Source organism: Paenibacillus sp. BIHB 4019, assembly GCF_002741035.1.
Lineage (GTDB): Bacteria > Bacillota > Bacilli > Paenibacillales > Paenibacillaceae > Pristimantibacillus.
Window position 1 is genome coordinate 461,237 of record NZ_CP016808.1, and the last position, 115,343, is coordinate 576,579.

At 50.3% G+C, this 115,343-nt stretch carries 95 protein-coding genes and 1 CRISPR repeat array (2 of these 96 running past the window's edge); of the genes, 28 read left to right on the forward strand and 67 right to left on the reverse strand.

The features are described from left to right. On the forward strand, positions 1–1,195 hold the 3' portion of the coding sequence (locus BBD42_RS02150; protein WP_172455363.1) for a DUF6688 domain-containing protein. The gene continues 14 nt to the left of window position 1, outside the view; the window shows 1,195 of its 1,209 coding nt (coding positions 15–1,209); the start codon falls outside the window, past its left edge; its stop codon occupies positions 1,193–1,195. Positions 1,196–1,297: 102 nt separating this feature from the next. On the opposite strand, the gene BBD42_RS02155 is transcribed toward BBD42_RS02150, so the two are convergent. The 5 genes from BBD42_RS02155 to BBD42_RS02175 form a co-directional block, all read right to left on the reverse strand. Continuing rightward, a complete protein-coding gene (locus BBD42_RS02155) occupies positions 1,298–1,693 on the reverse strand; it encodes an immunity 22 family protein (RefSeq protein ID WP_099516797.1) in 396 nt (131 codons plus the stop codon). Between the two features lie 40 nt (positions 1,694–1,733). Next, positions 1,734–2,153: an SMI1/KNR4 family protein gene (locus BBD42_RS02160; protein WP_099516798.1), complete on the reverse strand. Its 420-nt coding sequence runs from the start codon at positions 2,151–2,153 to the stop codon at positions 1,734–1,736. 72 nt (positions 2,154–2,225) lie between these two features. Further along, on the reverse strand, positions 2,226–2,579 hold the full coding sequence (locus BBD42_RS02165; RefSeq protein ID WP_099516799.1) for a hypothetical protein: 354 nt from the start codon (positions 2,577–2,579) through the stop codon (positions 2,226–2,228). Between the two features lie 97 nt (positions 2,580–2,676). Next, on the reverse strand, positions 2,677–4,188 hold the full coding sequence (locus BBD42_RS02170; protein WP_099516800.1) for a sugar ABC transporter ATP-binding protein: 1,512 nt from the start codon (positions 4,186–4,188) through the stop codon (positions 2,677–2,679). Positions 4,189–4,210: 22 nt separating this feature from the next. Further along, a complete protein-coding gene (locus BBD42_RS02175) occupies positions 4,211–4,981 on the reverse strand; it encodes a DeoR/GlpR family DNA-binding transcription regulator (protein WP_099516801.1) in 771 nt (256 codons plus the stop codon). Between the two features lie 176 nt (positions 4,982–5,157). Between BBD42_RS02175 and BBD42_RS02180 the strand changes: the two genes are divergently transcribed. Together BBD42_RS02180 and BBD42_RS02185 are read left to right on the forward strand one after the other, a co-directional pair. Beyond that, positions 5,158–6,885: a methyl-accepting chemotaxis protein gene (locus tag BBD42_RS02180; RefSeq protein ID WP_099516802.1), complete on the forward strand. Its 1,728-nt coding sequence runs from the start codon at positions 5,158–5,160 to the stop codon at positions 6,883–6,885. Positions 6,886–7,063: 178 nt separating this feature from the next. Further along, positions 7,064–8,281 (forward strand): ParB/RepB/Spo0J family partition protein, encoded by a 1,218-nt coding sequence (locus BBD42_RS02185; protein WP_099516803.1) that lies wholly within the window; start codon positions 7,064–7,066, stop codon positions 8,279–8,281. Between the two features lie 225 nt (positions 8,282–8,506). Here the strand turns inward: BBD42_RS02185 and BBD42_RS02190 are convergent, their stop codons facing one another. From BBD42_RS02190 to BBD42_RS02200, 3 genes are all read right to left on the reverse strand, one after another. Then, positions 8,507–10,126: an ABC-F family ATP-binding cassette domain-containing protein gene (locus BBD42_RS02190; RefSeq protein ID WP_099516804.1), complete on the reverse strand. Its 1,620-nt coding sequence runs from the start codon at positions 10,124–10,126 to the stop codon at positions 8,507–8,509. A 224-nt stretch (positions 10,127–10,350) separates the two neighbouring features. Next, the gene (locus BBD42_RS02195; protein ID WP_056042682.1) at positions 10,351–11,421 is read right to left on the reverse strand and encodes a Gfo/Idh/MocA family protein; all 1,071 of its coding nucleotides are present in this window, start codon (positions 11,419–11,421) and stop codon (positions 10,351–10,353) included. Between the two features lie 138 nt (positions 11,422–11,559). After that, positions 11,560–12,690 (reverse strand): MBL fold metallo-hydrolase, encoded by a 1,131-nt coding sequence (locus BBD42_RS02200; RefSeq protein ID WP_099516805.1) that lies wholly within the window; start codon positions 12,688–12,690, stop codon positions 11,560–11,562. Between the two features lie 172 nt (positions 12,691–12,862). Here BBD42_RS02200 and BBD42_RS02205 point away from each other — a divergent pair, with 172 nt between their 5' ends. Continuing rightward, a complete protein-coding gene (locus BBD42_RS02205; protein WP_099516806.1) occupies positions 12,863–14,005 on the forward strand; it encodes a virulence factor in 1,143 nt (380 codons plus the stop codon). A gap of 195 nt (positions 14,006–14,200) precedes the next feature. Here the strand turns inward: BBD42_RS02205 and BBD42_RS02210 are convergent, their stop codons facing one another. The 4 genes from BBD42_RS02210 to BBD42_RS02225 all read right to left on the reverse strand — a co-directional run bounded on the left by BBD42_RS02210 (position 14,201) and on the right by BBD42_RS02225 (position 18,388). Then, a complete protein-coding gene (locus BBD42_RS02210) occupies positions 14,201–15,340 on the reverse strand; it encodes a transglutaminase domain-containing protein (RefSeq protein WP_099516807.1) in 1,140 nt (379 codons plus the stop codon). Between the two features lie 241 nt (positions 15,341–15,581). After that, positions 15,582–16,214 (reverse strand): bifunctional 4-hydroxy-2-oxoglutarate aldolase/2-dehydro-3-deoxy-phosphogluconate aldolase, encoded by a 633-nt coding sequence (locus BBD42_RS02215; RefSeq protein WP_099516808.1) that lies wholly within the window; start codon positions 16,212–16,214, stop codon positions 15,582–15,584. 21 nt (positions 16,215–16,235) lie between these two features. Beyond that, entirely contained in the window at positions 16,236–17,495 is a 1,260-nt protein-coding gene (gene mutY, locus BBD42_RS02220; protein WP_099516809.1) for an A/G-specific adenine glycosylase, read from the reverse strand. Continuing rightward, positions 17,492–18,388 carry an AraC family transcriptional regulator gene (locus BBD42_RS02225; RefSeq protein ID WP_099516810.1) on the reverse strand — a complete coding sequence of 299 codons (897 nt, stop codon included), beginning with the start codon at positions 18,386–18,388 and terminating at the stop codon, positions 17,492–17,494. The genes mutY and BBD42_RS02225 overlap by 4 nt, the downstream gene beginning before the upstream one ends. A gap of 154 nt (positions 18,389–18,542) precedes the next feature. On the opposite strand from BBD42_RS02225, the gene BBD42_RS02230 reads away from it, so the two are divergent. Further along, positions 18,543–18,899, forward strand: a complete 357-nt coding sequence (locus tag BBD42_RS02230; RefSeq protein WP_237163335.1) for a c-type cytochrome — start codon at positions 18,543–18,545, stop codon at positions 18,897–18,899. Positions 18,900–19,127: 228 nt separating this feature from the next. Here BBD42_RS02230 and acpS read toward each other — a convergent pair whose 3' ends face one another. The 7 genes from acpS to BBD42_RS02260 all read right to left on the reverse strand — a co-directional run bounded on the left by acpS (position 19,128) and on the right by BBD42_RS02260 (position 24,665). Beyond that, complete coding sequence (gene acpS / locus BBD42_RS02235; RefSeq protein WP_099516811.1) at positions 19,128–19,523, reverse strand: holo-ACP synthase; 396 nt, start codon at positions 19,521–19,523, stop codon at positions 19,128–19,130. 79 nt (positions 19,524–19,602) lie between these two features. Next, positions 19,603–20,331 (reverse strand): SDR family oxidoreductase, encoded by a 729-nt coding sequence (locus BBD42_RS02240; protein ID WP_099516812.1) that lies wholly within the window; start codon positions 20,329–20,331, stop codon positions 19,603–19,605. 89 nt (positions 20,332–20,420) lie between these two features. Then, positions 20,421–21,230, reverse strand: a complete 810-nt coding sequence (gene nadE, locus BBD42_RS02245; protein ID WP_099516813.1) for an NAD(+) synthase — start codon at positions 21,228–21,230, stop codon at positions 20,421–20,423. 14 nt (positions 21,231–21,244) lie between these two features. Continuing rightward, entirely contained in the window at positions 21,245–21,679 is a 435-nt protein-coding gene (locus tag BBD42_RS02250; RefSeq protein WP_056042709.1) for a BrxA/BrxB family bacilliredoxin, read from the reverse strand. Between the two features lie 178 nt (positions 21,680–21,857). Beyond that, on the reverse strand, positions 21,858–22,001 hold the full coding sequence (locus tag BBD42_RS31670) for a hypothetical protein (protein WP_172455364.1): 144 nt from the start codon (positions 21,999–22,001) through the stop codon (positions 21,858–21,860). Between the two features lie 85 nt (positions 22,002–22,086). Then, positions 22,087–23,769 (reverse strand): ATP-binding protein, encoded by a 1,683-nt coding sequence (locus tag BBD42_RS02255; protein ID WP_237163336.1) that lies wholly within the window; start codon positions 23,767–23,769, stop codon positions 22,087–22,089. Positions 23,770–23,804: 35 nt separating this feature from the next. Beyond that, entirely contained in the window at positions 23,805–24,665 is an 861-nt protein-coding gene (locus tag BBD42_RS02260; RefSeq protein WP_099516814.1) for an alpha/beta hydrolase, read from the reverse strand. Between the two features lie 100 nt (positions 24,666–24,765). On the opposite strand from BBD42_RS02260, the gene BBD42_RS32080 reads away from it, so the two are divergent. Next, positions 24,766–26,148 (forward strand): BaiN/RdsA family NAD(P)/FAD-dependent oxidoreductase, encoded by a 1,383-nt coding sequence (locus tag BBD42_RS32080; RefSeq protein WP_237163487.1) that lies wholly within the window; start codon positions 24,766–24,768, stop codon positions 26,146–26,148. A gap of 133 nt (positions 26,149–26,281) precedes the next feature. Here BBD42_RS32080 and BBD42_RS02270 read toward each other — a convergent pair whose 3' ends face one another. Continuing rightward, the gene (locus BBD42_RS02270) at positions 26,282–26,572 is read right to left on the reverse strand and encodes a hypothetical protein (protein ID WP_099516815.1); all 291 of its coding nucleotides are present in this window, start codon (positions 26,570–26,572) and stop codon (positions 26,282–26,284) included. 196 nt (positions 26,573–26,768) lie between these two features. Between BBD42_RS02270 and BBD42_RS02275 the strand changes: the two genes are divergently transcribed. Both BBD42_RS02275 and BBD42_RS02280 read left to right on the forward strand, forming a co-directional pair. Beyond that, positions 26,769–27,659, forward strand: a complete 891-nt coding sequence (locus tag BBD42_RS02275; protein ID WP_099516816.1) for a helix-turn-helix domain-containing protein — start codon at positions 26,769–26,771, stop codon at positions 27,657–27,659. A gap of 324 nt (positions 27,660–27,983) precedes the next feature. Continuing rightward, on the forward strand, positions 27,984–28,898 hold the full coding sequence (locus BBD42_RS02280; RefSeq protein WP_099521405.1) for a phosphotransferase: 915 nt from the start codon (positions 27,984–27,986) through the stop codon (positions 28,896–28,898). A gap of 491 nt (positions 28,899–29,389) precedes the next feature. On the opposite strand, the gene BBD42_RS02290 is transcribed toward BBD42_RS02280, so the two are convergent. The 3 genes from BBD42_RS02290 to xylA form a co-directional block, all read right to left on the reverse strand. Beyond that, positions 29,390–29,794 (reverse strand): GNAT family N-acetyltransferase, encoded by a 405-nt coding sequence (locus BBD42_RS02290; protein WP_099516817.1) that lies wholly within the window; start codon positions 29,792–29,794, stop codon positions 29,390–29,392. A 302-nt stretch (positions 29,795–30,096) separates the two neighbouring features. Next, complete coding sequence (gene xylB, locus BBD42_RS02295; RefSeq protein ID WP_099516818.1) at positions 30,097–31,596, reverse strand: xylulokinase; 1,500 nt, start codon at positions 31,594–31,596, stop codon at positions 30,097–30,099. Positions 31,597–31,614: 18 nt separating this feature from the next. Next, positions 31,615–32,928, reverse strand: a complete 1,314-nt coding sequence (xylA, locus tag BBD42_RS02300) for a xylose isomerase (RefSeq protein ID WP_099516819.1) — start codon at positions 32,926–32,928, stop codon at positions 31,615–31,617. Between the two features lie 252 nt (positions 32,929–33,180). Here xylA and BBD42_RS02305 point away from each other — a divergent pair, with 252 nt between their 5' ends. The 4 genes from BBD42_RS02305 (at position 33,181) to BBD42_RS02320 (ending at position 39,793) form a co-directional block, all read left to right on the forward strand. After that, the gene (locus tag BBD42_RS02305; RefSeq protein ID WP_099516820.1) at positions 33,181–34,371 is read left to right on the forward strand and encodes an ROK family transcriptional regulator; all 1,191 of its coding nucleotides are present in this window, start codon (positions 33,181–33,183) and stop codon (positions 34,369–34,371) included. A 285-nt stretch (positions 34,372–34,656) separates the two neighbouring features. Beyond that, a complete protein-coding gene (locus BBD42_RS32085) occupies positions 34,657–34,749 on the forward strand; it encodes an SDR family oxidoreductase (protein ID WP_481855959.1) in 93 nt (30 codons plus the stop codon). 413 nt (positions 34,750–35,162) lie between these two features. Further along, a complete protein-coding gene (locus BBD42_RS02315; RefSeq protein WP_099516821.1) occupies positions 35,163–38,888 on the forward strand; it encodes an S-layer homology domain-containing protein in 3,726 nt (1,241 codons plus the stop codon). A 269-nt stretch (positions 38,889–39,157) separates the two neighbouring features. Further along, positions 39,158–39,793 carry an FMN-dependent NADH-azoreductase gene (locus BBD42_RS02320; RefSeq protein WP_099516822.1) on the forward strand — a complete coding sequence of 212 codons (636 nt, stop codon included), beginning with the start codon at positions 39,158–39,160 and terminating at the stop codon, positions 39,791–39,793. A 93-nt stretch (positions 39,794–39,886) separates the two neighbouring features. Here BBD42_RS02320 and BBD42_RS02325 read toward each other — a convergent pair whose 3' ends face one another. The 6 genes from BBD42_RS02325 to BBD42_RS02350 all read right to left on the reverse strand — a co-directional run bounded on the left by BBD42_RS02325 (position 39,887) and on the right by BBD42_RS02350 (position 46,548). Further along, positions 39,887–41,203, reverse strand: a complete 1,317-nt coding sequence (locus tag BBD42_RS02325) for an LLM class flavin-dependent oxidoreductase (protein WP_099516823.1) — start codon at positions 41,201–41,203, stop codon at positions 39,887–39,889. Continuing rightward, positions 41,172–42,365 carry an MFS transporter gene (locus tag BBD42_RS02330; RefSeq protein ID WP_099516824.1) on the reverse strand — a complete coding sequence of 398 codons (1,194 nt, stop codon included), beginning with the start codon at positions 42,363–42,365 and terminating at the stop codon, positions 41,172–41,174. Before BBD42_RS02330 ends, BBD42_RS02325 begins: the two co-directional genes overlap by 32 nt. Positions 42,366–42,693: 328 nt before the next feature. Beyond that, positions 42,694–43,110 (reverse strand): GIY-YIG nuclease family protein, encoded by a 417-nt coding sequence (locus BBD42_RS02335; protein ID WP_056042745.1) that lies wholly within the window; start codon positions 43,108–43,110, stop codon positions 42,694–42,696. A gap of 67 nt (positions 43,111–43,177) precedes the next feature. After that, entirely contained in the window at positions 43,178–43,969 is a 792-nt protein-coding gene (locus tag BBD42_RS02340; protein ID WP_099521406.1) for a DUF2087 domain-containing protein, read from the reverse strand. A gap of 230 nt (positions 43,970–44,199) precedes the next feature. After that, entirely contained in the window at positions 44,200–45,432 is a 1,233-nt protein-coding gene (locus tag BBD42_RS02345) for an MFS transporter (protein WP_237163337.1), read from the reverse strand. A gap of 33 nt (positions 45,433–45,465) precedes the next feature. Further along, a complete protein-coding gene (locus tag BBD42_RS02350) occupies positions 45,466–46,548 on the reverse strand; it encodes a lactonase family protein (protein ID WP_172455365.1) in 1,083 nt (360 codons plus the stop codon). 187 nt (positions 46,549–46,735) lie between these two features. Between BBD42_RS02350 and BBD42_RS02355 the strand changes: the two genes are divergently transcribed. Both BBD42_RS02355 and BBD42_RS02360 read left to right on the forward strand, forming a co-directional pair. Further along, the gene (locus BBD42_RS02355) at positions 46,736–47,074 is read left to right on the forward strand and encodes a LytTR family transcriptional regulator DNA-binding domain-containing protein (RefSeq protein WP_327204957.1); all 339 of its coding nucleotides are present in this window, start codon (positions 46,736–46,738) and stop codon (positions 47,072–47,074) included. 192 nt (positions 47,075–47,266) lie between these two features. Next, complete coding sequence (locus BBD42_RS02360; RefSeq protein WP_099516826.1) at positions 47,267–48,274, forward strand: aldose 1-epimerase; 1,008 nt, start codon at positions 47,267–47,269, stop codon at positions 48,272–48,274. Positions 48,275–48,384: 110 nt separating this feature from the next. On the opposite strand, the gene BBD42_RS02365 is transcribed toward BBD42_RS02360, so the two are convergent. The 5 genes from BBD42_RS02365 to BBD42_RS02385 form a co-directional block, all read right to left on the reverse strand. Continuing rightward, entirely contained in the window at positions 48,385–48,843 is a 459-nt protein-coding gene (locus BBD42_RS02365) for a RidA family protein (RefSeq protein ID WP_099516827.1), read from the reverse strand. Between the two features lie 33 nt (positions 48,844–48,876). Further along, positions 48,877–49,638, reverse strand: a complete 762-nt coding sequence (locus BBD42_RS02370; protein ID WP_099521408.1) for an SDR family NAD(P)-dependent oxidoreductase — start codon at positions 49,636–49,638, stop codon at positions 48,877–48,879. A 168-nt stretch (positions 49,639–49,806) separates the two neighbouring features. Further along, positions 49,807–50,541 (reverse strand): ABC transporter permease, encoded by a 735-nt coding sequence (locus BBD42_RS02375; protein ID WP_099521409.1) that lies wholly within the window; start codon positions 50,539–50,541, stop codon positions 49,807–49,809. A 9-nt stretch (positions 50,542–50,550) separates the two neighbouring features. After that, positions 50,551–51,309: an ABC transporter permease gene (locus BBD42_RS02380; RefSeq protein WP_099516828.1), complete on the reverse strand. Its 759-nt coding sequence runs from the start codon at positions 51,307–51,309 to the stop codon at positions 50,551–50,553. Beyond that, complete coding sequence (locus tag BBD42_RS02385) at positions 51,306–52,223, reverse strand: ABC transporter ATP-binding protein (protein ID WP_099516829.1); 918 nt, start codon at positions 52,221–52,223, stop codon at positions 51,306–51,308. The genes BBD42_RS02380 and BBD42_RS02385 overlap by 4 nt, the downstream gene beginning before the upstream one ends. A gap of 155 nt (positions 52,224–52,378) precedes the next feature. Here BBD42_RS02385 and BBD42_RS02390 point away from each other — a divergent pair, with 155 nt between their 5' ends. Beyond that, a complete protein-coding gene (locus BBD42_RS02390; protein WP_099516830.1) occupies positions 52,379–53,092 on the forward strand; it encodes a response regulator transcription factor in 714 nt (237 codons plus the stop codon). Continuing rightward, positions 53,092–54,480, forward strand: a complete 1,389-nt coding sequence (locus tag BBD42_RS02395; protein WP_099516831.1) for a sensor histidine kinase — start codon at positions 53,092–53,094, stop codon at positions 54,478–54,480. Before BBD42_RS02390 ends, BBD42_RS02395 begins: the two co-directional genes overlap by 1 nt. Positions 54,481–54,936: 456 nt before the next feature. On the opposite strand, the gene BBD42_RS02400 is transcribed toward BBD42_RS02395, so the two are convergent. Continuing rightward, positions 54,937–56,145, reverse strand: coding sequence for a CynX/NimT family MFS transporter (locus tag BBD42_RS02400; RefSeq protein WP_099516832.1), 1,209 nt, complete (start codon positions 56,143–56,145; stop codon positions 54,937–54,939). Then, positions 56,142–56,834: a FadR/GntR family transcriptional regulator gene (locus BBD42_RS02405; protein ID WP_099516833.1), complete on the reverse strand. Its 693-nt coding sequence runs from the start codon at positions 56,832–56,834 to the stop codon at positions 56,142–56,144. Before BBD42_RS02405 ends, BBD42_RS02400 begins: the two co-directional genes overlap by 4 nt. Before the next feature lie 331 nt (positions 56,835–57,165). On the opposite strand from BBD42_RS02405, the gene BBD42_RS02410 reads away from it, so the two are divergent. Further along, positions 57,166–57,639: a DUF3450 domain-containing protein gene (locus BBD42_RS02410; protein WP_099516834.1), complete on the forward strand. Its 474-nt coding sequence runs from the start codon at positions 57,166–57,168 to the stop codon at positions 57,637–57,639. Positions 57,640–57,642: 3 nt separating this feature from the next. Then, positions 57,643–58,332 carry an AIM24 family protein gene (locus BBD42_RS02415; protein WP_099516835.1) on the forward strand — a complete coding sequence of 230 codons (690 nt, stop codon included), beginning with the start codon at positions 57,643–57,645 and terminating at the stop codon, positions 58,330–58,332. 157 nt (positions 58,333–58,489) lie between these two features. Then, positions 58,490–58,788: a CRISPR direct-repeat array (repeat unit 33 nt; unit sequence GTTTCAATCCACGCACTCCACACGGAGTGCGAC). Between the two features lie 220 nt (positions 58,789–59,008). On the opposite strand, the gene BBD42_RS02420 is transcribed toward BBD42_RS02415, so the two are convergent. The 7 genes from BBD42_RS02420 to BBD42_RS02450 all read right to left on the reverse strand — a co-directional run bounded on the left by BBD42_RS02420 (position 59,009) and on the right by BBD42_RS02450 (position 67,373). Continuing rightward, entirely contained in the window at positions 59,009–60,598 is a 1,590-nt protein-coding gene (locus BBD42_RS02420; RefSeq protein ID WP_099516836.1) for a methyl-accepting chemotaxis protein, read from the reverse strand. 34 nt (positions 60,599–60,632) lie between these two features. Beyond that, positions 60,633–62,675 carry a chemotaxis protein CheA gene (locus tag BBD42_RS02425; protein WP_099516837.1) on the reverse strand — a complete coding sequence of 681 codons (2,043 nt, stop codon included), beginning with the start codon at positions 62,673–62,675 and terminating at the stop codon, positions 60,633–60,635. A 90-nt stretch (positions 62,676–62,765) separates the two neighbouring features. Continuing rightward, positions 62,766–63,194 carry a chemotaxis protein CheW gene (locus BBD42_RS02430; RefSeq protein WP_099516838.1) on the reverse strand — a complete coding sequence of 143 codons (429 nt, stop codon included), beginning with the start codon at positions 63,192–63,194 and terminating at the stop codon, positions 62,766–62,768. 20 nt (positions 63,195–63,214) lie between these two features. Then, entirely contained in the window at positions 63,215–64,297 is a 1,083-nt protein-coding gene (locus tag BBD42_RS02435; protein WP_237163338.1) for a protein-glutamate methylesterase/protein-glutamine glutaminase, read from the reverse strand. Positions 64,298–64,486: 189 nt separating this feature from the next. Continuing rightward, entirely contained in the window at positions 64,487–65,611 is a 1,125-nt protein-coding gene (locus tag BBD42_RS02440; RefSeq protein ID WP_099516839.1) for a response regulator, read from the reverse strand. After that, on the reverse strand, positions 65,586–66,635 hold the full coding sequence (locus tag BBD42_RS02445) for a histidine kinase (protein ID WP_099516840.1): 1,050 nt from the start codon (positions 66,633–66,635) through the stop codon (positions 65,586–65,588). The genes BBD42_RS02440 and BBD42_RS02445 overlap by 26 nt, the downstream gene beginning before the upstream one ends. 180 nt (positions 66,636–66,815) lie before the next feature. Continuing rightward, the gene (locus BBD42_RS02450) at positions 66,816–67,373 is read right to left on the reverse strand and encodes a GbsR/MarR family transcriptional regulator (RefSeq protein WP_099516841.1); all 558 of its coding nucleotides are present in this window, start codon (positions 67,371–67,373) and stop codon (positions 66,816–66,818) included. A 298-nt stretch (positions 67,374–67,671) separates the two neighbouring features. On the opposite strand from BBD42_RS02450, the gene BBD42_RS02455 reads away from it, so the two are divergent. The 4 genes from BBD42_RS02455 (at position 67,672) to serS (ending at position 72,378) form a co-directional block, all read left to right on the forward strand. Beyond that, on the forward strand, positions 67,672–68,871 hold the full coding sequence (locus tag BBD42_RS02455) for a quaternary amine ABC transporter ATP-binding protein (protein ID WP_099516842.1): 1,200 nt from the start codon (positions 67,672–67,674) through the stop codon (positions 68,869–68,871). Continuing rightward, positions 68,868–69,704: an ABC transporter permease gene (locus BBD42_RS02460; RefSeq protein ID WP_099516843.1), complete on the forward strand. Its 837-nt coding sequence runs from the start codon at positions 68,868–68,870 to the stop codon at positions 69,702–69,704. The genes BBD42_RS02455 and BBD42_RS02460 overlap by 4 nt, the downstream gene beginning before the upstream one ends. Positions 69,705–69,798: 94 nt before the next feature. Next, positions 69,799–70,638, forward strand: a complete 840-nt coding sequence (locus BBD42_RS02465; protein ID WP_099521411.1) for a glycine betaine ABC transporter substrate-binding protein — start codon at positions 69,799–69,801, stop codon at positions 70,636–70,638. A 282-nt stretch (positions 70,639–70,920) separates the two neighbouring features. Beyond that, positions 70,921–72,378 carry a serine--tRNA ligase gene (gene serS / locus BBD42_RS02470; protein ID WP_099516844.1) on the forward strand — a complete coding sequence of 486 codons (1,458 nt, stop codon included), beginning with the start codon at positions 70,921–70,923 and terminating at the stop codon, positions 72,376–72,378. 150 nt (positions 72,379–72,528) lie between these two features. Here serS and BBD42_RS02475 read toward each other — a convergent pair whose 3' ends face one another. From BBD42_RS02475 to BBD42_RS02500, 6 genes are all read right to left on the reverse strand, one after another. Beyond that, positions 72,529–73,047 carry an SRPBCC domain-containing protein gene (locus BBD42_RS02475; RefSeq protein WP_099516845.1) on the reverse strand — a complete coding sequence of 173 codons (519 nt, stop codon included), beginning with the start codon at positions 73,045–73,047 and terminating at the stop codon, positions 72,529–72,531. Between the two features lie 19 nt (positions 73,048–73,066). After that, positions 73,067–73,396 (reverse strand): ArsR/SmtB family transcription factor, encoded by a 330-nt coding sequence (locus BBD42_RS02480; RefSeq protein WP_099516846.1) that lies wholly within the window; start codon positions 73,394–73,396, stop codon positions 73,067–73,069. 251 nt (positions 73,397–73,647) lie between these two features. Further along, positions 73,648–74,463, reverse strand: coding sequence for a carbohydrate ABC transporter permease (locus BBD42_RS02485; protein WP_099516847.1), 816 nt, complete (start codon positions 74,461–74,463; stop codon positions 73,648–73,650). A 94-nt stretch (positions 74,464–74,557) separates the two neighbouring features. Continuing rightward, positions 74,558–75,430 (reverse strand): carbohydrate ABC transporter permease, encoded by an 873-nt coding sequence (locus BBD42_RS02490; RefSeq protein WP_099516848.1) that lies wholly within the window; start codon positions 75,428–75,430, stop codon positions 74,558–74,560. 4 nt (positions 75,431–75,434) lie between these two features. Then, positions 75,435–76,715 carry an ABC transporter substrate-binding protein gene (locus tag BBD42_RS02495; protein WP_481855910.1) on the reverse strand — a complete coding sequence of 427 codons (1,281 nt, stop codon included), beginning with the start codon at positions 76,713–76,715 and terminating at the stop codon, positions 75,435–75,437. Positions 76,716–76,751: 36 nt separating this feature from the next. Further along, positions 76,752–77,948 (reverse strand): LLM class flavin-dependent oxidoreductase, encoded by a 1,197-nt coding sequence (locus BBD42_RS02500; RefSeq protein WP_099516849.1) that lies wholly within the window; start codon positions 77,946–77,948, stop codon positions 76,752–76,754. Positions 77,949–78,263: 315 nt separating this feature from the next. Here BBD42_RS02500 and BBD42_RS02505 point away from each other — a divergent pair, with 315 nt between their 5' ends. Then, positions 78,264–79,157 (forward strand): AraC family transcriptional regulator, encoded by an 894-nt coding sequence (locus tag BBD42_RS02505; RefSeq protein WP_348272584.1) that lies wholly within the window; start codon positions 78,264–78,266, stop codon positions 79,155–79,157. A 312-nt stretch (positions 79,158–79,469) separates the two neighbouring features. Beyond that, positions 79,470–79,874, forward strand: coding sequence for an IDEAL domain-containing protein (locus tag BBD42_RS02510; protein WP_172455366.1), 405 nt, complete (start codon positions 79,470–79,472; stop codon positions 79,872–79,874). A 716-nt stretch (positions 79,875–80,590) separates the two neighbouring features. On the opposite strand, the gene BBD42_RS02515 is transcribed toward BBD42_RS02510, so the two are convergent. Next, positions 80,591–82,534 (reverse strand): methyl-accepting chemotaxis protein, encoded by a 1,944-nt coding sequence (locus BBD42_RS02515; RefSeq protein ID WP_172455367.1) that lies wholly within the window; start codon positions 82,532–82,534, stop codon positions 80,591–80,593. A gap of 319 nt (positions 82,535–82,853) precedes the next feature. Between BBD42_RS02515 and BBD42_RS31675 the strand changes: the two genes are divergently transcribed. Beyond that, on the forward strand, positions 82,854–83,012 hold the full coding sequence (locus BBD42_RS31675; protein ID WP_172455368.1) for an SRPBCC family protein: 159 nt from the start codon (positions 82,854–82,856) through the stop codon (positions 83,010–83,012). A 229-nt stretch (positions 83,013–83,241) separates the two neighbouring features. On the opposite strand, the gene BBD42_RS02520 is transcribed toward BBD42_RS31675, so the two are convergent. The 10 genes from BBD42_RS02520 to BBD42_RS02565 all read right to left on the reverse strand — a co-directional run bounded on the left by BBD42_RS02520 (position 83,242) and on the right by BBD42_RS02565 (position 95,643). Next, entirely contained in the window at positions 83,242–83,715 is a 474-nt protein-coding gene (locus BBD42_RS02520; RefSeq protein ID WP_099516853.1) for a hypothetical protein, read from the reverse strand. Between the two features lie 6 nt (positions 83,716–83,721). Then, positions 83,722–85,875 carry a CdiA C-terminal domain-containing protein gene (locus BBD42_RS32090; protein ID WP_237163340.1) on the reverse strand — a complete coding sequence of 718 codons (2,154 nt, stop codon included), beginning with the start codon at positions 85,873–85,875 and terminating at the stop codon, positions 83,722–83,724. Between the two features lie 27 nt (positions 85,876–85,902). Next, positions 85,903–89,001, reverse strand: a complete 3,099-nt coding sequence (locus BBD42_RS02530; protein WP_172455369.1) for a DUF5704 domain-containing protein — start codon at positions 88,999–89,001, stop codon at positions 85,903–85,905. 291 nt (positions 89,002–89,292) lie between these two features. After that, positions 89,293–90,576, reverse strand: a complete 1,284-nt coding sequence (locus tag BBD42_RS02535) for an S-layer homology domain-containing protein (protein WP_099516855.1) — start codon at positions 90,574–90,576, stop codon at positions 89,293–89,295. Positions 90,577–91,002: 426 nt separating this feature from the next. Continuing rightward, positions 91,003–91,392 (reverse strand): (2Fe-2S) ferredoxin domain-containing protein, encoded by a 390-nt coding sequence (locus BBD42_RS02540; protein WP_099516856.1) that lies wholly within the window; start codon positions 91,390–91,392, stop codon positions 91,003–91,005. A gap of 19 nt (positions 91,393–91,411) precedes the next feature. Next, positions 91,412–91,561: a 50S ribosomal protein L33 gene (rpmG, locus tag BBD42_RS02545; protein WP_074905075.1), complete on the reverse strand. Its 150-nt coding sequence runs from the start codon at positions 91,559–91,561 to the stop codon at positions 91,412–91,414. Positions 91,562–91,606: 45 nt separating this feature from the next. Further along, the gene (locus BBD42_RS02550; protein WP_099516857.1) at positions 91,607–92,842 is read right to left on the reverse strand and encodes a GTP-binding protein; all 1,236 of its coding nucleotides are present in this window, start codon (positions 92,840–92,842) and stop codon (positions 91,607–91,609) included. 89 nt (positions 92,843–92,931) lie between these two features. Next, complete coding sequence (locus BBD42_RS02555; RefSeq protein WP_237163341.1) at positions 92,932–94,047, reverse strand: metal ABC transporter substrate-binding protein; 1,116 nt, start codon at positions 94,045–94,047, stop codon at positions 92,932–92,934. Continuing rightward, positions 94,031–94,990 (reverse strand): metal ABC transporter permease, encoded by a 960-nt coding sequence (locus BBD42_RS02560; protein WP_099516859.1) that lies wholly within the window; start codon positions 94,988–94,990, stop codon positions 94,031–94,033. The genes BBD42_RS02555 and BBD42_RS02560 overlap by 17 nt, the downstream gene beginning before the upstream one ends. Beyond that, on the reverse strand, positions 94,927–95,643 hold the full coding sequence (locus BBD42_RS02565) for a metal ABC transporter ATP-binding protein (RefSeq protein WP_099516860.1): 717 nt from the start codon (positions 95,641–95,643) through the stop codon (positions 94,927–94,929). Before BBD42_RS02565 ends, BBD42_RS02560 begins: the two co-directional genes overlap by 64 nt. Positions 95,644–96,029: 386 nt before the next feature. Between BBD42_RS02565 and BBD42_RS02570 the strand changes: the two genes are divergently transcribed. Then, the gene (locus BBD42_RS02570) at positions 96,030–96,551 is read left to right on the forward strand and encodes a MogA/MoaB family molybdenum cofactor biosynthesis protein (RefSeq protein WP_056043023.1); all 522 of its coding nucleotides are present in this window, start codon (positions 96,030–96,032) and stop codon (positions 96,549–96,551) included. A 264-nt stretch (positions 96,552–96,815) separates the two neighbouring features. Here BBD42_RS02570 and BBD42_RS02580 read toward each other — a convergent pair whose 3' ends face one another. After that, the gene (locus BBD42_RS02580; protein ID WP_237163488.1) at positions 96,816–98,693 is read right to left on the reverse strand and encodes an AbfB domain-containing protein; all 1,878 of its coding nucleotides are present in this window, start codon (positions 98,691–98,693) and stop codon (positions 96,816–96,818) included. Between the two features lie 298 nt (positions 98,694–98,991). Between BBD42_RS02580 and BBD42_RS02585 the strand changes: the two genes are divergently transcribed. Then, positions 98,992–99,927: an MraY family glycosyltransferase gene (locus tag BBD42_RS02585; protein ID WP_099516863.1), complete on the forward strand. Its 936-nt coding sequence runs from the start codon at positions 98,992–98,994 to the stop codon at positions 99,925–99,927. 69 nt (positions 99,928–99,996) lie between these two features. Here BBD42_RS02585 and BBD42_RS02590 read toward each other — a convergent pair whose 3' ends face one another. The 5 genes from BBD42_RS02590 to BBD42_RS02610 all read right to left on the reverse strand — a co-directional run bounded on the left by BBD42_RS02590 (position 99,997) and on the right by BBD42_RS02610 (position 108,643). Beyond that, a complete protein-coding gene (locus tag BBD42_RS02590) occupies positions 99,997–101,310 on the reverse strand; it encodes an S-layer homology domain-containing protein (RefSeq protein ID WP_150131498.1) in 1,314 nt (437 codons plus the stop codon). 85 nt (positions 101,311–101,395) lie between these two features. Beyond that, the gene (locus BBD42_RS02595) at positions 101,396–102,034 is read right to left on the reverse strand and encodes a GNAT family N-acetyltransferase (RefSeq protein WP_099516865.1); all 639 of its coding nucleotides are present in this window, start codon (positions 102,032–102,034) and stop codon (positions 101,396–101,398) included. 300 nt (positions 102,035–102,334) lie between these two features. Then, on the reverse strand, positions 102,335–106,294 hold the full coding sequence (locus tag BBD42_RS32645) for a S8 family serine peptidase (RefSeq protein WP_099516866.1): 3,960 nt from the start codon (positions 106,292–106,294) through the stop codon (positions 102,335–102,337). 399 nt (positions 106,295–106,693) lie between these two features. Continuing rightward, positions 106,694–107,776 carry an LLM class flavin-dependent oxidoreductase gene (locus BBD42_RS02605; RefSeq protein WP_099516867.1) on the reverse strand — a complete coding sequence of 361 codons (1,083 nt, stop codon included), beginning with the start codon at positions 107,774–107,776 and terminating at the stop codon, positions 106,694–106,696. Positions 107,777–107,782: 6 nt separating this feature from the next. After that, positions 107,783–108,643, reverse strand: a complete 861-nt coding sequence (locus tag BBD42_RS02610; protein ID WP_099516868.1) for a VOC family protein — start codon at positions 108,641–108,643, stop codon at positions 107,783–107,785. A 201-nt stretch (positions 108,644–108,844) separates the two neighbouring features. On the opposite strand from BBD42_RS02610, the gene BBD42_RS02615 reads away from it, so the two are divergent. Next, entirely contained in the window at positions 108,845–109,381 is a 537-nt protein-coding gene (locus BBD42_RS02615; RefSeq protein WP_056042834.1) for a helix-turn-helix domain-containing protein, read from the forward strand. A gap of 188 nt (positions 109,382–109,569) precedes the next feature. On the opposite strand, the gene BBD42_RS02620 is transcribed toward BBD42_RS02615, so the two are convergent. Next, positions 109,570–115,343 carry the 3' portion of a S8 family serine peptidase gene (locus tag BBD42_RS02620; protein ID WP_099516869.1) on the reverse strand. The gene runs 31 nt beyond the window's last position, so only the last 5,774 of its 5,805 coding nucleotides appear in the window; the start codon falls outside the window, past its right edge; the stop codon is at positions 109,570–109,572.

Genomic DNA, 115,343 nt, shown 5'->3' on the forward strand with positions numbered 1-115,343 from the left:
AAAGGGGATTAACTACATCGTTGTCCGCCTCAATGAAGGAGAGAAGCGTTTGCTTTTTTATCTGCTCGTGTTTACTGCTATTTTTCTTTTCCCGGTAAGTTCCTTCGTATTAATGATTCGCAGCTGGATCGTAGATGAGCGTACAGCCGTTAAAAAGGTGCATGTGATCATAATGGAGGTGCTGTGCTTCATCGCAATGGTGGGGTTTCTAGGTCTAGGCTTTCTGTCCAATAGCTACGGTATAGCAGGAGGATTGCCGCTGCGGCAGAGTGAGCTGACGGGGAACTTTCTGGATGGCTACGCTACTTTGTCCAATGATTATGTAGTGACCGTTATATGCAGCTTTATTTTGAGTTGCTTCGCTTATGGAGCGTTAAAATTGGCTAGGGGCGCTTTATCGCCGATTCTTTTTGCAGCAGCCTCTGTCCTCCTCATTGCCAATGTCATCTTCGCTATCGTCTATTTCTCGCATATCGGCTTCGGACGTTACGGCGACGATTCCGCTGGAGCGACTCCTATCATTTTGCTGCATTTAGGTTTCGCTTGCTTAATCGGACTGTACGTAGCTGAGCTTAAACATTCCACCAATGCGTTTATGCACCGCGCCCAGCAAGAAGAGCATGTGTACAGCAGCAAATGGCTGCGGTTCATGGACTATTTTCGTCAAAAATATTCCCGGCTGCCGCTGCTCTGGTCGATTGCCTTTTTCCCGGTTATGTTAATCGTCCAGCTGGTGCTTGTGCTGTTCGGGCAGCGTCCAGATAGCTTCATCCGTGTATTTCTCGAGACGAGCAGCTTTCATTATTCGCAATTGCCAGTGCCTCCGCCAGTTATCGTGCCGGGAGATGGTCATTATTTATGCACAGTCTCGGTGAGGGGGCATCGCAAAATCGTCAAGCCGCTGCGCGCCGGGCTTCGGCACGGCTCCAGAATTGTCGTCAACCGCCAGCTGCTGGTTGCGAATGCTTTTGAAAATATTATTGAAGAGTACGCGCCGCGAACGCACAAAATCATCCGCCGCTGCTATGACAAATACGGCTATCCGCTCAGTAGGCACATCAATCGACCGTGGTCAGCCGATGTCGTCTATCTGCTAATGAAGCCGCTGGAATGGTTGTTCCTCGCCGTATTGTATACGGTCGATCGGAACCCCGAAAACCGTATTCATCGGCAGTATAGTGAGCTGCGGAAGTAACTTTATCGGCAATAAAAAAGAGAGATTAGCTTGGCTTGAAGAAGCAGGCTGATCTCTCTTTTTTCAACGAGTATGTGGCTATTCATTGGGCTTATGTGAGTATTATGTCTGATACGGCACGCTTCCGATAAAGTTCAATTGTGCTAAAGTGTCCTGATAGTTCTCCTGCTTGCCTTCATACTTAAAGTTGTACAGCATAATGACGGTATTACATTCATCCAAAGTGCTTCCTTCTAGCAAAGCTGCAAACTTCGGAATCAAATCCTCCTCATAGGAGAAACCTGCTAGCAAATTCGCTGCATCGCCACCCCGGCCTTCCTCCGCGAAAAATTCAGCTTCCCTGAAACCATCATCATACCTCTCAATGCCAAAATGCCCCGCAAAGGCGGAAGGAACCGAATCTCCATCACTTGCATAATTGATTTCAAGCAGTTCCTTAAGCTGCTCCGCTGAACACATCTTCCCCAGCCATAATGAAACATAACCTTCTTTTTCCACAATAGCCTCTTTCCTTCCCTTTGTCTTAAAGCGATTAGAACTAACAGAATTTGTAGATCAAATCACTAAATGAGTTCCAAATATGCATTACTTCTATTCTAATATCGGAATAGGACTTACATAATAATACCGAGGGTGTACTGCCTGCACGATAATCAAAGCAAAAAAGATGCTCATCCGCCCCTAGTCCAAACGGAACTAAGCCAGTTGGAAAATGTTTTTTCACTGAATTATATTTATCAAGAATATCAAGCTCATCAAAGGCCAAAAACGTCAATAAGCTAATAAATTGCACACTGCCTTTTCCATCCACCCTAATATTTGAAGGAGATGGACGGCCACCTTGGTATTTGACTGCATAATTCAGATAGTCTTGAGGAAAATGTATAGCAAGTTTCTCCTCAACAATCTTAACATTTTCAATATCAGCCTTATCATAACCTGTTGTCCAAGTGACCATTAACAATCCACTCCAACCGTCATAAAATCCGTTAATTCTATGATCTTTATCTTCAGTTCATATTGTTTATTGTTATTCGAAATCAATCATTTCATCTATTGCATCTTTAAACCAATCCCAAAATGTCATGTAGGACTTTCGCTGCTCGTAACCAGGGGATGAAAAATCATGGACAATCTGTATTTCTTCCGTTTTTCCTACTTCAAAACAAGCAAGATCATCATTATCCATTCTCCGGGCAAAGGGGATTAATATTCTATTTGGGTATCTCTCTTGCAATCCCTTTAATCTTTGAAGAACCTGTTCCCCATTCATGACATTCCATATATCAAAATCCACTAAATGAAGTCTAACTGTTTTTAAGAAAGCATCCGGATATTTAAAATCCTTCGGCAGTTGAGAAGCTTTTGGTAATGTTATTTGCATTATTAAGTTACCTTCCCATCCAGTAATATCTGCCCCCAGGGATACTTATAGCTAAACGAATAAAACTACAAACTACTATATCCTTATATAATCTCTGCTAACCCTCCTGAACGGCCTCGCCGCCTGAAGCATAATGCAGAATACGCTCAAGCGTCGCTTCCTCTCTTAACATCGTATGGCGGATGGAGCCGCCGTGCATGACGGCAATTCTATCGGACATGCCGAGCATTTCCGGGATATCGGAGGACAGCATAATGATTGATTTGCCGGACAGCACCAACTCGTTCATAATGTTGTAGATGTCGATTTTGGAGACGACGTCGATGCCTGCCGTTGGCTCTTCAATAATGAAAATACGGGCATTGCTGAACAGCCACTTGGCTAAAATGACCTTCTTCTGTTTGCCGCCGCTGAGGTGCATCGGCCGCTCTGTCTCTTCGCCGGTAATTTCCAGGCGGTCCATCAAATCTCTCGCATAAGCGGCTTCCTGTCCGCTGCGAATAAATCCGGCTCGCGACACGCGCGGGAGATTCGTCAGCGTAATATTTTCAGCAATCGGCGCATTTAAGATCAGCCCTTCCTCTGAATGGAGGCCCGTCACATAGCAAATGCCATTTGCCTTCGCCTTATGCGGCGTCATCGCCTTAAAGGTACGCCCATTCAAATGAATCGCACCCTCATATGGCCCCTCTATGCCAAAAAGCACCTTGGCGAGCGTTCGCCTCCCTGCGCCGCCAAGCCCGGCAATCGCCAAAATCTCGCCCCTGCGCAAGCTCAAATTGACATTATTCAGCCTGCCTGCTAGGCTGAGTCCTTCCGTTCGCAGCAGCTCGCCGCCGAGCTGTACCTTCAGCTTCGGATAGCGGTTATGCAGCTCCTTGCCCGCCATCGCCTCCATAATTTCCGGCATGCTTGCCGCCTCGTTCATGCGCCAGGTCCGGATTACCGCACCATCACGCAGCAGCGTAGCCTGATCGGCAATATGCTGGAGATCCTCCATGCGGTGGGAAATGTACAGGACCGCTACCCCCAGCTGTTTCAAATGACGAATAGCCTCGAACAGCCGCTCGCATTCCTGATTGTTCAGTGCGGCCGTCGGCTCATCCATAATAATGATCCGGGCCTGCTGGGACAGCGCCCTGATCAGCTCGACGAAACGTTGATCGCCGATGGATAGCGAATTCACGCGCGCCCGGGAATCGACAGCCATGCCAAATTGCTGCAAATAGCTCGCGGTCTGCTCATGCAGCCGGTCCCAGTCAATCAGCTTCGGCCATAACAGCGGCTTCAAGGGCTCGCGGCGCATAAAAATATTTTCCGCAATGCTCAAATCCTGAAACAGCCGCAGCTCCTGATGAATCGCTGCAATGCCAAGCTCCTGCGCCTCATTCGGGCTGCTGATGCTGACAAGCTCTCCGCCAAGCGCAATTTCTCCAGAATCCGGCGGAAAAAGTCCGGCTAATATTTTCATCAGCGTCGATTTGCCCGCCCCATTTTCTCCAATAATCGCGTGAACCTGGCCGCTTTCAATCGACAAATGGATGCCGTCCAGCACCGTCATTTCATTAAAGCGCTTTCTAATATTTCGCAGCGTCAATAATTCGCTCAACTTCGTTCTCTCCCCCGCAGGACTACTCCAGCTCAAACGTCGTATACAGCTTGATTGCATGTTCAAAATAATATTTTTTGTATTCGGCCGGCAGCTGTTTGTTTGTGATTACTTTGCCCGCCATCGTCAGCTCTCCCAGCTTCGCAAAGCCTGGCGCATCAAATTTCGTATAATCCGCAGCTATAATGATTTCGCCTGCCATGCGCTGCACGCCCTGAATCATCATCGCTTCCTCATAGCTGTCTACCGTATAGCCCGCCTGGAAATGAGCTCCCTTCACGCCTATAAACGCCTTCTTCACATAAATGCCGCTCAGCGTCTGCAGCGCAAACCCGCCTATGAGCGTAGAGGTGCCTGCAATTAAATCGCCGCCTGTCAGCATAACCTTCACGCCTGGCGTATCTTTAAGCGCTAAGGCGACGAGCAGATCATTCGTGACGACCGTCACTTTCTTCTCCTTCAAATGCTTGGCAATTTCCAAACAAGTTGTACCCGTCCCGATAAAAATCGCTTCGCCGTTCTCAATATGCCGCGAGGCAATTTGCCCAATAAGCCGCTTCTCGCCCTGCAGCTTGTCTTCTACTGCCAGTGTCGGCATGCCCGGCTGATCTTCCTCATTCAGCACGGCACCGCCATATATTTTCACCAAAAAACCTTGCTGCTCCAGCTTGTCGAGATCCCGGCGAATCGTTACCTCGGTTACCGAGAAACGTTCGCTCAGCTCCACAACGTCAACACGCTTGTCTTTTAATAAAATTTGTTTAATTTTTTTGATTCTCTCTATCGCAAACATAAGGTATGCTCCACTTTCTTTGAATGATTCTTATGGTGCGATTATAGCATATTTCTGTTTGTTTGTGATTGGCCCTCTGCCCGCCCTAATAACGCCTTCTATTTTTGCCGATACATATAGGTAGTAAAACTTACGAACTATTGCTGCAAAAGATGCCAGGGAGGCTGCTTTCATTGATGAATAGCTTGTTTATGCGTATTTTTATGTTTTTCTCGATTATTTTGCTTATTATTGGCTCGGTGCTTGGTGTTACGCTCTATCGTGCTTCCGCCCATTTAGTAGAGAACTCGATGGGAATGCAAGCGCAATCCGTAGCGGAGCGGGCAGCCAGCCTTGTTGATACGCAGCAATATGATAAGCTCAGTGCAGGCATGGAGCAAACTGATTATTACAATGAGCTTCGTGCCCAGCTTAACGATATGCGTGAAGCGAACGGCTTAAAATATTTATATACGCTCGGCATGCGCGAAGAGGGCGGACAGCCGGTCTACTTTTACGTCGTCGATGGCGCCCCTCAGGATGTCGCAGAGGATGATTTTTCCCCCTTTGGCTCGGTCGAAGAGACTCCCTATGTTGGCATGATTACAACCTTTCGAGAAATGAAGCCGAGCATTGGCGAGCTGACGCAAGATGATTATGGTTCTACTTTATCTGCTTATGTGCCGATTATGTCTGCCGATGGCAAGCTGCTCGGCCTCGTCGGCGCTGATCTTGATGCGACTAAGGTGTTCGAGCTAATGGAACAAAACCGCAATACGATGATATGGATGGCACTGGCGATTTTTGCGCTCAGTCTGCTGCTCGTTTATTTGCTCGCCCGATATTTGACAGGGCCGCTCGTCCAGCTCAAAAAGCTGATTGCACGTGTCGGCAGCGGCGACCTTACGGTTGCCATTGACCTGAACCGCAAGGATGAGGTTGGGCAGCTGGCTGCTGCTTTCAAGACGTTTGTAGAAGATACGCGGATGGTCATTAGCGGCATTCGCAGCAGCTCGGACCGGCTGCTTACAGCTGCCGAAGCCGTTTCTTCCCATTCCCTTGCGACGAAGGAAGCAGGCGTTACGATTACAGACAGCATTCAGCAAACGTCGGAAGGCGCTGCCGCACAGGTTGTACGCGCTGGGGAAGTCACGCATGCGATGGAAGCGATAACTTCTAGCATGCAGCATATTGCCCATTCCGCTGCCATCGTCGCATCCGTTTCGGAAGCGACGACAAGCAGCGCTAAAAATGGCGAAGAAGCGATTTCCGCTGTCATTGAGCGGATGGACACCATTCATGCCGCCACTTCCAAAATGACTGAAACGTCTGCACAGCTTGAACAGCATTCCGGTAAAATTGTCGAGATTATTTCGATTATGAAAGGCATTGCCGCACAGACCAATTTGCTTGCCCTTAATGCTGGAATCGAGGCTGCCCGTGCAGGCGAGGAAGGGCGCGGCTTCGCCGTCGTTGCCTCCGAGGTGAGGAAGCTTGCCACACAATCCCAGGAATCCTCCGAGCATGTGGCGACGCTCATTGCTGAAATTGTCCGCCATACCTCGGAGCTGTCCAGGCAGATGGAAACGAGCAATACGGAAGTAGTCGCAGGACTAAGCGTTGTACAGGAGGCTGGAGCATCGTTCTCCTCCATCCATTCCGGCATTGGCACAATTAATGAGCGCCTGCACGAGGTATCTGCCGCATCCGAACAGCTATCCGCCGGATCGCAGGAGGTTGCGGCCTCCATCGAGGATATGGAGAGCATCTCTCGCGGGTCGGCCTCCCGTTTTGAACAGGTTGCCGATGCTTCCGGGCTGCAGCTGGCCTCGATGAATGAGATCAGCTCATCGGCGGAATCGCTGCGTCAGCTCTCTGAGGAGCTAAACGCACTCATTAGCCGTTTTAAAACGGAACAAGCGTAAATAAATGTTTCCTTCCTTCCATATGCGGCGCTCGTTTCGCAGTGAAATAGAAGCATATAATACCGTCATTTCTAGGGCCTTCATTTCCCCGAAGGCCCTCCTTGTTATATAATGAAGGTTGGCCCATTAGCCCTGCCATGCTGGCATGGAAGCCTGGTGGATAGATAGGAGAGTAGATATGGACATTATACAAATGGATATTAATCTGATTGATGAAGATACGGACCAGCCCCGTTACCAATTTGACGAGCAGTCGCTGCAGGAGCTCGTAACCAGCATCTCGGAGCTCGGCTTGCTGTCGCCAATCAAAGTCAGAAAAACGGATAACGGACGTTACAAAATTATATATGGCAACCGCAGATATAAAGCTTGCATCGCGCTCGGGAAGCCGACGATTCCTTGCATCGTCTCGACGATGACCAATGAAATGGATATTTATTTGGAGCAAATTGCCGAAAATTTGACGCGCGAAGGCTTCTCGCCGATTGAAGAGGCGGAGGCGTTTCACAAGCTGCTGAACAATGAGAAGTTCAGCAGCTCGGTGAAATTTCTGGCGAGCAAGCTCAGCAAGCCGGAATCGTATATTAAAAATAAATGCGAGCTGCTCAAATTCAGCAGCGCGGTCAAGAAACGGATCGTCAGCGGCACAGCAATCCGCAAGGATATGCTGACGGAAGATCAGCTGCTGCCGATTAAAGACTTGCCGATGGAGCTGCGCGACCCGCTCGCGCTTATTTTTGCGCGTGACGAAATGCCAGTAAGCGATGTTAAGAAAATCGCCAAGCTATTTAAAGACGCAGACATTTCCGCTAGCACGAAGGAGAAGCTGCTGTTCAAGAACGGCCCCGCGCTGCTCGAAACGTGGTCTATTCGCCAGAACAACAAAGCCGAGCGAGCTAAGCCAGCCCAGCCAGCAGAAGCGAAAAAGAAAGCTGCTCCCTTGCAAGCGGAGCAGCAATCTGGGCAGCAATCTGGGCAGCAGCCTATGCAGCAGCAGCTTGTACAAGAGCAAGAACAGCACCAGGTCGGCGTATTGGACAATCTGCCTAATCAAACAGCGTTGCTTGCTGCTGATGCGGCTTCTGCTCATATCGCAGCTGTTTCGGTTTCGGCCGCGCAACCGCCTGCTGCTAATGTCCCCGAAGCAACTGTTCCTGCTAATGCCGTAGTGACACTCGCCTCTACCGAAGCAGAAGCAGATGTCGATGGGATGCCTCCTGTGCTAGCCCAGCTTCAGCAATTAATGATGACGCTGGAGGCTGCGGGCGCGCCGCCGCTGGCGAAGGCGCTCGAAAGCATGGAAACGGAAGCCAGAGACACTTTTCTACAGGACGTCGACAAGCTAATTGTCCATTTGCAGCATCAGCTGATGGAATGGAACCAGCTTAAAGAATAGCCTGATACCGAGCTTTATACGTTTTTCCAAATGTCTGATTAAATCAGATTCGCCCTAACCATAGGAGAATTCGCGACTGTAACTGTTATTGTATTGCCAATACTATTGCTATTACTATTACTACTATTGCTATTGAAGCCGCTGCATCAAACACAAAAAAGGCTGCCCTATCGTCCATACAGACGAGGGGCAGCCTTTCTCTATTGCAAGCTGAATCCAGCTCTATTATTCTGCGTACATTTTTTCCCGAAGCGCTTTAACCTCTTCGCTTTCAAGATACTCATCATACGTCATCATGCGATCAATCAGTCCGTTAGGCGTAATTTCCATAATACGGTTGGCAATCGTTTGAACGAACTGATGGTCATGCGAAGTGAATAGAACCGTGCAATCCGTATCGATCAAGCCGTTATTGAGCGCTGTAATGGATTCGAGATCCAAGTGATTCGTCGGCTCATCCATCAGGAATACGTTCGAGCCGCTGAGCATGATTTTGGACAGCATGCAGCGGACTTTCTCTCCTCCGGACAATACGCTTGCTTTCTTAATCGCATCGTCGCCAGAGAACAGCATGCGTCCGAGGAAGCCGCGAATGAATGTTTCATCCGGATCTTTGGAATACTGGCGCAGCCACTCGACCAAGTTCAGATCAACACCGTCAAAGTACGACGAGTTGTCTTTCGGGAAATAGCCTTGTGTTGTTGTAACGCCCCACTGGTAAGTACCAGCATCCGCTTCAACCTCGCCCATCAGCACTTGGAACAACAGCGTCTTCGGCTGTTCGTTCGGGCCGACAAAAGCGATTTTGTCGCCTTTATTAACGGCAATCGTCAAGTTATCCAGCACCTTAACGCCATCTACCGACTTCGTCAAGCCTTCTACGAGCAGCAGCGATTTGCCTGCTTCGCGTTCGCCCTTGAAGTTGATAAACGGATATTTCCGGTTCGAAGGACGAATGTCATCGAGGGAGATTTTATCAAGCAGCTTCTTACGGGAAGTCGCCTGCTTGGATTTCGATTTGTTCGCGCTGAAACGCTGAATGAACGCTTGCAGCTCTTTAATTTTGTCTTCCTTCTTCTTGTTCTCGCCGCGCATCAAGGAAAGCGCCAGCTGGCTGGACTCGTACCAGAAGTCGTAGTTGCCGACATACATCTGGATTTTACCGAAATCGATATCGGCGATATGCGTACATACCGTGTTCAGGAAGTGACGGTCATGACTGACCACGACGACAGTTCCTTCATATTTTGCAAGGAAATCTTCTAACCAGCGGATCGACTCAATGTCCAAGTGGTTGGTAGGCTCATCGAGCAGCAAAATGTTCGGTTCGCCGAACAATGCTTGGGCTAGCAATACACGTACCTTCTCGTTACCGCTCAGCTCCGACATCGACTTGTCATGCAGATCAGGCGTGATGCCAAGGCCGTTCAGCATTTCTGCCGCTTGCGACTCGGCTTCCCAGCCGTTCATGTCGGCGAATTCAGCTTCCAGCTCGCCTGCGCGCATGCCGTCTTCATCGGTAAAATCAGCTTTCGCATACAGCGCATCTTTCTCTTTCATTACATCATAAAGCTTCTTGTGGCCCATCATAACCGTTTCAATAACAGCAAACTCGTCATATTCGAAATGGTTCTGTCTCAGTACAGCAAGACGCTCGCCCGGTGTAATATGAACCTCACCGCTTGATTGCTCTACTTCTCCGGACATAATTTTCAAAAACGTCGATTTACCTGCGCCGTTCGCGCCAATAAGGCCGTAGCAGTTGCCCGGCGTAAACTTAATGCTAACATCTTCAAAAAGCGCCCGCTTCCCAAATCGAAGCGTTATGCCAGTAGTACTAATCATGGTTCGCAATCCCGTCCTTCACATTCATTCTCATTATCTTGCATTATTATAGCACAGTATGCCCGCAAACGAACCTCGAATTGTCAATTCGCTGCATTTTTGCGCGCGAACAGGCCCCGGTGAAGCTGCCGTTTCAAACGGCGGCCTTCGGGACCGTGCTCCTAATGTGCTTTGCGCCAGCAAGGCCGCATAAGGCCTTCTGCGCTGCTATCCCTGCTCCCAGCTTAGTCCCAGTGCAGTTTTACTTCATTGCCGGTACGGGAAGATTCGTAGATCGCATCCAATATCCGGCTGTTCGTATATCCACTTAGTGCCGAAGCAATCGGCTGCTTGCCTTCGTTAATGCAGTCGATGAAATGCCTGCTTAGCAGCACGCGGTCCTCTTCTCCATCAAATGGCGCGATTTCTGATTCCACTACTTTATCATCCTCATGGGTAACGAAGCAGCCGTTCGTGCCCACAAGCGCCGCTCCGCCTTCCGTACCCATCAGATGGATAAATGGCTCCTCGCTTAGCGAAGCCGAATGGGCTGCCCAGCTTACGTCCAGCGACAAGGTGGCGCCATTTTCAAACTTGATCAGCGCTGTCGCCAAATCCTCAACATCATAATAGCCGTCCCAATTCGGCGTACCCCAAGTGCCGATTCCGCGGCGCTTCGGGCCAAACTCGGCATACGTCGAGCCATATACCGATACCGGACGCGGGTTGCCCATCAAATATAGCGACAAATCAAGCATATGCACGCCAATATCGATAAGCGGGCCGCCACCTGCCTGATCCTTGCGGGTAAACCATGAACCCCAGCCTGGAATGCCTTTTTTGCGGAACCAGCCGGTTTTTACATTGTAGATGGAGCCGAGATCGCCATTTTCCACACGCGCTTTAATCGCACGGTTAATGCCGAGCCAGCGCATTTGATGCGCCATCATAAGTACTTTGCCAGCAGCCTGCGACGCTTCATAAATCGTGCGGGCCGCCTCGGAATCGATTGCCATCGGCTTCTCAAGCAGCACATGCTTGCCCTGCTTCAATGCCTCAATGGCTAAAGGCGCGTGAAATTGGTTCGGAACGCCGATAATGACTGCATCGAGCTCCGGATCTTCCAAGAGCGCCTGCGGGCTTTCGTGAATCGTCGCGATGCCAAACTCTGCTGCGCGCTGCTCAGCAAGCGGCAAATATACATCCGTTACTGCCGTTACAATTGCGGCTTCGGCCCCAACCTTCTGAAACGTTTCCATATGCACTTTGCCGATAGCCCCAGCCCCAATAATCCCTATACGAATCGGTTGACTCATTACGTGCTCCTCCTAATAACGATGCGTTGTTATTTATTATTGTCGTTCATTGTCTATTTGCCTGCTTACTAAGTATACGCATGAAACGGGCAGGAAGTCATTTCACAGTTTTGGCTTTCTCTTGTCCGCGTTTGGCATTTATTGTCCTGCAAGCCGCCAAGATTCCCCATGAGGCAGCACGACTATCCGCTCTTCCTCAATACAGCGGCTTTCCCGGCAAGCTTCAAGGCGGTCCAGCGCTTCGCGCGGCGTATCATCGGCCAGCTTGAAGGCACCATAATGCATCGGCACAAAATACTTCGCGTTCACATCCTCGAACGCCTGCAGCGATTCCTCCGGCGTCACATGCTGCGGCCCCATGAACCATTCCGGTTCATAGGCGCCTATCGGCATGAGCGCAACATCGATATGGAATTTGCGCCCAATGTCCTTAAAGCCGGGAAAATATCCGCTATCACCTGCAAAATAGACGGTGGGCGCAATTCCCGTTACAGGACGGGCAGCATGTCCCGGCCCGTGGGAATGGCCCGGGCGGTCTGCTGCTTTGGCTGCTTCCGATGCCGCTTCTGCTGCTGGCTGCTCACGCTCCGCCACACTGCTACTTCCGCCCATGCCGTGCAGATGCACTTGCGCGTGCGAGTGCGCGTGCGAGTGGTCGCTGCTTCCGCTTGGCAGCGTTGCATATGGCTCCATCACCCAGCCGCCCCAATGCGAGCTGTTCGTATCCCACGGATTGCGCCTCGTCCAGTGCTGAGACGGCACGAAGGTGAATTTTACGCCATGAATATGGACCGATTCCCACCAATGCAGCTCCTTAATGCGGCGAAAGCCCTTGAGCTTAAGTTTTCCTGCAAGTCCCGCAGGGACGAGAATTTGCTTCACGCCTCCCAGCTTGCGGAGCGAGTTAATGTTTAAATGGTCATAGTGCGAATGGGAAATGAGCACGACGTCAATCGGGGGCACATCGCTGATGGGAATGCCCGGGGGCGCAAGCCTTTTTTCAAAAGCCATATTCCCTGACCAGACCGGGTCCGTCACAATGTTGAGCCCCGCCATCTGGATTAGAAAAGTCGAATGTCCGACCCATGTGACGGAAGGATGCTTGCGATTGTGGTGCAAATATTGCAAATCCGGCTCTACATTCGGCACGGTATATGAATAATCTTTGATTTTCATCTTGTTTGATCGTTCTGAGCGCCATCTTTGAAACTGTTTAAAGGAGTTATGCTGCTGAACCTGCTGCTGATTCTCAAATCTTCTGGGTTTCATCCTGGCTTCCTCCTACGCGTTACGAAAATAGAGTATAGCTTTAAGATACCAACTAAGAGTGATCGAAGCAACTTTCCTGACACTTCTAATGCACCTTGTATTCGCATCCTCCTGCAAATTCATGTAAACTAAACCCATAACCTTTGAATTGTATGAACGGAGGATGATAAATGTGAAGCTTTTATCCATTGAACCGACGCCCAGCCCGAACTCCATGAAACTGAATATGGATGAATCGCTGCCGCGCGGCGTAAGACAAACTTTTTCGAAAAAAGAAGCAGAAAGCGCACCGGAGCCACTGAAAAGCCTCCTTGCTATAGAAGGGGTGCGCAGCATTTTCCGCACCGCTGATTTTATTGCCCTCGACCGCGTATCGAGTGCGGATTGGGCGTTCATTCTCGCCGAAGCAAGAACGCTGCTGCACGGCGACGACAGCGGAGCTGGCCAAGCAGCCTTGACCGAGAACAGCTACGGCGAGGCGCATGTGCTCGTACAGATGTATCGGGGCATTCCGATGCAGGTACGCGTGAAAAATGGCGAGCGCGAAGCCCGCTCCGCGCTGCCCGAGCAGTTCACGAACGCCGTCAGCGAAGCGGCAGGCTCCTCGATGATTCGCGAGCGCAAGCTGGAGGAGTTCGGCGTCCGCTATGGCGAGCTTGAAGAAATCGCCGCCGATGTCGTCCGCGAGCTGGAAGCCGCCTATACGGCGGAGCGGCTAGTAGAGCTGATCGCTGCCGCCAAGGCGCAAGGCGTAGCAGACGGTGATGCCGCAGCCGCTCCGGCACGGCCGGCTCCGCTAACCGCGGGTGAAATTGCCGAGCGGCTGGAATCGCCGGACTGGCGCATTCGTTATGCCGCGCTTGACCGCCTGACGCCAGAGCCTGCGCTGCTGCCGCTCCTCGCCAAGGCGCTGACCGACGACACGGTGTCGATTAGGCGGCTCGCCGTTGTTTATTTGGGCGACCTTCGCACAGATGAGGCAATGCCTTATTTATTCCAGGCGCTTCGCGACAAATCGGTATCGGTGCGAAGAACGGCTGGAGACACGCTCTCCGATTGGGGCGATCCTGCCGCTACTGCACCGATGATCGAATCGCTCAGCGACACGAACAAGCTTGTGCGCTGGCGGGCCGCCCGTTTCCTGTATGAAGTTGGCGACGAATCGGCTATTCCTGCCCTGCGCATTGCAGCACAGGACAGCGAGTTCGAGATTCAGCTGCAAGCGCAAATTGCCTTGGAGCGCATTGAGCGTGGCGAGGAAGCGGCCGGCTCCGTCTGGCAGCAAATGACGGCCGCCCGCCAGCAGGGCAAATAAAGTTCCAGCTGTAAACGGTTAGCGCTCTTACTATAAGATTACCTTTTCTTTTGCCGCGATAAACAAAAGACCTCCTGGCTCGCCTTCAGTAAGCTGAAGGGAGACAGGAGGTCTTTTTGCTATTTAACTCGCTTTGCTATTGGGAGCATTTTTTCGCTGTAAAGCTTATGCTTTACTGTGCGGCTCGTACATTATTCAATAGGTCAGCTGCAATTTCACCAGCTGCGAGCCATCATGCAAATAGGGCTCATAGCGTGCAGAGTAGCCAATCGGCACTTGCAGCGCAGCTACGGCGCTTTTGAGATCAGCGGAAAACGTATCGCCTTTCATATAGCGAAACTCCAGGCTGGTCGCTCCGCGTTTTACGCCAGCGCGGATTTTTTCGGTCAGCGCCGCGCGGTCGGCGACGATGTTTTCCGGCTTCAGCCACTGGAAGCCAAGCTGCTGCCCAAGCTTTTTGTAAGAAGCTGCGGCGGAGCCGCCTTTCTTCTCAAGCTTGTCTAGCTCTGCGGAATACGAAGTAGTCGCGGCTGGATAGCTCTTTTTCCATTGATGGTCATGGCGCATTTCCTTGTCTGTTTTCAAATAATAGCTGTATTGGATCGTATCGGCCGGCGCTGCGGGATCAGTCGCCACCGGATCATCCCATGTCACATCAAGATGGTACCAATGCCCATCCAGCTTCACCATATTCCACGCATGATCGCCCGTATCGACTGTACCTTCGGCAATTTTCGTCGTAATGCCCGCTTCACTCAGCATTTTGTAGGCAAGCAGCGCATAGCCCTGGCATACCGCGCTTCCAGTCGTGATCGCTTCATAAGCGGTATAATGGCTCAGCGACTGGTCATATCTCAGCTTGCCCGCAATCCAGTCATGAATAGCCTTCACCTTCAAATGGTCATTCATGCCTGAGGTTATAAGCTTCTTAAGCTGCTGCGCGACTACGCGGTCAACCTCGGCCGTCTGCTCCTTCGATTCCCGGTAGCTCGCCTCCATCTTGATCGTTGAACGAGTACCGAGACTGCGCGTCGTATACACATAAGACTCCAAAATATACGCCGTATAATCATCCTTCGCCATCGCGCGGTCAATAATAGATTTAAGCTCCGCCGACAGCTTGCTGCTATCCCCGTTATATTGAAGCGTAAAATGCTCTTCTCTATTTTTAAAATGTGCGGCCAATTCCTGCTCCAATTGACTGATCGTTCCGCTGCCTTGGCCCTGCTGCTCCGATGCTGCAAATACAGGCAGCCACTCCTGCTTCATTGTAAAATAAAGCGTGCCTAACACCGCCACCGCGATAACTGCCGGTTTCCAAATGGAAAAACGCATTATGCTCACCCACCTTTTTTGTAACCGATTTCCTTCTTGTAATATAACTGTAATATATCGCTCAGGTTATATTCATCTTATCCAATTATACTAGCTTTATGACCCCCCTTTATTATATATTCTCTCTTGCAGCCTGCGGCCTTGTTGCCGCAGGCCCTTTTATTTATTCATTACCCCCATTAGATGATAGAAAACTTATATTATACAATTGCTAGTTTGGGGTATTGAGGATGAGCCTGAATTACAGCTTGCTTGCCGCATCAACGAACTGCCGCGCCCGCTCCGTAACAAGTTCAAGCTTGCCTTCGCGTACCCATTCAAGGTTAACGAGCTTGCTGCCCAGACCGACGGCATTTGCCCCAGCGCCGAAATATTCGCCGAGGTTATGCAAATCCGCTCCGCCTGTCGCCATAATCGGAATATGGTCTAACGGGCCGCGAATTTCAGCCAAATATTTCGTGCCCAGCGTTCCCATTGGGAACAGCTTGACCGCTTCCGCTCCAGCCCTCCAAGCTTTGACGATTTCGGTAGGTGTCATGACGCCAGGCCACACAGATACGCCATGCTCCGCGCCGTAAGCAATAACCTCCTCGTCGAGATTCGGCGAAATAATAAACTGTGCCCCTGCCGCTACTGCCTCCTGCGCCATCTTAAGGTCCAGCACTGTACCTGCGCCGACAATAGCTTGTCCGTCAAACTTGGTGCGCCAGCGATGGATCATCGTTGTAGCGCCTTGCGTATTCAGCGTAATTTCCATTAGGCGGATTCCGCCGTCTATTAGTGCTTGTCCTGCCGCATCCGCATGGCGATCCTCAATTCCTCTAAGAATCGCAACGATTTTGTGCTCAAGCAGCTGCTTCAACGTTTCGCTCATTCCAAAGCTCTCCCTTCGGCTTTACAAATCCTGATTCCAATAATCTCTTAAAATTTTCAAAAATAAATTCGGGAAGGCCAGCTCATCCATATGCTCCGGCCCAATCCACCGATACGGCTCGCGAAGCGCTCCCTGCTGCTCTGTCTGCTCTATCAGAGCTGTCTGCCCTGCCTGTTCTGCCTGTTCTGCCAGCTTTCCAGCAGCTGTATAGACAGCCGCAGCTTCAGCAGCCATTTGCGCCAGTTGCGCCGTAGGCCTTGCATTCATCGCACCTAGATCCGCCTTATAAACTCTCATTTTCCAGTGGATGTGGCTGAAAATATGATCGGCGTCCATCAGCTGCCGCTGAGGACGAATGAGCAAGCCCGTATCGCCTGCGACGGCCTCGGTCAGCAGACCGCCAAGCGGAGCTTGCTCCGTCAGCTGCTCTTCTCCGAAACGAAGCAGCGGTTCCAGTTCCTTCGGCACGAGCAAATGCGGCAGCTCCCACATTTGCGCAAGCAGTCCAGTTGCCGGACGCTGCCGGACAAGCACCTTGCCTTCATGCTCGCCTGAGCCTTCGACTATGACGCCAATGCGCGCCTCCGCCCGCGGCGGCTTCGCCTTCGATTTAATAGGAAGCTCCGTCTCGCGGCCTTCGATTCTTGCCTCGCAATGCTCCATAACCGGGCATGGCAAGCAGCTAGGCGACTTTGGCGTACAGACGAGCGCTCCCAGCTCCATTAGAGCTTGATTGAAATCGCCTGCTGCCCCTTCAGGAATGAGCTCGGCGGCGAGCTTTTCGATTTTCACCCGCGTGGCTGGCTTTGCAATATCGTCCTCCAGCGCAAAATAACGGGAGAGCACACGCATGACGTTGCCATCTACAGCTGGCTCAGGCCGATTAAAGGCGATGCTCATAATCGCCCCGCTCGTATAAGGCCCAACGCCTTTCAAGGCGGCGACGGCTGTTTTATCATCCGGCACCTGCCCTTGATGCAGCTCCATCACTTGACGCGCTCCTGCTTGCAAATTCCGCGCCCGCGAGTAATAACCAAGCCCCTCCCAGCACTTAAGCACCTCAGGCTCGGGCGCTTCGGCAAGCGCCTGAACCGAGGGGAATTTGTCCATAAATCGTTCATAATAAGGAATAACGGTATCGACTCTCGTTTGTTGAAGCATAATTTCCGATACCCATATCCGGTAAGGATCGCGGCTTTTACGCCATGGCAAATCGCGATTGCCTCTCCGGTACCAATGTAGCAGTTCTCTGCTGAAATGTTGTTTTGCTTCCGCTGTCATGTATTTCTGTACTCCTCTCGATCTGTTTGCCCTGCCTCCTGCCAAGCGCTGCTGCAAATAATTCGGCGGTATTCCGAAGGCGTAATCCCCGTCTGCTGCTTGAACAGCCGGGACAAATAATGATTGAGCATGCCGACCTCCGCCGCAATTGCGGCAATCGGCAAATTCGTCGTGCGCAGCAGCTTCTTGGCTGTCGCTATTCTCCGCTGCGTGATGTATTGAACGAGCGAGCAGCCGACTTTATTTTTAAACGCAGCATGAAATCCTTCAGCCGACAGGTCTGCCAGCTTGGCCAGCACACCAATCGGAATTTGATGTTTCAAATTTTCTTCAATAAAATTAAGCACTTCATCATAGACGAGCACTTCATTCCAGTGCTCATGCTCGGATAGCTGCAGCAAAGTCGTGTTTTGCGTCCGGCTGTCTTCCATGAACAGCGCAATCAGCTCGAAAAGCACAGCCTTCGTCCGCAATTCGCCCGTGAGATCGCTCTCTTCCTGCGCCGCAAGCATCTTCGTAAACAGCTGCTTCACGACCTGTGCGTCCCTTACTTCAACCTCTAGCGGCAAATGAGCCAAATGGATATAGGATTCGGCAGCCATCTCCGCGCGGAAATGGCACCAATAATGGATAAAATGATTTTCGCCCAGCGAGCCATACCTTCGTGCCCAGCCTGGACGCAGCAAATACAGCCGCCCGGCGCTGACCTGATATTTGGTCTCGTTCATTTCCAGCCAACCTTCACCATTATCGACGTAGCATAAGCAGAAATAGTCAGGCTCGGCCCGCCTCATTATCCAGCCTGCCGGGCTTTTCGAATAGGATGCCACCATCACATCAGCCTTTAACTGCTTAAACTGTTGGTTGAGCATATGTTCGCCAGTTATTTCCATATGTCTCCTATGCCTACCGATCTCTTGTCGTATTTTCTTGTTAGTCTTTTCTATTATAGCGCCCTCCTTGGCAAAATCCTATGGAAGTTGCAGCAAGCAATCCGCTATACTGAGTCTATGATTTCCTAAAATGGATAACTTGGGAGGAACCCTTATGTTACGCATTTCTCTATCAGTCTGGGGCAACATGCTGCTGCTTGCAGTCCTGACTACCGTTTTGCTTGCTGCCTGCGGAGGCACTTCACAGCCAGGAACGAAAGCAACGCCGCATATGGATGCGCCTGATGGCACCGCCTCTGTCTATAAATCCAATTGCATCAGCTGCCACGGCACAGACCTGCAGGGCCGCATGGGTACTGAGACCAATCTGCAGAAGGTTGGAGCCCGGATGAGCGAGGCAGACATTGTGAAGCAGCTCCAAAATGGCAAAGGCTCCATGCCGCCCTTCAAGGATCGTCTCACAAGCGAGGAAATCGCTGGACTAGCCGCTTGGCTTGCTGGCAAAAAATAGACGAGCAGGCTTGTCCGCCGCCATCGGAATAGGCGGCGAGCAAGCCTGCTGCCAACACATGCTGTATAATATAACGTGCCGAATGATAGCGGCAGCTAAGATGCTTGAATTCAGTCTCCTTAATCTTTATCGGCAGCAAGCCCCCTGATAATGACAAAGTTGACATCAACATTAAAATTCGTATCATAATTTTGTATAACCAACTATTTTGCTACAATAAGCAGCTCGTTAGGCAAGCTGTTCGACAATGGCTACGGCAGATGCCAGCTCCCGATCATGCGTAATCGTAATATGAATGCGTATTGCGGCAGCAGATAAACCCAGCCTGTGCCATGCCCCTTCGGACAATACACATTCCGGCTTCCCTGATTCCGAACGTAAAATATTAATATCGCCAAAGCCAATAATGCCGCCAATGCCACAGCCAAACGCTTTGACTACCGCCTCCTTCGCCGCAAAACGGCCCGACGCAAATTGAACTTTTCGCTTCCCTTCATAACCCTCTCCGAGTTTAAGCTCCGGCTCTGTCAAAATTCGCTGCAAAAATCTCCTCGCCGAGCTGCCGGCAAGTATCGCCTGCATTCTGTTCATATCCGTTATATCATGGCCAATTCCTACTATCATTGCTTCGCCTGCCTTCAATGATTACTCGATCTGCGCCCTGCCCGGCTGCTATGTCCTATCCCTATCTCGCCTGCAAGAGCTACCAAGGCCGCTGTGAGCCATCTGGATTCAAAAGCATAAGCTCCGGTCTCGCCCCCGACTTCACTTCGACAAGCTGGCGTTCCATCATTTCAATAAGCGCAATCGCCGAACGATCCGGTGTAAAATCCCCATCTGCATCAAGCTTGCCCTGCATATAGGTTTGAACCCGGCCTGGATGAAGCACGAGTACATGGCCTCCGCCCTCTTTAATACGGTTGTAAACGAGTTTGGATTGCATATTTAATGCTGCCTTCGACATACAGTAGCCAAACCAGCTCGTACGCGTGCTGTCTTCAATGCTGCCCGCTTCAGAGGAAATATTAACGATAAGCTTGCTGCCGCTTGCCAGGACCAACTGGGCAAAAGCGTTGGATACCCGAAGCGCCCCTAGCGTATTGACATTAAATACATTCAGCATTTCGTCAAAATCGAGCTCATCCACCACGCTGGCCTCAATATCGCCAAGTATGGCCGCATTGTTGATGACGATATCCAGTTTATCGGTATGTAAAGCTACAAGGCGCGATGCTTCCATGACGGAAGCATCCTCCGCAACGTTTAATTCAATTATATGAAGCTGCTCGCCGTACTGCTGTTTTAGCTCAGACAAGCCTTGCCAATCCGAGGCATAACGCCCGGCAAATACGGTAAATCCCTTCAACAGCAGCTGCCTGACAAAGCCAAGGCCCAGACCGCGATCCGCTCCGGTCACTAACGCATATTCCATGCCCTATTCCCCCTATGACGTATTTGCTCCATAATAACAGAAGCTTGCCCGCTTTTGCAGCGGACAAGCTTCTAAAAATACGTTTATAACTATATGCCAGGAATAGGCGAGCGCTTGTGCTCGGTTTTCAGGTATTGCTTCTCCAGCTTTTCCTTCGCCTCTGCGCCAATTTCCTTGCCTTCCAAATAATCGCTGTTGTCATTGTAGGTAATGCCAAGCTCATCCTCATCGGTCTGCCCATCCCATAACCCAGCGGATGGCGCTTTATCCAAAATGCTCTTCGGCACGCCAAGATGCGAAGCAAGCTGGCGTACCTGGCGTTTGTTCAGCGAGCTGAGCGGCGTAATATCAACCGCTCCGTCGCCCCATTTTGTATAAAAGCCTGTGATCGCTTCAGATGCATGATCCGTACCAACAACGAGCAAATTGAGGTCAAAGGCGAGCGCGTATTGGACAACCATGCGCGTTCTCGCCTTCACATTGCCTTTGCCGCCGCGGCTAATATGACGATGGATGCCGATGCCTTTCAAACCATGCTCCGTTTCAATGGCGATTTCGTCTACCGCTTCGCCAATGTTCGTCTCCACAGTCTTCGTAATACCAAATGCCTCCGATACCGCGTAGCTGTCGGAAATATCCGACTGCTCGCTGTACGGCTGGTACACGCCAAGCGTCATATAGTCACGACCGGTTTCAGCCGTCAGCTCATCGGTCGCTTTTTTGCAAAGGCCCGCTGCTACTGCGCTGTCAATGCCGCCACTAATAGCGATCAACAGGCCAGTCGTATGGGAGTCCAATACATATTTTTTGAGAAAATCAACGCGGGTGCGGATTTCCTGATCTACATCAATGACCGGCTTAACGCCAAGCCTTTTAATAATATCTGCTTGTAAGCTCATAGTTCCTCCTGCCCTTAGCGGCAGAACCGATCGAACGCATCAGCCAGATCGGCTGCAATATCCGACGCGGAACGGTTCTCGATTTGGTGGCGCTCAATGAAATGAACAAGCTCTCCGTCCTTCATTAGCGCGATGGATGGGGAAGAAGGCGGGTACGGTGCGAAAAACTCGCGCGCTTTAGCCGTTGCTTCTTTATCCTGTCCAGCAAATACAGTAAACAAATGGTCTGGTGTAATATCATGCTGCAGCGCTTCCGCTACGCCCGGGCGGCACTGGCCAGCTGCACAGCCGCATACGGAGTTTACGACTACAAGCGCCGTTCCTTTTGCATCGGGAAGATTTTGTTCCACATCCTCCGGTGTGCGAAGCTCTTGAATGCCAAGACGCGTCAAATCATCACGCATCGGTTGAACCATATCCAACATGTATCTCTCAAATGACATGGACACTGAAATACACTCCTTTTTGATAACCTAAATTTAGTTACTATTATAACGCCGGGCAGGAAAATAAAGCAACAGCCGTCCATGTCGCAACTGCTGCTCTATGATTCCGCACTCCTCCTGCCCACAGGCTGCGGGTGACCGCAGGCTGCAAGCAAGCAGGCTGCGCTCAAAGCTCGCCTCATTAAATAGACGGACGATTCGGGCCGTCCAGCTTCTTGTCGAAACCAGCTTCTGCTTCGGACGTCCCTTTGCGTTTCTTGGCATTTTCAGCATTTTGCTGCTCCTGCTGCAGGGATTGTTCAGACTTCGCTTGATTGCGCTCCATATGTTCTCCTCCTTCATCCGTCTTTTGATGACTGACAGGCAAAGGTAGTATGTGCAGGTTTAGTTTCCATTATGTTATTTGAGCATTAGAGTGCTGGCAAAACATCCGTTTCTCCCAGCATAAAGGTTAAAATAAAAGTCGTTCCTTCGCCTTCCTCGGACTCCACCTCCAGCTTGCCATTATGCCTTTCGGCAATGCTGAGGCAAAGCGGCAGCCCTAGTCCGGTTCCCTTGGACTTCGTCGTAAAAAACGGCTTAAACAACTGGCTCATCTGCTCAGCAGGAATACCCACGCCATTATCGCGAATGCGCAGCACCACTTTATTTTCCAGAGGGAGGTAGCAAGTAAATATATGCAAAATGCCTTTCTCCCCCATCGCCTCCATGCCGTTGCGCACAAGATTAATCAGCAGCTGCTTAATTTCCTTGTCAGACATAAGGAAGGAGGGCAAATCATCGGCAAGCTCCGTTTGCACAACCTGTCCTCTAAGATTGGCGTCCGCTTGAAGCAGTGGCAATATTTCTTGAATGATCGTTTGCAAAGAATGCTTTTCCATCGGGACGGAACGATTTTGCGCCAATGACAAAAAGTCGCTTATTATCGTATTCGCCCGGTCCAGCTCCTCCATAACGATCTGGTAATATTGCTGTTCATTCAACCGGCTGCGCTCCCGCATCAGCTGCATAAAGCCACGTATTACCGCCATCGGATTGCGAATCTCATGCGTAATGCTGGCAGCCATTTGCCCAATTAAACTAAGTCGTTCCATTCGTCCCAGCTCATCGCGCAGCAGCGTGAGCTCTGTTACATCTTGGACAATAAGGGCGGCTCCCGCAATCGATTGGTCCTCCTGCCTGCGGATGGCGAATGCCGTCTTAAGCAGCGTTTTTCCGTCTTCCGTGTGCGGCCCTGTGCTGCTCTTGGCACCAGCGAGCGCATCCTCAAGCAGCTTGATATAGGCACCATCCTCTTTAGCAGCAAAAAAGGCATCCAGATGTACGTTTCCGGTAAACAAATCTTCGCTTGCCTCAAACTGCAGCTGGAAAAGCTCCTTGCCCTTCGCATTCAAATGCGTGATGATGCCATGCTCATCTGTGAACAAAATCGCCAGCAGCATTTCATCTATGAACTGCTGCTGTTTTTCTACTTCTAGCCGATAGCTGGACGAAACATTTTTGAGCTCCAGCTGCAGCCGCGAATTTTCAACAAATTTCTCCACAATAAAAATAGACAACCAAATGGCAACGATCGAGCCAATTATAAGTGAAATAAATACGGCCACAAGTTCAGTCGACCAGTAAAAGCCCTCATGCATCATAAACAAGACAAACATTAATGATATGTAGACGGAGATCGGCGTTATCGATTTAACCCCTATGAGCCGCTTTCGATGCAAGGGCTTTTTGCTGAATCGCTTGGCTGAGAGCAATATAATAGGTACATGAACAAGCATGAAAAAGACAAAAACCATTTTCTCCGCATCAGTGTCAAGCGCGGGTACTCTAAGGAAAATATAAAGCAGATCAAGAACGAGGGCTCCATACACCCCTCCGTATAAAGAACCCAAAATAAACGGAACGAAGCGGAAATTCAGCTCATATCCATTAAAATCCGTCGAAACCGACATGCACGCAACCATTGCGATAGCGCTTGCAGCCGTTATAAACATTCGAATATGGTTTTCCTTGCGCTGCTTATAATGCCAGAGCTGAAAGGAAAATACAGGAATAAGTGAAATAACGAATTGTAACAGCAATTCTTTCAACACGAACGACAGGTCTCCCCCCCTAATCGCTTACTAGATTAAATTGCGTGATCCTTATATTCATCTGTATGCATATCCAGCCAGTTCGTCACCACTTCAATAAAACGTTGAGCTTCAAGATCATTATGCAGTTCATGATAGCCGTCAGGCCAAGAAACAAAGGTACATGCCTCGCCAAGCCGCTGTGCCACCTGCTCGCTCGCATTATGAGAGGTGATTTTGTCTGCTGCGCCATGAATGAGCAGCAGCGGCACATGCAGCTGTCCGCAATTGGCTATCGCCCATTCGCCTGAATCATGGAGGCTCAGGAAGGTTTTAACCGTAATTCGGGTATGGCACAGCGGATCTCCTTCAATATGGACGGCCTCCTCATAGCCTCGCCGATACAGCTTCCCGCTTCCCAATCCCGTTGATTGCGGCAGCCCTGGCCAAAAGGCAGCCAGCCGCTTCCCCAGCCAAAGCTGGGCACGGGGTGGTGTAAAGGCCAGTCTTAGCCATGGGCTGGAAAGCACGAGCGCCTTCACTGCGGGCTGGAGCCGCAGCGCGCAATTCATCGCGATATTTCCTCCCATGCTGTGCCCATAAAGAAAGATTGGCAGCTCTGGATAGCGCTGCGCTGCCTGCTCCACCAGCATGGCGGCATGGGCTGCCGCATCATCTACAGAAGGCAGATGCCCTCTGGGGCCGGATGAACGGCCGTGGCCTTGCTGATCGAGAGCGATTACAACATATCGAGCCGCAACGAGCTTCGCCGCGTAGGCGCTATATCGTTCACCATGCTCGCCCATTCCATGTATTAGACATAAAACGCCTTTTGGACGCTCCTTATCAGGCTTCCACTCCCTTACGTATAGTTCGGTATCCCCACAACCTTGAAACGTCCATTCCATACGAATCATCCAAGGCACCTCCAGCTGATGAATTATGTTCTATTATAACTCAATATTTTGTCGAAAGAATGGTACAATGAACAAGATTGTAGAAAGAAAGGCTGAGTGAATCATGTACGATATTATAATTGTTGGCGGAGGCCCTTCCGGCCTAATGGCAGCAGTAGCTGCAAGCGCGCACGGAGCCTCTGTTCTTCTTGTTGATAAAGGGGACAAGCTGGGGCGCAAGCTCGGCATTTCCGGAGGCGGACGCTGTAATGTAACGAACGCAAAAGAGATGGATCAGCTCATCCAACATATACCCGGAAACGGGAAGTTTTTATTTAGTGCGCTAAATGCGTTCGGCAATCGCGATATTATCGCCTTTTTCGAAGGGATGGGCATTGCCTTGAAGGAGGAGGACCGCGGCCGGATGTTCCCGGTATCGGACAAAGCCAAAACGGTCGTCGATGCGCTCATTCGCAAAGTCCGCGAGCAAGGTGTCGACATTCGAACGAATACGCCGGTACGCGAAGTTCTTTACAAGGATGGTGCGGTAAAAGGGCTGCTGCTGCAAAATGGTGAAAAGCTCGCAGCGAAAGCCGTCATCATCGCTACGGGAGGCAAATCCGTCCCCCATACCGGTTCAACTGGAGACGGCTACCCTTGGGCGGTCAGCGGCGGGCACACGATTACTGAGCTGTATCCGACAGAAGTGCCTCTCACATCATCCGAGCCCTGGATACGCAGCAAAACACTGCAAGGCATTTCCCTGCGCGAGGTAGAGCTTACGGTATGGAATGCGAAAGGCAAAAAATTGATTACCCATGAAGGCGATATGATCTTCACCCACTTCGGCATATCCGGCCCAACCGCCCTTAGATGCAGCCAGTTCGTCGTCAAAGCGCTCAAACAGGCGGCTAGCAAAGAGCAGCGCGCTTCTGGCACTGCTGAAGGTTCCAGCACAGCAAATGGCAGTATAGGTGACGCAGGCCCTTTAGAATCGATAGAGCATTCAGGAAGCGGAGCAAGGGAGGGTGCTACTGTGCTCCTCACCATCGACTTGCTGCCGGGACGCTCCGAAGCCGAGGTTTATCAGGAAATGATGCAAATGGCGAAGCTGGAGTCGAAAAAAGCGATTAAAAATGTGCTTCGCGGCTATTTGCAGGAGCGGCTGCTGGATTTTCTGCTTCAGCAAAATGGCATCAGCGGCGATATTACGTATGACAATCTTCCCAAGGGGCCGTTTCTTGCGCTCGCTAAGCAAATCAAAGCTTTCCCCGTAAAAGTAAATGGCACGCTGTCCATTGAGGAAGCTTTCGTCACCGGCGGCGGGGTCCATCTGAAGGAAATCGATCCGAAGACGATGGGCTCCAAGCAAAGCGCTGGCCTTTATTTTTGCGGCGAAGTTCTCGATATTCATGGCTACACAGGTGGTTATAACATTACTGCGGCCTTCTCAACAGGCTATAACGCAGGAAAAAGCGCGGCACTGGCTGTCTCAGACAGCTAAAAGACTGCGACGAAATAAAGTACCGCTAATTTGTTGACAAAACTCCCACAACCGTGGCGGTTTTGTCAACAAACCGGGTACTAATTTCCTCGCAGCTCCTAAGCCGCGCTTTTTCTTTTGCCGAAAATGCTGGCTACAGCTCCTCGTTCCAATCCTCATTTACAATATGCGCGGGGATGGTGATGCCATCAAGCGAATAAGTGGTATCTGTGTAAGCGTTCGCATCAATGGCAGCTTCCTGAATAAGCCGCCCGCCATGCACCTGCATAATTTCCAGAGCAGAGATGAGATCATTGCCCTCCATATGAATATGCAGCCTGCCTCCTTCATGCAGAACCGGATCATAGCCAAGCTGCTCCAGCGTATCAAAGGCCATTCCAGCGCTCGTAATATCTGCGAAATCAAACAATAATGCCGAATTCATCGGTTATTTCTCCTTTCGGGCGTTGACTCTATTTGTAGTCTGCCCCAATTTGTTAACGAAGTATGACTAAAGGGTGTTGTCATTTCGAGTTTTTTTCTGCATAATTTAAAATACGAGATATGTCACTTTTAATAACTCTTAATGTAATCAAACATAACCTTGAGATATACCACTGATTGAAGGAGGCATTATTAGCATGCATACGATCTTTTACCAGCTAGCCGACCCGATGATGATTGTGGAATATGATTTTAACCGCTGGTATATTCGCGATATTAACAAAGCCTTCACCGGGCTGTCCGGCTATCGAAAGCATGAGCTTCTAGAGGTCAACCCGGAGGATTTTGTAAAGGATTCGCAGCCCTTCGGGCAGCTGATGGCAAAGCTTATTGAAGATGATCAACTGACGTTCGATTGCGAGCTGACGACGCGCTCTACGATGACGGCAACCGTTCGGCTGAGCTGCCGCAAATTTCAAATGGAAGAGCAAACGTATTACATGCTCGTCTGCAAGGATGTTTCTGCCGAGCGCTGGGGCGATGAATTCGCTGTCGATCATAAAATTATGATGGCCATCGGCATCTCTGAACAATTCCGCATTTTTTCGCTGAAGCGTTATTTCGCTCCGCTTGCCCAGGGCTCAGCTAGTTTCTTGAATCGCAGCATCTTTGATTTGGTTGCCGAGGAGCACCGCGCGCCGCTGCGCCGCATCATGGAACGGGCCAGAAGCATCGGCAAAATCGAGCATTTGGAGCTGCATATGCAGATTGGAGAAGACAAAAACACGGCTAAAGCATTGATTAAGCCGTTTTATTCGGGCAACAGGGCGTTTAACAGCTACTTGATCATGCTCACCGAGCTTAACCAGCAAGCGCCGGAGGAGGACCCTTCCTACAAGCTGAGAATGCTGATGCTGAACAAAAATATTTCCGCTACATCGCTTGCCCGCTCGACGCTCATTTCCTTGACGACCATTTCTAAAATCCGCAATGGCAAAATAAAAAAGCCCCAGCGGCTCACAGCCGAGCTGATCGCCGGCGAGCTGGGGGTAAAGCCGGAAGCAATTTGGAGCAGCTTCAAGCAGTGATTGGGCAGGTGAGCAGATACAGGCTAAATATTCCGTGATTATAAAGTATTTTCTTAGTGCTTAGGCTAAGATAAGTCCCCTGTTTAAGCACTACATGCTACCCGCGTACGTTCTTTAATTAGTAATTGGAAATGGATATAATGAGGAGGACGTAGCCCAAGCGAAGGTGCGGGAGCGTCCTTTTTATTGAACTAACGGGAAGGATAGAGGAACAGGCGGTAAGGTTGTTCTCGAACAGAAGAACAAATTAATGATACGATGTTGTAAATGGAACAGGCTAGTCGAGCCTATTTTCTATTTTCGTGAGGGAGTCGATAAATGGGTATGGGAAGTACGAATCAATGGGATGCGGAATGGGAAGTATCCGAAGAATTAGCTCATAAATTAATAAGCAGTCAGTTTCCACAGTTAGCTTCACAAAGCGTACAAAAACTAGGATACGGCTGGGATAATACTGTTTTTCTTGTTGGGGCCGAATATGTATTTCGCTTTCCAAGAAGAGAAGTTGCAATTAATAGTATAAGGATGGAAGGAAAGGTACTACCTAAGCTTAAAGATTATTGTTCCATTGCATATTCGATACCACTATTTTTTGGGGAAGGGGATTATAATTATCCTGCGCCTTTCCTAGGTTACCCCTATTTATCAGGAAAGTTTCCAATCGGATTAACTGACAAGCAACGTGCGTTATCAGCAACAACGCTCGCGCAATTTTTAAAAAGCTTACATGCATTCCCTGTGCAAATTGCCCAAGAAAATGGAGTTCAACATGACCACAGAAATTTGATTGATATTGCAATGCGTAAAGAAAAGTTGCATAGATTCATTTCCAACCTTGCCCTTCATTTTAGTGAAGAAGAGTATCGTGAATTATCGAACTATTTGGAACAGCTTGGGACTGAAAAAGTGAACCCCAAAAACGTATTCCTCCATGGAGACCTTCATTTTAAAAATATGCTGGTAGACGAGAATGGAATAGTTTCAGGGATTATCGACTGGGGCGATATCAATATCGGACATCCTGCTTGCGACTTGAATGTCGCGTATAGCTTTTTGCCTCCGGATGCACGTTCAGACTTTTTCAAAGAATATGGGGATGTCGATGAAGAAACGAAGATATTAGCTCGATTAATAGCCATATACATTCCCATTTTGATCATGATGCAGGCAATTGATTATAAAGATGAAAAGTTGGTTGCTGAAGCAAAAGCGATCATAAAACGTGCTCTCGCTGATTAAGAAATGTCATTCCGCTAACGGATACGTTAGTACAATATATTGGCTTTTATTACTTTTGAGCAACATGCTAAAATATATTAGTACCAGTTAACCTCTGAGTCTAATGTGGAGCTTAGAAAGACTTTTATAAAGTATTATGATCCGTTCAAGCACGCGAGCAAAATGGGAGTAATCCTTGATGGCGATAAAGTAAGATTAAAGATCCCAGCTAATTTAGAAGATTACGAACGCCAAGCGGATGAGTTAGCTGATGACGATGTCTTATAAACGACGTATCGTACACTGCCTTAGTATAGAACATAAATAGCCCATTGCCTTGTAAATTGGAAACTAAGGAACTTCCAGTTTACGGTGATGGGCCCACTGAATTTTTATAAGCACTACACTACATTAGACCTGCCTATTAAAATAAGCAGCGGCGACCTAGACTTGAGAAATAAAGTCTTAGACAGCCGCTGCTGCCATTAAACCAACGTGTCCCGTTAGTTCAATCATATTAACTCTGAGATAAACATTGGTGTAGCTCCATCCTCTGTATTAAAGCCAAATTCATTATAGAAATCCACTGCATGAGGATACGAAATTAATACTTTTGTTTTACACCCTTTATATCTATCAAGCATTATATTCATCATTTCCTTACCTATACCTCTACTCTGATAACTCGGATTAATAAGCATATAATGAAAATATACCGTTAGAACACCATCTGACAAAGCATTTATTAAACCGACAAGCTTTCCTCCTTCCCAAGCGGTAACAATTGAATGCGACCCTCCGATTGCTTGTAAAAGCTCGTTTGGATACTTGCCAGATTCCCATTCTACCGAAAGAAATAACTCTTGGAGTGCATCCTTAGTGATATCCTCTTTGCTTGAAGTGTAATAAATACTCACCCCTATACCTTCCTTTCCTAAAACTAACTACGGCACAACATCTGTTGTAAACTCCCATATTTCAATGGTTTTGCAATCCTTACGAAGCCATAAAATAATACCGACAAAGCAATTTTGGATTTCTCAAATTGAATAATTACTTTATTTACTTCATTATATTATTAAAAATATGTATAGAAAATGGATTAACTGAAGTGGAATTTGTATTTATTCACATTTCTCATATTCATTCCACAAAAAAAGCCGCTTCTCCTGAAACACAGAAGAAACGGCAGCCATATGTGTTCTTGCGGGTAACCTCGTTAACCGCGGTAAGCGGCTAACGCTTCGTTCAAACTGCGCGTTTGGACATAAACCTGCTGATAAATGCGGAACAACCCTTTATAAGCTTCAACCGCTTCAGGCTGCGGCAAATATTGCTCGGCATGCTTTACGAACTTCGCTGCACAAGCCTCCAGGCTTTCAAACCAGCCGCTGCCATAAGCAGCAAGCATAGCTGCGCCGAGGCCAGGCCCCTGCTCGTTTTCGAGCGCTACTACCTTCGCGTCAAAAATGTCCGCCTGCATTTGCAGCCAAACCGGGTTTTGCGCTCCTCCGCCAATCGATACAATCGTATCGACCGTCTTGCCAGCCGCACGGAACATATCGACCGATTCATGCAGCGAGAACGTAATGCCCTCCATCACGGCACGGGCAAAATGAACCCGCTCATGCGAGCCATCCACGCCGATAAAGCTGGCGCGAATAAGCGAATCCGGATGCGGCGTACGCTCGCCAACAAGATAAGGCGTAAACAATAGACCGCCTGCTCCCGGCTGCACTTCTCCGATACCTGCAAGCAGCTCATCAAAGGATTCGCTTGGCGCAAACGTATTCTTAAACCAGCTCAGGCTGTAGCCTGCCGCCAGCGTCACGCCCATTGCGTAGAAGGAATCTTCCTTCCCGTGATTGAAAAAATGCACCTTGCCGGCAAAATCCTTATTTTTGTCATTTTCATAGGACAAAATAACGCCGGACGTGCCGATGCTGCATAGCGTCAAGCCTTCGCTCAAAATGCCAGCGCCGATGGCGCCGCAAGCATTGTCAGCTCCGCCAGCGAACACCTTTACCGTTGCTGGCAGTCCTGTGCGCTGTGCCAATTCAGCAAGCAGCGTACCCGTCTGGCCATGCGACTCGGCGAGCGGCGGACAGAAGCTTGCCGGCAGCTCAAATGCGGCCAGCACCTCTTCACTCCAGCGCTTCGCTGCTACATCCAGCAGCAACGTGCCCGCTGCATCGGAATAATCCATGTGTTGCTCGCCTGTCAGGCGATAGCGCACATAATCTTTAGGCAGCAGGAACAGCTCTGCCTGTTCGAAAGCAGCAGGCTCATGCTCGCGCACCCAAAGAATTTTCGGCAATGTAAAGCCTTCCAGTGCTGGGTTGCGCGTAATGCCGAGCAGCTTGTCGCCAAGCGTACGCTCGATTTCACGGCATTGCGCCGTTGTACGAGTATCATTCCAGAGAATGGCATTGCGCACGGGATTGCCAGCACCGTTCAGCAGCACAAGCCCGTGCATTTGACCGGAGAAGCTGATGCCCTCAATTTGCGCGCTTGCTTCTGGCCCAATGGCAGCAGCCAGCTCGCCAAGCGCTTCAAGCGTTGCATCGACCCAATCATCAGGCGTCTGCTCGCTCCAGCCCGTATGCTCATGATAAAGCGGATAGCTGCGGGAAGCTTCGCCCGCAACCGTGCCTTCTTTATTAATGAGGAGCGCCTTGACGGCGCTCGTACCTAAATCTATTCCAATGACATAGCTCATAGCCGAAGTCCTCCCGACTTAAACGCTGAAAATAACTTCGCTCAGTTGCAGTCTAATGCGCTCTTGACGACCGGACTCCAGACGGATCGGGTTGTTTTGCAGCGCGTATTGCTCAAGCGAAGCCAAAGTCGCTTTGCCGGAAACGATGTCAGCGCCGATGCCTTCTTTGAACGTACGGTAACGGTTGTCTACGATGCCATCCAGAATTTTTTCTTCCGTCAGCTTCGCAGCTGCTTTCAGGCCCCATGCAAACGTGTCCATACCCGCAATGTGGCCTAGGAACAGATCGTCCGCTTCGAAAGATGCACGACGAACTTTCGCATCAAAGTTAACGCCGCCACGGCCGATGCCGCCAGCTTTCAGCACTTCAAACATGGTCAGTGTAGTGGAATAAAGATCTGTCGGGAATTCATCAGTATCCCAACCCAGCAGCAAATCGCCTTGGTTCGCATCAAGGGAGCCGAGCATGCCGTTGATAGCTGCTGTACGGATTTCGTGCTCGAACGTGTGGCCTGCAAGTGTCGCATGGTTCGCTTCAAGGTTCAGCTTGAAGTCGTTGTGCAGGTTGTATTTGCGCAGGAACGAAATCGTTGTTGCTGCATCAAAATCATATTGGTGCTTCGTTGGCTCTTTCGGTTTAGGCTCGATCAGGAATTGCGCGTCGAAGCCAATTTCTTTCGCATAAGCAAGCGCCATTTCGTACAGGCGTGCAAGGTTATCCAGCTCGAAGCCCATATCTGTGTTTAGCAAGGTTTCGTAGCCTTCGCGGCCGCCCCAGAAAACATAGTTTTCAGCGCCAAGCTCTTTACCGACTTCAAGGCCTTTTTTCAGCTGTGCGCCAGCATAGGCATAAACATCAGCGTTGCAGGTTGTGCCAGCGCCATGAACGAAACGCGGGTGCGAGAACATGTTAACGGTGTTCCATAGCAATTTTTTGCCGGAAGTTTTCATGTTTTCTTTCAACAGGCCTACGATAACATCGAGGTTTTTGTTCGTTTCTTGCAGCGTAGCGCCTTCTGGAGCGATGTCTACATCATGGAAGCAGTAGAACGGAATGTTCAGCTTATCCATGAATTCAAAGTTAGCTTCTACGCGCGCTTTTGCACGGTCAAGACCGTCAAGCTTATCCCACTCGCGGAACATTGTTGCCGAACCGAAAGGATCTGTACCGTTAGCGTTAAAAGTGTGCCAGTAAGCAACAGCGAAGCGCAGGTGCTCTTCCATTGTTTTGCCAAGAATGACTTGCTCCGGGTTATAGTGTTTGAATGCAAACGGATTGTCCGAACCTTTGCCCTCAAATTGAATTTTGCCAATGTTAGAAAAATAGCTCATTTTTATAAAACCTCCTGATTATGGTTTGGGATAAATCTTAGTTTCAAATCTGATGATGTAAACGCTCCCCAACAGCATAACACGATCAAACTTAGTTTGTCTATTGACTAAACTAAGTTTTTTTGTGCTAAAATAGTCCTATTAATCCTTACTAAGGATTCCGCTTGCATTTCATCATGACAGGAGTTTTTTCGACTGCTGGGCGGTCATACCTTTTACGCCTGTGATACAATACACTACATGGATTTTTAGATGGACGGAGGCAAACTGTTGAAACTGAAGACGACCGGCGACTTGGCGCTTATCAAAAAAATGAATACCGCGATTGTGCTGGAGGCCGTTATTAAGCATGCCCCCCTCTCTCGCGCTCAAATATCTGAACGGACCGGACTTAATAAAGCGACCGTATCCAGCCTTGTGCAGGATCTGATCGACAATCATCTCGTTTTTGAAAATGGCCCCGGCGAGTCCAGCGGCGGACGCAAGCCCGTCATGCTGCTGTTTAATGGACAAGCCGGACATGCCATCGGCATTGACCTTGGCGTCAACTATATGCGCGGCGTGTTAACCGATCTGCAAGGGACTGTCATTAGCGAGCGGCAGCTTACCTTCAAAAAGCGCGAGCAGGAATTTGCCCTGAGCCAGCTCATCGCCTTTATTGAGGAGCTGGCTTCACAAGCTCCGAGCAGCCATTATGGCCTGATCGGCATCGGTGTTGGCGCGCCGGGTATCGTCGATGACAAAGGTGCACTTCTGTTCGCGCCTAACCTCGAATGGCAGCAGGTTGAGCTGCAGCAGATGCTGGAAGCGCGCTTTGGGCTGCCTGTGACCATCGACAATGAAGCGAATGCCGGCGCTCAGGGCGAGCAGAAATACGGCGCGGGGCGCGGCATCGCCAACCAAATTTACGTCAGTGTCGGCATCGGCATCGGGACCGGCATTATTTTAAACAAGGAGCTCTATAAAGGGGCTTCCGGCTTTTCCGGCGAGCTGGGACATTTGTCGATTGAATATGGCGGCAAGCCGTGCCGCTGCGGCAATCAGGGATGTTGGGAGCTTTATGCTTCCGAAAATGCGCTGCTGGAGCAGGCCGAGCCGCTTGGCTTTGAATCGCTTGAGGAGCTGATTGCTGCCGCAGAGGCAGGAAACCGCGAGGTGCAGGCGTTATTTTATGCCATTGGCGAATATTTGGGCGTAGGCATTTCCAACATTGTGAATGTGTTTAATCCAAACGTTGTGATCATCGGCAACCGCATGAGCCGCGCACAAGCTTGGCTGGAGGAAGCGATTCACGCCTCTATCGCCCGCCGCACACTCAGCTATCACCGCGAGAAGCTGCAAATTTTGTTCGCCGAATTGCAGGATCAGTCTGCCGTTCGCGGAGCCGCTTATTATGCGATTAGTGCTTTTTTTGCGAAGGTTAAGAGCGGACAGCCGATTTAAAGAGCTTGAAAATAACTTTTATCCATAAGACCATTACTCAGTTATATGTTTGATATTTAAGAAGTAACTATTATCTCCACAAAGAAAGGTTAGCATAACTGATTCGAGCAGGATATCGCTTAAATCAGTTACTTTCTATAGCCGCGAAAACGGTAAAATCCACGCGAACGTAAACGCACCGGGTTCCATTGCAACCGGAATGACGGCTAATCTGGGCACGCTTGATCCACTTGGAACTCTACATTTGGCAATCTTGGCCCTTTCCATGGTGGCAAAGCGGACGATATTGCGAATACAGCTCTTTTCCTCGCGTCAGACGAGTCGAAGTTCATCAATGGCGCTGTCATTGCAGTGGACGGCGCTTGGACATCCCGATAAGAACTTATAGTAATATTCTTAAATCAGGTTCATTCATGCATTCTTTGTTACTCGTTTGACGATATCATTTGAAACGAAGTGATCTTCACGATTATATTCCGGCGAATTGTGGTTTTACATTACCACGGTTCGCCATCACCATGTAAATCCACAACCGCTTCGGTTGTGGATTTTTCACATTTTAAGCAGCCCCTGCACCGATCACTGGGTTCGATCACAATTATCATTACAATAGATAACGTCCATCATGAAAAACCAAACCTATACATATCCAAGTTCTAATTATCAAAAGAATTATTAATTTTTCAACCTAAATCAATATAATTTCTTAATAGTTAATGAGTTTTAAATTTACATAGCACTGTTATATTACTCGTTGGACAATCATTTTATTAAGGGGAGTAGGAAAAGTAATGAAAATCAGAGCATGGCGCAAGGCAATAGTAACCTTATCATTGGTAACGTTGCTGGCAGGAGGATTAAGTCCCGGTTTTGTTCAAAATGATCATGTCTATGCAGCAGATGTGATTACGCCTTCTGTCATAGTAGAGGATTTTGAAGATGGAATCTCAGATGTGAAATTTAATCCGAAACGGATGTATGAGGCTACGCTGCACCTGGAGGATAACAAGAAGCATGTAAGAAATGGACAATATTCGGCTAGAATTGATTACGATATGATCGGGATAGTGGATAACCCGTCTCAAATCGAAGTAGGATATAAAACAGGAAACATCCCCTTAACAGGTTATCCTACTAAAGTAGGCATGTGGGTTTATGGAAACAATGAAGGACATTTGCTAACAACAAAATTTAGAGATCAAGGCGGCTCCTCTTTCCAGGCAGAGTTCTATGACGCAAATCAAACGGGTATCAACTGGTCTGGTTGGAAATATATTGAGGCTGCTGTTCCGCAGGGCAAGCCAGGTCCAATTGTCCTTGAATTGTTTTTCCAATTGAAACAATCGAATATGAGCAAAAAAAATAAAGGCTCGATTTGGGTAGATGATATTACCTTTATCTATGAGGATTCGGATGAGGATAAAGACGTACCTGCCATTAAACCTATAGCCCCTGTGGAGAATGACGTATTAAACGCTCCGCTTGATGAATTAAAGGTTGAGCTAACCGATAACGGAACAGGTCTAGATTTAGACACGTTATCGGTTCTTTTGGATGGAACGGATATTACAGATGGAGCAAGCTATTCTTCTGACACTGGTTTATTAACCTATCCAGGAGAAAATGTGGATGGCGGTTATCACGAGCTTGTTGTTGACGTGAAGGATAAGGCCGGCAACCCAGCAAGCAAAACATATGCTTTTACGATAAATGCAGGTGAACGTCTATTCATGACTTCTGCCGAAGAAGCAGTCAGTAATGAAATTTACCCTGTTCAAGTCAGCATCAAAGACTACTTAAATGCACAATCGGCAAAATTCGCATTAAATTATGATGCAAGCACTCTTCAAGTTGAAAGCATTACTCAGGCGGCTGGAGTTGCCTTAGACTCAAATATCGACAATGATCACGGAATGGTTCAGGTAGCACTTGATAACCTAACAGCCGCAGCCCATGGTGTCGTTACGGTTAACTTTAGAGTGAGCTCTCATGCCATTTTAGAGCGTGGTGAAAATTACAAAACCATAACCATGAGTAATCCTAATCTTACAGCGGGCGGAGTTCAGACTAGCTCGCCGCTAGCTTCCCCCCTCCACTATACAATCGCATTTCCATATCAGCTAGCAATGGCGGGAGTAGGTTTGGGCACATCGTCTACTTTTACCGTATTAGACCGTGATGGCAAACCTTATGAAGGTGCGGATATTGTTTTCACTGGATTATTAAAGCAAAGCTCGGTTGTTACAGTTAACACGGTAACGTCTAGTGTATATGAGGATGATGATACTTCTTCTGATGTCTTAATGGTTGCAAAAGCTGGAGAACGCTTCTATGCTTCAGCTGAAGCCGAGGATGGATTATTCGAAGTTATTCTCGCAGATGGCCAAACAACAGGCTATATCTCTGAAGCCGATGTTAGCAGTCAATTACTGAGCAGCAGCCTCGGTAAAACAGATGCTAAAGGCCAATTAACGACAGACCTGACTACACTGGCACTTGGAACCTATCAGGTTCAAGCTGTCATCGGGGATAAGAACAGTAAGGTTGTCCATTACGAAGTTGTTGAGCAGTATGGGACGAATGAACCGCAATATGTACAGACCTATGTGACAGAGGATATGTCTTCACAACTGAGCGCCGCTTGGCAAACAAAGCCAGATCAAACTTCTACTTATATTCAATACATCGAAGCTAGTGAATGGGGAGCAGGAGAAAACCCCGATTTCAACCATGTACAACAAAAGCAAGCTGAAAGCGAGCTTCAAGTGCTGAGCATGAAGGAAAATGGAACGAAGGGCGAGATTCGCTTTCACAATGTCCTGATTGAAGGCTTGAAAGCAGACACTGCTTATAAATATCGTGTAGGCTATGAGGGCAATTGGTCGGAGTGGCATGAATATTCTACTATAGACCAGAACAAGTCCACCCCGACCTCCTTCTTGTTTATTACGGATTCACATACGAATCAATCACAAGGCATACAGGCTTATCAAGAACTAATGACTAGCGCTTTGACACAATATCCATCAACGCAGTTTATTATGCATGGCGGAGATATGGTTGATGTAGGCGGCGCATTTGAAGAATGGCAGAAGTTCTGGCAAGCTTCTTCGGTCTATGCAGCAACCCTTCCAACAGCTCTAACATTGGGTAATCATGATGTGAAGAGCGAAGGAAAGGAAGTATTTACTAAAGGTGCGAATTTTCCAAAGAACGGACCCGCATCCCAACTGCAATATGCTTATTCTTATGAGGTCGATGATACTCATTTCGTCGTATTGAACTCAGAAGGCACAGAGGAACAAATGATTGAACAAGCAGCATGGTTGAAAGAAGACTTGGATCAAAATGATAAAAAGTGGACGATTGCTATGTTCCACCGTCCTGCCTACCATACGGAAAATGGCCGAGAATCCCTTGTGGAATATACCCAAACGTATTTTGCGCCTATTTTGGAAGAAAAGAAAGTTGATTTGGTTCTAGTTGGCCACGATCATGTGTATGCCCGCACCTATCCCATGCTGGAGGGCAAGCCGAATAAAGCTACAAATGAAGGTACTGTATACCTGGATGGCGGTGCTTCGGGCTGGAAATTCTATGATGGCACCCAGTATAATTATTTGAATTTTATATTTGATGAAGACGTTCCTGTATATTCCGCTATTGAAATTACCGATGATAAGATTCGTGTGGAAGCACGTACGAGTGCAGGGAATATCCTAGATGAGTTTTCCGTTGTGAAAACAACGGATAATGAGCCTTCGACACCAACACCGACACCAACACCGACACCAACACCGACTCCGACGCCAACGCCAACGTCGCCATCTACATGGACACCAGTAACAACACCAACGCCAGTACCGACGTCGACGCCAGTACCAACGCCAACGCCGGCACAGACACCAACGCCTTCGACGCTGGTCTTCAACGACAAGGTAGATGTAGACGTAGTTAAAGCTATCGTAGAAAAAGGACAATCTGCTCCTAGCGTAAGCTTTACGGACGTTCCAGCAGCTTCATGGAGTGCAACAGCAGTCGAGCGTGCCGCTAAGATGGGCATTGTAACAGGGTACAGTGATGGCTCTTATCATCCCAATGCAAAGGTAACTCGCGCTGAGTTCGCTACAATGCTTGCGAAAGCTTTCGGACTTGCGGATGCGAGCAGCTCCTCCTTCTCTGACACACAAGGGCATTGGGCCTCAGCAGCGATTGCAGCCTTACAGGCTAAAGGGATAATTACGGGATACAGTGATGGCTCTTTCCATCCTAATCAAGAAATTTCCCGCGCTGAGATCGTTGCAATGCTTGCTCGGTTGACGAACTATGCTCCTAATATATCCAATCCATTCTCGGATGCAACTGCGAATTGGGCCTCTGAACAAATTAGTGCTTTTGCAGCTGCGGGTATTGTAAGTGGCAAAGGCAACGGCTTGTTCAAGCCGAATGAATCGGCTTCCCGCGCAGAGTCCGTTGCGATGATCATTCGCTTGTTGGATAAATTGCTCGCACAGTAAATACAAAGTAATCATTTTCAAATAGCGGAATCCAAAACCATAGTCGGAACGGGGCTGTGGTTTTGGCGTTTCTGCTGTCAATTATAAGCTTGCCTTCAAGCTGAAATTTCATAAATAAATAACTCCACGCTAGGGCAGACTTACTTAAGTCCACAAGCGTCCATCTAGAAAATAGTCTAACTTTAAAATTAATAAATTACTTATTGAAATTAACTTAAAAAAAGTTATAATGGAGAAGTACCATTTAAATTTGAAGGGAAGTTATAATTATGTCTACTGTATTGTACATTACTGCACACCCGCATGATCACTCCACATCTTTCAGCCTTGCTGTAGGTGAAGAATTCGTTAACGCTTATCGTGAAGCTAATCCTTCTGATGAAGTTGTTCGTCTTGACCTTTTCAATCTTGATATCCCTGCTATCGACGCTGAAGTATTCAGCGGCTGGGGCAAGCTTCAATCCGGCACTGCTTTCGACCAGCTTTCTGCTGCTGAGCAAGCAAAAGTAGCGCGTCTGGGCGAACTCGTTGATCAGTTCGTTGCAGCTGATAAATATGTTTTCGTTTCCCCAATGTGGAACTTCTCGTTCCCTCCAGTTCTGAAAGCGTACATTGATGCGGTTTCCGTTGCTGGCAAAACGTTCAAATACACTGCTGAAGGTCCTGTAGGCCTGCTTACTGATAAAAAAGGCTTGCACATCCAAGCTAGCGGCGGCGTTTATTCCGAAGGCCCTGGAGCTGCAATGGAAAGCGGCTTTAGCTACCTGAAAAAAATCTCGCTGTTCTACGGAATTCCTTCCTTTGAGCCGCTGTTTGTTGAAGGCATGGCTGTATCGCAAGATCAAGGCCAAGCGATTAAAGCACAAGCAATCGTTAAAGCGAAAGAAATTGCAGCAAGCTTCTAATTTTTCACTGCTATCTCTTTTCACTGCTTTAACAACAAAAACGGCCGAGATCTAATCTCGGCCGTTTTTTTGTCGTTAGTTGATGCTAAGGTCTTAATGCTTTACCGCATACCGATTACTCGGCACTTCAAGCCCTAAATTGCCGCGCAGCGTGTCGTTTTCGTATTCGGTGCGGAATAGCCCGCGCTCCTGCAAAATCGGAACGACCAGCTCTACGAAATCTGCCAAGCCGTCTGGAACGACCGTTCGAACGTTAAAGCCATCGGCCGCCTCCCCTTCAAACCATTGCTGAATTTGGTCTGCAATTTTCTCCGGCGTACCGATAAACGAGGTGCGGGGCGTCGATGCCCGAAGCGCAACCTGGCGCAGCGTAAGTCCCTGCTCTTTTGCCTCCTGCTTGATTTTGTCCGTTGTGCTGCGGAAGCTGTTGCTGCCGATATTGCCAATGTCGGGGAACGGCTCATCCAGCGGAAACTGGGAAAAATCAAAATGATCAAAGTAACGCCCCAAGTAAAGCAGCGCTTGTTCAATTTCCACAAGCTCAGCTATTTCCTGATACTTCTGCTCTGCCTCCGCTTCGGTTCTGCCGACAATTGGCCCGAGCCCCGGGAAAATCAGCAGCTCGCCAGACTCCCGTCCCAATGCTGCCGCCCTTCCTTTCACATCCTGATAAAATGCCCGCGCTTCCTCGAACGTCTCGTGTGCCGAATAAATCGCATCAGCCGACCTCGCTGCTAAATCCTTGCCCGCTTCCGAGGAGCCAGCCTGGAACACAACCGGATAGCCCTGCCGGGAACGCGCCACATTAAGCGGGCCCTGCACCGAGAAAAAAGCTCCTTTATGATGCAGCGTATGCAGCTTCTCCTTGTCAAAAAATACCCCAGCTGCTTTATCGCCGACAAAAGCGTCGTCTTCCCATGAATCCCACAGCCCTTTGACTACTTCCAAATGCTCTTCGGCTATTTCGTAGCGCAGCGCATGATTTGGATGCTCGCCCTTGCCAAAATTGAGTGCCGAGCCTTCCAGCGGCGAAGTGACCACATTCCAGCCCGCTCTGCCTCCGCTCAATTGGTCAATGGAGGCGAACTGTCTAGCGACCGTAAACGGCTCGCTGTAGGAGGTCGATAACGTCGCAACGAGGCCGATATGCGAGGTTGCTCCCGCGAGCGCTGACAACAGCGTCAATGGCTCAAACCGATTTAAAAAATGCGGATTGGACTTCTCGTTAATAAACAAGCCGTCCGCAATAAACAGCAGATCAAATTTGCCTTGCTCGGCTATTTGCGCCTGCTTTTTATAAAAATCCAAGCTTACGCTCGCATTAATCGGCACATCTGGATGACGCCAAAAAGAAATGCTATTCCCTACCCCGTTTAAATTAGCCCCTAGCTTCAATTGTCGTTTTGTCATGACTAGCCTCCCTTATTCCCCATGCTGCTCCCAGCAAAGTAATGCCCGTTAATAAAAATACAAATGGAATACCGGCCCATCCGCCGAGAAATCCGCCCAGCAGCGGGCCGACTACAATGCCAAATTGACTGGCAGTTTGGCTCAGGCTAACCGCTCTACCCCGAAAATCCTTATCGGCATATTGGATAACGAGCGCATTCAGCGCTGGATACACAGCAGCGAAAAACAAACCGTAGCCAAAACGCAAAATGCCAAAGCCGACCAGATGCTGCATGGTCAGTTGAAGCAAATTGCCAATGCCGCCGCCAATTAGCCCAATAAGCAGCACCTTGCCATAACCGATTCGCCCGCCTAGCCTCCCCCAATAAGGGCCCATAATGACGGTAGCAACCCCTATCGCCGAAAATACGATACCCGAGCTGAGCTTAGCGTTGCTTATGCTGCCGCCAATTTGCACAACATAGAGCGTCACCAATGGCTCCAAAATCATGACCGAGGTGGACACCAGCAAAATCAGCCCATAGACGCGAAATAATTTGGAATTAAGCGCTGCCTGCTTCAAATCCTGAAGCACGCTCGGCCGTGCCTCGGTGCGGCGCTCATGCACTTCTTTTACACCTAGAACAACGGCCGCTGAAATCAGCGTAATGATGCCTGATGCAATGAAGCATTCACGCAGGCCAATCCACTGGCTCAGCACGCCTCCGACAAGCGGACCTACAATGCCGCCAGCAGCGGTCGATGTGGAGATGACGCCGAGTGCGTACCCGACATGCTTTTCCGGCGTGTTCGTCCCGACCAAAGCGAGGGAGGCAGGCGTAAAACCCGCCATTACCCCTTGAAAAATCCTCACAATGATAAACGTATAAGGATCATGGACAAAATAGTTCGCCACATGCGCGGCCCCAAGGCCTACGCCTGAACGGACGAGCATCAGCTTGCTGCCATATTTATCGGCAAGCGAACCCCAGAAGGGCGCACATAAACCGCTGACCAGAAAGCTGATCGCAATGGATACGCCGGACCAAGCCTCCAAACCTTTGTCTACACCCAAATCATGCTGCAAAAACAACGGGAAAAATGGCACCGAGAGCGTATATGCCATGTGATTGAAAAACAGCCCAAACCATAAAATATAAAGATTACGCTTCCAGTGAAGCACTGCGCCGCTCCTCCATTCGTTCCCGCCCTTCACCTCGTGTCCAATTCCCGATAATTCTCATTAACTTAATTGGTTTTAATATAAACAACACTCTATCACTTCCCATCTCTTACCGTCAATTTACTTGCTAATAGAAATTGTCTATGAGCCGATTCAGTTTATCGATTGGGCAAGCATCCTACCTGCATGCAGCAGCATGCTGCAAAGCAGCAAGCATGCAAAAACAGGACCATTCGTCCCTTTCCGGGAGGATGATCCTGCTCTCTTTTTTCGAAACGCTCATATGAAGCTTGCTTCATGCTCGTTTACCTAGCCTGCCGCGCTTAGCCTATTCCGGCTCATTATAACAATCGACGCCTTCGGCCAGCAGCTTTTCCAGCCACTTCTGTTCCAGCTCTTCAGCCGCTTTTTTATATTTGCGCATTTGCTCGGCTGACGTGCCTCCCTGCTCCGCTGGGAACACATCCTTATAATCGTACAGCACCTTCTCTTCGAGCTTCATTTTCTCCAAAATATCAAATTCGAACTGCGCCGCTCCCTGCTCATTCCAGTCCATTTGCAGCTCATCATTTTTGTGCGTGCCAAAGTCCAGTTCAAACCGCACCCGATTTAATGCCCCATCCATATTGGAGGTCGAGCCAATAAACTTGCGTCCGTTTTGCGTATTCGTAATTTGATAGACGCCCATCACCCGTTCCTGCTCCATATACTGTGCCGTCAGCTGCTTGCGCTCTTCTTTATTCATCGCTGCTCCTCCTCAAATTTGTCTATTCGTTCTATTCGTCCCCATCCATAAAGCTGCCTTGTCTCAGTCAGTTCTTAACCCAATATTCGCTGCAATCATCCGTGCGGTCAAGAAAGCCATATTCGATCAAATAGCGGCGAAGCGTCACATAGTCCGCTTCCCAATAACGTTTGAGCTGCTCATTTATTTCCTTCTCCGTGTACTTGCGCGATGCTTCAAAGTCTGCTGAAATATGGCGCAAAATCGCCACCTTGCGCTTCTCCTTACGTGGGAATGAAGCAAGCGGGCCATCCGGCCCCTGTGGAAAATATTGCTTCATAATCGACTCGTACTCATCCTCCGTAATTGCATACCGTTCATCGACCCTCGTCGCTGTGCGGTGAATCGGCATAAAACGCGGCGTATCTGCGGACACTCCGCTCTCCATCAGCTCAATAGCAGCAAGTAGCAGCTTCGCCTGCTTCGCTTTCTCCTTCAGCACAAACCGATGATTGCGAATCGTCGATGCGCTGCCGCCTCCCGAGCTTTTGACGATTTCCGCATCGGACATGCCCGAGGCAAACTGGCGGATGAGCTGCTTTTGCAAATCGGTCAGACCGCTCGCCTTCTTATCCAGACCGAGCAAGTAGTCGAGCATCGACCCATGGCTATGATGAACATGATATGCTGCATATTTGCGGGCTTCATACCATTTATCGCTATCCGGTACTCGAAACACTTCTCCATCCTCAAAGGCTGCTCCACACACGAGACAGCTATATCGGCCCTCGTCTTGAACGAATACAAAGCCTTTCTTTAGGTCGGCAAGCTCTGCTGACCAGAACAAATCATTTTGCGACAAAACAAACACCACCCACATCGAAACTATTATTTTATAGACATAATAACATTTCGTTTGGTTATTTTCAATATCCATTTCAATTGTTCAAGGGGCATAAATCATTTCGCAATATTTTTAATGTTTGGAGTAAGGCGCGGTTGAACGCTGTGAGGTAAATCAGCAGTCTTACATTCCTTTTATTTGTACTCGATAAAAAAGTCTCCAAAACCGCTCTAATCCACGGTTTTGGAGACTTCCTCATTCACATCCTAATTCCGCCGATCCTTCGGCAGCAATATGCCGAACAGGCCGAGCAGCGGCAGCACGCTGGAGGCGTACATCACCTGAGCAATGCTGTAATGGTCGGCTGCTGTGCCAAGCACGATTGCTCCCAAGCCGCCCATGCCGAAGGCGAGCCCGGTAATTAGCCCGGATGCCATGCCGACTTTGCCTGGCATTAGCTCCTGCGCATAGACGACGCTGACCGAGAAGCTCGATTGGAGAATGAGTCCCAGCAGCGTAATGACGGGATATACCCAGAAAATCGGCAAATGCGGCAAAATGACGGTCAGCGGCGCTGCTCCCGCAATCGAGAATAGCAGCATCCGCTTGCGCCCGAAGCGGTCGGACAGCATGCCGCCGAGGAACGTTCCAGCGACGCCCGCCGCCATGAACAGAAAGAGCGGCACCTGCGCGGCGCCAATCGACAATCCATAATCCCGCTGCAAATAAAATTGGTAAAAGCTTGTGAGCCCAGCTGCGTACCAGGAGCGGGCAAACACCATAACTAGCAGCAGCCCAAGCGCAATGGCTACCGCTTTCGTGCTGAGTGTATCCGCATTTGCTGCTGCGCCGCTCTGTTTCGCCTTGCGATCAGCGAGTCCTTTCGCTGCCAGCTCCGCTGCGTACCAAGGCACGATGCGCAGCAGCAGGATAATGCCTGCCAGCGCCAGCAGCGTCCCCCATACGGCGCCTCGCTGCCCAAGCGGGACGAATATAAAAATCGTCATGAGCGGCGCTAGCGCTTGTCCAAAATTGCCGCCGACCTGATAGATCGACTGCGCCAGACCTCGTCTGCCGCCCGCAGCAAAATAAACAACCCGCGAGCCCTCGGGATGGAATACCGCTGAACCAAAGCCAACGAACACAACAGCGAGCAATAGCGTCCAGAAATTTGGCGCATAAGCGAGTCCCGCCATCCCTGCCATACTGCAGCACATGCCGGCGATAAGCATCCACGGTGCAGGCTTTTTATCCGATAAAATGCCAATAACCGGCTGCAGCACGGATGAGGTCATATACAGCGTAAACGTAATCCAGCCGATTTGCCCGAACGTTAGACCGAGCGATTGTTCAAAAATCGGGAATAGGGCCGCGACGACCGACTGCATCGAATCATTCAGCAGGTGGACGCCGCTAATTGCGAATAATATGCCAAATAACGCTTTATTTTTCGTATCCATCGTTTTAACCGGTTTGCTTAATGTGTCTACATTGGACATGCCATTAGCCTTCTCTCACTGATTGTGCTGTGCTTAACCGATCCAGACGAACACAGGACTCGAAATTTGTAAAAGCTCGCCCTCAGGCGTCAATCTGCCGCTGCCTGCATCAACCTGATAGCTCAAAAGGTGATTGGTCTTCTGGTTCGCCACGAGCAGCCTGCTGCCATCAGGAGCAAGCGCAAAATTGCGCGGGCCTTCTCCGCCGCAGGAAATATGCTGCACCAGCGTTAGGCTGCCATCAGCCGCATTCACTGCAAATACCGCAATGCTGTCATGGCCGCGATTGGAGCTGTACAAAAACTTGCCCGACGGTGCCAGCGCTATATGCGCCGCATCGTTGTACGCATTAAACCCTTCAGGCAGCGCGCTAATGGTCTGCACCAGCTCCAAAGAGCCTGCATCCTCTCCATTTTTTCGCAGCACCGACACTGTCGAATCCAGCTCATTCATCACATAGACGATTGGCAGCTGCTCATGCAGCGCCAAATGCCGCGGCCCTGCTCCAGCATTCAGCTGGTAGGAGGACGCAAGCTGAAGCGGCTCCGCTCCCTGTGGATTGTGGCGGTAAAGAAGGATGGAATCCGTGCCGAGATCCGTTATGTAAACATAAGGCGATGGCCCGCCGAGCGGCAAAATCGCATGGGCATGCGGCGCATCCTGACGGCTTGCATTTGGCCCCAGCTCCCCCTTGCTGCCGACAACTGCCGCCGCTGGCTGCAAAGAACCATCCTCTGCAAGCGGCAGCACCGCTGCATTTCCCCCTGTATAATTAGCTACGAATACCGAATGGCCATCCGAGCTGACATAACAAGGATGCTCGCCATGGGTAGACTGGCGGTTCAACTCGCTCAGCTTGCCGGTTTCAGGGTCAATCGCATAAGCAGCAACCTCCCCGCCCGGCACGCCGTTCGCCTCCGCCGTTTCACTGACCGCATACAACCGGTCCCGTGCTTCATTCACATTCAAAAATGACGCATTTTCAATGCCTGTTACCTGCTGAATCACATTCAGCAAGCCGGATTCGCTATCCTGTGTCGCTACATAAATACACGGCTCCGAAGCACTGCCATAGCAGCCGATATAGACGATCCCTGCGAGCTTATTTGCTTTCAATCGTATTCATCCTCTCGTACTCTCATTATGTAAGCGTAATTTTTATATTTATAGTGACCATAGCACAATGAAAATAAGCAGACAACCGTTTTCGAAAAAACGCTTTCCAATGTCTTCTGCCCATGATATAATGTAAGCGCTAACAATTTTCCGTTTTCATTCTCATTTCTTGAAGGGGGCTTATGGAATGATGAATACTGGATTGAACGGTGAACGCAACATTTACGAGGATTTTGAAATTGAGTCGGACGTCCTTTTTTTCAAGGTCGGCATGCCCGAGCTCGTCAGCTTCCACGGCAGAAACTACAATATAAAGAAAAGAATGACCGGGGACCAGATTCGCAAGCTGATTGATGACAGCCACTTTTATCAAGTCAGCTCCAATTGCTACATTAACATTCGCAAGGTGAAGGCGATCACGGACGGCATTGCTTATTTCGGAACCGATGCATCCGACTCCAAGAACGTCCCTATCCCTAGACGCAAGCAAACCGTCATCAAGCAGCTCTTAGGGCAAGCGCAGTAATCGGTTAACAGGCACATACCGCACAGCACGCTAATAAACGACGTCCATATGCGCACGCAGTCGCCGTTCATTCACACACAACCGCCGTATACCGTGTTTAACGGAATACGGCGGTTGTGTGTTTACTTTGATCCTGTTATTCTAATCTGGAGCATGAATCGCCAAATATTCGCCAAATTTAAGGAGGCTATTATGAGCAAGCAAGGACAAGCGCTTGAGCAAGCATTTCATGGAGAACCAGCCGTTTGGCTAAAATGGGGCGCCTACGAGGCTGCGGTTTTGCCCGCAGTAGGGGCTAACCTGATTGCGTTCCGCGATGTAGAGAAGGGCTATCATTTTTTGCATGAGCCAGCTGAGAGTGAAATGGCCGCATTTAAAGCAAGTCCCGGCACTCACGGCATTCCCGTGCTGTTCCCTCCGAACCGTTATCAAGATGGCACGTTCACAATGAACGGCAAGACGTATACGTTCCCAATCAATGAGCCAAGAACAGGAAACCATTTACATGGCTTCGTACATACGGCTGCATGGGAAGTGCTGGACTACGGCACACTGAAAACCGAAAGCTTCGTGCTCCTTCAAATCGCAGTGGATGAGCAGCATCCGGTTTATACGTATTTGCCGCATCGTTTTGCGATTACGCTGCGTTATTCATTGAGCGATCAAGGACTCTTCCAGCATATTTCCGTACATAACCGCGGGAACGACGCTATGCCTTGCCTAATCGGCTTCCATACAGCGATCAATGCGCCTTTTGCCCCACAAAGCTCTTCCGAAGACTACAGCTTCACGCTGACAGCAGGAAAACGCTGGGAGCTGAACGAGCGCATGCTGCCAACCGGACAGTTTTTGCCGCTTAGCGCCAACGAGGAGAAGCTCAAGACGACGGGCGCTTCCCCTTATTTTGAGCCACTGGACAATCACTATACGGTGGAGACGCGCAATGGCCGCAATCAGATGGAGCTCACGGATGCGCGCGAGCAAGTGACTTTGGTCTATGATGCAGGAACCGCCTATAAACAGTGGATGGTGTGGAACAGCAACGCCTCCGGTCAGTTCTTCTGCCCTGAGCCGCAGCTTAACCTCGTCAACGCACCGAATGTCGATTTGCCAGCAGACGAAATCGGCCTGGTCAGCCTGGAGCCAAACGGCATCTGGGAAGAGACGAGCCGCATGTATGTGAAGCCAGCTGCCAAGTAATAGGCAGCAATAATAAAGGGAAAAGCCGAAGCCCCGCGTACGAGCGGGCGCTCCGGCTTTTTTCATGAAAGGAACAGCGGTATCTTCAGCACAGGAGCTTTAGCGCAGCCCTACTCCTCTACTTCAAAAATGGAATCTACAATAATCGGGAGATTATTTCTTACTGAAACGGCTCCGAGGACGGAGCGGGCATGGCTTCCTTTTTCCCCGAACACATCCATCATTAAGTCCGAGCAGCCATTGAGCACCTTGTGATGCTCTTCAAATTCAGCTGTCGCATTGACGAAGCCTTGAATTTTTACGACCCGTTTTACTTTATCGAGAGAGCCCAATGCTTGCTCCAGCACAGCGAGCACCTCCAGCCCCGCCTGCCGGGCAAATTCATAGCCTTCCTCCGTAGAGAAGTCTTTGCCCAGCTTGCCTTTCGGGTTCCCAGAAGGCCCTTTGCCCGAAACAAACAGCAGTCCATTCACATTTACAAAGTTAGCGTATTTAGCCGCAGGCTCGCTTGCCGCTGGCAGTACAATACCAAGCTCAACAAGTCGTTTGCTAATCGTAGACTCGGACAAGAGAACTCCCCCCTATCGATTTATGTAGCTTAATTAGATGGCTGGCATAACATTTCCGCCATTGACCGGCACATACGCCCCCGTAATGAAGCTGGACAGCTCGGAGGCCAGAAAAGCGACTGTGTTGGCAATTTCCTGATCGCTTCCCCGCCGCTTCAGCGGCACATTTTTCTCATAGCCTTCATTGCGCTCGCTGCCTGCAGCACGGTCCCGATCGCTGATCGTCCAGCCCGGCGCCACTTGATTGACCGTAATGCCGCTCTCGCCAACCTCTTTGGCAAGCACGCGGTATACGCCGTCCATGCCTCTTTTGCCTGCTACGTAGGCCGATTGGCCGGGCGCATTTTGCATGGCGCATTCCGTATTAATACCGATAAAACGGCCGCCGCCGCGCTCCACCATTGCCGGAACGAATGCTTTGGCCAAATAGACGCTTTGCATGACGCAGGATTCAAACTGGCTTTCATAGTCCTCAACCGGCTGCTTCAGCACGCTTTCCCATTGGTACTGAATAACGGCATTCGCCACGACGATGTCCACATGTCCAAGGCTTGCCGCTGCTTCCGCTTGCAGTTTATCCACATCGCCTTGCTTCGTAATATCTGCCTGAACCGTAATCGCACGTCTGCCCAAGGCCTCAACCTCCTGCTTCAGCTCCAGCGCCTTGTCCTCATTGCTCCGATAATGAATGACGATATCCGCCCCGCAATCTGCGAGCGTTCTAACCATCACGCGCCCCAAATCCCCAGTTGCTCCGGTTACGAGCGCGGTCTTTCCAGTCAAGTCAAGTTGCAGCATAAACGTTCAGCTCCTTTGTTCATTCAACATTCGTCGTTCATCATTGGTAACGCTTCCCTCCTAGGCTACCATATCCTTGTACCTGCGTATATTTAAAATTTCAATATTGTGCTTATTTTGACGAATGATGCCTAATGCTGTTCATGGGGCCGATGGCGATGGGCTTTATGCCGAAACGTCAGCCGTTCTCATTCGGTAAATGGCGCCGGCACTGAATGCAGCTATATAAAACAAATTCACAATCACAACCGTTAGCTGCTGCTGAGGCGGCAAACTCTCCGGGCTAAGCACGCCCATCCCAATCGTCAGCAGCGAATGCGGAAAAAACAGCCCGGCCTTCGCTACATACATGCCCAGCCCCAGAAAAGCTGCCCCTAGCCCAATTCCTACGGGGACGGCAAAGCTGCGTATTCGCATGGACAGCAGCAATTGGAAGCTGCTGATCGTAACAGCAGCCAGCCATCCCCTCACCAGCCAGCCGTATAATTCTCCCGGCAATTCGGAGAGGCTTAAACCAACCATCGTGCCCCCTATTATATACAGCAGGACAAACACCACTTGTACAAAAGCCGTCAGCATGCCTGCTGTAAAAAGCTTGGCCCAAAAAATGCTGGCAACCGGAATCGGCGCTGTCAGCAGCATGTTCCAGTTTTTTCCTGAATGCTCCAATCTGCACAGATAAGCACAACAAATAGCGATCAGCACCGGCAAGAAAAACTCGCCATAAAACAGCCCGGCTTGCGACCATAAGCTATACCAGCCATTTTGCAGGACACCCTGATTCATATAAAAATTACCGCAGCCCATCAGAACGCTGACGATCGGCAGCGCTATCAATACGATCCATAGATGCGAATGGCGAAGCTTCAGCCATTCAGCGGGAACTGCCCTTTTTAGCATCAACATTCTCTACACCTCCTGTCTGGATATATGCAACCGGCCTGCTCCATAGATTAACAGTCCCATGAATAGCAGCAGCCCCAGCATCGGAAGCCCCGCCCCTAAATCACGCGCTATAAATTCAAGCTGATTATCCGTATAGCTTTGGGCAACCGGACTAAGTCCCGAATAATACGACCAAATGAACAATGGCCTTATCGCACTCGGAAACAGATCAGCAGCCATGCCAATGAACCCGCCAAGCATACCGAGACATAGCGCGAAAGCCTGATTTTTAAGCGCCATGGATAGCCACTGCTGCAGGGCAATGACGGCCAAGTGGGCAGCCATCGTTCCAGCAAGCAAGCGTCCGAGCAGCATAATAGGCACCGCTTCCTCAAAACCATTTATTTTGCCGAAGCCGATTAGCGCCAATACTTGCACAAAACAGGCAAGCAGCAAAATAAGCGCCACACAGCCATATTTGGCAGCATATAACCTCTCCCGCTTGACAGACATGGAAAGCAGCAGCTTCCACGTATTGCCTTTATGCTCCATATCACAAATCCGCGATACGCAGATTGCTGCAAGAATAGGGGCAAACAGACCGTTCAAGGATGCCGTCATCGCAATAAGCGGCTCCCAGCTGGCCTGATCAGGATTACGGGCGATGGACATGCTTGTTGCCATAAACGCCCACCCCATTTCCACCCCCATCACCAGCAGTACCGTCAACCCGACGTATCTTCGGCGCAGCTTGTAGCCTTCCAGCCAAATCGAGCGAATCATAGGCTGCGCTCCTTCCCCGTCAATTCGAGAAACAGGCTCTCCAAGCTTTTCTTATGCTCTTCGATGCGCAGCACGTCAATATCTTCGGCAAGCAGCTCCCTATTGATTTGCGCTATCTGGGCATCCGCCAGATGGCGCAGCCGCAGGAAGCCATCTTGTAAAATCGGCGTAAAGCCTTGGGCAGCGAGCAGCGAATGCGCCATCGGATTTTGGCTCGTCTTAAAGGCAATCGTCGGCTGGCTTTCATTTCGCAGCTGATCCAGCTTGCCTTGGAACAGCATTTTGCCTTGATGGATAATGCCTACCGAGGTGGCGATCTGTTCGATTTCCGACAATAGATGGCTGGAGATTAGCACCGTCATACCCAAGCGCTGCGGCAAAGATTTAATCAACTCGCGAATTTCACCAATACCTGCCGGATCGAGCCCATTCGTCGGCTCATCCAGCACGAGCAGCTTAGGCGAAGCCAGCAGCGCCATCGCAATGCCTAAGCGCTGCTTCATGCCCAAGGAATACTGCGATACTTTTTTATGCTGCTGCTGCTCCAGCCGGACAATTCTCAGCGCTTCCCTCACATGGCTGCCGGGCACATTCCGCAGCCGCTGGACGACGCGCATGTTTTCAAGGCCCGTCAGATGGCCGTAGTAGGAAGGAGATTCAATCAGAGAGCCCGTTTGGCTTAAAATAAGGCGGCGGTGCTTGGCCAGCTCCTTGCCGAATACCGTTACGCTGCCCTCCGTCGGCTGGGCGAGCCCAAGAATCATTTTTAATGTCGTCGATTTCCCCGCTCCGTTCGGTCCAAGAAAGCCATAAATCTCTCCCTCTTCCACCATTAAGTCGAGCTTTTCGACGGAATAGCTGCTGCCGTACCGTTTGGACAGGCCGCGGGTAGATACAATCGCTTGCATCGTCATTCACTCCATTCTTGATATTGTCAATCAAGCATAACGATGCCGCCTTGCTGTAAACTGAAGCTAACCTTACGCCAGCCTTAAATCAGGCCAATGGCGGCCTGTCACGCTCCAAAACCAGCAAAAGCAAGGTATACTGAAAATAGGTGATGAACAATATGGAAGACTTAAAACATAAAAAGCTGCTCATCGTCGACGATGAGAGCGATTTGAGGGAAATGGTCGAAGGTTTTTTACGCAAAGAAGGCTTTACCCGCATATTTCAGGCGGCTACCTGTGCAGAGGCACTGCGTACCGTACGGTCGGCTAAGCCGGACCTCGTCCTTTTGGATATTATGCTGCCTGACGGGGATGGGTTCTCCCTGCTCAAGTCGCTGCGGCAGTTCTCAAGCGTTCCTGTGTTTTATCTATCCGCTAGAGGAGAGGATGAGGATCGTTTGCTCGGTCTTGGGCTGGGCGCCGACGATTATATGGTAAAGCCTTTTTTGCCGCGCGAGCTGCTGCTTCGTTTGAGCGCGATTTTACGGCGAGTATATGCACCATTCCGTCAGGAGCAGCGCCCTATTTTTCAATTGGGCCCCCATGTCATTGATCTGGAAAGCGGCGTTGTGCGGACGTCCAGCGATGACGATTCTTTAACCGCCAAGGAGCTTGTCCTGCTAACCAAGTTTTACGAAAACCGGAACCGTATTGTGACCAATGATGCCCTTTGCCAAGCAGCTTGGAGCGATGATTATTATGGGTATGAAAATACCTTAATGGTTCATATTCGCCGCATTCGTGAAAAAATAGAAGAGCTGCCCTCCAATCCTGAGCATCTGCTGACTGTTCGCGGCTTGGGATACAAGCTGCTGGTCAAGGAGGAGATATAATGGGAGGCACCGTTCGTATTTTAAAGCGTTTTATTGGGGCGACGATGCTCATCTCGCTCTCTTTGCTCATGCTTAACTTTTTGCTGCTGCTCATCTGGGTTAGTACAGGGACGGTCGAGGGAAGTTCGCCAGCCGCAGTTGTGCGGCATACGGCTGAAGGGCTGAAGGCTGCGAATAATGGGTATGTTCTTGAGGCCGAAACAGCGGCACGGCTGGATAGCCAGCAGGTGTGGGCGATGCTGATTAGCTCGGCAGGACAGGTCACGTGGGGGCACAGCTTGCCCGAAGAGCTCCCTGCCCATTATAGCTTGACGGATGTCGCCAAGCTTTCCATGAGCTACTTGATGGATTATCCCGTATTTGTGTGGGAGCATGCAGACGGACTTATCGTGATCGGCTATCCGAAGGACAGCCTTGTCAAATACCAGCATATACTGCCGACCGACTGGGTCAAAAATTTGCCGCTGCGCGCCCTGCTCCTACTCATAGGGAACCTAGTGCTGGTTCTGATTGCCGCCCTGCTGATCGGTTCCCGGCTCCTGCTTTCCATCCGCCCGCTGACGCAGGGCATACAGGCGCTTGCTGCGGATCAGGAGGTGCAGCTTGAGCCTAAAGGAATGCTCGCTGACCTGGCCCAGTCTGTCAACCACGCCTCATCGCTGCTGCATCAGAAAAATGCTTCGCTCAAAAGCAGGGATGAAGCGCGATCCAACTGGATCGCTGGCATTTCCCATGACATTCGCACTCCGCTGTCCATGGTGCTCGGCTATGCCAGCGAGCTGGAGGAGCATCAAGAAATTCCGCCGTTGCAGCGAAAGCATGCGGGGATTATCCGCTATCAAGCAGAGAAGCTGCGCACCTTAGTAAGCGACTTAAATCTCGTTTCCATGCTGGAATATGAAATGCAGCCGCTCACTCCGAAGGCTTTGCGGCTGGCCGCCCTGACTCGACAGGTGGCATCCGATATAATTAATGCGGGGCTTGAGCCCAGCTTTACGCTCGAAATGGACGACATAAACGAAACCGCCCAAATATACGGGGATGAGCGTCTGCTGCTGCGCGCCATGACCAATCTCGTCCACAATGCGATTCGCCATAATCCACAGGGATGCGAAATCAGGCTTCGAGCAGAGCTTGCGGACGACAAGCATACGTGCCGCTTCATCGTATTAGACAATGGACGAGGCATCCCGCCGGAGGAGCTGGCCGATGTGCTGGAGCTGCCTTTTTCCGCAAATCGAAAATATGCCAGACCTTCCGGACATGGTCTCGGCCTGCCGATGGCTTGCCGAATAGCCAAAGCCCATCACGGGCGGCTGACGTTAACTAACGGGCCTGGAGCCGGACTCACCGCCGAGCTTGAGCTGCCTTGCTTGGAAGCGGGATAAGCTGTTGTGTGCTAGGAATACTCTAGAGGCTAAAGAGCTGCTCCCTGCACTTGGATCAACGTGGTGGACACAGCAGCAGCTATTTTAACAAAATCATGGGTTATGGCACCTTATGCGGACTCAGGAGCCGCTAATGCGCCGATTTTCGCCATTTTGATAGGATAATGAGGGCAATAGCGGATTTCCTGTCCGCTTAGGCAAACTCAAAAAATAGTAGAACCATACAATCAAACGAGGGCAGTTCTTCCTCCGTATAGCCCTTCTCGCGAATCAGCAATTCGCGAATGGCTTAGACCGTCAGACGGGTATAGAGTCTTCCAGTTTGCGCAATCCTTTGTGAATGGTATTCCGGCTGACTTGGGAGATGGCAGACGCTGCTCTGCTTATTTTTCTTCATCCATTCATCCACTCATTCATTCATGGACTTGTTTGGGTCTGTATTTACTATCATGTGTCTTATACCGTGCGATTTCTGGAGGCGCCGAGGCCAGACAGGAGCAGCAGAGCGCTAACGACAAGCAGCAGCAACAGCGGGGGCTTCCAGCTTGCCGTAATATCATGAAGCAGACCGAACAAGATCGGTCCGGTTGCCGCCAGCAAATAGCCAACCGATTGCGACATGCCGGAAAGAGCCGCGGAATCGAAGGCATCTTTCGTTCGCAAGCTTAAAAAGATCATGGCCAAGCTGAACGCACATCCTCCGCCAATTCCGAGTAAAACGGTCCACAACGAAATGAACGCATTTCCTCCGAAATAAAGGCCTCCCAATGAAACAAACAGCAGAACCGACATGATGATGACCAGCAAACGTTGGTTCTTCATGCGTCCCGCCACGATCGGCACAATGAACGCTACGGGCAGCGCGGCCATCTGAAACAGCGACAGCAGCAAGCCGCCGCTGTCTTCATTCAAGCCCCGGCTTGACATGATTTCAGGCATCCAAGCGATCAGCACATAGAATAAGAGAGACTGCATCCCCATAAAAATCGTAACCATCCATGCCAGTGGCGAACGCCACAGACTTCCGCGCTTCGACGCACCGCTCGTCGCTGCCCCAACAGCCGCCCGACTCGCCCGGGCTTGAGGCAACCAGAACAGCGCGGCCAACAGAACGAGTATGCCCCATATGCCAAGCGCGCCATTCCAGCCGAAACCGAGATCGCGGGCGACCGGAACACTGACACCGGATGCGATCGCCCCGCATAAATTCATTGATACGGAGTACACGCCGGTCATGAGGCCGACTTGATGAGCAAAATTCCGTTTGACCAAACTTGGAATGAGCACGTTGCACACCGCAATCGCCAGCCCAATCAAAGCAGTGCCTGCAAACAATGAAACGGTTGCGCTCAACGAACGGATCGCGATGCCCGCCATGAGTAAAACCAGCGCATAAAGCAGGGTCCGCTCCGCCCCGAAGCGGCGTGCCAGAAAGGGTGCGAACGGTGAAAGCAGCGCGAAAGCAAGCAACGGCAGTGTAGTGAGCAGACCTGCCGCAGCATTCGACAGTCCGAGGGATTCGCGAATCGAGCCGACCAATGGGCCTACCGACGTTAGCGGCGACCGCATGGTCAGTGCAATCAGGACGATGCCGAGGATGATCGGCCAACCCAGCGACAAAGACTTCTTCGCCATCATTGGCTTCGTATCGCTTGTTACGCTCATGGCCGCTCGCCTCCTTTGACCTCAAGAACAGCTTTCGATTCCGCAATATAACGGTGAACCGTTGCCACGGCACGATCGGCGTCTTGATCGACAATCGCTTGAACCAGTTGCCGATGCATCTCCACGAAATCCCCATCGGCTTCATAACGAGTCAAGCTTGTAATCGAATCCTGTGACGCGTCCGCGATGTGGTTGTATAATTCAATCAAGATTTCATTATGAGATGCCGCGATGATGCCTTGGTGAAGACGGATATCCTCCGTAACAATGGCATCCATGTCACCGCGTGCTGCCGCCCCCTCCCAGCGTTCCAATTGGAGAAGGAGCTCGCGCGCCTCTTCGTCCGTTCTGCGCTGTGCAGCCAGATGGGCTCCCTCGCGTTCGAGTGCATGCCGGACTTCCAACGTCTGCAGCGTATCGGATCGCATGATTCGTTTTTGCAGTACGACTCCCAGCGCGCTCGAAGAGCTGACGTACGTTCCGTCCCCTTGCTTCGTCTTTAAGAGTCCCGCGTGGATCAAAGCCCGAACCGCTTCCCTCAATGTATTGCGGCTAACATTCAACTCGACCATCAACTCTGGCTCGGCCGGAATACGCATCCCGACCGCCCACTTGCCGGATTCGATCTGTCTTTCCATTTGCAATGCGACTTGCTCGACCAGCGTCAATCGATTTGTTTTCTGAAGCATACGTCAGTCCTCATTTCATCTATTTATCAAACATAGGATGTTTGGTTAATTGGTATTTTAACACACTTATATCGTGGAGACAACTTCTTCCCTAAAAACCAAGCTTCGATAAATTGAAGTTTGCATAAACAACCTAGTAAATTGTAATTCTATTATTTTCTATCGTTACCAATCCTCATTTAATGTCGTATAACTCTTTAGATTGCTTTGCTTCCCGCATGGATGCTGTCGAAATGAATCGTTCTTTCGATAAACTTGTCCTGCCAATCTAGCAAATGGGCAAAAAAGAAGCTACACTAAAGCTATCGCATTATCTGAGGAGGGATCAACGTTGCCAAAAGCGCCATTCCTTGTTTCTACTCTATTATTCATGTCCTTGCTATTTCTGTTATTGCCGCATAAGGTTGCCGAAGCAAGCATGTGGAGCAACATAAAGGGCATTTTCTCCGCCCCCGAAAAAATCGACGCGCTGGAGCAGCAATATATGGATGCCAAGCAGCAGCTTGATGCACAGAAGGAGCAGCTCACCGAGTCGCTGCAAAGTGCAGAGCAATATGCAGCCAGGCAAGAGGAGCTCATGCAGCAGAACGAGCAGTTCCGCAAAACCAATGAGCAGCTAATGGAACAGAACAACGCGCTTATACAAGAAATGGAGCAAATCAAGCAGAAGCAAGCCAGCTTTACGCAAAAGCTCATCAATACAGCACTCATCATTATGAGTTTGATTTTCGCCTATATTCTTTCCCTGCGCGTATGGCGTTATCTCGTTTGGCGCAAGCAGAAGCATGCCGGCAGAGGAGTGTAGTCGATGAAAGCAACCTCCCCCGCGCCGATTGGACATGTGAAGGTGACGCTTCAGGAAGCGGACAAGCTCCATGTGCTCCATCCGGGAGCGATTATTGCTTACCAAGGCGCACCACAGCAGCGCGAGGATCGTTTTATGAATTTGGCAGGCGTTTATCGCAAAAAGAAATGGGTTCGCGCCCTGCTGAGCGGCCCCTCCGAATTTATTATCGGCTTGCCGCCGGGCTGCTCGCTGGAGACGATCCCCATCGGACCGGAAAGCGATTTGCTGTTCGATTATCGCCACGTGCTCTATTTCACAGACGGCATGCAGCTCAAAAGCGTCATTCAAAAAATGAAAAATGTGTGGATTACCCGCGAGCTGGTGCGGATGCGCTTCTCCGGCCCCGGCGACCTTGGCGTCATCACAAGCGGCGACATTGCGGTGCTCCAGTTGGACAAGGAGCGCCCGCTTTTTGTAAATACGAGCTCGCTCGTCGCTTATCCCGCCAATGCGAGCATCCAGCTTGCCGTTTACGGCAATCAGCTAGCGAGCCAGAACATGAACGTCCAGTGGAAAATAACCGGCAGCGGCCCTGTCCTTATTCAGACGGGCTCGCATGGGAAAGACCTGGAGCATCCGCTGCAAAACGACGGCTTCTTCAAGCGCTTGCTGCGCGAAGTGCTGCCGTTCGGCAGCGTGTATATTAAATAGTAAAAGGGCATTGCAAAAAACACCTGAAATCGCTGTATTAGCGGTTTCAGGTGTTTTTTTATATGAGGTGTTCTTTTTCAAGAAAGATAAAAACGTTAGTTTTTGAGCGATATAAGTAGTTGCAAATTTAGAGTGAAAAATATTCATATTTATTACGATTTCAATCTACGCACTCCATACGGAGTGCGACAACGTATTACAGAGGTGGGGGCGACGACATCGCATGTTTCAATCCATGCACTCCACACGGAGTGCGACTATGATAGCAGATTGTCATGGGGGCGTAAAGGAGTTTCTATCCACGCACTCCATACGGAGTGCGACGATCTACGCAAGCAAACCGAGGAGTTCTACAAAGTTTCAATCCACGCACTCCACACGGAGTGCGACTGCTGCAATATTTTAGTCGGGACGAATAAAGGCGTTTCAATCCACGCACTCCACACGGAGTGCGACAGCGAAAAAAGAGGTGATTGATCCCATCATGGCATCAATCACCTCTTTTTTCAATAAATATAATACTAGTAAAATCTAGATCAAACCTTGACTTTTCTTGAAATAGCTCAAAATCGACATGTTTCTACAATTTCTGAGGTGCGAATCCCCTAGGGTTTTTATGTGAGCTTCACATTCGCACCTGGGCATGTAGCCTCAGCTGCTAAAAAACTTTATTCAACTACGCCGTCTTAAAGCTCGACACCGTATGCTGGAGATCATCCGCCAGCTGGGCCAGCGATTGCGCGGTTGCAGCGGATTCTTCGCTGCTTGCTGCGGACTCTTCGGCTGCGGCGGACACATTTTCAACGGTAGTCAGCACGTTTGCGGCTTGGGCCGCCTGCTCTTCGCTTGCTGCGGCAATTTCGGACACGCGATGGCCTGTATCGTTGACCATCTTCGTAATGCGCTCGAACGCTTCTCCGGTTTTCTCCGACAATGCTGCGCTTTCCTCGACTGCATTCACGCTGCGCTTCGTATTTTGCTGCATGCCTTGAATGATGACCGTAATTTTCTTCGTCGCTTCGCCGCTTCGCTCCGCCAGCTTGCGCACCTCATCAGCTACAACAGCAAAGCCGCGTCCTTGCTCGCCTGCCCGGGCAGCCTCAATGGCTGCATTCAGCGCAAGCAGATTCGTTTGATCGGCAATATCCTCAATGACCTCGATAATATCGCCAACCTGATGGGAATCCTGCTCCAGCTGGGACATTTGCTCGCGCACGCCGTTCATGCTTTTCACCGAATCGTCGATAATGGTGCGGCCTTCCCTAGCAATTTTCATCGCGGAATCCGATAGCTCGGATGCTTGCTCCGTACTTTGAGCGACCGATTGGATCGCCATCTTCAGCTCGCTGAACAGCTCATGAATCGTCTGTGCTGCCGTTGCCTGAGCCGTGCTGCCGCCGGCAATTTCCTCTGTCGCCGCCGAAATTTGCTCCGCTGCCGCAGCTACGTTATGCGACGATTCAATAATGCCGCTAACCGTTCCATTCAAACGGTCAATCATATGGTTGAAGGAGCTAGCAAGCTTGCCGACCTCGTCTGTGGAGTCGATGTTCACCTTCTCGCGCAGGTCGCCATCGGCCACATTTTTCGCCAAAACAACGATCCGTCCCAGCGGCTTCGAAATCATTCGAGCCAGCACAATGCCAAAGACAATACTCAGGAGGAATGCCAGCACCACCATAATAATCGTAATGGTCAGTGCACTGTTATACGTTTCCTCGCCCCTTTGATTCGCTTGATCGGCTTCAAGAATGGAAAGCTCAATGCTTTCCTTCAGCAAATTGAAAACAATATCGCCTTGCGTTTTCAGCTCGTTGTTAATGAAGCCTTTGAATGCTGCTTCATTGCCCGAGCTGCCGATTTCAATTGCGCGCGCATAAACGTCTTGATAGGTTTTCCATTCCACATCATAGCTATCGATGATTTTTTGGGCAGTAACACTTAAATCGGTCGCTTTATATTTATCAACAGCCTGATCGACGAGTGCTGTAGTTTCCTTAATCGTAGCAAGCTCCGCCTGCTTCTGCTGATCCGTATCATGCAAATAAAGGTTTCGGATCTGTACACGCAAACGGGTATAGTTGACCTGAGCCTCATAAGCTTCTTTAACCGGAATCAAATTGTTAAAATACATATCATCCTGGGACGTATTCATTTTACCTAAATTATAAATGCCAAACAGACCGACAACACCTAAAATAATCGCAACGATCAGAAACGCGGATATTAATTTGACGCTGATTTTCAAGTTGTTGAACCATTTCATATCAAATATCCTCCCTTTTCTTGTTCCAATGTGTTTAGATCAAACCGCTCGCTTTTTTCATAATGCCGCCAATTTCCAAAATTAACGCAATGCGGCCATTGCCTAAAATCGTCGCGCCCGAAATGCCATCTACTTTGCCTACATAGGAACCGAGCGTCTTAATAACGACCTCTTGATTGCCAAGCAGCTGATCAACCGCAATCGCCAGCCGCTGCTCCGCCCTGCCGATCATGACGACCGGAATTTTGTCTGGGCCGCCCTCCTGCCGCTCATAACCGAACATTTCATGGAGCCAAATGAATGGAACAATTTGATTGCGGATTTTAATGACCGGCGAGCCTTTAATCATCTTGAGCGTACTCGTATCAACCCGAATAATTTCGACAACCGCGCTCATCGGCAAAATAAACGTTTGGTCGCTCGCCTTCACGAGCAGGCCCGTCGTAATCGCAAGCGTCAGCGGCAGCCGAATCGTAAACTTCGTTCCCACACCGACCGTCGTATCGATATCTATAATGCCGCCCAGCCGCTCAATATCCGTTCGCACGATATCCATGCCGACGCCTCTGCCCGATACATCGCTAAGCTGCGAAGCCGTGGAGAAGCCCGGGTGAAAAATAAGGCGCAGCGCTTTATGCTCATCCATCATCGCCGCTTCCTCTTCGCTAATGACGCCTTTGGCGACAGCGGATTTTCGCAGCTTGCCCGTATCAATGCCGCCACCATCATCTTCTACGACGACGACCACCTGATTATCCTCATGCGCAGCGCTAATACGAACCATCCCCTGCTCGGACTTGCCACGCTTCAGCCGTTCTTCCGGCATTTCAATGCCATGGTCAACAGCGTTGCGGATCAAATGGATCATCGGATCGCCTACCTCTTCAATGAGCGTGCGGTCAAGCTCTGTATCTCCGCCAATCATTTGCAAATCTACCTGCTTATGCAGCGTTTGCGCCAAATCGCGAACCATGCGTGGAAAACGATTGAACAGCTGTTCGATAGGAAGCATCCGCACCTTCATTACGTTTTCCTGAAGGCTGCCGATCAGCCTCGACAGGTGGTCGCTAATTTCGCCAAGGTCATCCATCGTTTCCGAATGTCCATGCACTTGATGCAGCGTCTGAATCGCTTGCTTCAAGCGCGTTTGGTCGATGACCAGCTCTCCCAGCAAATCGAGCACATTTTCCAGCCGCTCCACATTAACGCGGATCGTCTGCTGCTTCGCTGCTGCTCTGGCCTGCTGCGGCTTGTCTGCTTCATCAGTCTCCGGCGAACTGGCACTGCTTGCGGCAAATTCCAGAAGCTGCTCCTCCGTTGCTGCTGCCGCGGCAAACTTCTGCTGAGAAGGCTCTGCCTTCTCTACTCTTACGCTTTGCACATCCATCAGACCAGCAACTGCCTGCTCTAATGCATTCGGCTCCGCATCCCCGGCAATCAACCAGCGTATGGCGTGAATATCCCGGTCATCCTGCACCAGCTTCAGATTAGGCTCGCTCCACAGCACCTCACCCAATGCCCGCAAAGAAAGGTCTATAATGCTAATGCGGGCCAGCTTCATCATGCAATCCTCAGTAAGCCGGACCGTTATTAGAAATACGGCTTGTCCGTTATGTATACTTGCTTGCAGCGCTTGCTCCGCATCCTCCGGCAAAGCTTCTACTGCCGCCTCCTGTTTAGATGCCGCTGAGCCAGCATTTGCTTTAGAAAAGCGTTCAAGCTCCTTAATCATCGCCGTTGGGTCTGGCAGAAGCACCTCTTGGATAATGCTGTTTTGCAAATCCTTAATGAAGTCCAAGCATTGGAAAAACAAATTTGTTAACTCGCGCGTCATCGTAAGCTCTTCATTACGCAGCATATCAAGCAAATGCTCCCACTCATGGGTGAGCTGCTTGAGCTCCATGTAGCCCATAGCGGCGGATGAGCCTTTAATCGTATGGGCTGCCCGGAATAGCCGCTGAATGCCCTCGGAGTGAGAGCCCTGCTTTTCCAATGACAAAATCTCTTCTTCCATCGTCATAATCTGTTCCTCTAATTCTTCAAGAAACACTTGCCTGAATTCCGAGTTATCGAACATATGCACCACCCCGTAAGCGTTATGTTGAAAGCTGACTGGTTGACTGGCTCATTGACTAGTTGAAACTTGCTAGTTAAGAGTCACGCAGCATTAGTCGCGCAGCAGCACCTCATCGATCTTCAATATGCCGACCAGCTCTGATTCTGTAAGACCGATTCCGGTAAAATAGGCGCCGTTTATGCCGCCTACCCGCTCTGGCGGAGGCTGAATATCTTGGAACGTCGTGACCTTATGCACCCGGTCGACAATAATGCCAATCGATTCCTCCTGATGATGTACGACAACGATGCGCGTCGCTTTCGAATACACATCCTCATCGAGCGAAAATAATGAGCGCAAGCTAATGACCGGAATAATTTTGCCCCGTAAATTGATGACGCCCTTCACATAAAACTGGCAGTTGGGTATTTCGGTAATGTCCTGCATCCGTATAATTTCATGGACTTCTGCTATTCGGATGCCATAACTTTCTTCTCCAACGCTAAATTGTACATACTGCATCTGATCTACCCCTTGCATGGTTTCACCCCCTCTCATATTTAACCGCTTATGATTTCCAGCAGCTTTTTGCTAATTTGCTCAATCGGCAGCACATAGTCGACGATGCCTCGCTCCACCGCCGCCCTTGGCATGCCGTATACGATGCACGTTTCCTTCGACTCCGCAATCGTCGTCGCCGCTTGGCCGGCGTTTCTCGCTCGCAGCATTTGCTCCGCTCCATCACTGCCCATCCCAGTGAGCAGCACCAAATGCCGCTTTAAACGGCCAAGCGCCATAATGGAGCGGAACAGCTCATCTACGGAAGGACGATGCAAGCCCGCAATAGGCTTCTGATGCAGCTTGATCCAGTAGCTGCCTTCCTTTTCCTCCACATTCATATGGCTATCGCCAGGCGCAATAAACACTGTCCCATTTGCCAGCTGCTGCCCATTTTTCGCTTCTACAACCTTTAAGGCACTGACAGCGTCCAGCCTGTGGGCAAGCGATGCCGTGAAAGGAGCTGGCATATGCTGCACGATGACGATGGGATGCGGAAAAGAGGCTGGCAAGCCTTTCAATAAAACCGTGAGCGCTTGCGGGCCGCCTGTAGAGGTGCCGATAGCGACCAGTTCATTAACGACGGAAGCTGTGCGCAGTCTGGCATTCCTCAACAATGGCAGAAGCGACAATGGCTGTGGGGGCGCTTCTGCCTGCGTCAAGCCCGCCAGCTTCAGCAGCCGTTTAATCGGCGCCCCCGCCGCGTTTTTTATTTTTTCACATAATTCTGACTTTACTTTATAAAGGTCTGCCGACAGCTCGCCAGACGGCTTGGCGACGAAATCAACCGCTCCGCGCTGCAGTGCCATAACGATTTCCGCATCGCCAAATTTTTGAAAGGAGCTGAGCATGATGACCGGAGTTGGCCTGCGGGCCATAATTTCCGAGAGCGCCGTCAAGCCGTCCATGCCTGGCATTTCCACATCCATCGTAATGACATCGGGCCGCAGCCGAAGCGTCTCGGCAATTGCTTCCTCGCCATTTTTCGCTTCGCCCACTACTTGAATTTCCGGATCTTCTTCCACGTATCTCTTAATTAAATGCCGCATAAAAGAAGAGTCATCTGCCACGAGTATTCGATGCATCTTCAGTCCCCCTGTTTGCACTCTTCTATGTCTAATTACCTATTACCTTAACAAAACGCTCTGAATCCAAACTGAATCCTTTGTCGTTTTACTGATTTTTTTAGCGAATTTTACGAAATAATCGAAAAAAGCTCAAAAAAACCACCCTGGCGCTATAAAAATGCACCGGGTGGACTTTTAACTTTCCTCTCAAGTTGCCTGCACAAGCGACTCATAACGGCCAATCAGCTCGGCCTGCGAGTACACGCCCATCTCTCCCGCGCTGCGCTTGCAAAATTGCGTGAAAACAAGGTTCGCCTTCATCCGGTTGCCGCCCCGCATATAGCAGCGAACTACGAGCCACAAGGCACCTTCATCGTAGGGCTCCTTGTTCAAATATCCCAGTGCGTATTCCGTCGCTGAATAAACTTCTCCCTGCACGAGCAATCCTTCAACAAGACGCTCAATCACAAGAGCTCCTATGAGCCGATAATGCTCGCGCAGCTGATACACCCAAACGCCAGGAATATCCGTCAGCACCTCTTCGGTATAGAGGGCAGCCGCCTGCCGCAGCAAAATCAAGCTGCCCGTATCGACTGCACGCTTCGCTAATTGCTGAAACCTCAGCATATCGGAAGACAAATCGCCCGCTGTCAGCTTGTAGGTTTCCCGCAGCGATTCAATGCGAATTTTCCCGTCAAGCCCGTTGCACCTTAGTATTTGTCGAAGCTGGTAAATGCAAGTATGCAGATACGCCCTCGCCTTCGATTCGTCCATGCCTGGGAACACATCCTCGAAAATGTCGCCTACCTTGCATTCGCGGTTCGTCCATAAATACGCGAACAGTTCCTTCGTTTTCGACACCTTCCATTTGACTGGCCCTCCAGCTCCATGAAGGCTTAGCTTGCCAAAGCATTGAACATCGATTTGGTCACGCTGCACAGCAGCATGGGCCGTTAATGTACCTCTTCCCTTTCTGCGGCGAAGCAAACGCTCGATAGAGCGCTTTACCCGCTCCGGAGCAACGGGTTTCAATAAATAATCCTCTACATTCAGTTCGTAGGCCTTAAGCGCAAAATCGTCAAATGCCGTCACAAATACAGCCGCTGTCTCCGGGCAAGACGCAAGCAGCTCCTCGGCAAATACAAGGCCCGAAACGGTCGGCATCATAATGTCAATAAATACGATATCCGGCGGCTCACGCTTGATCGCCGTCAGCCCTTCAAGCGGATCATCGTAAAGCATAATGGAGCCTACCCCTTCACAATTCGACAAATACTCCTTCATTTCCTCAAGCGCCCAATACTCATCATCCACCACCGCAACGTTCAGCATTTACAAGTCCCCCCTGCGCTGGTATCAAAAAGCTTACGGTCGTTCCCCCGCTTTTGCGGCGCCTGATTTGCAGACCTGTGCCGAAATGGCGAAGGAGCCGCTCATTCGTATTAGCAAGCCCCATGCCCTGGCGCTGCCCTCTGGCGGCCATTCGCCTGTATTCCGAGTGCTGCTTCACCTGCGCGAAACGCTCAAGCTCCTCCTCCCGAATGCCTACGCCATCATCCTTGATTGTCACTCGCACACCAGCAGGGACAAGCAGCGTCCCTATATCAATCGTTCCGCCAATCAACCTTGCTGTGAGGCCATGGCGAATGGCATTTTCCACTAACGTCTGAAGGATAAAGGGAGGCAGATAGAATTGTGTAGCCTTCAAGTTGTAATTGACATGCAGACGGCTGCCAAATCTCGCCTTTTCCAAGTTCAAGTAGGCGTTTACGAGCGCCAGCTCGACTTTGAAGGATACGACATCCGCCTTGTTCTCAAAATCAAAGCTGCCGCGCAAAAATTCGCTTAGGCTGCGCAGCAGTGTCCTTGCCTCCTCCGCATTGCGCTTGCTAATAAATATAATCGTTCCAATCGCGTTAAATAAAAAATGCGGCTTTATCTTCGCCCGCAGCATCGCCAGCTCCGTCTCCACAAGCCCCGCCTCGAATCTTTTCAGCTGCAGGAGCATGTCTAGCTTTTGCTTTAGCTCAGCGGCGGCAAAGGGCCGCAATAAATAATCATTCATCCCGGCTTCATAAAGGCTTTCTAATTGTCCCCTGCCCTCCAGGTCAAGCAGCAAAATGATATACAAATCCTTCCTGACGGCTGCCTCGCGTATGGCACGGCATAAGGCAACCGCCTCCTCCGCCAAGGAAGCATCGATGACGCATAAATCTGCTTCCCCGCCGTGCTCGAACCAGAGCAAAGCGGCTTCCAGCCTGCTCTCGGCCGAGATTTGTATATGTTGTTCCGTGAAAACATCCGTAATAATCGCTCTTTCGGTTACGCAGTCATGAACGAGAAGCGCATGAAGCAATGCAAATCCCCCATTCCAAATTATAGTAGGTAAGAACGTCTAGTAACTATATCGGTTATAGCGGCTTCTCTTTACACTATACTCCGTAGGGAGACGCAGAAAAGGCCGGTTGTAATCAACCGGCCTTGCACGAAACCTATGTTTTTTATACGTATGCTATGTTGTGCGAAATTCTGCTGCCTACTCTTCCTTCGGAATCAGCTTGTAAATTTCTCCTGATTCAAAAGCATCAATGAGGCGTCCCAGCCATTTGTAATAAGCAAGGGCTTCCTGTAGCTTCTGCCTGTCGCTAGCTAGCACCTCCAGAAAGGCTTCGGACTGCTCTGTGTTTTCCTCAAGCTGTTCAATTTCCTTCAGAGAACGGGTTAGGGCAAGCACATTTTGCTCCGCAGCCTTCCTCCATTTGATAGAGAAGAAGTCTGTAAAGTTCTCATGCCAGTCCGGCACTACCTCATACAAATCTTTGCGTGAGCCTTTGCCCCATACTTTATTGATCATTTTCAGATCGTATAACGTCCGCATTCCGGTGCTCATTGACGTTTTGCTCATGCCCATCGTAGCACTCATTTCGTCCAGCGTGACAGGCTCGCGGTTGAAATACATATTGCCATATAAATGCCCGATGGACAGCGTTATGCCATATAGATCCATGTTTTTGCCAATTGATTCAATGACGCGCCGACGCGTCTTCAGCAACTGCTGCTGCTGCTCTTCTGTTAATGCTGCAAGTTCATCCATGTCGATCCTCCTGAGGAGTGGCGTGTCCCATTCATCCTACAACATGTATTGTAATCAAACGTCTAGGGAAATGTAAAGAAACATGTTGATATGAAAAAGGGAGTTATCAGGAGTATTCTGTACGAAAAGTTTGTAAAGTTATAACTGTACAAAGTATACGAAGGCTCACGCCTTTTGACCATTACATTGTTATCCAACTACACTTGTAAGCAGACGAACACTCGAAGCTTGGTGATTAAGCGTTATGATAAAGCGTCCACCTCGCTTCCTGTGCCAAGGATCGTGGAGGGGGTACTACATGGCTATTATAGAAGCTAAAAAGCTGACCAAGATTTTCGGAGCAGATCCAAAAAAAGCGATACCGCTGCTGGATAAAGGCTGGTCAAAGGAAAAGATTTTAAAAGAAACGAAGCTGACTGTCGGCGTGAATCAAGCTAATTTTTCGATAGAAGCCGGACAAATTTTTGTCATTATGGGCTTATCGGGCAGCGGCAAATCGACGCTCGTTCGCTTGTTGAATCGCTTAATTGAGCCGACGGGCGGACAGGTGCTGTTTAATGGCAAGGATGTCCTGAAAATGACGGCTGAGCAGCTTAGACAGTTTCGGCGCAAGCATGTCGGGATGGTATTTCAGAAGTTTGCGCTGTTCCCGCATCGTACGGTGCTGCAAAATATCGAATACGGCCTTGAAGTTCAAGGCATTCATAAGTCGAAGCGCCGGGAAATGGCGATTCAATCTTTAGAGCTTGTCGGCTTGAAAGGCTACGGCGACAGTTATCCCGAGCAGCTAAGCGGCGGGATGCAGCAGCGCGTAGGCCTTGCAAGGGGACTTGCCAGCGATCCAGAGGTACTGCTGATGGATGAGGCGTTCAGTGCCCTTGATCCGCTTATCCGCAAGGATATGCAGGATGAGCTGCTGGAGCTGCAATCGAAGATGAAAAAAACGATCGTCTTCATTACCCATGATTTGAATGAGGCGCTGCGCATTGGCGACCAAATTGCCTTAATGAAAGACGGCAGCATCGTGCAAATCGGCTCGCCGGAAGAAATTTTGATGCAGCCGGCCAATAAATATGTCGAGCGTTTCGTCGAGGACGTCGATTTGTCCAAGGTGCTCACCGCCTCCCATGTAATGGCGAAGGCCGAGACGATTACGAATGAGAGAGGACCGCGCGTTGCGCTCCAGCTTATGCGTGCCAGAAGCATTTCCAGCTTGTACATGGTAGATAGGGAAATGCGCTTGCTTGGTGTCATTACGGCTGACGATGCTGCCAAGGCATTGAAGGAAGGGCTGTCGCTTGAATCGTTGACCCAGCGTGATGTTCCAACCGTATCACCCGATACGCTGCTCAATGAGCTGTTCGAGCTGATGGGCAATGCCCGATTGCCCGTTGCTGTCATCGGCGAAAATAGCCGATTAAAGGGCATCGTCATTAAAGGCGCAGTGCTTGCCGCACTCGCAGGCAATACCGAAATAGAGGCAGGTGTTAAAGCATGAATATACCCAAAATCCCTTTAGCAGATTGGATTGGGGCGCTGGAAACATGGCTTGAAACCCATCTCGGTCCGCTTTTCAAGCTAATTAAAGTGGTCGTTGGCGAAACGGTTGGCGGACTAAATGCCGTTCTCGATTTTTTCCCTGCGATCGTGCTCATTATTCTTTTTACCGCAGCGGCTTGGTTTCTCGGCAAATGGCGCATGGCGCTGTTTACGTTTATCGGCCTGCTCATCATTGATAATCTCGGCTACTGGAGCCAGACGATGCAGACGCTGTCGCTTGTGCTGACCTCCGCCCTCATTTCAGTCGTGGTCGGTGTTCCTGTTGGCATTTTGTGTGCACGTAAAAATAGCATTCAAAATATCGTTACTCCGATTCTTGACTTTATGCAAACGATGCCGGCCTTCGTTTATTTGCTGCCTGCCGTCTCCTTCTTCTCGCTTGGCGTCGTGCCTGGCGTCATCGCTTCGATTATTTTTGCGATTCCACCAACAATTCGCATGACCAATCTTGGCATACGCCAAGTTCCGGAAGAGCTGACGGAAGCGGCGGACGCGTTCGGCTCTACACCGTCGCAGAAGCTGATCAAGCTGCAATTGCCGATTGCGCTGCCAAGCATAATGGCGGGCATCAATCAGACGATTATGCTGTCGCTTTCGATGGTCGTTATCGCATCTATGATCGGCGCTCAAGGTGTCGGCTCGTACGTTTACCGTGCGGTGACACAGGGCAACACCGGTGTTGGCTTTGAGGCGGGGATTGCCATCGTTATACTGGCGATTATCCTCGACCGCTTGACGCAAAATGCGATTCGCCGTACGAAAAAAGCGTAATTAATCTAAAGTCCCTTCCCGCCTATACTGCGGGATAGCTGCTTTATCAATCGAAAGATTTTCCGAAGGAGTGTTAGTGTTGAAAAAAATAAAAATGCTAGTTGCTGCCGTTTTGCTCGCCGTCCTAGCCGCCGGCTGTTCTTCCGCCAGCGGAAGCAAGAACATTACCCTTGCTTATGTCGCTTGGGATTCAGAAATTGCGAGCACCTATGTCGTAAAAGAAGTGCTGGAACAGAAGCTGGGCTACAAGGTTGAAATGCTTCAAGTGGATGCCGGGCCGATGTGGGCTGGCGTTTCCGACGGAAGCGCAGACGGAATCGTTGCCGCTTGGCTCCCAAGCACGCATGCCTCTTATGCAGATAAATACAAAGGGCAATATGAGGATCTCGGCGCTAACCTCGAAGGCACCAAAACCGGACTTGTCGTTCCTAAATATATGGACATCAACAGCATCGAGGATTTGAATGATAAGACAGGTCCTGAGCTTGACTATAAAATTATCGGGATTGAGCCGGGTGCCGGACTAATGATGGCTTCGGAGAAAGCGCTCGATGAATACGGTTTGCGTGATAAATGGACGCTGCTTGAAAGCTCGTCCGCTGCAATGTCGCAGGAGCTTCAGAAGGCGTATGACAATAAGGAGCCGATCGTTGTAACGGGCTGGACACCACACTGGATGTTCGCCAAGATGGATCTGAAATATTTGGATGATCCGAAAAATGTATACGGCGGCGCGGAACAAATTCATACAATTGTACGCAAAGGACTGAAGGAGGACAAAGCGGAAGCTTATGCTTTCCTCGACAAATTCAACTGGACGCCTGATGATATGGCGAAGGTCATGGTTGCCATTCAAGGCGGGGAAACGCCAGAAGCAGCAGCTAAAGCCTGGGTTGAAGGCAACGCCGAGCTGGTTGATGCTTGGTTGAAATAATTCAGCCTTGCTTTCATCAGCAGCGCGCGCTATAATACATCTAATTTCATTACAACGACTTGCTGATGACGAGAATCCAACTCCGAGGCGTTCTCGTCAAGAGAGATGTTTAGCACTTCTCCTAAGTTAACCGGGCCCGCCCGTTATCGCGGAACCAAAGCGGATCGTTCGGCATTGCCGTCCGGTCAAGTTGGGTGGCACCGCGAGTTTAACGCTCCTCGTCCCAAAAGGATGAGGGGCGTTTTTTGCGTTTTTATTTAAAAAGCGAAGGAGCGCGGTAACATGCTGGACATGAAATGGATTCGCGAAAACAAAGAGCTGGTGCAGCAAGCGGCGGAGCATAAGGGGCTGAATTTTAACGTTCAGCAGCTGCTCGAAGCCGATAGCCGCAGACGCGAGCTGCAGCAGCAGGCGGACGAACTTAGGCAGGAGCGCAATGCCCATTCGCAGCGCATTGGGAAGCTGATGCAGAGCGCAAATGCGAGGCGGCAGAAGCAAGAAGTGGAGCTGCAAGGGGTGCAGCAGCCCATGAAACCCGGACAATATTCAGCTCCAAGGCAGGCAGAAGGGCAACCGCAACAGGCGGCGTTCGAACCGCCGCAACGGACGGAGCAAGAGCAGGCCGAGCAATTGAAGCAGGCAGTAACGAAAATGAATGAGCTGCTAAAGCCTTGCGAGGAGCAGCTGCTTGAAGCCGAGCAGCAATTCCGCAGGCTAATGCTGGAGGTGCCTAATCCGGCTTCGCCAGATACGCCTATCGGCAAGTCGGATGCTGACAATGTGGAATTGCGCCGAATCGGCAGCGTTCCAGCCCCCGCTTTTGCGCTGCGGGATCATGTTGAGCTTGGCGAGCTGCACGGCATGATAGATATCAATCGCGGCGTTCGGACGGCGGGCTCGCGCAGCTACTATTTGAAGGGGGCAGGTGCCCTGCTGCACCGTGCGGTCCAGCAGCTCGCGCTTGATTATTTGCTGAAGCGCGGATTTACACTGCTTGATGTGCCTCTGATGGTAAGAGAGGAAGCGATGTACAATACGGGATATTTCCCCGGGGGCACGGATTCGGCATACCGGATCGACGGCGAAGATCGCTGGCTGATCGGGACTTCGGAAGTACCGCTAGTTGCCTATTACGATAACGAAATCGTCGATGTAGCCGATCCGATTCGCCTTACAGCAGCAACCGCCTGCTTCCGCAGCGAGGTAGGCTCGGCTGGCCGGGATGTACGCGGCCTCTACCGCGTGCATCAATTTGCCAAGGTTGAGCAGGTTGTGCTTTGCGAAGCCGACCCTTCCCGTTCGGAGGCGCTGCTCCACGAAATTACAGCGAATGCGGAACAGCTGCTGCAATTGCTGGAGCTGCCCTATCGCGTAGTTGCGGTATGTACCGGCGATATGTCGCAAAAAAATGTTAAGCAATTCGACATTGAAACGTGGATGCCAAGCAGGCAAGCTTATGGCGAGACGCATTCGTCGTCGAATGTGCATGATTTTCAGGCACGGCGCTCGAATATTCGCTATCGTGATGCCGAGGGCAAGCTGCGCTACTGCCACACACTCAATAACACGGCCGTCGCAACGCCGCGCATTCTTATTCCGCTGCTGGAAAATCATCAGCTGGAAGACGGCTCGATTTATATTCCGCTAGCGCTTCGGCCCTATATGAACGGGCTGGAAATGCTGAAAGCTCCTGCTGCCCCCCTTGCGGAAGCAGCCCCAGAGCAGCAAGGAACGAAGTAAAACATGGCGAGATAATGGTCACACCAATAGGGTGGAAAATAAAAAGACAAGCGCTGCTGAATCGGCAGCGCTTGTCTTTTCTATAGTTGAGCAGCAGTCTGAACGGCAGCGGGCAGCTTGCCTGCTTTATTTTTCCGAGCTGTATTGACGTTAGGATGATTTCAGCTCTTCCAAGTAGGCGACCAGACGATCCGATGTTTCGCTGATGCCCTGCTCCATTCCCATTTCGACTACCGTTTTGAGTGCTTCCTCGGTTGGGTAACGGGTCACGCTTACGAATTTGGTCTTGCCATCCTCGGTCGCTTCGAACGTCATGGTGACGTTAGCTGACGGCATGTCCGCGGATTCATTGCCTTCGGCATCGGAAAAATAATCGACGTAGGCGATTTTCTCATTCGTTACAATTTCCTTGTATACGGCCTTGCCCCATGATTCAAAGCCGAAAAAATCCCCTTGGTTCTGGTCGATGCATTTCATGCAGTAATGCCATACGCCGCCTGGACGGAAATCGACTGTGCAAGCCGACAAAATCCAGCCATTCGGTCCCCACCAATGCTTCAAATGCTCAGCCGTGGAATGGGCTTCAAACACGAGTGCATGCGGTGCGTCAAAAACCCGCTCCATCGTAAGTACCTGTCCGTCTACCTTAAAGGTTAATTTGTTCGTCATTGTGATTGCCTCCTGAAAGTTAGTTTGGTTTGCTGCCTCGTTCCTTCAACTGCTGCAAATAAAAATCCAATTTGTCGAACCGCTCGCTCCATAGGCTGCGATAGGTTTCCAGCCAGCTGTCCATCTCTTGGAGCGGCTCCACCCGAAGCTTGTAATAACGGCGATTGGCTACTGCCTGCACCTCGACGAGCCCTGCTTCCAGCAAAATGCGCAAATGCTTGGAAGCCTGTGGCTGACGAATAGGCAGACGTTCCGCAATTTCTCCGACAGTCAAGGAACCATCCACCAGCAGCTCCATGATCCGCAGGCGTGTCGGGTCGGATAATGCGCTGAATATCGTAGCTTCCATAAAAACCGCGTCCTTTAATGGCGCTGTTAGAATCAAAGGGAAGTCAGCGCTATGAAGGTGCTTTCGTTTCCCTGAATTGAATATACCACTTTAGGAATATTCCCGTCAAGGAATAATAAAAAAATTGCTGCCGAGCATAATTGGCATACTGTCATTTTGCACAAAAAAAGCCGCTAACAAGCATAAAACTTGTCACCAGCTTACGTACGAAGATCAAAAAAGGAGCTGCACCCCTGCGGTGTGCGCTCCTTCTAGCCCTTCAATGATCCGGCGGCCATGCCGGAAATAAAATAACGCTGCAGCAATAAAAATAAAATAAGCATCGGCAGCGAGATCAGTACAACTCCGGTCAGCAGCCCCGGATAATTGGTTGAATATTCGCCCTGGAATTGCAAAAGCGCTAAGGGCAGCGTCATTTTTGCCTTATCTGTGAGCAGCAGCATCGGGAACAGCAGGTCATTCCAGACGCTCACGAGCAGGAAGATAGCTGTTGCGGCAAGCGAAGGGGCTGATAGCGGCAACGCTATTTGGCTGTATAGCCGCCATTCCCCCGCTCCATCCATGCTGCCTGCCTCGAACATTTCCTTGGGCAGCGCGCGCATGAACCCCGTCAGCATAAAAACCGCTACCGGCAGCAGCATCGAGACCGTCACTAATATGAGCCCAAACCGGCTGTTCATCAGCCCAAGATCGCGCATAAAGGAGTAGATTGGAATCATATTCACCTGTGCTGGTACCATCAATCCTATGAGAAATATGCCATAAAGGATTAGCCCTAGCCTATTGGCAATCCGGTAAATGCCGTAAGCAATCATGCTCGACACGATCAGCTCCAGGACAACCGTGCTGAAAGAAACCGTTATGCTATTGCTGAAATAAGACAGCATCGGTTGGCTGTCGAATAGATGGCTGTAGTTTTGCCCTGTGAACGAGCTTGGAATACCGAGCGGACTCGCATAAAACTGCTGCTGGTCTTTGATCGTCGTCACAATCAGGAAAATAAGCGGCAGCAAAATAATAATCGCGAAAGCGAGCAGAAACAAACGCCCTGCTATTCGTAACGGCATGAATTCATGCCTCCTTTCTGATCATGACGCAAGTTAAGGTCCTATCTTCAAGCCGCCTGCTTCGCAGCGCGCGGGGGCAGCTTGAAAATACGGCCTAATAGGAGACGCGATTCGCCCGCAGCGCTCTGAATTGCAGAAACGTAATGAAGGCAATAATAAACAGGAAATAAATCGACGCTGCGGACGCTTGGCCAAACTTATAGTTTTGGAACGCCGCCGAATAAATGTACGTGGACAAAATTTCCGTCGCATAATTCGGGCCGCCCCGCGTCGTAACGAAAATCAAATCAAACGCCTTGAAGGACTGAATCGTCGTATAAGCAACAACAATCGTAGCCGCAGGCGCGAGCAAGGGCCAAGTAATCCGGCGAAAAATAGCCCATTTGCCGCCTCCATCCAGCTTCGCCGCCTCATACAGTTCCTCTGGTATCGCATGCAGGCCTGCGATAAATAAAATCGCCATTTGCCCAATATGCGCCCATGCCTGAATAGCAGCAATGGAATAGATCGCAAGCGACGGATTGCCAAGCCAATTATTCGCAAGCGCTGACAATCCGAGCATCCGGAGCAGCTCGTTAAGCAGCCCCAGATTCGGATCGTAAACATAAGCAGCGATAAAGCCGACTGCGGCAGACGATAATATCGTCGGGAAGAAATACAGCGCCCGCAGCGCCACTGTCGTTTTTTTATTTTTCGTCAGCAGCAGCGCTACAATTAGTGATACGAGCGTCTGCACGACCACGACCGACAGCATGAACCGCAAGTTGTTGCCGATCGCTTTTTTGAAAATAATGCTGTCTGCTACCGTCTTGTAATTATCAAGCCCGACGAAGCCGGATGTGTCTGACATGCCGTCCCAATCCGTGAAGGAGTTGTAAAAGCCGGACAGCGTCGGATATAGGAAGAAGATCGCATAGAGCAGCAGCCCCGGTACAAAAAAGAAGTATATCGTCTTCCGCACAGCCATCAGACTATGGCTTCAGCTGCTGGTCCACAATCGCTTGCGCGCTGCCGGCAGCCCCTTCCGCTGAATCGCCGGCAATGACCGCTTGAATGGAGCCGGTAACCGCCTTCTGGATTTCAATATTCGTAATGAGATAACGAGGCTGGAAGCGCGTTTTTTTATCGGCCCAGCCGCTGATGACTTGCAGCGCAGGGCTCGTGTATTCAATATCCTTGACCGGAATGTTCTGGTTAGCTGCATTTGCGACTTTGCCCGCTACTTCTTTTTTGCTCAGATAAGAAATGAAGGCTTTGGCTTCCTCCGGATGCTTGGACTTGCTGTTGACGCCAAGCATGAATGTCGTCGTATGAATGCCTTCATAGATCGCTTGATCAGCAGGCACGGTAATTGGAGCGAGCAAATCCAGCTTCAGATCAGGACTCGCCTTCAATACAGCTGCAATGGAGTACGAGCCAGTTGCCAGCATCGCCGCTTTTCCTTGTGAGAAAAGGGCAATCGCCGCATCCGTATTCGTACCGAGCGAATCCGGCTGGAAATAACCTTTGTCGTTCAGTTCTTTGAACTGCGACAGCGTTGTGGTCCACCATTCATCCGTAAGCTTGGTTTCGCCCTTCTCAAGCTTCTGGAATACTTCTTCATCCGGCGCATTGTTCATCATCATCGGATTCATGAATTGGCCTGGTCCAATATCGGCGCCGGGGAAGGCGATCGGGATAATGCCATTGCTCTTAAGCGTTTCGCTTGCGGCAAGGAAGCTGTCCCAATCCTTCGGCGGTGAAAGGTTGTATTGCTCGAACAGCCCGACGTTGTATACCGGAATGTTGTACACGAGAGAATACGGCAGCGCGTATTGCTTGCCATCTTTTGCTCCGGATTTAATCAGCTCCGGCACGAACGATTGGACGAATGCCTCATTCGTTAAATCGGTGTATAAGCCTGCTTTGGCAATCGATTCAAACTGTGCGCCCGGGAAGGAAGCAAATACGTCGCCTACAGAGCCGTCGAGCAGCTTAACCTGCGCCGTCGTCTGATATTGCTCAGACGGGAACGTCTGCATCGACACTTTGATGCCGGGATTTTCCTGCTCAAAATCTTTAATAATCTCGTTCCAGACTGGCACATCGCCCTGCCAATGGATAAAGCTGATCTCTACGGGCTTGCCAGCTCCGCTATTGCCGCTGGATACAGTATTGCTGCTGGCATTGCCGCCATTGCCGCCGCAAGCTGCCAAGATGAGCGCAAGCAGCAGAAATATGGCTGCGGGAAACGAATATTTTTTCAACATCATGGATTAAATAACCCTCCTGTCATCTTCTGTGAAAATTTACGCCTGTACTTCGCGTCTGCTCGCCCACTTCTGATGGAACAGCGGCAGTGCTTCATTGCCGAAGCGCTCTGCCTCCTCCAGATGAGGGTAGCCCGACAATATAAAGGACGATACGCCTAGCTCTGCGTATTCAATTAATCGTTCTGATACTTGGTCGGCTGTGCCTACAATCAGGATCGCTCCGCCCGAACGGACAAGCGACAGACCTGCCCACAGGTTCGGCCCTACGACAAAGCGCTCATCCTTGAACTGCTCGCGCAGCTCGTTCTGCCGGCGCTGGTTCGTTGCGTCTGTCTTGGCAAAAGCTTTCTGCGCCTGCTCAATCGCTTCAGGCGACACCTTGCTAATGAGCTCCCATGCCGCGGCCCAAGCCTCTTCCTCTGTGTCGCGAACCAATACTTGCGCCCGCAGCCCGAAGCGGACCGGACGGTCAATGCCCGTCTCCTCGCGATACTGCGAACGAACGATTTCAAAATCTTCGATCTGCTCGCGAATCCAGTCATGCGGCTCGCCCCACATTAAATACGTATCCGCGAATTCAACCGCTACGCGTTTCGCTGATGGAGAGCTTCCGCCAAGGTAAAACGGCGGATGAGGCTTCTGCACCGTCAGCGGCGTCGTCACCGCACGCGTGAACTGATAATACTTTCCGCGGAAAGGCTGCTGCTGATCGTGCTGCTTCGCCCTAGCACCTTCGCTTCCGACGAATTCAGAAGCTTGAATGCCATCCGATTGCGTCCACGCCTGCTGCATCACCGCCAAATATTCACTAGCGCGCTCATAGCGCTCATCATGCGCATGGGCAAGCGGGTCGCCAAGCTCCTCCAGATCCTGCACCGAGCTTCCGGTCACGACGTTAATCATCGCGCGTCCGCCAGATAATTGATCGAGCGCCGCTCCCATCCGGGCCGACAGCACTGGGGTTGTGAGGCCTGGGCGCACCGCTACAAGCGGGCGAAGCGTCGTCGTGTGGCTCATAATGGCTGAGCCAACAACCCAAGCGTCCAAGCACGGGCCGCCCGTCGGGATCAGTACGAAGCCAAGGCCTGCTTTTTCAGCCGCTTTAGCCACATCAATCAAATACTCCAGCGTAGGTTCCCTCTCCGCCGCTACGCCTACGTAGCTGCCATCTCCCGCCGTAGGCAGAAACCAGCCAAATTCTATCTCTTTATGTTCATTAAGATTACTCACCATTATGCTCTCCTTTACGGGTATGACTCTGGATCCGTGAGCAGCCCGTATCTCCAGTTCGTCTGGCAGATGCCTATGGTACATCCGGCTGTCCGGTCAATAACCAACAAGTTTAGTAGGAATAGTTGTATTTGCATCATAACAATCAACGGTTAGCGGGTCAATGTCATTTCGCGGCGTTTTAAACTTGTCATTTTGTGATGTCGGATCATTTGCTATACTGGGGAAGGTTATGTCTTTTCACAGCGCCATTAAGGTAAAGATAGAATAATAGATTATAGGCCAGGCACGTTTAAACATGGAAAAAAGGGGGTATTAATGATGAGACCGAATATGCGTGAAGACCATCATGAATGGCTGGAAATCTATCATTTCACGCCTTCTGCTTTCGAGAAATCGGGAGCTGCATGGCCCATTCGGGTCGGAACGAATATCGCCAAGCCGAATTATCATATCGGCCCGCGCGTGGCGCCTTACTATTATTTGCTAGGCGTGCTGGAGGGGCAAGGAACATTCATTCAGGGCAACAAGACGTACACGCTGCGCCAAAATGATCTGTTCTGCCTGTTCCCGCAAGTTACCCATGAATATTTCACCTTGGCGGAGGAGCCGCTGCACAAAATCTTTTTTGCCTTTGATGGCAAGAAGGCGCTTCAGCTGTTGGCTCGGCTCGGGCTTGGGCCGCAATCGCCCCATGCGCCCGGCGCACTGACACCACAGGCTGCCGAATTTATGCAGCAGCTATTGCAGCTCGTCAGCCACTCGGGTCCACCGAATACCGATCTGGCACGGCTAGGCCTTTTTCACCGGATCTGGGATGAGCTTGTCTCATCTGCTTCTCACGTTGTTGTTCCCCGCGACCATCGCAGCATCGATTGGCTGCAAAAGGGGCTGGAGTATATGGAGATTCATTATGCGGAGGGCATTTCCGTGGAGAGCGTCTCCGACTACGTGGGAGTCAATCGCACGCATTTTACTAAACAATTCAGCAAAGCATACGGCATAACACCGGTCCAATATATCCAGCAGCAAAAAATGGGCGAAGCCAAGCGTCTTCTCGCGCAAACCGGCTATACGTTATCGGAAATCGCCAGCTCCATCGGCTTCCCCGACCTCTTTTCTTTTTCCAAAGCGTTTAAGAAAAATATAGGGGTTGCGCCCAAGCAATACCGCTCCCAGCTCATCAGCGGGCAAAGAGAGAGCAACGATTGACAGCTGTAACTGTATAAATTATAATTACAGTATTATCATTGTTAGATTGTATTGGGTTTCAAGGTGAAACGGCTGTTGCCAGCCTCTGGCGGCGCAGCGCGTTTCATTCCGAGAAATATAGAGAAAGAATAGCATTGCGATATCCTTTCCTATATTTCAAGGTGAAACGGCCGTTGCCAGCCTCTGGCGGCAAAGTTACCGTTTCACGCTGCAATATAAGCCCATTTATAAGGATGTGACTTATAAATGCTTATATTTTTGAAAAAATCAGGCATAATTGCAGGTTCCATTAAACGACAGGTGGTGACTGGAATGAATAATGAGATGATAATTAAACCGGGCGACTGGATGAACGGAACGACTGGAAATGGCGAGCTGATGCTCGGCTTCGTAGAAAGCGTTGATGCTTCCCACGGCACGGTACGGCTATATGTAACGGCATGCGACAATGAGCTAGCCATCGGCAGAACGATTACGCTTGCGGCTTCACAGGTTAATTCGCTGCGCTCCTCACCGCTGTATACGGTGCAGCAACTGACGCAGCTGATCGATCTGGCGCTCGCAACAAACGATGAAGCTTGGTTTAATGAGCTTTCGGGCATGCTCATCACTTTGAACAATGGCAAATTGCCGCAGGACAGCTCCCTGCCAAGCGCCCACGCCAAGATTTTCAACCGTCTGGGCATTTCGGTTAATGGAGAAGCAAACGGCTTGTAACACATAGCAGCATAGCAGTAAAAAAGTTCATCGTCGGCGCTTGTGCGTGCCGGGTGGAGATCGAGAGTGAGATGGAGATGAAGCGTTCCTTCGGGGACGCTTTATTTTTTTGAGGTTTATCGTCAACGACTTATTTTCATGAGGACGGGCAAAAGTCAATTTTTGATTTAGACTTGTTTAGCATTACTTTTTTTGAAAATGAGCTGGATGAATGCCTGTTTGGCATCATTCATGAGCATTTCCGCTGTCGCACTCCGTATGGGGTGCGTGGATTGAAGCTGCTTGACCGCACCTATTTTTTCCGTCCGCAAACAGTCGCATTTAAATAGATTTGGTGGACACAGCAGCAGCTATTTCGACAGAATCACAGGTTATGGCACTACTGCGGACTCAGGAGACGCTAATGCGCTGCAAATGATCATTTTGACGGGATAATGAGGGCAATAGCGGCTTTCCAGTTCGCTTAAAGTCTAAATTCAGTTTAAAAGCCAAAATAGCGGAATCTCAGTCCTTGAAAAAAGAGTGAGCAACCCGAGCTGCGTACTCTTAGCAAAAATCGCAGGCCATTAGAGCTCGAAAGTTATTCCAATCTGCTTGCAACATCAACAAAAACCGTTCCTTTCGTTAATGACAGACTCTGCTTGCCCTTAACGAAGAAACGGTTTTTATCGATTTACCTATTATCTTTTACCTCTCACCTTTTACCAATCAACCTTCTATAGCTTAAATTTATCGATTTGCGTACGCAGCTTCTCCGCCATGTTGGCGAGCTCTGCCGAGGAGGAAGCGACTTCCTCCATCGATGCCATTTGCTGCTGCGCTGCAGCCGAGACATTTTCAGATTCAGCGGCGGTTTCGCTGGCGGAATCGGCAATGTGACGAATGGCGTCCACCAGGCTGCCAGTGCCAGAGACAATTTCGTCTGCCGCCGCCGAAACGCTTCGGATACTGCCAGCAACCTGCTCTATGGATGAGCGAATATGCGTAAACAGCTCGCTTGCCGATTCGCCTGCTTGTCTGCCCTGAGCAGCTTGCTCCACGGTCTGTTCAGACGCGAGAAGCGTCCGCTTAATCTCAAGCTGAATGCTGCCAATAAAACCAGAAATTTGCTCCGCCGATGCCATCGACTGTCCTGCAAGCTTCCGAATTTCATCGGCAACGACGGCAAAACCCCGCCCCGCTTCGCCAGAGCGCGATGCTTCAATTGCCGCATTCAAGGAGAGAATATTCGTCTGGCGAGCGATGTTGCTAATGCTACCTACAACCTCACCAATTTTGTCAGACAAGCCGCTAAGGTCTTGAATCGTACCGGACAACTCACGAATGCCGAGCTCCATCTCGTCCATTTTTCCACCGAGCTTATTCATAGCGGCTGATCCGTCTGATGCAAGAGTGGACGTCTCAGAAGCAATGACTGATACGTCTGAGCTATGTGCAGCAACGCCATTAATTTGCACAGCAATATTTTCAGCTGCATCGCTGCCATCTTGTACGCTGGACGTCTGCCGCTCCGAGCTTTCGGCTACAACCATAATAGCCTCCGAAATGCTCTGCGCTGCATGTGCTCCTTGATCGGCGCCTGCCGCAAGCTGCTTCGCAGACTCCGTCAATTGCTCGGACAAGCCTGCAACACCTTTCATTAATTGGTGCATTTGATCGCCTGCTGCATTAAAGGAATGTAGAGCTACGCTAATATCGTTTTTGCCTTTGGCCGGAATGCGATACGTGAGATCCCCTTGTGCCAGCAAATCAATTCCGTGAGTCAATTGGCGGATAGGATGTACAATTCGGAGCGCTATCAAAATGCTGAGCAGCAGCGCTCCCAAAATAATGAATTGCCCTACGATAATAATGAGCTTCAGCAAATCATTAACCGGTTTTAAAAATTCGCTTTCATGCACATAGGTGACAACGATCCAATTGAGATCCGTTTTGGTTAAATAGGAAAGCTGGTCAACCCCTGATTCATGGAAATGAATGGCCTTGTACTTGCCCTGAACCGCATCAGCGAAAGCTTCATCCAGTGCCGGGTTGTTCAAATCGGCAATCTTATTGTTTAAAATAAAGGACTCATCCGGAAAATAAATAAAGGTTCCATCCGCAGTCGTCATAAGAGCTCTTCCCGTCTCGCCTTGCTCAAAGCGAGCGACGTTCTCAACTACTTCACTAATCGGATATGCTGCTGTATAGAAGCCAAAAGGCTTGCCATCCTTCATTAATGGAGCACCAATAGCTACGACGAGCTTATTGTCTACTTTAGAAATAATCGGATCAGAGACGTAAGCGCGTCCTGCCTGCACCTCTTTTATATAAGCGCGCTCAGATAAGTCAAATTCCTTACCGTTCAAGTCTATGACAAGCTTGCCCGTCGTATCAGCCGAATACATAATCGTTGTGAATTCAGGATGCAGCTTCTGTGACTTAATAATATAGTCGAGATGCTTCTGTTTGTCGTCTCCAAGCTCTGCTCCTTGCTCGGCAAGCATTTTAATAATGGTTTGCTTTTCTTTCATTCTGCTGTCAACTTCCTTCGCCAGCAGCCGCGTATTCAACTCCATTTGCTTCTCTGATTGGGTCCTGACCTCACTAGAGGTGGGGGCATAGAACGTATAGGACAGGACCGCTACACAGACAACGACTATGAGCAGTGTAGACAGCACGATCCGCCCTGCTGTTTGACGAAGGGAACAGAACCTAAGTAAAGCACGAATAAAACGTGAATTTTTGAAAGCCATAAGCTATCCCCTTTTTAAAAAATGATTATTGTGTAGTAGTTATATCGGAATAGGAATGAGACTTTTTAACCAGTGTGACACTTTTTCGACAATTTTCTACTCACTTGTTTTGTGGAATCCCTTATGACTCTAAACCATTCAGCCAGCAACACAAGTACAACGGTTCATGGACCGGAGCTTACCGTGACCAGGCTGTTTAGCATCCCGCGAGCTTTCATTCAAAACCTGGACGGAGGCCGAGCATTTGCTGCAATCGGAACAAGATGGCGAGACCGAACTGACCATGTGCTCGCTGTTCAAATCTGCGGAGGAACTTGAAAAAGTGGTCAAAGAATATGGGGCTATCGAAGGCACGAAATCGACAATTGAGCGTCTTTCGCAGCAGTTGGCGAGGTTGGTTTAAAAACAACCAGAACCCTAAAATCCAGATAGAAAAAACAGGTCAATTATGTTGGTATCTGACCATAATCGACCTGCTCGATATAATGAACTAGTGTTATTTAGGTTATACTTTTCAAACAATTGATATGCGTACAAACAAAATTGCGAAATCTTTATATGTGCATTACATGGGTTAAGTCTGTTGATGAATGAATAGCGAGTTCAATCAGCACTGAGTAACCTCACTCCTCTTAGTTTGACAATTCTTTTTCAATGAAAGGACAGTCAAGTAGACTAATTAGACTTGCGGTTAAATATTTTTCCTGATACTGGTCTAAAGCGTTATTGACAATTAGCTGACCGTTCTCAATTCTAAGCAACTGAGCTGAACCATCTTCTAGAAATAATAGATTTCCATCAATATGTCTTATAAGCCTTCCCATAATTTTAAACAAAAGCTCTAGTCCTTGATAAAACGAACTACCAAATAATTGAACTCTGATACAAACATTCACATCTAAGTTATAATGATTTCTAACAAAAGCGATATCAGAAATATCTTCAATTTCAAGAGCCAATGAAAATAGCTCAGACCCAATAACTATTTCCTCATCGTTACAACTCAATGATGCCTTCTTGTTCGCATACTCAGTTGTAAATCTTTCCAACAACTCACTTAATGAATTATTACCTACTTTCGATAGCAAAAACAATTCATAATCCATTCACTTCTATCCCCCAAACACCAGTGTAATCTCCCCTTCTTTAACAATAAATAATTCTTTTAAGTTCTTTAAATCACCGTTTGGATTTGCTTTTCTTAAAATCCCTTGAATAATTTCGGCGACTTTTTCAGAAGGGAACTGATCTAAATTTAGAACTATTCTTTCTGCTTGTGTTTTAGTCTTTTTTGTTATGTTTCTAAGAATGTTATCTACATTTGTTTCTATTGTTGGTGCATAACAGTCAAATACCTTACCTTCAATTAAGAAATCTGGATTTGACGACTCTTTTATTCCGTAACCATTACCACCGTTTACTTCATCTAGCATTTCAATGTCATATCCTTGATCTGCCATTAAATCGGCTGTTTCACTCTCTTTCTTAATTCCGTGCGAGTCACCTTTTGTATAGTTTCCTTTAGGTTTTCCACCTTCAGGTAAAGAAGGTTCTGTTAGATTAACATTTCCCGTCCCCTCAGCCTCTCGCTTCAGCCGCTCCATCTCTTCCAAATATCGTTTCTGCACGTCTGTTTTTGGGACTTCAATTGGCGACTTGTCGTTAGGAAAAGCGTCCATGAAATGTATTCCATCAGGGGTCACAAGCTGATTGCCGAATCCTAGTCCACGGCCGCTTCCTGCACCATCCGGTTTGACCTCTGGACTTTTCGGAACCGTCGGTTCCATTCCTCCTGGCCCCTTTATCTTAACCGAAAACAATAAGCCGAGCACTCCGATTACATCCTGCACATGCTCCTTGGAATTCGGATTTTCCGGGGCAAATGCACCCTGTACCATCCCCGTTAGACCCAAGCTCAAATAATCCAAATATGCAGACACCGATTCATTCTTATTCGCCGTCCGATCAACGTGCTCCTTCCAGAATGCTTCGGGCACACTAAGCAAGCCCATCGTCGCGTTGTTAAAAAAATCATAGACCGAGTCATTGCTCTTATTGGAACGTTCTACATGAGCATGATATAAATCCGTTGCCACTTCAGCTATGCTATTTCCGGTTTGCTTGATTGCAGCCCACTCCACTGCCGCTTGGTTTTTCAAAAAGGTCCAGTTCAGTTCAAGTGTCCGCATCGCATCCTGTCCAAACTTCTCCAGTACGCCCGGTTTTTCCTCGACGATGACTTCCTTTGGTGGAGGGTCGTATTTGCTTAATGCCTGCATGCTCTGCAAAATCGTCAGCAACTGCAGCAGCCCGCTTTTCACTTGCCCCTGCTGTACATCCGAGACTAATCCGCCCGCAGCGGTTCGAATCGTTTGCTGCAGCGCATGAATTTCCTTGAGCTGCACCTTTGCCAGTTCACCCATCGGACCCGGCGTTTGCGCCATCATCACCATAAACAAATAGCGTGCGTTGTCCGGCAGCGGGACTCGCGTTGTCATATCTCCTTCTAGTGCAAACGACGGATCATAGTCACATGCCAGCAGCGGCACCTGCTTGAAATAACTCGTCATATTCACGTTGGGGGCAAAATAAATTTCCGCTACGCCTAGCGCCTTCAGCTTCTCCCGGCTGATTTCCGCCTGCTTGTGCATCTCCGCCATTAGCAGATGATTCCCAAACTGCTTGTACACCGCATACGCCGTTTGCGCCTTTGCTATTAAATCCCGCTCGGCAAATATCGCCTCCAGCTTCATTTCCGCATCCAGCTTTTCCGCCGCAGTCGCTCCTTGCAAACCTGCGACCCGCCTCAGTTCCTTCACCAACGGATCGCTGGACCAGCGGTCCCGGCTGGCCTGCGGCAATATCCGGTCGATTAGATTCGTCACCATCGGACGGAAAGCGACAGGCACGGGCGTGTAGCTGCCACCGCCTGTCGTCCCTACCCGCTTCAACAGGTCAAAACGCTCCAATCCGCTGAGTCCCTTCGCCAGCTGCTTCGCTTCCTGCGCCGCTTCCGCCTGTACCCGCTCGATGCCCTTCAACGCTTTGCTGATCACTTCCGTCATCTGCTCGGCTTCCTGCGTCAAACTCGTCAGTTGCCTTTGGATCTGCTCCAGACTCCCGAGCACTGGCAAGGGGCGATCCCAGCTCGCGATCTTCCCGCTCACGCGCCGCCGAAGCGCATCTGTGTCTGCTCCGATTCGCACAATCTGCTGCTGCAGGCGCTTCACTTCATCGGGTTTAAATACAACCTGCTTACTCGCCACTCTGCTCCTCCTCCCCGCCTACTCTCTCTATCTCCCCGTGCCTTGGAAATCATTGCGCACCGAGAAGCTCGATTCAAACATCGCGATATCCCCGTATTGAAAGCGATACGTCTGACCGCTATAACTCACACTGCTCAGCGGCTGTCCTTCAATTTCCCACATATTCGCCATTGGCGCGTCATACCGGATTTCCGGATTCGCCTTGCGCTCCTGCTGGTAGGCACTCAGGTCAAAATGAACCATCAGGTAGCCATTTTTCAAAAACGCCGCTTCGCTGCCATTCAGTGCCCCGCCGTTTTGCCTTGCCACCTCTAAAATAGTCGTGCCCTTCGGCAGCACATACGGCGCGATCGGCAGGCTGTACTCCCCATACCACCGCTGTACACTCCGCATCGCTTGCACCGCATTCACACTTGCCGGTACTTGCGAGCCACTTGGTCCCACTAGCGTGCGGGATGCATACGACAGCTCTTCCAAGCCGTAACCTGCACTAATGACCGTTTTCCGCGTAATGTAGTGCTTCCAGAACTTCTCCCATGAAGCGCCAAACCGATTCGCTGGCGACAAGAGATAATCATATTCATAGCTTGCCGCTTGGCTCAGCGAGGTCGTCGTCACCCCGCGCAGCAGATCCGCCAGCTGATATGTCCGGCTGTACAGCTCCTGATCCCGCGCCGACCCGACTTTAATCAGCTTGTTCCGTGGACCGGATACGTCGTAGTACAAGTCGACTTCTTGCGCACTTCCGCCCTGCTTGCTCACAAACCAGAAACTCGGCTGGATCTGAATGCCCGCATCCTTGCCGCTGTAGCTGCCGATGGTTTCAAAATAGAATGAGATCGGGTACCCATTATGCGGTACCGTGGCCGCTTCCCGTGGATGCGAGCCCGGTCGAATTGGCAGCAGGCGTGAAGGCTGGCTCGCTAGAGCCGTCTCTTCCCGGTCCTTCGTCCGTCCACCGGATTCATAGACGTAGCCCGAATGCTGCTTCGAGCCTTTCGCGGTGCGAAACACCGATTCATAGCGCAGGTCGCCTATATCGGTGATGGTGAAATCCGAAATGCGGCCTTGTACGGTGAAGAGCAGCGTGCGGCTTGCTCCGTAGTTCGCGAGATCGCCATTGAAATCGGTCTGATACGCCGATGAGCCATCTGGCGTATTAATCGCCCACGCCTGCGTCACCGCATCGTAATTCCCTTCCGGTACCCAGACCGGAATCCGGTACGTTTGCTTCGCTGCTCCAACGGGATAATCGATCCACGTTTGTGCGGGATAGAAGGTGCTGCCGTGGTACACATCAAATGGGAATACAATCCGTTTGTTTCGTGTATATCTTGCGTAGTCCCGGTTGCCGTATCCGAGCTGATTCAAATGCGGCGCTGTCTCATCAAAGTCGACGGAAAACTCCCGTCCCAGCACAAGCACCGTTCGCGCCATATTCGGGATGACGCTCTGGTCAAAGCCGCGGTTTTCATCCGGCGCTTCAGAGTCATTGACCACGGGGGTATGGACGGTCACCGTGTTGAGTCCGTCAATCGGGAACGTTTGAACATCCCCTTCGCCATTGATCGTCAGCAGGCTATCGTACGACAGGATGCCATCACTCGGCTCATCCCGGCTGTTCGCACGGGTAGCAGGGATAATTAGGCCACTCTCGTAGAGCACATCTTCCCCGATCTCCTCGGCTTCCACGATATCGATTGGCTCTGGCGTTTCATCGTCCTGCTGCACGTCGTCCATGATGACGGAGCCGTCGAAATCTAGGCGGTCGTTCCATACCTTGATGCGTCCAACCTGCCCCTCCGCCTCTTCGCTCCAGTCCTCCGACGGCACGCTCGGGCGGCTGCTGCCGCCATCAATCGTTTCCCCTGCCAGCACTTTCGCACTGTACGGCGGTTTCTCCATATGCTCAGCCGTCACGCCCCCTTGTACATCCGGCGCGGTATATCCAATTGGCAGCAGAGTAATCGCCCCATAAGGCAGCGCATATTGGTTCAGCGTCGCTTGCTTGAGTCCCCACGCATCGAACGTCGTAATTTCCCAATAGGCAAACGGTCGCTCCACGTCATAGATCGTCGTCACCGTCTCGGATTCCTGATGACGGACCGTTCTCGTTCTCGGATTGCCATCCGAATCGGTCCCATCTGACTCCTCCGTTTGCCATTTCAGCGTATACGTTTTGGACACCGGAATTTTAAACGTACAGGTGCCTATTTCTTGATCAAATGTATAGTCGAAGAGATACGCTTTGCCGAATACATTCGCATACAGTGCATCACTGCTTGGTATCCCCTTGCTCACATCGAATTGCTCTGCTCCTCGCGCATCTGCCCGAATCTCTCCTCGGGCATCCGGCGTTATAGAGGTTTGGCTTCTACTTAGACCCGGCGTCGGAACGCACATGTCCGAAGGCTCACAGCTTGCTCCTGTACACGTGGTAGCTCCCACCGTGAGCGTAATTCTCGCCGTGATGTTATACCCATTTGCTCCATCATCTTTCCAGTTCGCCGTAATAACAGCCGAGCCTCGGCTATGTGCCGTTGCTAAACCTGTCTGTTCATCGACGGAAATGACGGCCGAGCGATCACTTTTCCATGTCACCCTATTCGTCATGTTCTGCCAGCCTAAAGGCTTATAGCCATCCGTTTTTATTTCAGCTTTCAACTGACTTGTCGCTCCAATGGAGGCAGGTGAATCTCCTATAATTCTTATTTCTTTCGTTTGCTTATCGACCCCGCGCCAAATTAATAATGTTTCAAAAATATAATGAACACCGTATTTTTCCAACACGCCTCCTGGTCGATAAATACCTAAGCCATTACTAATCTGATGATTAGGGCCTCCTGTTGTTACTTTATAGACCAAAAAGTTTTTATTCGTTATACCAGGATTCAGCCAGTGTCCAATTGAACCTGGATAATAATTCATATTCACAAATCTATGTTCGCCCGGAGTGCTTGAAAGGGAATACTCTCCCATCTGCATAGCATGTGGCTCGTTATTTTTATCTACAAAGCTTTGTGGAGCATACAGTGACATATCCGTTACACCAACGAATGAAGTTGGGACTGGATATGGATTTGTATTTCGATCTGCCCCCGTGTTCATGTTTGCTGCATTAGCCATTCTAGGATAACCTTCAGCTTCTGACTCCGAAGATTCCGCCCTAAAGCTACCATCATCCAATTGGGTCCAAATGATTTTGGGCTTGACGATGTCTCCTGCTACTACTTTATAATGCTTGTGCTGTTTGGAACCTGTATACCCAGCAGAGAGAGGCTCAAATGTAATATCGCCTGCTGGAGGAAGTTCAATTTCATCATTTGCAGCTATTGAATGCCCCGATCCTATTGTAAGGAGAAGAATTACAAGGGCCATTACTGTGAAAACCTTTTTTAACATATGCATATCCACTCATTACTCTCTATTCAATTTTATAGTCCCTACAGTGCCGTCAGCCGCAGTAATAAATTGCATACCGATAATACCAATAGCAGTCCATACCCTTCTTGGTTTCCCTACTTGTAAAAAGTCAGAAAAATCCTTGTATTGTAATGAAGCTCCATAAAATCTTGGCAAAGTTTCGTAACCAAATTGTTCTGGAGCATCGCCAAGTATGACTGTTCCAGTTAACACTCTATAGCTGTCCCCATACTCGGAAGAATATTTCATTTTCTTCTCAGCGGTGACGGTTGCCTCAGTGTATACTCCAAACGTATCGTATACTGATTGATAAAACATGTTTCCATAGATACCTCTATCTTCCGTTCCCAACGGTTTCGAAATATCCACTACTATCATTCGATTTAAAACAAAAGTGCCCCGTTTCCCCTTCATAATAAATTTTTTCCCCATGATATTATAAACAGGTGCCACAACGCCCTTGCTATCTGTGGACCATGTTGCATTGCCAAGGCTAACCGCATTCGTGCCATACAGTCCAACTTCTCTCAATTCATTCAATCCTCTATAGCTTTCCGCCTTGCTTCCTTCAATTCTTAAATAGCGGTAAAGCATGACCGCAACCTCTGCACGCGTCGTTGTATTTTCCAGTCCAAAGCTGTCATCTGGATTTCCTTTCATCAGTCCCGTTCCTCGTGCAAGAGCGATGTAAGGCGTTTGGGTTTTGCTAATACCTGTCTTATATGTCTCGGTAAATGGCAATAACGTACCTTCTACCTCTTTCAACGCTGTTTCAAAACTAGCTTCGCTGCGCACCAGGCCCTGTGAAAACCACTTCGCCATATCATATCGGGTCATCGCTTCATTTGGTTTAAACTTGCCCCCCGGCGCATCGCCTGCCTTAATAAAACCAGCTCCTACTGCGCCCTCAATAGCACTTGCTGCCCAATAGCCGCTCGGTACATCCGTTAGGCTCAGCTTGCTTCCATCCTTTTTATTCTTCGTTATCCGCACTAGCACACTCGCAAGTTCAGCACGTGTAATGAGGCCATTGGGCTTAAACGTTCCATCCGAGTACCCCTTAAGATATCCATCCGCTATGGCCTGCTTGATCGTCGCTTCTGCCCAGTGCCCCTTTATATCCTTAAAGCTTGCTGCACTTGTGCTCTCATATACCTGCCGATCTTTCAATATTTCTTGGTTCAGCCTATTTGCTTCCTTCGCCGCAGCCATACCGCCTTGCAGCAATATACTTATAGAAACGACCCCAGCTATTATGTTTTTTGCCTGTCTTTTCATTTCTCATTTCTCCTTGTTTATAAAATATATATATGAAATATAGAACTTCATTTTCAATTATTTACCTTAACCATTATTACATCTAAATACCTAATTTTCCACATGTTTTTGTGTACATAGTATGATAAATCGAATATTAAGTCCCGATAATTTAGCGTGAAAGAGAAGAAAGTCGAGACTTTTTTACTATAAAAAATGGTGTGACTACTTCGATCTATTACGTATATAGAATTAAAATCTGTAAATCTTTCCGCGGCTTAATAAAGCGAAAAAACGAACTAATATGGCTAGAGAATGTTATCTTAGGAAAAATGAATAGGGATATGAAAAAATCTAGTAGAATCGATTAACAATAATGAACAAAAAAAGCATAACGCTGTCATTCAGCGTTATGCCCTCTGCTCTTGCCTATGCTTCTCCACTTGCTTAAGCTCTTTCCACTCTCTTCACAAGCGGCTTGCTGATGCCTTCCGCCGCACTGCCCGTCGCTGCGAAGCTATCCGCTTCGTAGTTATACGAGATTCGCTCCGGCAGCGGCATCCGATTGCCGTCTAGCAGTTCGCGAACGAGCTCGCGGCCAAGCTCTGGCGTCATGCCGTTATACCAGTTGCCGTCGGGATAGACGACCACATTGCAAGCATCCTCGCATCTGCCGTTGCACATCGTCTTCGTCGTATGGACGAAAGAATCCGCTTCGTGCCTCGCAAGCTCCTCACGGATGGCGAGCGTTACCTCTTCCGCGCCGCTGCGTTTACAGCTGCCTCCGTTGCATAGAAGCAGATGATGGCGCGTCTGCGTCAGGTTCCAAGTTGCCATCCTCTTGAAGCCTCCTTTCCTACCTCGTTTCCCGGTGTACAGTTACCCGCTTGAGGCGAGGACTGTATTTGCGCATCTCCAGCCGCTCCGGGGTCGTACGTTTATTTTTGGAGGTCGTGTAGTTGCGGTCACCCGTCTCCGTACATGCCAACGTTACAGTTACTCTCATTAGGCTCACCTCCTTTTATAACATATTATTGAACGGCCTGTCTCCTTAATTTATCGCGCAAGCCTCCTGCTGCGACTGTGGAAACGGATCAATAAGGCTGTTCCAATCCTGCTTCATCTCTTCCTTCGTCAGCAAGCACTCGTCAAGCGTGGCTTCAATCTCGGCGCGCTGCAAATCGATTCCGATGAACACAACCTTATTGATTCGGTCGCCATACATCGGATGCCAGCTGTCCGCCAGCTCAGGCTCCGACTCAAGCAGCAGGTGCTGCTCTGATTCAGGAAGCGCAGCCACCCACAGCCCAGCAGGCCCAAATTGAATCGACGGCCCCGCCTGGCTAATGCTCTGCGCCTGCAAGCTGCGGGTTGCCAGCCACATAATGCCTTTGGCCCGGATAATGTCCGAAGGCCACTCCTCCATCCAATGCATCAAGCGCCCCGGATGAAAAGGCTTCGCCCGCACATAAACGAATGAGCCTATGCCGTATTCTTCCGTTTCTGGCGTATGTACTGGGGCATTCAGCTCCCGCATCCAGCCAGCCGATACGCTGGCTTCTTCAAAGTTGAATCTGCCGGTATTCAAAATTTCCGCAGGATCTACCTTGCCCTGCTCGGTGCGAATCAGCTTGGCACGCGGCTGAAGTGTACGAAGCACGCCTTCCAGCTCGTCCAAATCCTCCTCGCTCACCAGATCGCATTTATTTAGCAGCAGCACATCGCAAAATTCAATTTGGTCGATCAGCAGATCAACGACCTCCCGGTGATCTTCCTCATGCGCCCCTTGGCTGCGTTCAAGCAGCGTCTCGCCAGAGGCATAGTCATGCCAGAAGCGGTACGCATCAACGACCGTCACCATGCAGTCCAAGCGGCAAAATTGTGACAGGTCAATACCCTGCTCCTCATCAATATAGGTGAACGTTTGGGCAACGGGAACCGGCTCGCCCACGCCTGTCGATTCAATCAAAATATAATCAAAGCGCTCCTGCTTCGCCAGCCGCTCCACCTCGCGCAGCAAATCCTCGCGCAGCGTGCAGCAGATGCAGCCATTCGACATTTCCACCAGCTGCTCATCGGTGCGGGACAGCCCGCCTTCTTTTTGAACCAAAGCCGCATCGATGTTGACCTCGCTAAGATCATTGACGATGACCGCCACCCGAAGGCCATCGCGATTGTTCAGCACATGGTTGAGAATCGTCGTTTTGCCTGCCCCTAGATAACCGCTCAGCACCGTTACGGGAATTTTAAAACCTGCTTGTTTCTCCACTACTGCTTCCTTGTCCATTCGTTCTCACGCTTCCCTTCATATATAGCTTGTAAATAGCTTGGCCTAAACGCTAGATGGCCTATTGCTGGCTACGGCTTAAAACTGCCTTATTCGTTCAAAGCGAGCTTCAGTGCTTCCAGGTTATTTTTCATTACACCAATATAATCGAGCCCATCTGCCGCTTCTTCCTCTGTCAGCCCTTCAAGCGGATTAAGTACAGCTGTTTTGGCGCCGATTTCGCTTGCAATCGTGCTGGCGATTTTCGGATCAACCAACGTTTCGAAAAATATCGTCTTTATTTGCTGCTCCTTCGCCAGCTTCACAATTTCCGCCATTTGCTCCGGGGATGGCTCCTGGTCAGGAGAAAGGCCGGAAATCGGCACCTGCGTCAAGCCGTATTCACGCGCCAAATAGCCAAAAGCCGCATGCTGGGTAACAAACTCCGAACGCTTCGCTCCTGCAAGCCCTGTTTTATAAGCCTCGTCAAGCTCTTGAAGCTTGGCAATATAAGCATCAGCGTTCGCTTTGTAGTTGTCGGCATGGGCGGGATCTGCTTTCGCGAACGCCTCTTGAATCGCTGCAACTTCTGCTTGTGCCAGCTTTGGACTCAGCCATACATGCGGATCGAGGCTATGCTCATGAGCGTGATCATGCTCCTCCTCGTGAGCAGCTTCCTCATGCTCGGCAGCATGGTCATGATCATGTTCCGCATCCGCATCTGCATCACTCTCAGCTCCGTGCGCCTCTTCTCCATGCGAATGCCCATCTTCTTCGCCCTCTGCTAGTTCAATGCTGCTGCTCGCTTCCACGACGATGCGCTTCTCATTAGCCGCGCTGTCTAGCGCCTGTTCCGCCCAGCCTTCTACGATGCCGTTATATACGAATACATCTGCCTCTTTCAGCACCGCCATGTCCTTGGCACTTGGCTCCCAGTCATGCGGCTCCGTGCCGGCCGGAATAAGCGCCGTTACATCGGCATATTCGCCGCCCACCTGCTTGCTGAATTCATACATGGGATAAAAGGTAGTAACGACTTGCAGCTTCTTGGCTTCCGTCTCCCCCGCAGCTGGCGAAACGCTTGGCTCTGACGAAGCAGCACCTCCATTATCTGACTGCGCCCCAACTGTATTCGCCCCATTCGAGCTTCCTGCCGCGCCGCATCCCGACAACAACAGCACCGCTGCCATTAATAACAAAGAAATTTTACTAAACATAACTTTCATTTTCTGTACCTCCATGTGTGTGAGTAGCTGGTGCATCCAGCTTGTTGCTCTTCATACGGGGAAAAGCGTCCTGCTTCGCCACTTGCCCCGTTTGATGATGGTTGATGAGGGTGCGATTTTGCCGATTGCCCAGCTTGCCGGCGATTACGGATACCTTCTTCAATACAATGCCAAGGATCAGCAGCGCCAGCAAAAATAGGGCGATCGTTCCGCCCGGCGGCGTTCCCAGCTCATAAGAGGCGGTCAGTCCGGTAAATACGCCCGACACGCCGGCCAGCATCGCAATAATGAGCGCTGCCGCAAAGCTGCGGGCAAGGCGAACCGCCAGCGCCGCAGGCAGCACGATCAGCGCCGATACGAGCAGCACGCCTACAATCGGCATAGCCGCAGCGACAATCATGCCCGTCACCATGCTGAACAGCATGGAGATGAGCCGGACGGGAATGCCATTCGTTTGTGCCGTTTCCTCGTCGAAAGCCATCTGATACAGCGGTCTGCGCAGCAAAATAAAAAAGATCGCGCCTACTGCCGCCGCACCGAGCATGAGCATAAGCTCGGCTTCATTCACCGCGACGACGGAGCCGAATAAATACGAGGAGAAGCTTTTGTTCATTCCCTTATTCAGCCCCATCAGCACAACTGCGCTCGACAAGCCGCCAATCATAATAATGGCAATCGACATTTCGCTGTAGGCTCGGTAGGAGCGCCGAATATATTCAACCGCTATCGCTCCCGCTACAGCAGCAGCGAACCCGGCGTAGGAAGGATTCCAGCCTAGATAGGCCCCCGCGGCAACGCCAGCTAATGATACATGGGAAAGCATATCCGCCATCAGCGCCTGGCGTCTCAGCATTAAATGTACGCCCAGTACTGAAGCGGCTAAAGCGATGATGCCTCCGGCGCAAAATGCCCGCTGCATGAAGTCGTAGTGCAGCATTTCCATCCTCCCTCCCCCTTTCGTTCCAGCTCAATTATTCGGTCCAAATAAGGCCGGACCTCTTCGAGTCCATGGGTCACCATCACAACCGTCCGTCCATGAGCCTGCACATGATGATGCATTAACTCGTAAAAACCTCTACGGCTCGCTTCATCCATGCCGGTTGTCGGCTCATCCATAACGAGCAGATCAGGCTGCTGGGCCAGCGCTCTGGCAATACACACCCGCTGCTTCTGTCCGCCTGAGAGCTCGCCGATTTTGCAGCCGCGCTGCTCCCACATGCCGACCTGGCGCAGCGCCTCTTCTGCACGAGCCCGCTCCTGCGGCCGCAGCCGCCGCAGCCAAGCTCCGCTCTCATATGCGCCTGACCTGACGAACTCCAGCACCGTGCTGGGAAAGCCGCTGTTAAACGCCGCAATCTGCTGCGGCACATAGCCGATCACGAGCTTCTTGCCGCTCGCACCATGCTTCGCCAAGTAAACCTCCCCGCTCCATGGCTTTAGTAAGCCCAGCGCCAGCTTAAGCAGCGTCGTCTTTGAGGCGCCGTTAGGCCCGGTTACCGCTATAAATTCGCCGGCATGAATCGCCATATCGGCTTCATTCAGACTCGGCACGCTGCCGTAGCCGAATACGACCTTTTTTAAAGTAGCAATCTGCACGCGGTCTCACTCCTTCTGCTCCAACGTTATTTTTTAAAAATATATGAATTTATAAGTTTCACCCGTGAAACGGCAGCTTTGCCGCCAGGGGATGGGGGCAGCCGTTTGCGATTAATCGTAATAATTACGATATTATCTTAAAAAAGAAATCGCCAGCAGCGACTTGTTATCCGTTAACATTTTATTTAATAGTAATAATTACGCTTAATGAGTATACCAAGCAGATTTTCATTCGTCAACTGCCTATTTTGGGCTAGCCCCATCGCCTTATACGGATGAATATCCCAGACATGCGCTGGCATCGAGGCCAGATCCAGTATACAATAAAAGTCATTATTCAAATATTTTCCGGCATAGCTTGCCAAGAAAGGATGTTTACATTTCCGATGAGTACATCCGTTGAACAACATCGCGAGGAAGCGCCTTCGACCGTCAATTGCATGGTCATTACCGTATCTGACACACGTACGCCTTCTACCGATAAAAGCGGCACGCTGCTTATAGAGCTGCTCAAGGCAGGCGGCTATCAAACGACGCGCTACGCCATCGTCAAGGATGAATACAGCGAAATCCAGTCCGCGCTGCGCAGCGGAGCTTCGGACCCGGCAGTTGAGGCGATTTTGCTCAATGGCGGGACGGGCATTGCCAAGCGCGATACGACCTATGAGGCTGTAAAAGATTTGCTGGACAAGGAAATGCATGGATTTGGCGAGATTTTTCGCTATTTGAGCTTTGCTGAAGATATCGGCACGGCGGCGATTTTAAGCAGGGCGATTGCTGGCGTCTACGAGGATACAGCGATTTTCTCCATGCCCGGCTCCAGCGGCGCAGTCCGGCTCGCGGCCGAACGCATTATCGTTCCTGAACTCGGTCATGTGATGCGGGAAATTTATAAGGATATCCGCTAACGGCTTTAAATATCGTCCCAGAGCTGCGAGGAAATAAAGCACGATTTGGAAGGCTATTATGAAAAATATGATTGGACGTATCTCACCAAGGGCTACCCCTTTAATGGAGAAGCTGCAAAAATATATGAAGCCACTATCCATCCATAAAAACAAGAGAAAGAGGGGAAGGCCTCTCTTTCTCTTGTTCCCCATCTCTTTCTACTCTTTCTCGCGCCTCTTTTTTCAGGCTCTATTCAGCCCTCCGCCTATCATTTTCCCTAAGTTTTAGGAATAGCTTGTTCGTTTGAACGTCGCGTCGTTTTTGGCAGTCGTTGTAGTGAGCGCGCTCAAGGCATCCAGCCGCAGCACATAGTTATAATGGCGAACGTAATAGCCCGGCTGGCTGTACGATTCGAAGGAGATTTTCGTGCTGTCTCCGAGCCCGCTGACGATGTTGAAGGTCGCATCCTGCTTGAAGGCATCCGATCCATCATATTGCTGCAGCACAATCTGGTTGCTGGCATTGCGACGGAAAAAATAGCCCGGGTAATTGATCGACTCCATCGATACCGATGACGAGCTCGCAAGTCCCGGCACCACACGGAACTGCGAGTCCGCGACAGGCGATACGCTCGCATCTACGCGCCCAATAAAGTTGCTGTGGCGAATGTAGTAACCAGTAAGAGCGCCCGCTTCAAAAGTGCTGTAGCCCGTCGCCTCGGCAGTCGCTGGTCCGAACAGTCGAACCTCATGCAGCGTTGGCGTATACCAGTTGCCCGGATTGTTAAACAGCACGGCATTCACCATATTAATTCGTACATATCGCGCCGTAAAATGTACCGCATCGGTCGTGAAGCCATATGCGGTATTCGTTGTGCGGTCGATCGCGGCGTAATTCACGCCGTCGTTGCTGATTTCGATTTTATATTTGTAATAGCCCTCGGAGCCCTTATACATAAACCACGAAATGTCGACCTCGGTAATCGTCTTCGGTGCGCCAAAATCCACCTGCCACCATGCAGGCCAGCTGTTGTTTGCAGCTGCCCATGATACTTGGGCATTGCCGTCATTGGCATTTGCTGCGCTGCTTCCAGAGGCGGTGCTGCTGGCGATCGCGGTTTTGCCTAGCGCATGGTTGACCTGTGAGGGCAGCGTGACCGCGCCAGTACTTGCATCAATGCCCCATGAGCTGTACCAGTCAAGTGTTGCGCTGCTGCTTGCATCATTCAGCGTAAGCGGCAGCCAGATGAATTTGTGATCGCTGAGATTGAGCGGATTCCAGCGGTCCGCCATATAGATGTAGGTGGTGGCAGAGCTGCCCGTCACGGTCATAATATTTTCAATCTGCGAGCTGTAAGCTGCCGGATCGCCAAAGGGCGAAATTGCAGACCATGTGCCATTCATCGCCGAGGCTGTAGAATAGCCGCCTTGATTCGGATACCAGCCCGAAGCCTGCGAGGTGAATAAATAATACGTATTATTTTTCTTCACGACAGCAGGCGCTTCACGGTAACCGTTCTCATAAATCCAGCCGACAAAGCTGCTGACGCCGGTGAAATTGGCATTCAGCTTAAAAATCGCCATCGTATCGTTGGCGCCGCCATTTTTCCTTGAAGCGGTAATGAGGTAGGCGCTGCCGTCGGTATCGGCAAACACCGTCATATCCCGTGACTCGTAGTCCAGCGGCCGGAAGCTGCCCTGATACGTAAACGCCCCGTCCGGCGTCGAGCTCGTCGCAACCGCAACGCGGGCGAGCGAATAATCGCTGCCATTCTCGTAATGCATCCAAAGCACATATTTGCCTGTTGCGGCGTTATAGATGACCTTCGGGCGCTCAATCTTGCTCGTATTCAGCTCCGTTGCCGAGGTTTTAGTCAGCACGCTGCTGCGGAAGGTCCAATTTTTGAGATCGCTGGATGTATACACGTTAACAGCATCGAAGGTTCCGCTCGTTGCATGCTCGCCATACCAATAGTAGGTAGAACCGACTTTTAAAATGTTGCCGCTGTTCGCAAGTATTGGATTGCCTGCGGTGTCTTTCCAATCCGTCCCGTTCACAATGCTGACGCTTGCAGCGTTGGCACGGCCCGCCGGAATCGCTCCGGCAGCAATCGAAAGCAGTAGAGTAAGCAGCAAAACAGCGATCAGACTTCTTTTTCCCATAATCACCATGCTTGAACTCCTCCTTTATAATGATGCGCCGCCTGGCTCGCCTTGGCAGCACACACCCCTTATACTAACATTTATGTAAGCGATTTCAATTGAACAATCCGGCGAAGGGTGAACGATTTGGACTACGGCCGAAAAGGGACAGAAAATGAGTACTTTATCAGAAATTTGCTATTCAAACTCGTTTATTGTAACATTTTATTAGTTTGAGAGATTGCTAGTTTTGCTGCCCATTTTTTTATATTTATACATTCAGGAGATGATCTAGATTAGTTACGCTGCTGCATTTGCAATGTCTTTCATTATTGTGCTGCTGCTTATTCCTCCGCTTCGCAAGCTCGCTTTCCGCATCGATTTTGTGGACAAGCCCCGCAAGGATGTCGAACGCAAAATACATAAAGAGCCGATTCCACTCACGGCGAGCTATGCTATTTTTGTCGGCTTCATGGCAACGTATTTGGTGTTTGTAGATGAAATTACAATGAAAACAGTAGCTATTATTATAAGCTCGATTTTGCTGCTCATTATTGGCACGATTGACGATTGGTACAAGACGCATGGCAAGGATTTTCCGTCTCTGCCGAAAATGCTCGTTCAAGTGTCAGCCGCAGCAATCGTATTTTTCGCAGGGGTTTCGTTCGAGGGCTTCTATAATCCGCTTAGCGGGGAGTTCGTCAACCTGCCTTATGCTTTGCAATTCGTGCTGACGATTTTATGGATCTTCGGCGTAACGACCGTCATTAACTTCTCGGATGGCATGGATGGCTTGGCGGGCGGCCTGTCGACGATTTCAGCTGTGACGCTGTTTATTGTCGCCCTCACCAAGGGACAAAGCGATTCCGCGATGCTGGCTATTATTTTGATCGGAGCTGCGATTGCGTACTTGCGTTACAACAAGCCTCCGGCGAAAATTTTTATGGGCGACGCTGGCGCGACGTTCCTCGGCTTCATGCTCGGGGTTATTGCCCTCGATGGCGCCTTCAAGCAGGCGACCGTGCTGTCGATATTCATTCCGATTTTAGCGCTTGGCGTACCGATCTTCGATAACATCTTCGTCGTAATCAAGCGCATGATGCAGGGCAAGCCGATCTATCAGGCAGATGCGACACAGGTCCATTACCGTCTGCTGCATTCCGGCCTCAAACCTAAGCAGGTATTGTCATTTTTATTCTTGATTAGCGTATGCTTCTCGCTATTTTCGATTATTTTGCTTATGATTCCGGTATAGCGCGTGTTATACAAAATCCCCCTGCCGCGTGGCAGGGGGATTTTTCATGGCTGCGTTGAATAGCGGCTGTTAATTCAAGCGCTGCATCACGCGGTGCAGCAGCACGCTGACTTCGGCACGTATCGCATGCTCGCCCGGAGCAAAAAGCTTGTCCGTCCGCCCTTGCAGCAGCTCCTGCCCGTACAAATACGCAATATCCTGCTCTGCCCAGTGCCCGCTAATATCGCTAAACGGATGCCCGGCGGACGAGGCTTCTCCCGGCACGCCAGCTTGCTTGGCCTCGTTTGCCGGCGAGGCTTCCGCTGCTTCTCCCGTTGCAGGCTTTGCAGCTGCTGCGGAAGAAGCGGCCTCCGCCGCGCCGAGCGCCTTAAGCTGCCGCGACAGCACGGCAGCAATTTCCGCCCGCGTAATCGGCTGGTTCGGCAGAAAAGCGCTGCCTTGCGACCGCTCTACACCTTGCAGCAGGCCACTTGCCGCAGCCGTCTCCACATAGTCGTATGACCAATCGCTTTTGCCCACATCGGTAAAAGCAGGGATGGACTGCTGCTTCATATCCAGCTCAAATGCCAGTACAGCGGCCTTCGCGAATTCTGCCCGCGTCATTAGGCGCCCCGGCTCAAAAGCGCCAGCGGCCGTACCTTGCATCACCTGCTCCAGTGCCAGCTCCCCGACAGCTGCGGAAGCCCATTTCAGCTTTGCAACTGCTTCATAATCCTTGAATTGCTTAAGGCGCTGCTCCACGGTCAATTGGGCAGCAGCTTTCGCAGGCGCTTGTCCAACGATTTTCGCCGCACCTTCCTTTACGGGTCCGGCGCCAATGCTGACGACTGGCTCAGTCACTCTATGCTGGATATTACGTCCCGGATTATCCGGCAAAATAATAATCGACTTCGCCAAGCTGAAGCTCGCTGCTCCATCCTTCACCGCCTTGAAGGCCACACTGCCCAGCTTGCCGTAGCCTGAAAATAATGCCGGGCCGCGCTGGGCCGTCGCCTCGGCAATCTGAATCAGACCTGCTGCTGCATCAAGCTTGTTCAGCAGCTGCATGGGGCTCGCCGAAGCTGCAAATACTGCAGGCCGCAGCAGCGCCCCCGCCCCTTTTTCAACTACAGGCGTTATCCGCTCCGTATCGTATTTCATATGTACCTCATAGCCCTGGACTCCGCCGTAGCTCCCCTTAAACCCTTGCAGCCATACGGCGACCTCAAACTCCTCGCCAGCCTTCACCTGGCCCGCAGAAGGGACAATGCGAATTTGCGGCAGCTTGTCTGCCTCCACTTTCTCGGCTACCGCGGCGGCAACCGTACCAATTCCCAGCCATGCAGCGGCCAGCAGGCCAGCCCCCATCAAGAACAACCATTTTGAATGCAGACTCCCTCTCAAATCCCATCTCTCCTGTCCTCGGCTTTTTACGCCATGCCCATCGCTTGCCTTGTGACCAAATATTATTTTTTAAAAGGCGGTTTTCTTAAAGAGTATTGCTATTATGCGGAAGCGGTCTAAAAGTTGTTAGGTTGCCTGCCCAATCTTTTTTTTCAAGTTTATAATAGTTATATTTTTCGTTATCGATCTCGATCATACTCTGAAAGTTAAAACCACATTTATCTATTACTCTATTTGACGGAATGTTGTCTATTAGAGCAATAGCACTAAGCACCTCTACGTTCGTACTCTCAAATAAATAATTAGTCATTCCTTGTGAGGCTTGGGTTGTATAACCTCTGCCTCTATGATCTTTTGAAATTGCATACATGATTTCTCTGTTTGGCGGTGGTAATTCGTCTTTCATTCCTGAACAACACCAACCGATAAATTCTCCAGTCTCTTTCAAAATAATTCCTAATCGAAGACGGAGATCACCAATGTCTTCACCTTTCGATACCGTATTGAAAAACTGTTTGTTCTCTGGAATTTCATAGTTGATAAACCAATCTTTCCGCTGCTCTTTAGATACGTTCCAGCCTGGCAAATACTCATGTATTTCAGGTTGCCAGGTGAGTGAATGAAAATGATCTAAATCAGTAGCCAAGAATTCTCTTAGAATCACATCCTTGCAGTCAATCGTAAATGCATTTTCCTCTGGAACGGAACGAGTATTAGTGTCCATGATAATTCTCCCTCTATAAACTATACTAATGTCTATAATAACTCTCTAAGAGAATCTATTGCGAGGGTAAAATCACTATAATTGTTTTTATTTTGCTACCATATTTCAGAAAACAGCCTATTAAAAAAGAGAAGGCTCAGATTTCAACCATACCTATGTGGCATCCTGCAAATAAAGAGGGGAGCCGGTCGCGCTCCCCTTCCATTGTTTCACCACGGTTTCATGATCAGCCATTTGTCACTTGTTTCTTGTTTCTTGTTTCTTACTTGTTTCTTGCCTTTTTCCTTTACCTCTTGCCGCTTACAGCTTGAAGTTGCCTAAAACGAAGGAAATATCGAGCAGATCAACCGCGTTATCCCGGTTAATATCCGCTGCGCTTGCTTGCGCATTTGCCCAGCTCGTGCTCCGCGACTTGCCGAACTGCTTGGCAACAAGCTGGAGATCGGCCAGATCGATTTTGCCGTCGCCATTTACGTCGCCCGCCAGAAGCGGTCCGACATTAAGCGTCGTATCTTCGCCTGCCACCGTCACCGAAGCAGCCGAAGCCACATGGCCTGGCGCTACTACGCGCACCGTGTAAGTGCCCGCTGGGACAAGCAGCGTATAGCTTCCATCCGCCTTCACTTCACCGACAGCTGCAACCTCTTTGCTTGCTGTAATGGCCTCTACGACAACTTTATGAACGCCATCGGCACCTTGGTACCAAGTCTCGCTGTAATTCACACCGCTGCCGAAAGCCTCAGCCGTTATTTTGCCTGTAATCCGATGTTCCGGCTCAATAGGACCCGCCGTCACCGTAACAGATGCGTCACTCACGCTGCTGTAGGAGATTTCTTGCGTGTCGCTGTTCAATGCCCTTACATTGGACAATTTAAAATCCCGTTTTCCGGTACTGCCACTGGAAAAATGGAACGTTGCCAGCGTCCCGGAGCCGCTGTAGCCGCTATGATCTCCGGTCAAGGATATGACATAATCGCTCCTTGCAGTGCCGTTGCCGAGATCGACAATCGTCTCATCTACGATAAGCGATCCGCCAGGATTCGCCTGCTGCTGGTAGGTCGACAATGCAACGCTTGGCTCCACTGAGCCTTTCACCAGCGAGCTGTCATACGTCAAGCTGAATTGCGCCGCATACAAACCCTTAACATGAGCAAAATTCACATCAATGTCAAAGGTTTCTCCTGTCCGTACGCTGGACTTTGAAGCAACCGCCGCTAATGTGGCAGGCTGCTGAGCCGTACTCTCATAATGGACAACAAAGGCTGGCTCAATGACGCCATTATCGGCGGCATCATACACATACACGTCAAATGTATTGCTTCCTTGGACAATTGGCACCGGAATCTCAAAACGCCCGTCTGCTGCAATCGTCGCATCATACTGCTGCAAATCGCCTTTTGCATCCTCAGCTATCGCAGCAGCGCCCACTGCCGAATAATCGCCGAACAAAGTAATGAGTCGGTCGCTAATAATCCGCCCGCTAATCACGCCCTCACTGCCCGTAACGGCAATCGGCGGATCAGATAGCTCCGCAACTGGAGCCTGCACATCCACGATAAATTCGGCCAGCTGGTCCAGCAAATAATCTTCGTTCCCAAGACCAACCCAAGGCACGACGACATATTGGCCTTCCCCAAGCTGCTGAGGGCCAAGTGCCGTCAATATTTCCCCGTCCCAGCCTTCAACGATGTAGCTGCCCGGGCTAATCCCTTGCGCGCTTTCCACAATGACCCCTTTCCAGGACAAATTGCTTCCCGAAACCGCATAAACATCCAGTGAAAAATACGGCAGCGTGGCATTTACGCGGAACTTAAGGTCGGTCGTATCCGCTGCCCCATCACCATTTGGCGAAAAGAGAAACGGTTCAAGCGTGATTTCCGATACTTTTGCCGGAAGCTCCACATCGCCCACATAGACAGCTAGCGGAAGCTGTATCGTCTGTCCTGCACCTTGAATGACGACCTCGCCCTCGTAACGGCCAACGGCTGCTGCTTCAGCTACATGCAGCGCTACATCGAAGGAAGCAGTACCTCCTGCCGCCAACGCGAACTGTTCTTCGCTAACACTCAGCTCGCCCGCTGCCTCGCCATACCATATCGTCGATACGGCATACGAGCTTCCTGCTCCGGAAATATCCTTTACTTGAATGGTTTTTGCCGACTCAGTCCCGGCGGCCAGCGCTCCGAAAGATAAGCTGCCCGTCAAATAGGATGTAGCGGCTGATCCTGCTACCGCAACCGTCGTTTCTTCCACGAGCGCTATCGCTTTGGCATGGGAGATTTGCTCCAAGTCAATCCGTCCTGCCCCTTGATCCATATGCGAATAACGCTCGCCGCTGCGATCTGCCAGCTTCTTCGCATTGTTCATCAGCAGCCCCTTCACCTCAAACGGAGTAAGCCCCCGCTTCTTTTGAAGCAGCAGCGCCGCAGCACCTGCAATATGCGGGCTTGCCATGCTCGTGCCTTGCTTATTTTCATAAGCATCCGTATAATCGCCGCCATACGCAGGTATGGATGAACGAATGGCTACACCTGGCGCCGTTATATCCGGCTTAATAGCCAGACCCGGCAGCGATGGGCCGCGCGAGCTGAAATCTCCCATCATATCCTGCTCTATCACTGTGCTGAAGTCGATCGAATACCCGCCAGCCCCAGCTGCGTCAACCTTCGCTTTGAGCGCAAGTCCATCCTCCTGCGAGATGCTAAGCGTTGGGACATAATCGACTCCGGCATTGAGCGTTCCGCTAAATTCGCCTGTCGCATTGTTATAAATAATGACAGCCGCAGCTCCGGCATTTAAAGCATTTAGCGCCTTTTCTCCAAAAGTAATGGAGCCCCGTGAAATGAGGGCAGCTTTCCCCGTCACCTCTTTGCCAATGAAATCTGCCGCTGTTCCAAAGCCGGCATATACAAGCTCCAGTGCACTATTTTCCAAATCTCCAAGCTCTGGAGAATAGGCCATGTACGTACCATAAATGCGGCCTGCACCAGTTCCTGTCAGCACTGGCACCGATAGTGGCGGCGAAGATGCACCGACGGAAATCGCCAGCTCTGCAGTAGCTGGAACACCAACCGTATACGGCTCTGGTCCATCATTGCCGTTCGCCGCAACCGCCACGACGCCTGCCAGCATCACATTATTCAGCGCGACGGCGCTAGCCTCGAACTGGTCATTAAAGTCATCGCCCAGCGAAAGGTTAATGACATCCATCCCGTCAGTAACCGATCGCTCCATCGCGGCAATGACGTTTTCGGTTGAACCTCTGCCTTTCGGCCCCAGTACGCGGTAAGCATAAATATCTGCACCGTATGCGACGCCTTTGACCCAGCCGCTTTCGCTATCCGGGTTTCCCGGATCTCCGCGCCCTGCCACGGTACCAGCCACATGTGTGCCGTGGGAGGTTGCCACTTCGGCATCATTCGGATCGGGAAGCGTCTCGTACGGATCATTGTCATTGTCGACAAAATCATAGCCGCCCTTATAAGCATCCTTTAAGCTTGGATGGAGATAGTCAATACCGCTGTCGATCACACCAACCTTAATGCCTTCCCCCGTTAGGCCGCTGTCCCAATAAGTAGGGGCACCGATAAATGGAGCACTTTCGTCCATTCTCGCCTCCACGCTTGGCAGCGGGTCTATACTGATTTCCGTATTCGGGTAGATCGCCTTCACGCCAGGCAGTGCCAGCAGCTTGTCCACCTGATTGGCCGGAACCTGTACCGAGTAGCCATTGAAAATTTGCTCGTACTGGCGCCCGAGCTTCACATTCAGCTTCCTCGCAGCAGCGGCAAAGCTGGATTGCTCTTGCTTCACAATCGTCTGATAGTTGGCAATAGACTTAGCCTGTCCTTGCTGTGCCTTGACGCTCTGTACAGCAATAGGATCAGAAGCTAGCTCAACGATGACGCTGATCGTCTGGCCACTGTCCGAATGCGGCACATAATTTTTGAATAATGGCGTTGTTCCCTCTGCTGCAGAACCCGTAGTTTCGGAGCCACTCGCCGCTTCCAGCTTGAAGCGCTGCTCACCCTGAGCACCAAGCAAGCCTGCCGACTCCTGCTTGCCAGCTGAATCTACTTGCTGATAGGCCGATTTTGGCAGCTTCAGCTGCTGTGACAAAATGGAAGATTTAATGCTTTGCGGCGCCGCCTCCGCCCCCATAGCTCCCGCGGGGAACAATAAGGTGAGCAAAAGCGCCATAACGATTAAAATAGATAATGGCTTATTCCGACTTGTTTTGCGTTTAAACCATTGCTGCATGAAATCCCTCCTATTTTTCTTTGCCCTCTACTGAACTGCTAACCGATCCTCCCTTCTATCTCATATCACAAATTACCTTTTCATCCATAAATATGTATTTCTAAGTTCGCTAAAATCTATTGTAAAGGATCGTTTGCGAGAAAATTGTAGAATCGTCTGATTATTGAAAATGTTTTGGAGCATACAAGGTGAAACGGCTGTCGCCGTCCTTTGGCGACGCGGCGCGTTTCATTCCGTGAAATATAAGCCGATTATAAGTATGAAATTTATAATCGGCTTATATAAAAAAAAAATCTGGAAAACGCTGTAAAGCAGCGTCTGCCAGATTTTCTATGAATCTATGAATGGCGTGCCGTTAAGCGCCAGCTTTCGGCAAAATCAGCACGGATGCGGTTCAAATTATGATTTCGTTTTTGTCGCTGCACGCACCATAGGTGCGACCTTCCCGGCTAAAAGCTCGATGCTTTCGGCAACTTTCGCATAAGGAATGCCGCCAATATCGAGCTGGGCAATAAAACGCTGATGCCCGAACAGCTCATGCTGGCGAATAATCTTCTCAGCTATTTCCTCAGGGCTGCCGACGAACAAGGCCTGATCCGGCGCCGTCATATCGGCAAACTCCTCCTTCGTAATCTGGAAATCACTGCCGCGCTGGCGGTTCATATGCGACCAATAATTCGTATAATAGGGGAAATATTCCGCACGCGCCTGCTGGCTATCCTTCGCGATATAACTATGGCCAGTGACGCCAACCTTCAAGCTCGCTGCATCAAAGCCCGACGCAATTCCCGTTTCGCGATAAAGATCGACGAGCGGCTTAAACCTGTCCGGTGAACCGCCAAGAATCGCCATAATCATGCCGAGGCCAAATTCCCCTGCGCGCACGGCGCTCTGCGGCGATCCGCCAACGCCAACCCATACCGGAATTTGCGGCTGAATTGGACGCGGGGCAATCGCGGCTGCCCGAAGGGCAGGGCGATGCTTGCCCTGCCAGGTTACCGTATCCTGGCGGCCTAGCTCGCCGAACAGCTCCAGATTTTCGCTAAACAGCTCATCATAATCGCTCAATTCATAGCCAAACAGCGGGAACGATTCGACGAAAGCACCGCGTCCTGCAATAATTTCCGCGCGTCCATCAGATAATAAATCAAGCGTCGCATAATCCTCAAACAAGCGCACCGGATCAACCGTACTTAGCACGGTAGTCGCACTCGACAGCCTAATGCGCTCCGTTTCCCGGGCAATAGCTGCCAGCATAACCGGCGTAGCCGAAACGACAAAATCATGGCGATGATGCTCGCCCAAGCCGAATATATCGAGGCCTCCCTCATCCGCCAGCTTTGCCGCTGCAATAATATCCTGAATCCGCTGCTTTGCACTTATTGTGTCCAATGTATGAGGATCAGGCAATATATCGCCTAGTGTATAAATGCCAATTTCAATAGCGGCCTGTTCCTGTTGACCTTCTGTTTGCTTCTCCATCTCCACTTACCCACCAATCGTCAGCAAACTGGATATGCCAGAAGGATCTGTGACCATCCAGCCATCTGCCTGCTTGCGGAATTGTATTTGCTTTTGCCCCAGTCTAGCCAGCACTTCGTCCATCGCTGCTTGATCAGGAAGCACAATTGTGTAGTAGTCCAAACCTGCCGCATTCGCTGGAGCCGCCGGAACACCGACGCCTGCCCAAGTATTCAGGCCTAGGTGATGATGATAGCCGCCCGCCGAAATGAACAATGCGGAGCCGCCCATATTGAAAATAATATCAAAGCCTAATGTGTCGCAATAAAACTGCTGAGCTTGCGACAGATGGCTTACATGCAAATGCACATGCCCGATGACCGTGTCTTCCGGCAGTCCATTCCATGCCTTGCCTTCGGAAGCATCCAGAAGCCCTTTAATGTCAACGGGATCAGTCGCCATCTTATAGCCGCCGCCCTCCAGCTTCTCCCATTGCTCACGCGGGCGATCGCGGTAAATCTCAATGCCATTGTTGTCTGGATCATTGAAATACAAAGCTTCGCTAACCAAATGGTCGCCCTGTCCGACGGCTACATTATGGTTTGCCAAATTCCGCAAAGCAAGCCCTAGCGCTTCGCGGCTCGGCAATAAAATTGCAAAATGATACAGTCCCGCAGCTGCACGCTCCGGCAAAACAACCGCACCCTGCTGCTCCTGCAATATGAGCAGCGGCCGCTTGCCATCAGCCGTCAGCTGTACTTCGTTTCCGCTGCGGGAAAGCTCCTTAAAGCCAACAACCGCTTTATAAAAAAGGAGCGAACGCTCCATATTACTTACTTTAAGCTTCACATATCCAATATGTGCAGCCGGATGAATGGAAATAGTCATTGTCCATCGCCTCTTTATCTGATATATTTGTTATAAGAATATATGTTTTATATGAGAAATATTATCATGCTCATGCTGGCAAGTCAATAAAACATTTGCTACTATGGATGAAGCTTAACGCCACATGCACAAATCAGCCAGCAAAGCCATCACAGCTTAACGACATCGGTTAAGCGGCAACCAATGTTTCAGGAGGTACTCATGGATATTGGCAATACGATTCGCACAATTCGCAAGAAGAAACAGCTTTCCATCCAGCAGATTGCGGAGGCTACTGGACTATCGCAAGGCTTCCTGAGCCAAGTCGAAAATAACAAAACATCGCCATCTATTTCTACGCTCGATCATATTGCGGGCGCGCTGAACGTTCCGCTCGCCTTCCTGCTGCTTAAGAAGGATGAGCGAATGCAGATTTTGCGCAAGGATGAACGTCGGCACACCTTGTATGGCGGCGGAAAGATGAAGGTCGAGCAGCTCAGCGAGCGCGGATCTGTCAAAATGATGCTCGTCGAGCTTGAGCCCGGCGCTTCGACGGCAGAAGCGCATGCCCATGCGGGCGAGGAAATCCACTTCCTCCTCTCCGGCACAATCTATGTAGAGCAGGGAGACGAATCGGCGACCATCTACGCTGGCGATTCCTTTAGCTGGAAAGCCTGCATGCCCCACTACGCCAAAAATATTGGCGAGGATACAGCCATTGTGCTCATTTCCATCAATAACGATACGCAATTGGTTTAGCCTATAACGTTAAGCCTGATCAAGGCAGCGTTCTCTCAGGAGAGCGCTGCTTTTTTTGAATGCCTGCTGCTAGCCTCCTAATGCCCAGCTTCTTCATATGGCAGAATAAAAAAAAGAAAGCCTCAAGCATACAGGCTTTCCAGACAAGCTAAACCCGCTGCCAGAGCGGGCTTATACGCTTTACGTTTCTATTTCGATTTCAACATATCCAGCAAGCGAACAACTATCGTTGCTCCCTCTGCTCTAGTCAACTCTCCTTTTGGTGCAAATTGAGTATTGGAACGGCCCTTCATCAAGCCGAGCTGAATCGCAGTGTTGATGCTGCTCTTCGCCCAATCCGCAACTGCTCCGCTATCCGCGAATGCATCGGCAACCGCTTGGCTGTCTGCCGATGCCTCTGCTGCTACATTCAATGACTTCCATGCGGCGAAACGGCTTAGCATCACCGCCATTTCTTCACGGGTAATGGCACGATTTGGCCGGAACGTTCCGTCTTCGTAGCCATTCAGCAAGCCCGCTTCGACAGCAGCCTGAATCGATGCTCCTGCCCAGTGTGATTCCGCTACGTCGCTAAAGCTGTGCGCTGACTGAGTGCCAGGCGCATCAGAGACGGAGCTTGCCGGATCAAAGAAAGCTAGTGCAAGCATCGTTACCCATTCTGCTCTCGTTACAGAGCGGTTCGGAGCAAATTTTCCGTCTCCTACACCTTTAACATAACCTTGCTGCGCCAGAGTGGTAATGGCTTGTTCAGCCCAGTGTCCTTTAATGTCGCTCAGCTCGCTTATTTGCACGAATGGCTCTTTTGCTTTCATTAAAGCGTACATGCTGAAATGAGTGGTCTCGAATTTGAAATGACCGGTGGCAGCATCGTAGGTCCCGCCCATGTAATTCCAACGCGCGTTCGACTCATCATAATGGTAGCCTCCAAGCTCGCCCTGCTTCGCTGCTGTTACTGAATCCTGTGAAACTTTAAGCGATAGCGTTACAGGCTCGTCGAATGCGGTCACTCGAACTTGAACCCCAGAAGCATTCGTCACAACGATGCCAAAATCATAAATGCTGCCTGACAAGCTGACCAATGAAGCATTTGCCGCCTGCTTCAACAGCGCTGCTGCACGCTGCTCATTAATCGGGGTCGCAGTCCACTTAATCGTCGATGATGCGCTTTGAGCTGCCAGGATGGAAGCTGGAATAGCTCCTGCCGGCATTTGAATCCTCGCATCTCCCATAACAAATTGAATAGGCTTGGCACTATCCCCGAGCTTCTTCCACTGTTCAACCGAAAGGGTCAAAGCATCCTTCGAGGCGTTTAAAGTAATAGCCTCTTTGCCTGCCGCTGCGCTGATCGCACTCGCAATTTCGGCATCCGTTGCGCGTCCATCTGCTGCTGCTCCCGTACTCCCTGTTCCTGTGCCGCCCGAACTGTCCGAACCGGAATTTCCCGTTCCGCTGCTGCCATTTCCTGTCGACGAGGATGGCGTCGGCTCAGGATCTACAACTGGTGTTGGCGTTGGCTGCTCCGTTGGTGCTGGCGTTGCAACCGGCGTAGGCGTCGGTGTTGGCGTAGAAGGCACTTCTGCAGCCGTTACCTGGAAATTGCCTTGCCCAGCAAGTGTAGTCGTTGGACCTAACGGTCCTGCAGCTAGCGCAAGCTCAGCGCGATAGCTGCCGACTGGCAGATCTACCGCTTCTTTAAAGGACGAATAGTAACCGAATTTCTCCCAATCCGTGACCAGCTTCTCAGAGCCGCCGGACTGCTCGCTGCTGTAAATACGCAGACGAGGATAGATGCTCTTCGCAATCGTTGCATCATCAGCATGGCTTGCTTCCAATTCACCAGCTGAAGGCAGATTCGCTGTGCCTGCCTTCACCTCGCCGCTGGCAAGGCGCGTATAGGCAACGCCGTCCAAGCCATCAGCATCTGTGGAAAGGGCACTGACATTGGTCGAATCTGTCACCAAAATCGCTTCAATGACATTTCCATAGCTGTCTACTACGGACGTATCGCCTTCAAGCGTTTGAGCACTTCCAGCCGTAAACTGTGTTTCATGGAGTGCCAGACTTGGGCTGAACGTGCCGCCCATATGCCAGATCGTATTTTGCCCGGCTTCAAACGTCTGCTCGCGATGCTCCAGCATGTAATTCCATGCATAGGATGGCGTCTCCATGTCTCCAAGAACGAGATTGGCTTCCAAATGGTAATCTACGCCCGCAGGCACATAGAAAATTTGTCCCGCCCGATACGTTTCATACATCGTATTGCTATACGTGCTGAACGGATAAAGAGCTACACCCCGGAAATCGTTATAGCCTTCTTTATCAGCAACTGTCTCTATGCGCGACATCTTGTCCGTATTTGCATCAAAGGCAACGGTCTGCACGCCAGCCACGCCGCCAATCGCTACGGCCTGATCTGTCAGGAAGTAATAGTTGCTCTTGCGTCCTTGCCCATCCGCAGTCGTAATATAATGAGCGTCAAAGCGATAATCTTTAGGCTCTAAATAAATGCGGCCCGTCGTTTCCAGCGGGAAAAGGAAATTCGTTTCTTTGCCGTTTACCGCAGCAGGAACGATAACCTCATGCAGCTTTTTCGTTAAATATTGCAGCGCATTTCCATCTTTATCTTTCGTTGTCAGATCAACGGCTTGAAGGCCCGGATCAACCTGAACTACTCCAGTCGCAGGATCAATCAGATCTGATACTTTAGTAAACTGGCGCATCACATAAACATATTGACCGGCACTGTTCGTATAGCGAATAACGGCCATATTGCCATTTTCCTGCTCGGACAGCTTGATTCCTCCCGTGACGTACAGCTTCTTCGTTGTGCTGTCAGCCCACAGCTGGAAGGATTTAACCCATTCCGCATTGCCATGCTCATCTTTGTCCAAATGATAAATCCATGTAAACGGGCGTATAGCTTGTCCCTTCTCATCCTTGAATGACAACTCGACGCCTTGATTGTCGATGATGTGATTTTCCATGGTGGAGGAAAGCTCCCGGCCAGCCAGCGGGTTGTTTTGCAAAGACAAGGTAACATAATAAGTGCCCGGCGTTACCTTGGAGGCGTTGATGGCCCAAAGGCCGCTCCAATAGAACAAACGGAATGCTGGACGAGGCGATAGCGCTCCCGTATTGTAAGGCACATAGTTGCCTGCTTCGTTCACGACTTTATACACCGGGTACAAATCGCCGAAATAGTAGCTTTGCGTCTCCCACTTGCCGGATTCATCTGCAGTTACCGTGCCCAGATCATCGCCAGCAACCGATTTTTTGAACAGCTCCGTGCTATGAACGACTGAGCCTCGGTACATGCCGACCAGTTGATTGTCGAAGTTATCCAGAAACTCATGTTTGGTGTAGACGACCTTGCCACGCTTCTCAAAATAATAGGGCAGCTGCGGCTCATAAATTTCGCCGATTTTATCAAAGTAGTTTTTCAAGGAATCAAGGTCCGGCTCAAACTTCGCCAAACGAAGCCCACCGCCTGCGTTAATCGTTGTTTGGCCGCCTGCTGTCACCTTCGCTCTATTCTGGTTAGAGCCCAGCACATACACCCAGTTTTGGCCGCCGCTCGGGTCTTTGATTTCAAGATCAACCCAATAGCGGTAGTCGCCTGCGGTTACATACACTTTTTCACCGGAAATGACTTCCTGCTGGTCGCTTCCTGTGCTGTTAAGCGTCGTGCTTACGCCAAGCGCCTCATCTGTCTGCTCGTTATAAAGATAAATAACGCCGCCGGCAATTTGCTCATCCGCACCGATTGCAACCTCGCCGGTCTGCTGTCCGTCAAAGCTCATATCCGTTGTAGCTGTTGTTACTTGGTTATGCCACTTGGACAGGAAATAAGTGCCGTCCTGCTCCTTGCCATACGAGAACAGATTATACACGCCTTTATCCATATAAATCGTCGGCTCTGTCGTAATTGAAATATCGTTAAGCGCCGTTGTTGTCCCGTAGGATACTCCGTTGTTGTCTAGCAAGGTCGCATAATAGTTCGACGCCTTGGCTGGAGCGCCGCTGCGCGTCGTCGTCTGGAAATGCACGCCTGCTGTTCCTTCTCCATCTAGTTCAAACACACCGGGTCCTTGTACGATTCGTTGATAGAAAAAGGACGTATTGCCTTGCGGATTATCCGCTTGGTCAAAGCTGCCCTGCACCAATACAGACAGCTTCTTGAGATCCACAGCGAGCGCACCCGGTATGCGGACGACACCTTCTACATCCGTATAGCCGTTCCATACCATTTCGTAGCTGTAAGCCGGCTGTCCAGTTGGAACTACAGCTGCTGCGGCCTCTTCAGCAGCAGCCGTTGCTGCCACTTGCTTGGACACCATGACAAGCGCTCCCGGAGCGACGTTGCCGTCAGGGTCCTTCACCTTGAGAACAAGCCCTGTTTCCGGGTTGTTCCACAGCTTCACCCGCAGCTCTGTTTGGAAAGCTGGCGCACTGCCTTTATAGGCAACGGCAAGCAGCGAACGGTTTCCATCTGCTGCCCCGCTGCTGTCCCACTTCGCTGTATACAGCGATTGACCGGCCGTACCAACCGCTTCAGCAATCTGATTAGCTGGAGCAATCTCGTCCAAATAGAAGCGCACGGCGGTTACTTCATTCGCGTCCTGATTCACCATCGCTTCCAGCGTAGCGGTCCCCGTTACATCAGCGCCGCTTGCTGGACGGATAATCTGAATAGGCGCTACGGTACCAGCATCCAGAACCGCTGCTGCATTCACCAGACCATGGCCAAAATAAGGGTCGACTCCCGCCGTGCCCAAATCCTGCGCCGTATCCATCAGCGCACTGCGAATTTCCCCTGGCAAGGCGGAAGGGTGATCCGCTTTGTAAATTGCCGCTACAGCAGCTGCATAGGGGGAAGAGAAAGAGGTTCCGTTAACGGAGCTATATCTGTCGTCTACATTGCCTTGTCCGCTCAGAGCAGCTACCAAAATATCTTCACCAGGCGCAACGACCGCCAAGCTGCTGCCGTAATTGGAGAACGAGGAGCGCAGCTTCGTTTTCCCAATAGAGCCTACCGCCAGTACGCCTGGCGCTGCTGCCGGATAGGTGCTGTTCACATTCGTGCCTTCGTTGCCTGCTGCTGCAACGACAAGCACATTTTTGCTTTGTGCATAGCTTACAGCATCCACAATAGCTTTACTGTATTCGCCGCCCAGGCTGAGGTTTATAATATCAACCCCTTGGTCAGCCGCATAAGTAATCCCTTTCGCCACATTGAGCGTCGTGCCCCAGCCCTTGTTGTTCATTACTTTAACCGGAAGGACGGATACATTCAGCGGTCCTACTGCCCCTGCAATCCCGATCGTATTATTGTAGACAGAAGCAATAACGCTGGCGACCGCCGTACCATGGCCTTGATCATCCTTGCTGCCCCAATCGGACTCATACGACGTGCCATCAGCACGGGCATCTGCCATATTGACGCCAGGAAGCAGACGTCCTTGCAAATCAGGATGGGTCGCATCAATGCCCGTATCCACTACGGCAACAACGACGCTGTTCGTATTGTTCTGCAGACGCTCCCATGCTTGCGGCGCAGCAATCGCATTTAATGCCCATTGGCTCGTGTAATAAGGATCGCTTGGAGCAGCTACAGCAAAAATTCCGCTCGTCTCCGCATCAAAAACCTCATAAATGCGGTTCGGCTCTGCGAACTCGACACCCGGCAAGCTTTCCAGCTCACTCACCACTTCATCCGCATCCCGCTGCGGGTCAACCGTAACAAGGCTGACGAGTGCTTCGGGATCGCTCTGCACTTCTTCAATACCCGCAATGCCATAAGTCGGGGTCTGCGCAGCAGGCGCAGAGGAGGATTCGTATTTGACGATATATTCACCAGCAATGACGCCCGCATCCTGTGATGCGCCGCTATCCTCCGTGGAGGCCGCATAGGCTGGAACAGCTGAAGTAAGCAAAATAAGAACGGCTAACCATAAAGCTAAGC

What these genes read in the sequence shown, in the direction of transcription:
- BBD42_RS02160 (WP_099516798.1), bottom strand. Translation starts at nt 2,153, where the DNA reads ATGGTCACTTGGACAACAGGTTATGATAAGGCTGATATTGAAAATGTT.
- BBD42_RS02165 (WP_099516799.1), bottom strand. Translation starts at nt 2,579, where the DNA reads ATGCAAATAACATTACCAAAAGCTTCTCAACTGCCGAAGGATTTTAAA.
- BBD42_RS02175 (WP_099516801.1), bottom strand. Translation starts at nt 4,981, where the DNA reads ATGTTTGCGATAGAGAGAATCAAAAAAATTAAACAAATTTTATTAAAA.
- BBD42_RS02180 (WP_099516802.1), top strand. Translation starts at nt 5,158, where the DNA reads ATGAATAGCTTGTTTATGCGTATTTTTATGTTTTTCTCGATTATTTTG.
- BBD42_RS02185 (WP_099516803.1), top strand. Translation starts at nt 7,064, where the DNA reads ATGGACATTATACAAATGGATATTAATCTGATTGATGAAGATACGGAC.
- BBD42_RS02190 (WP_099516804.1), bottom strand. Translation starts at nt 10,126, where the DNA reads ATGATTAGTACTACTGGCATAACGCTTCGATTTGGGAAGCGGGCGCTT.
- BBD42_RS02195 (WP_056042682.1), bottom strand. Translation starts at nt 11,421, where the DNA reads ATGAGTCAACCGATTCGTATAGGGATTATTGGGGCTGGGGCTATCGGC.
- BBD42_RS02200 (WP_099516805.1), bottom strand. Translation starts at nt 12,690, where the DNA reads ATGAAACCCAGAAGATTTGAGAATCAGCAGCAGGTTCAGCAGCATAAC.
- BBD42_RS02210 (WP_099516807.1), bottom strand. Translation starts at nt 15,340, where the DNA reads ATGCGTTTTTCCATTTGGAAACCGGCAGTTATCGCGGTGGCGGTGTTA.
- BBD42_RS02215 (WP_099516808.1), bottom strand. Translation starts at nt 16,214, where the DNA reads ATGAGCGAAACGTTGAAGCAGCTGCTTGAGCACAAAATCGTTGCGATT.
- mutY (WP_099516809.1), bottom strand. Translation starts at nt 17,495, where the DNA reads ATGACAGCGGAAGCAAAACAACATTTCAGCAGAGAACTGCTACATTGG.
- BBD42_RS02225 (WP_099516810.1), bottom strand. Translation starts at nt 18,388, where the DNA reads ATGGAAATAACTGGCGAACATATGCTCAACCAACAGTTTAAGCAGTTA.
- BBD42_RS02230 (WP_237163335.1), top strand. Translation starts at nt 18,543, where the DNA reads ATGTTACGCATTTCTCTATCAGTCTGGGGCAACATGCTGCTGCTTGCA.
- acpS (WP_099516811.1), bottom strand. Translation starts at nt 19,523, where the DNA reads ATGATAGTAGGAATTGGCCATGATATAACGGATATGAACAGAATGCAG.
- BBD42_RS02240 (WP_099516812.1), bottom strand. Translation starts at nt 20,331, where the DNA reads ATGGAATATGCGTTAGTGACCGGAGCGGATCGCGGTCTGGGCCTTGGC.
- nadE (WP_099516813.1), bottom strand. Translation starts at nt 21,230, where the DNA reads ATGAGCTTACAAGCAGATATTATTAAAAGGCTTGGCGTTAAGCCGGTC.
- BBD42_RS31670 (WP_172455364.1), bottom strand. Translation starts at nt 22,001, where the DNA reads ATGGAGCGCAATCAAGCGAAGTCTGAACAATCCCTGCAGCAGGAGCAG.
- BBD42_RS02260 (WP_099516814.1), bottom strand. Translation starts at nt 24,665, where the DNA reads ATGATTCGTATGGAATGGACGTTTCAAGGTTGTGGGGATACCGAACTA.
- BBD42_RS02270 (WP_099516815.1), bottom strand. Translation starts at nt 26,572, where the DNA reads ATGAATTCGGCATTATTGTTTGATTTCGCAGATATTACGAGCGCTGGA.
- BBD42_RS02275 (WP_099516816.1), top strand. Translation starts at nt 26,769, where the DNA reads ATGCATACGATCTTTTACCAGCTAGCCGACCCGATGATGATTGTGGAA.
- BBD42_RS02280 (WP_099521405.1), top strand. Translation starts at nt 27,984, where the DNA reads ATGGGAAGTACGAATCAATGGGATGCGGAATGGGAAGTATCCGAAGAA.
- xylB (WP_099516818.1), bottom strand. Translation starts at nt 31,596, where the DNA reads ATGAGCTATGTCATTGGAATAGATTTAGGTACGAGCGCCGTCAAGGCG.
- xylA (WP_099516819.1), bottom strand. Translation starts at nt 32,928, where the DNA reads ATGAGCTATTTTTCTAACATTGGCAAAATTCAATTTGAGGGCAAAGGT.
- BBD42_RS02305 (WP_099516820.1), top strand. Translation starts at nt 33,181, where the DNA reads ATGGACGGAGGCAAACTGTTGAAACTGAAGACGACCGGCGACTTGGCG.
- BBD42_RS02315 (WP_099516821.1), top strand. Translation starts at nt 35,163, where the DNA reads ATGAAAATCAGAGCATGGCGCAAGGCAATAGTAACCTTATCATTGGTA.
- BBD42_RS02320 (WP_099516822.1), top strand. Translation starts at nt 39,158, where the DNA reads ATGTCTACTGTATTGTACATTACTGCACACCCGCATGATCACTCCACA.
- BBD42_RS02325 (WP_099516823.1), bottom strand. Translation starts at nt 41,203, where the DNA reads ATGACAAAACGACAATTGAAGCTAGGGGCTAATTTAAACGGGGTAGGG.
- BBD42_RS02335 (WP_056042745.1), bottom strand. Translation starts at nt 43,110, where the DNA reads ATGAATAAAGAAGAGCGCAAGCAGCTGACGGCACAGTATATGGAGCAG.
- BBD42_RS02340 (WP_099521406.1), bottom strand. Translation starts at nt 43,969, where the DNA reads ATGTGGGTGGTGTTTGTTTTGTCGCAAAATGATTTGTTCTGGTCAGCA.
- BBD42_RS02345 (WP_237163337.1), bottom strand. Translation starts at nt 45,432, where the DNA reads ATGTCCAATGTAGACACATTAAGCAAACCGGTTAAAACGATGGATACG.
- BBD42_RS02355 (WP_327204957.1), top strand. Translation starts at nt 46,736, where the DNA reads ATGATGAATACTGGATTGAACGGTGAACGCAACATTTACGAGGATTTT.
- BBD42_RS02360 (WP_099516826.1), top strand. Translation starts at nt 47,267, where the DNA reads ATGAGCAAGCAAGGACAAGCGCTTGAGCAAGCATTTCATGGAGAACCA.
- BBD42_RS02375 (WP_099521409.1), bottom strand. Translation starts at nt 50,541, where the DNA reads ATGCTAAAAAGGGCAGTTCCCGCTGAATGGCTGAAGCTTCGCCATTCG.
- BBD42_RS02380 (WP_099516828.1), bottom strand. Translation starts at nt 51,309, where the DNA reads ATGATTCGCTCGATTTGGCTGGAAGGCTACAAGCTGCGCCGAAGATAC.
- BBD42_RS02385 (WP_099516829.1), bottom strand. Translation starts at nt 52,223, where the DNA reads ATGACGATGCAAGCGATTGTATCTACCCGCGGCCTGTCCAAACGGTAC.
- BBD42_RS02390 (WP_099516830.1), top strand. Translation starts at nt 52,379, where the DNA reads ATGGAAGACTTAAAACATAAAAAGCTGCTCATCGTCGACGATGAGAGC.
- BBD42_RS02395 (WP_099516831.1), top strand. Translation starts at nt 53,092, where the DNA reads ATGGGAGGCACCGTTCGTATTTTAAAGCGTTTTATTGGGGCGACGATG.
- BBD42_RS02400 (WP_099516832.1), bottom strand. Translation starts at nt 56,145, where the DNA reads ATGAGCGTAACAAGCGATACGAAGCCAATGATGGCGAAGAAGTCTTTG.
- BBD42_RS02405 (WP_099516833.1), bottom strand. Translation starts at nt 56,834, where the DNA reads ATGCTTCAGAAAACAAATCGATTGACGCTGGTCGAGCAAGTCGCATTG.
- BBD42_RS02415 (WP_099516835.1), top strand. Translation starts at nt 57,643, where the DNA reads ATGAAAGCAACCTCCCCCGCGCCGATTGGACATGTGAAGGTGACGCTT.
- BBD42_RS02420 (WP_099516836.1), bottom strand. Translation starts at nt 60,598, where the DNA reads ATGAAATGGTTCAACAACTTGAAAATCAGCGTCAAATTAATATCCGCG.
- BBD42_RS02425 (WP_099516837.1), bottom strand. Translation starts at nt 62,675, where the DNA reads ATGTTCGATAACTCGGAATTCAGGCAAGTGTTTCTTGAAGAATTAGAG.
- BBD42_RS02430 (WP_099516838.1), bottom strand. Translation starts at nt 63,194, where the DNA reads ATGCAAGGGGTAGATCAGATGCAGTATGTACAATTTAGCGTTGGAGAA.
- BBD42_RS02435 (WP_237163338.1), bottom strand. Translation starts at nt 64,297, where the DNA reads ATGCATCGAATACTCGTGGCAGATGACTCTTCTTTTATGCGGCATTTA.
- BBD42_RS02440 (WP_099516839.1), bottom strand. Translation starts at nt 65,611, where the DNA reads ATGCTGAACGTTGCGGTGGTGGATGATGAGTATTGGGCGCTTGAGGAA.
- BBD42_RS02450 (WP_099516841.1), bottom strand. Translation starts at nt 67,373, where the DNA reads ATGGATGAACTTGCAGCATTAACAGAAGAGCAGCAGCAGCAGTTGCTG.
- BBD42_RS02455 (WP_099516842.1), top strand. Translation starts at nt 67,672, where the DNA reads ATGGCTATTATAGAAGCTAAAAAGCTGACCAAGATTTTCGGAGCAGAT.
- BBD42_RS02460 (WP_099516843.1), top strand. Translation starts at nt 68,868, where the DNA reads ATGAATATACCCAAAATCCCTTTAGCAGATTGGATTGGGGCGCTGGAA.
- BBD42_RS02465 (WP_099521411.1), top strand. Translation starts at nt 69,799, where the DNA reads ATGCTAGTTGCTGCCGTTTTGCTCGCCGTCCTAGCCGCCGGCTGTTCT.
- serS (WP_099516844.1), top strand. Translation starts at nt 70,921, where the DNA reads ATGCTGGACATGAAATGGATTCGCGAAAACAAAGAGCTGGTGCAGCAA.
- BBD42_RS02475 (WP_099516845.1), bottom strand. Translation starts at nt 73,047, where the DNA reads ATGACGAACAAATTAACCTTTAAGGTAGACGGACAGGTACTTACGATG.
- BBD42_RS02480 (WP_099516846.1), bottom strand. Translation starts at nt 73,396, where the DNA reads ATGGAAGCTACGATATTCAGCGCATTATCCGACCCGACACGCCTGCGG.
- BBD42_RS02485 (WP_099516847.1), bottom strand. Translation starts at nt 74,463, where the DNA reads ATGCCGTTACGAATAGCAGGGCGTTTGTTTCTGCTCGCTTTCGCGATT.
- BBD42_RS02490 (WP_099516848.1), bottom strand. Translation starts at nt 75,430, where the DNA reads ATGGCTGTGCGGAAGACGATATACTTCTTTTTTGTACCGGGGCTGCTG.
- BBD42_RS02495 (WP_481855910.1), bottom strand. Translation starts at nt 76,715, where the DNA reads ATGATGTTGAAAAAATATTCGTTTCCCGCAGCCATATTTCTGCTGCTT.
- BBD42_RS02500 (WP_099516849.1), bottom strand. Translation starts at nt 77,948, where the DNA reads ATGGTGAGTAATCTTAATGAACATAAAGAGATAGAATTTGGCTGGTTT.
- BBD42_RS02505 (WP_348272584.1), top strand. Translation starts at nt 78,264, where the DNA reads ATGATGAGACCGAATATGCGTGAAGACCATCATGAATGGCTGGAAATC.
- BBD42_RS02510 (WP_172455366.1), top strand. Translation starts at nt 79,470, where the DNA reads ATGAATAATGAGATGATAATTAAACCGGGCGACTGGATGAACGGAACG.
- BBD42_RS02520 (WP_099516853.1), bottom strand. Translation starts at nt 83,715, where the DNA reads ATGGATTATGAATTGTTTTTGCTATCGAAAGTAGGTAATAATTCATTA.
- BBD42_RS02530 (WP_172455369.1), bottom strand. Translation starts at nt 89,001, where the DNA reads ATGGCTAATGCAGCAAACATGAACACGGGGGCAGATCGAAATACAAAT.
- BBD42_RS02535 (WP_099516855.1), bottom strand. Translation starts at nt 90,576, where the DNA reads ATGAAAAGACAGGCAAAAAACATAATAGCTGGGGTCGTTTCTATAAGT.
- BBD42_RS02540 (WP_099516856.1), bottom strand. Translation starts at nt 91,392, where the DNA reads ATGGCAACTTGGAACCTGACGCAGACGCGCCATCATCTGCTTCTATGC.
- rpmG (WP_074905075.1), bottom strand. Translation starts at nt 91,561, where the DNA reads ATGAGAGTAACTGTAACGTTGGCATGTACGGAGACGGGTGACCGCAAC.
- BBD42_RS02550 (WP_099516857.1), bottom strand. Translation starts at nt 92,842, where the DNA reads ATGGACAAGGAAGCAGTAGTGGAGAAACAAGCAGGTTTTAAAATTCCC.
- BBD42_RS02555 (WP_237163341.1), bottom strand. Translation starts at nt 94,047, where the DNA reads ATGAAAGTTATGTTTAGTAAAATTTCTTTGTTATTAATGGCAGCGGTG.
- BBD42_RS02560 (WP_099516859.1), bottom strand. Translation starts at nt 94,990, where the DNA reads ATGGAAATGCTGCACTACGACTTCATGCAGCGGGCATTTTGCGCCGGA.
- BBD42_RS02570 (WP_056043023.1), top strand. Translation starts at nt 96,030, where the DNA reads ATGAGTACATCCGTTGAACAACATCGCGAGGAAGCGCCTTCGACCGTC.
- BBD42_RS02580 (WP_237163488.1), bottom strand. Translation starts at nt 98,693, where the DNA reads ATGGGAAAAAGAAGTCTGATCGCTGTTTTGCTGCTTACTCTACTGCTT.
- BBD42_RS02585 (WP_099516863.1), top strand. Translation starts at nt 98,992, where the DNA reads ATGTCTTTCATTATTGTGCTGCTGCTTATTCCTCCGCTTCGCAAGCTC.
- BBD42_RS02595 (WP_099516865.1), bottom strand. Translation starts at nt 102,034, where the DNA reads ATGGACACTAATACTCGTTCCGTTCCAGAGGAAAATGCATTTACGATT.
- BBD42_RS32645 (WP_099516866.1), bottom strand. Translation starts at nt 106,294, where the DNA reads ATGCAGCAATGGTTTAAACGCAAAACAAGTCGGAATAAGCCATTATCT.
- BBD42_RS02605 (WP_099516867.1), bottom strand. Translation starts at nt 107,776, where the DNA reads ATGGAGAAGCAAACAGAAGGTCAACAGGAACAGGCCGCTATTGAAATT.
- BBD42_RS02610 (WP_099516868.1), bottom strand. Translation starts at nt 108,643, where the DNA reads ATGACTATTTCCATTCATCCGGCTGCACATATTGGATATGTGAAGCTT.
- BBD42_RS02615 (WP_056042834.1), top strand. Translation starts at nt 108,845, where the DNA reads ATGGATATTGGCAATACGATTCGCACAATTCGCAAGAAGAAACAGCTT.